89 protein-coding genes and 1 tRNA gene (1 of these 90 only partly in view) are annotated in these 104,460 nt (G+C 61.4%); 37 read left to right on the top strand and 53 right to left on the bottom strand.

Annotation, left to right across the window (positions count from 1 at the left end):
- The 7 genes from CRO18_RS11890 to CRO18_RS11860 form a co-directional block, all read left to right on the top strand.
- Nucleotides 1-3,873: hypothetical protein (locus CRO18_RS11890; protein WP_097082270.1), on the top strand; the 3,873-nt coding region annotated here is incomplete at its 5' end.
- Nucleotides 3,874-4,007: 134 nt separating this feature from the next.
- Nucleotides 4,008-5,339, top strand: a complete 1,332-nt coding sequence (gene tssK, locus CRO18_RS11885) for a type VI secretion system baseplate subunit TssK (protein WP_076483746.1) — start codon at nt 4,008-4,010, stop codon at nt 5,337-5,339.
- 96 nt (nt 5,340-5,435) lie between these two features.
- Complete coding sequence (gene tssL / locus CRO18_RS11880; protein ID WP_170952651.1) at nt 5,436-7,304, top strand: type VI secretion system protein TssL, long form; 1,869 nt, start codon at nt 5,436-5,438, stop codon at nt 7,302-7,304.
- A complete protein-coding gene (gene tssM / locus CRO18_RS11875) occupies nt 7,301-10,903 on the top strand; it encodes a type VI secretion system membrane subunit TssM (RefSeq protein WP_083951916.1) in 3,603 nt (1,200 codons plus the stop codon). The genes tssL and tssM overlap by 4 nt, the downstream gene beginning before the upstream one ends.
- A gap of 2 nt (nt 10,904-10,905) precedes the next feature.
- On the top strand, nt 10,906-11,724 hold the full coding sequence (tagF, locus tag CRO18_RS11870; protein WP_097082268.1) for a type VI secretion system-associated protein TagF: 819 nt from the start codon (nt 10,906-10,908) through the stop codon (nt 11,722-11,724).
- Nucleotides 11,711-12,460, top strand: a complete 750-nt coding sequence (locus CRO18_RS11865; protein WP_097082267.1) for a PP2C family serine/threonine-protein phosphatase — start codon at nt 11,711-11,713, stop codon at nt 12,458-12,460. Before tagF ends, CRO18_RS11865 begins: the two co-directional genes overlap by 14 nt.
- Nucleotides 12,461-12,467: 7 nt before the next feature.
- On the top strand, nt 12,468-14,552 hold the full coding sequence (locus CRO18_RS11860) for a protein kinase (RefSeq protein WP_097082266.1): 2,085 nt from the start codon (nt 12,468-12,470) through the stop codon (nt 14,550-14,552).
- Nucleotides 14,553-14,555: 3 nt separating this feature from the next.
- On the opposite strand, the gene CRO18_RS18985 is transcribed toward CRO18_RS11860, so the two are convergent.
- The 5 genes from CRO18_RS18985 to CRO18_RS11835 form a co-directional block, all read right to left on the bottom strand.
- Nucleotides 14,556-15,980 (bottom strand): hypothetical protein, encoded by a 1,425-nt coding sequence (locus tag CRO18_RS18985; protein WP_212710119.1) that lies wholly within the window; start codon nt 15,978-15,980, stop codon nt 14,556-14,558.
- The gene (locus CRO18_RS11850) at nt 15,977-16,381 is read right to left on the bottom strand and encodes a biopolymer transporter ExbD (RefSeq protein ID WP_076483740.1); all 405 of its coding nucleotides are present in this window, start codon (nt 16,379-16,381) and stop codon (nt 15,977-15,979) included. Before CRO18_RS11850 ends, CRO18_RS18985 begins: the two co-directional genes overlap by 4 nt.
- Complete coding sequence (locus tag CRO18_RS11845) at nt 16,381-16,836, bottom strand: biopolymer transporter ExbD (RefSeq protein WP_170952650.1); 456 nt, start codon at nt 16,834-16,836, stop codon at nt 16,381-16,383. Before CRO18_RS11845 ends, CRO18_RS11850 begins: the two co-directional genes overlap by 1 nt.
- Before the next feature lie 13 nt (nt 16,837-16,849).
- Complete coding sequence (locus CRO18_RS11840; protein WP_076483739.1) at nt 16,850-17,488, bottom strand: MotA/TolQ/ExbB proton channel family protein; 639 nt, start codon at nt 17,486-17,488, stop codon at nt 16,850-16,852.
- 137 nt (nt 17,489-17,625) lie between these two features.
- A complete protein-coding gene (locus tag CRO18_RS11835) occupies nt 17,626-18,222 on the bottom strand; it encodes a hypothetical protein (RefSeq protein ID WP_076483738.1) in 597 nt (198 codons plus the stop codon).
- Nucleotides 18,223-18,376: 154 nt separating this feature from the next.
- Here CRO18_RS11835 and CRO18_RS11830 point away from each other — a divergent pair, with 154 nt between their 5' ends.
- From CRO18_RS11830 to CRO18_RS11820, 3 genes are all read left to right on the top strand, one after another.
- Nucleotides 18,377-18,769: a DUF1036 domain-containing protein gene (locus tag CRO18_RS11830; protein ID WP_076483996.1), complete on the top strand. Its 393-nt coding sequence runs from the start codon at nt 18,377-18,379 to the stop codon at nt 18,767-18,769.
- A 92-nt stretch (nt 18,770-18,861) separates the two neighbouring features.
- Nucleotides 18,862-20,532 carry a hypothetical protein gene (locus tag CRO18_RS11825; RefSeq protein WP_097082264.1) on the top strand — a complete coding sequence of 557 codons (1,671 nt, stop codon included), beginning with the start codon at nt 18,862-18,864 and terminating at the stop codon, nt 20,530-20,532.
- A gap of 3 nt (nt 20,533-20,535) precedes the next feature.
- Entirely contained in the window at nt 20,536-22,977 is a 2,442-nt protein-coding gene (locus CRO18_RS11820) for a peptidoglycan DD-metalloendopeptidase family protein (RefSeq protein WP_097082263.1), read from the top strand.
- A 19-nt stretch (nt 22,978-22,996) separates the two neighbouring features.
- Here CRO18_RS11820 and CRO18_RS11815 read toward each other — a convergent pair whose 3' ends face one another.
- From CRO18_RS11815 to CRO18_RS11765, 11 genes are all read right to left on the bottom strand, one after another.
- Entirely contained in the window at nt 22,997-23,461 is a 465-nt protein-coding gene (locus CRO18_RS11815; RefSeq protein ID WP_097082262.1) for a hypothetical protein, read from the bottom strand.
- A 16-nt stretch (nt 23,462-23,477) separates the two neighbouring features.
- Nucleotides 23,478-26,204, bottom strand: coding sequence for a type VI secretion system ATPase TssH (tssH, locus tag CRO18_RS11810; RefSeq protein WP_097082261.1), 2,727 nt, complete (start codon nt 26,202-26,204; stop codon nt 23,478-23,480).
- A gap of 8 nt (nt 26,205-26,212) precedes the next feature.
- Entirely contained in the window at nt 26,213-27,274 is a 1,062-nt protein-coding gene (gene tssG, locus CRO18_RS11805) for a type VI secretion system baseplate subunit TssG (RefSeq protein WP_097082260.1), read from the bottom strand.
- Nucleotides 27,271-29,190, bottom strand: a complete 1,920-nt coding sequence (gene tssF, locus CRO18_RS11800; protein WP_097082259.1) for a type VI secretion system baseplate subunit TssF — start codon at nt 29,188-29,190, stop codon at nt 27,271-27,273. Before tssF ends, tssG begins: the two co-directional genes overlap by 4 nt.
- Complete coding sequence (locus tag CRO18_RS11795) at nt 29,187-29,801, bottom strand: type VI secretion system baseplate subunit TssE (RefSeq protein ID WP_076483731.1); 615 nt, start codon at nt 29,799-29,801, stop codon at nt 29,187-29,189. The genes tssF and CRO18_RS11795 overlap by 4 nt, the downstream gene beginning before the upstream one ends.
- An 89-nt stretch (nt 29,802-29,890) precedes the next feature.
- The gene (locus CRO18_RS11790; protein WP_076483730.1) at nt 29,891-30,385 is read right to left on the bottom strand and encodes a type VI secretion system tube protein Hcp; all 495 of its coding nucleotides are present in this window, start codon (nt 30,383-30,385) and stop codon (nt 29,891-29,893) included.
- Nucleotides 30,386-30,435: 50 nt separating this feature from the next.
- A complete protein-coding gene (gene tssC / locus CRO18_RS11785) occupies nt 30,436-31,926 on the bottom strand; it encodes a type VI secretion system contractile sheath large subunit (RefSeq protein WP_097082257.1) in 1,491 nt (496 codons plus the stop codon).
- 1 nt (nt 31,927) lies between these two features.
- Nucleotides 31,928-32,446 (bottom strand): type VI secretion system contractile sheath small subunit, encoded by a 519-nt coding sequence (tssB, locus tag CRO18_RS11780; protein WP_076483729.1) that lies wholly within the window; start codon nt 32,444-32,446, stop codon nt 31,928-31,930.
- 108 nt (nt 32,447-32,554) lie between these two features.
- Nucleotides 32,555-33,862 carry an ImpA family type VI secretion system protein gene (locus CRO18_RS11775; protein ID WP_097082256.1) on the bottom strand — a complete coding sequence of 436 codons (1,308 nt, stop codon included), beginning with the start codon at nt 33,860-33,862 and terminating at the stop codon, nt 32,555-32,557.
- A gap of 128 nt (nt 33,863-33,990) precedes the next feature.
- Nucleotides 33,991-35,631: a type VI secretion system-associated FHA domain protein TagH gene (gene tagH / locus CRO18_RS11770; RefSeq protein ID WP_097082255.1), complete on the bottom strand. Its 1,641-nt coding sequence runs from the start codon at nt 35,629-35,631 to the stop codon at nt 33,991-33,993.
- Between the two features lie 57 nt (nt 35,632-35,688).
- Complete coding sequence (locus tag CRO18_RS11765) at nt 35,689-36,315, bottom strand: DUF6931 family protein (protein ID WP_249276056.1); 627 nt, start codon at nt 36,313-36,315, stop codon at nt 35,689-35,691.
- A gap of 167 nt (nt 36,316-36,482) precedes the next feature.
- Here CRO18_RS11765 and CRO18_RS11760 point away from each other — a divergent pair, with 167 nt between their 5' ends.
- Together CRO18_RS11760 and CRO18_RS11755 are read left to right on the top strand one after the other, a co-directional pair.
- Nucleotides 36,483-37,295, top strand: a complete 813-nt coding sequence (locus tag CRO18_RS11760) for a Hint domain-containing protein (protein WP_076483726.1) — start codon at nt 36,483-36,485, stop codon at nt 37,293-37,295.
- A gap of 41 nt (nt 37,296-37,336) precedes the next feature.
- Nucleotides 37,337-38,488 carry an MFS transporter gene (locus CRO18_RS11755; RefSeq protein ID WP_097082254.1) on the top strand — a complete coding sequence of 384 codons (1,152 nt, stop codon included), beginning with the start codon at nt 37,337-37,339 and terminating at the stop codon, nt 38,486-38,488.
- 5 nt (nt 38,489-38,493) lie between these two features.
- Here CRO18_RS11755 and CRO18_RS11750 read toward each other — a convergent pair whose 3' ends face one another.
- From CRO18_RS11750 to CRO18_RS11715, 8 genes are all read right to left on the bottom strand, one after another.
- Entirely contained in the window at nt 38,494-39,657 is a 1,164-nt protein-coding gene (locus CRO18_RS11750; protein ID WP_076483724.1) for an alpha-hydroxy acid oxidase, read from the bottom strand.
- A gap of 136 nt (nt 39,658-39,793) precedes the next feature.
- Complete coding sequence (locus CRO18_RS11745; RefSeq protein ID WP_097082253.1) at nt 39,794-40,492, bottom strand: hypothetical protein; 699 nt, start codon at nt 40,490-40,492, stop codon at nt 39,794-39,796.
- Nucleotides 40,493-40,615: 123 nt separating this feature from the next.
- Nucleotides 40,616-41,842, bottom strand: a complete 1,227-nt coding sequence (locus CRO18_RS11740) for an allantoate amidohydrolase (protein ID WP_097082252.1) — start codon at nt 41,840-41,842, stop codon at nt 40,616-40,618.
- On the bottom strand, nt 41,826-42,641 hold the full coding sequence (gene allE / locus CRO18_RS11735; RefSeq protein ID WP_097082251.1) for a (S)-ureidoglycine aminohydrolase: 816 nt from the start codon (nt 42,639-42,641) through the stop codon (nt 41,826-41,828). The genes CRO18_RS11740 and allE overlap by 17 nt, the downstream gene beginning before the upstream one ends.
- Nucleotides 42,641-43,009, bottom strand: a complete 369-nt coding sequence (locus CRO18_RS11730; protein WP_076483720.1) for a Rid family hydrolase — start codon at nt 43,007-43,009, stop codon at nt 42,641-42,643. Before CRO18_RS11730 ends, allE begins: the two co-directional genes overlap by 1 nt.
- Before the next feature lie 4 nt (nt 43,010-43,013).
- The gene (gene hydA, locus CRO18_RS11725) at nt 43,014-44,480 is read right to left on the bottom strand and encodes a dihydropyrimidinase (protein WP_097082250.1); all 1,467 of its coding nucleotides are present in this window, start codon (nt 44,478-44,480) and stop codon (nt 43,014-43,016) included.
- Nucleotides 44,477-45,601, bottom strand: a complete 1,125-nt coding sequence (locus CRO18_RS11720) for an ABC transporter ATP-binding protein (RefSeq protein ID WP_097082249.1) — start codon at nt 45,599-45,601, stop codon at nt 44,477-44,479. The genes hydA and CRO18_RS11720 overlap by 4 nt, the downstream gene beginning before the upstream one ends.
- A 43-nt stretch (nt 45,602-45,644) precedes the next feature.
- Entirely contained in the window at nt 45,645-46,805 is a 1,161-nt protein-coding gene (locus tag CRO18_RS11715) for an ROK family transcriptional regulator (protein ID WP_097082248.1), read from the bottom strand.
- 275 nt (nt 46,806-47,080) lie between these two features.
- On the opposite strand from CRO18_RS11715, the gene CRO18_RS11710 reads away from it, so the two are divergent.
- The 5 genes from CRO18_RS11710 (at nt 47,081) to CRO18_RS11690 (ending at nt 53,124) form a co-directional block, all read left to right on the top strand.
- Nucleotides 47,081-48,361, top strand: a complete 1,281-nt coding sequence (locus tag CRO18_RS11710) for an ABC transporter substrate-binding protein (protein WP_076483716.1) — start codon at nt 47,081-47,083, stop codon at nt 48,359-48,361.
- An 81-nt stretch (nt 48,362-48,442) separates the two neighbouring features.
- Nucleotides 48,443-49,351: a carbohydrate ABC transporter permease gene (locus tag CRO18_RS11705; protein WP_076483715.1), complete on the top strand. Its 909-nt coding sequence runs from the start codon at nt 48,443-48,445 to the stop codon at nt 49,349-49,351.
- Nucleotides 49,348-50,178 carry a carbohydrate ABC transporter permease gene (locus tag CRO18_RS11700; protein ID WP_076483714.1) on the top strand — a complete coding sequence of 277 codons (831 nt, stop codon included), beginning with the start codon at nt 49,348-49,350 and terminating at the stop codon, nt 50,176-50,178. The genes CRO18_RS11705 and CRO18_RS11700 overlap by 4 nt, the downstream gene beginning before the upstream one ends.
- A 79-nt stretch (nt 50,179-50,257) precedes the next feature.
- On the top strand, nt 50,258-51,760 hold the full coding sequence (locus CRO18_RS11695) for a M81 family metallopeptidase (RefSeq protein ID WP_076483713.1): 1,503 nt from the start codon (nt 50,258-50,260) through the stop codon (nt 51,758-51,760).
- Nucleotides 51,757-53,124: a Xaa-Pro peptidase family protein gene (locus CRO18_RS11690; RefSeq protein WP_097082247.1), complete on the top strand. Its 1,368-nt coding sequence runs from the start codon at nt 51,757-51,759 to the stop codon at nt 53,122-53,124. The genes CRO18_RS11695 and CRO18_RS11690 overlap by 4 nt, the downstream gene beginning before the upstream one ends.
- Nucleotides 53,125-53,191: 67 nt before the next feature.
- Here the strand turns inward: CRO18_RS11690 and CRO18_RS11685 are convergent, their stop codons facing one another.
- The 3 genes from CRO18_RS11685 to trpA form a co-directional block, all read right to left on the bottom strand.
- Nucleotides 53,192-55,555, bottom strand: a complete 2,364-nt coding sequence (locus CRO18_RS11685; protein ID WP_170952649.1) for a methyl-accepting chemotaxis protein — start codon at nt 55,553-55,555, stop codon at nt 53,192-53,194.
- Nucleotides 55,556-55,691: 136 nt separating this feature from the next.
- Nucleotides 55,692-56,585, bottom strand: a complete 894-nt coding sequence (locus CRO18_RS11680; protein WP_097082245.1) for a DMT family transporter — start codon at nt 56,583-56,585, stop codon at nt 55,692-55,694.
- A 37-nt stretch (nt 56,586-56,622) separates the two neighbouring features.
- A complete protein-coding gene (trpA, locus tag CRO18_RS11675; RefSeq protein WP_097082244.1) occupies nt 56,623-57,414 on the bottom strand; it encodes a tryptophan synthase subunit alpha in 792 nt (263 codons plus the stop codon).
- A 126-nt stretch (nt 57,415-57,540) separates the two neighbouring features.
- Here trpA and ychF point away from each other — a divergent pair, with 126 nt between their 5' ends.
- The gene (gene ychF / locus CRO18_RS11670; protein WP_097082243.1) at nt 57,541-58,638 is read left to right on the top strand and encodes a redox-regulated ATPase YchF; all 1,098 of its coding nucleotides are present in this window, start codon (nt 57,541-57,543) and stop codon (nt 58,636-58,638) included.
- Here ychF and CRO18_RS11665 read toward each other — a convergent pair.
- Nucleotides 58,628-60,442, bottom strand: coding sequence for a tetratricopeptide repeat protein (locus CRO18_RS11665; protein WP_143128635.1), 1,815 nt, complete (start codon nt 60,440-60,442; stop codon nt 58,628-58,630). The two genes, ychF and CRO18_RS11665, sit on opposite strands and share 11 nt — an antisense overlap.
- A 72-nt stretch (nt 60,443-60,514) precedes the next feature.
- Nucleotides 60,515-61,876: a hypothetical protein gene (locus tag CRO18_RS11660; protein WP_097082241.1), complete on the bottom strand. Its 1,362-nt coding sequence runs from the start codon at nt 61,874-61,876 to the stop codon at nt 60,515-60,517.
- Between the two features lie 267 nt (nt 61,877-62,143).
- On the opposite strand from CRO18_RS11660, the gene CRO18_RS11655 reads away from it, so the two are divergent.
- Complete coding sequence (locus CRO18_RS11655) at nt 62,144-62,749, top strand: 50S ribosomal protein L25/general stress protein Ctc (RefSeq protein WP_076483705.1); 606 nt, start codon at nt 62,144-62,146, stop codon at nt 62,747-62,749.
- A 75-nt stretch (nt 62,750-62,824) separates the two neighbouring features.
- On the opposite strand, the gene CRO18_RS11650 is transcribed toward CRO18_RS11655, so the two are convergent.
- Complete coding sequence (locus tag CRO18_RS11650) at nt 62,825-63,226, bottom strand: rhodanese-like domain-containing protein (RefSeq protein ID WP_097082240.1); 402 nt, start codon at nt 63,224-63,226, stop codon at nt 62,825-62,827.
- 65 nt (nt 63,227-63,291) lie between these two features.
- On the opposite strand from CRO18_RS11650, the gene ftrA reads away from it, so the two are divergent.
- Nucleotides 63,292-64,299, top strand: coding sequence for a transcriptional regulator FtrA (gene ftrA / locus CRO18_RS11645; protein ID WP_097082239.1), 1,008 nt, complete (start codon nt 63,292-63,294; stop codon nt 64,297-64,299).
- A gap of 89 nt (nt 64,300-64,388) precedes the next feature.
- Nucleotides 64,389-65,105: an aminoacyl-tRNA hydrolase gene (gene pth, locus CRO18_RS11640; RefSeq protein WP_097082238.1), complete on the top strand. Its 717-nt coding sequence runs from the start codon at nt 64,389-64,391 to the stop codon at nt 65,103-65,105.
- Nucleotides 65,106-65,121: 16 nt separating this feature from the next.
- On the opposite strand, the gene CRO18_RS11635 is transcribed toward pth, so the two are convergent.
- The 3 genes from CRO18_RS11635 to CRO18_RS11625 all read right to left on the bottom strand — a co-directional run bounded on the left by CRO18_RS11635 (nt 65,122) and on the right by CRO18_RS11625 (nt 68,240).
- Entirely contained in the window at nt 65,122-65,550 is a 429-nt protein-coding gene (locus CRO18_RS11635) for a VOC family protein (protein WP_097082237.1), read from the bottom strand.
- Nucleotides 65,551-65,604: 54 nt separating this feature from the next.
- A complete protein-coding gene (locus tag CRO18_RS11630) occupies nt 65,605-66,909 on the bottom strand; it encodes a surface lipoprotein assembly modifier (protein ID WP_170952648.1) in 1,305 nt (434 codons plus the stop codon).
- 116 nt (nt 66,910-67,025) lie between these two features.
- On the bottom strand, nt 67,026-68,240 hold the full coding sequence (locus tag CRO18_RS11625; RefSeq protein ID WP_143128633.1) for a hypothetical protein: 1,215 nt from the start codon (nt 68,238-68,240) through the stop codon (nt 67,026-67,028).
- Between the two features lie 96 nt (nt 68,241-68,336).
- Here CRO18_RS11625 and thyX point away from each other — a divergent pair, with 96 nt between their 5' ends.
- Nucleotides 68,337-69,251 carry an FAD-dependent thymidylate synthase gene (thyX, locus tag CRO18_RS11620; protein WP_076483698.1) on the top strand — a complete coding sequence of 305 codons (915 nt, stop codon included), beginning with the start codon at nt 68,337-68,339 and terminating at the stop codon, nt 69,249-69,251.
- Between the two features lie 139 nt (nt 69,252-69,390).
- Here the strand turns inward: thyX and CRO18_RS11615 are convergent, their stop codons facing one another.
- A complete protein-coding gene (locus CRO18_RS11615) occupies nt 69,391-70,248 on the bottom strand; it encodes an aldo/keto reductase (RefSeq protein WP_097082234.1) in 858 nt (285 codons plus the stop codon).
- A gap of 120 nt (nt 70,249-70,368) precedes the next feature.
- Nucleotides 70,369-70,884 carry a redox-sensitive transcriptional activator SoxR gene (gene soxR, locus CRO18_RS11610; protein WP_097082233.1) on the bottom strand — a complete coding sequence of 172 codons (516 nt, stop codon included), beginning with the start codon at nt 70,882-70,884 and terminating at the stop codon, nt 70,369-70,371.
- Nucleotides 70,885-71,037: 153 nt separating this feature from the next.
- Here soxR and CRO18_RS11605 point away from each other — a divergent pair, with 153 nt between their 5' ends.
- Nucleotides 71,038-71,766 carry an SDR family NAD(P)-dependent oxidoreductase gene (locus CRO18_RS11605; RefSeq protein ID WP_076483695.1) on the top strand — a complete coding sequence of 243 codons (729 nt, stop codon included), beginning with the start codon at nt 71,038-71,040 and terminating at the stop codon, nt 71,764-71,766.
- Between the two features lie 242 nt (nt 71,767-72,008).
- On the top strand, nt 72,009-72,464 hold the full coding sequence (locus tag CRO18_RS11600; protein WP_076483694.1) for a cupin domain-containing protein: 456 nt from the start codon (nt 72,009-72,011) through the stop codon (nt 72,462-72,464).
- Nucleotides 72,465-72,530: 66 nt separating this feature from the next.
- Here CRO18_RS11600 and CRO18_RS11595 read toward each other — a convergent pair whose 3' ends face one another.
- Nucleotides 72,531-72,980, bottom strand: coding sequence for a cyclophilin-like fold protein (locus CRO18_RS11595; RefSeq protein ID WP_249276055.1), 450 nt, complete (start codon nt 72,978-72,980; stop codon nt 72,531-72,533).
- Nucleotides 72,981-73,038: 58 nt separating this feature from the next.
- The gene (locus CRO18_RS11590) at nt 73,039-74,241 is read right to left on the bottom strand and encodes an NAD(P)-dependent alcohol dehydrogenase (protein ID WP_097082232.1); all 1,203 of its coding nucleotides are present in this window, start codon (nt 74,239-74,241) and stop codon (nt 73,039-73,041) included.
- 242 nt (nt 74,242-74,483) lie between these two features.
- Between CRO18_RS11590 and CRO18_RS11585 the strand changes: the two genes are divergently transcribed.
- The 4 genes from CRO18_RS11585 (at nt 74,484) to CRO18_RS11570 (ending at nt 77,381) form a co-directional block, all read left to right on the top strand.
- Complete coding sequence (locus CRO18_RS11585) at nt 74,484-75,413, top strand: LysR family transcriptional regulator (protein ID WP_245826422.1); 930 nt, start codon at nt 74,484-74,486, stop codon at nt 75,411-75,413.
- 95 nt (nt 75,414-75,508) lie between these two features.
- The gene (locus tag CRO18_RS11580; RefSeq protein WP_245826421.1) at nt 75,509-76,306 is read left to right on the top strand and encodes a carboxymuconolactone decarboxylase family protein; all 798 of its coding nucleotides are present in this window, start codon (nt 75,509-75,511) and stop codon (nt 76,304-76,306) included.
- Nucleotides 76,307-76,318: 12 nt separating this feature from the next.
- A complete protein-coding gene (locus tag CRO18_RS11575) occupies nt 76,319-76,957 on the top strand; it encodes an NADPH-dependent F420 reductase (protein ID WP_097082231.1) in 639 nt (212 codons plus the stop codon).
- A 28-nt stretch (nt 76,958-76,985) separates the two neighbouring features.
- Nucleotides 76,986-77,381, top strand: a complete 396-nt coding sequence (locus CRO18_RS11570) for a cupin domain-containing protein (protein ID WP_076483692.1) — start codon at nt 76,986-76,988, stop codon at nt 77,379-77,381.
- 74 nt (nt 77,382-77,455) lie between these two features.
- On the opposite strand, the gene CRO18_RS11565 is transcribed toward CRO18_RS11570, so the two are convergent.
- The 4 genes from CRO18_RS11565 to CRO18_RS11550 all read right to left on the bottom strand — a co-directional run bounded on the left by CRO18_RS11565 (nt 77,456) and on the right by CRO18_RS11550 (nt 83,069).
- The gene (locus tag CRO18_RS11565) at nt 77,456-78,805 is read right to left on the bottom strand and encodes a TRAP transporter large permease (RefSeq protein WP_249276054.1); all 1,350 of its coding nucleotides are present in this window, start codon (nt 78,803-78,805) and stop codon (nt 77,456-77,458) included.
- Nucleotides 78,777-79,274 carry a TRAP transporter small permease gene (locus CRO18_RS11560; RefSeq protein WP_212710118.1) on the bottom strand — a complete coding sequence of 166 codons (498 nt, stop codon included), beginning with the start codon at nt 79,272-79,274 and terminating at the stop codon, nt 78,777-78,779. Before CRO18_RS11560 ends, CRO18_RS11565 begins: the two co-directional genes overlap by 29 nt.
- A gap of 76 nt (nt 79,275-79,350) precedes the next feature.
- On the bottom strand, nt 79,351-80,358 hold the full coding sequence (locus CRO18_RS11555) for a DctP family TRAP transporter solute-binding subunit (RefSeq protein WP_076483690.1): 1,008 nt from the start codon (nt 80,356-80,358) through the stop codon (nt 79,351-79,353).
- A gap of 425 nt (nt 80,359-80,783) precedes the next feature.
- A complete protein-coding gene (locus CRO18_RS11550) occupies nt 80,784-83,069 on the bottom strand; it encodes an arginine/lysine/ornithine decarboxylase (protein ID WP_076483689.1) in 2,286 nt (761 codons plus the stop codon).
- On the opposite strand from CRO18_RS11550, the gene CRO18_RS11545 reads away from it, so the two are divergent.
- On the top strand, nt 83,058-83,609 hold the full coding sequence (locus tag CRO18_RS11545) for a ribonuclease H (protein ID WP_249276053.1): 552 nt from the start codon (nt 83,058-83,060) through the stop codon (nt 83,607-83,609). The two genes, CRO18_RS11550 and CRO18_RS11545, sit on opposite strands and share 12 nt — an antisense overlap.
- A gap of 108 nt (nt 83,610-83,717) precedes the next feature.
- Here CRO18_RS11545 and CRO18_RS11540 read toward each other — a convergent pair whose 3' ends face one another.
- Complete coding sequence (locus CRO18_RS11540; RefSeq protein WP_143128632.1) at nt 83,718-85,385, bottom strand: site-specific integrase; 1,668 nt, start codon at nt 85,383-85,385, stop codon at nt 83,718-83,720.
- A gap of 303 nt (nt 85,386-85,688) precedes the next feature.
- On the opposite strand from CRO18_RS11540, the gene CRO18_RS11535 reads away from it, so the two are divergent.
- From CRO18_RS11535 to CRO18_RS11515, 5 genes are all read left to right on the top strand, one after another.
- Nucleotides 85,689-86,867: a site-specific integrase gene (locus CRO18_RS11535; RefSeq protein WP_097082229.1), complete on the top strand. Its 1,179-nt coding sequence runs from the start codon at nt 85,689-85,691 to the stop codon at nt 86,865-86,867.
- Nucleotides 86,864-87,553 carry a hypothetical protein gene (locus CRO18_RS11530; RefSeq protein WP_097082228.1) on the top strand — a complete coding sequence of 230 codons (690 nt, stop codon included), beginning with the start codon at nt 86,864-86,866 and terminating at the stop codon, nt 87,551-87,553. Before CRO18_RS11535 ends, CRO18_RS11530 begins: the two co-directional genes overlap by 4 nt.
- A gap of 69 nt (nt 87,554-87,622) precedes the next feature.
- Nucleotides 87,623-87,826 carry an AlpA family transcriptional regulator gene (locus CRO18_RS11525; protein ID WP_097082227.1) on the top strand — a complete coding sequence of 68 codons (204 nt, stop codon included), beginning with the start codon at nt 87,623-87,625 and terminating at the stop codon, nt 87,824-87,826.
- A 97-nt stretch (nt 87,827-87,923) separates the two neighbouring features.
- The gene (locus tag CRO18_RS11520) at nt 87,924-88,229 is read left to right on the top strand and encodes a hypothetical protein (protein WP_097082226.1); all 306 of its coding nucleotides are present in this window, start codon (nt 87,924-87,926) and stop codon (nt 88,227-88,229) included.
- Nucleotides 88,226-88,507 carry a hypothetical protein gene (locus CRO18_RS11515; RefSeq protein WP_097082225.1) on the top strand — a complete coding sequence of 94 codons (282 nt, stop codon included), beginning with the start codon at nt 88,226-88,228 and terminating at the stop codon, nt 88,505-88,507. Before CRO18_RS11520 ends, CRO18_RS11515 begins: the two co-directional genes overlap by 4 nt.
- A gap of 783 nt (nt 88,508-89,290) precedes the next feature.
- Here CRO18_RS11515 and CRO18_RS11510 read toward each other — a convergent pair.
- From CRO18_RS11510 to CRO18_RS11490, 5 genes are all read right to left on the bottom strand, one after another.
- On the bottom strand, nt 89,291-92,896 hold the full coding sequence (locus CRO18_RS11510) for a hypothetical protein (RefSeq protein WP_170952647.1): 3,606 nt from the start codon (nt 92,894-92,896) through the stop codon (nt 89,291-89,293).
- A gap of 351 nt (nt 92,897-93,247) precedes the next feature.
- Complete coding sequence (locus CRO18_RS11505) at nt 93,248-93,691, bottom strand: hypothetical protein (protein ID WP_143128631.1); 444 nt, start codon at nt 93,689-93,691, stop codon at nt 93,248-93,250.
- Between the two features lie 226 nt (nt 93,692-93,917).
- Nucleotides 93,918-94,217 carry a hypothetical protein gene (locus CRO18_RS11500; protein ID WP_097082222.1) on the bottom strand — a complete coding sequence of 100 codons (300 nt, stop codon included), beginning with the start codon at nt 94,215-94,217 and terminating at the stop codon, nt 93,918-93,920.
- Nucleotides 94,218-94,389: 172 nt separating this feature from the next.
- Nucleotides 94,390-94,465: transfer RNA gene (locus CRO18_RS11495), tRNA-Ala, on the bottom strand.
- 190 nt (nt 94,466-94,655) lie between these two features.
- The gene (locus tag CRO18_RS11490) at nt 94,656-94,985 is read right to left on the bottom strand and encodes a TIGR02300 family protein (RefSeq protein WP_076483682.1); all 330 of its coding nucleotides are present in this window, start codon (nt 94,983-94,985) and stop codon (nt 94,656-94,658) included.
- Nucleotides 94,986-95,091: 106 nt separating this feature from the next.
- Here CRO18_RS11490 and CRO18_RS11485 point away from each other — a divergent pair, with 106 nt between their 5' ends.
- The 3 genes from CRO18_RS11485 to CRO18_RS11475 all read left to right on the top strand — a co-directional run bounded on the left by CRO18_RS11485 (nt 95,092) and on the right by CRO18_RS11475 (nt 97,088).
- A complete protein-coding gene (locus CRO18_RS11485) occupies nt 95,092-95,790 on the top strand; it encodes a M48 family metallopeptidase (RefSeq protein WP_097082221.1) in 699 nt (232 codons plus the stop codon).
- A 53-nt stretch (nt 95,791-95,843) separates the two neighbouring features.
- Nucleotides 95,844-96,506 (top strand): GntR family transcriptional regulator, encoded by a 663-nt coding sequence (locus CRO18_RS11480; protein ID WP_076483680.1) that lies wholly within the window; start codon nt 95,844-95,846, stop codon nt 96,504-96,506.
- Between the two features lie 78 nt (nt 96,507-96,584).
- Nucleotides 96,585-97,088 (top strand): acyl-CoA thioesterase, encoded by a 504-nt coding sequence (locus CRO18_RS11475; RefSeq protein ID WP_076483679.1) that lies wholly within the window; start codon nt 96,585-96,587, stop codon nt 97,086-97,088.
- On the opposite strand, the gene CRO18_RS11470 is transcribed toward CRO18_RS11475, so the two are convergent.
- The 6 genes from CRO18_RS11470 to CRO18_RS11445 all read right to left on the bottom strand — a co-directional run.
- The gene (locus CRO18_RS11470; RefSeq protein WP_097082220.1) at nt 97,085-97,618 is read right to left on the bottom strand and encodes a hypothetical protein; all 534 of its coding nucleotides are present in this window, start codon (nt 97,616-97,618) and stop codon (nt 97,085-97,087) included. The genes CRO18_RS11475 and CRO18_RS11470 overlap by 4 nt on opposite strands.
- Nucleotides 97,619-97,667: 49 nt before the next feature.
- Entirely contained in the window at nt 97,668-99,056 is a 1,389-nt protein-coding gene (gene lpdA / locus CRO18_RS11465; RefSeq protein WP_076483677.1) for a dihydrolipoyl dehydrogenase, read from the bottom strand.
- Between the two features lie 128 nt (nt 99,057-99,184).
- The gene (odhB, locus tag CRO18_RS11460; protein ID WP_097082219.1) at nt 99,185-100,726 is read right to left on the bottom strand and encodes a 2-oxoglutarate dehydrogenase complex dihydrolipoyllysine-residue succinyltransferase; all 1,542 of its coding nucleotides are present in this window, start codon (nt 100,724-100,726) and stop codon (nt 99,185-99,187) included.
- A 1-nt stretch (nt 100,727) separates the two neighbouring features.
- A complete protein-coding gene (locus CRO18_RS11455; protein ID WP_076483675.1) occupies nt 100,728-103,697 on the bottom strand; it encodes a 2-oxoglutarate dehydrogenase E1 component in 2,970 nt (989 codons plus the stop codon).
- A gap of 73 nt (nt 103,698-103,770) precedes the next feature.
- The gene (locus tag CRO18_RS11450; protein WP_097082218.1) at nt 103,771-104,001 is read right to left on the bottom strand and encodes a hypothetical protein; all 231 of its coding nucleotides are present in this window, start codon (nt 103,999-104,001) and stop codon (nt 103,771-103,773) included.
- Between the two features lie 152 nt (nt 104,002-104,153).
- A protein-coding gene (locus CRO18_RS11445) for a hypothetical protein (protein WP_139327788.1) crosses the window boundary here: on the bottom strand, nt 104,154-104,460 show its 3' portion. 59 nt of this gene lie beyond the right edge of the window; 307 of the gene's 366 nt are visible here — the last part of the coding sequence; the start codon falls outside the window, past its right edge — the gene reads right to left on this strand; the stop codon is at nt 104,154-104,156.

Below are 104,460 nucleotides of genomic sequence, written 5' to 3'. Positions count from 1 at the left end.
ACGTTCAACACCGGCAATGTGACGGTTGGCTCCGATGGCACGCTGACGGTTGGGGATGCGGATGCGCTGACGCTTGAGAACATGAATGTTGGCGGTGGCAGCGGAACCACGGATGTGTCTGCGGGCGGCACTTTGGATGTGCGTGAAGGTGCGACGCTCGCGAGCGCGGTGACAAGCGCATCGGCGGTGACAAACGCCGGGACGATCAATGGAACGCTTGGGCTGAGTGGCGCCGGGAGCCTTTTGCAAAGCACAAGCGGCGTTGTGACGGGGACTGCGACGCTCGCATCTGGCACGCAAATTACCAGTGACGGGTCTTTGGCTGACGTGCTGAACAGAGGCAGCTGCGTAAACCAATCAACCGGACAAGCGGGCACTGTGACGAACCAAGGCTTGGGCTCGGTGTCGAACGCGGGCACGCTGGGCGCGCTGATCCACAACAGTTCGAATAGTTTCGCGAACACCGGGGACATCACCGGCGCGGTGAGCGTGTCGAATGGGACGGTGACGAACACCGGGACGATGGATGCGGGGGCGAGCGTTACGGGCGGGACTTTGACGAACTCTGGCCAAGTTGCAGGCGATGTGTCTGTGACGGGCGGTGACTTCAATCTCTCGGGCGGGACGGTCGTTGATGGAAGCGGTGCTGGCGCCGGTCCGGGTGATGTGACGATCGGCGATGATACCGGTGCGGCGGGTTTCCTTGCGACGGGGACGAGCAGCATCGCCGGGGCTTTCTCGGTGGGGGCGCAGGGTACGGCAATAGTGGGTAATACCGATGCCACGCCTGATCAGCTGACGGTTTCTGGAACGACGGATGTGACTGGGGCTGGCGGCAATGCTGCGGCGCTGTCGGTTGTTGGCGGCGCGACATTCAACACCGGCAATGTGACGGTTGGCTCCGATGGCACGCTGACGGTTGGGGATGCGGATGCGCTGACGCTTGAGAACATGAATGTTGGCGGTGGCAGCGGAACCACGGATGTGTCTGCGGGCGGCACTTTGGATGTGCGTGAAGGCGCGACGCTTGCGAGCGCGGTGACAAGCGCATCGGCGGTGACAAACGCCGGGACGATCAATGGAACGCTTGGGCTGAGTGGCGCCGGGAGCCTTTTGCAAAGCACAAGCGGCGTTGTGACGGGGACTGCGACGCTCGCATCTGGCACGCAAATTACCAGTGACGGGTCTTTGGCTGACGTGCTGAACAGCGGCACCTTCGTAAACCAATCAAACGGTCAAGCGGGCACGGTGACGAACCAAGGCTTGGGCACGGGGTCGAACGCGGGCACGCTGGGCGCGCTGATCCACAACAGTTCGAATAGTTTCGCGAACACCGGGGACATCACCGGCGCGGTGAGCGTGTCGAATGGGACGGTGACGAACACCGGGACGATGGATGCGGGGGCGAGCGTTACGGGCGGGACTTTGACGAACTCTGGCCAAGTTGCAGGCGATGTGTCTGTGACGGGCGGTGACTTCAATCTCTCGGGCGGGACGGTCGTTGATGGAAGCGGTGCTGGCGCCGGTCCGGGTGATGTGACGATCGGCGATGATACCGGTGCGGCGGGTTTCCTTGCGACGGGGACGAGCAGCATCGCCGGGGCTTTCTCGGTGGGGGCGCAGGGTACGGCAATAGTGGGTAATACCGATGCCACGCCTGATCAGCTGACGGTTTCTGGAACGACGGATGTGACTGGGGCTGGCGGCAATGCTGCGGCGCTGTCGGTTGTTGGCGGCGCGACATTCAACACCGGCAATGTGACGGTTGGGTCGGATGGCACGCTGACGGTTGGGGATGCGGATGCGCTGACGCTTGAGAACATGAATGTTGGCGGTGGCAGCGGAACCATGGATGTGTCTGCGGGCGGCACTTTGGATGTGCGCGAAGGCGCGACGCTTGCGAGCGCGGTGACAAGCGCGGGGACAGTGACAAATGCGGGCGCCATCACCGGCTCGGTGGGCGTTTCTGCGGGCACGGTGACGAACGCGGCGACGGGCGCGATGAATGGCGGGGCGCTCGTTTCGGGCGGGGCGCTTGATAACGCGGGGCAGATCGCGGGCGATGTGTCTGTAACGGGCGGGTCTTTCACGCTGAGCGACGGGTCGTCGGTGACTGTGGGAGCGGCCTCTGGTGATGTGACGATTGATGGTGTCGGCACCCAGTTCGATACGACCGGGACGAGCAGCATCGCGGGCGATTTTGCATTGCTCAACGGTGGTCAAGCGACGATTGGCGATGGGGTCATTGCGACGGTTTTAACGGTGAGTGGCGCTGGCGGTACGACGGTCGATGGAACCTCTTCGCTCACCGTGACCTCGAATGCGACCCTTTTGAGCGCGATCAGCAATACCGGGACGATCAATTTTGAAAATAGCGCGCTTGTGACCGGGAGCATTACGGGCGCGGGGCTGCTGAATGTCTCGGGCGATGCGACGGTTGACGGGTCGATCTCTTCGGCGAACACGATTTCTTTGGCCAATGGGACGACGGGGCAGACCTTCTCGGTCACCGGAGACTTGGTGGGGGTGAGCAATACGGTGCTCGCCTTTGACGTGGATTTGGCGGATGGCGCGGCTGATATCGACCTGATCGACGTCACCGGTGAGGTCTCTGGCTCGTTCCTTCTAAGCTTTGCGGATGCGACCTCTGCAAATGCGGATCTGCCGGCCTCTGATTTGACGTTCTTGCTTTGGGGCAGCGAAAACGCAGCGAGCTTCACCTATGATTTCACCGATCTTACCCAAAACAACCCAAGCTATGACTATACGGTGGTGCCGGAGAGCGGTGGCAGCGGTCTTGCCCTGCATGTCGCGATCGACCAAGACGTGGGCGCGTTGGCGGGCAGCGTGGCGCTGTCGCAAAGCTTGATCGGGGCGCTTGTGAACCGTCCGACCAGCCCCTTCACCGTGGGCCGTGCGATCCCCGAAGAGAAAAACTGTGCACCCGGTGGTTGGGGCCGGGTGACGGGCGGTAACGTCGATGCGTCGGGCGATACGACGGATTCGGGCGGGATGCAAAACGGCTCGAATGTCACCGCGACCTATACCGGCGTCCAGCTTGGCGGCGATTTGTCCTGCTTCAACGGCTCCATCGGCGGCTGGGATATGGCGTTCGGGGGCTTCCTCGGGTTCAACCGTGGTTCCGGCACAATCTCCACCATTTCGGTGGCGAATTCGACCGCGACCAGTTCGCCGACAGCGAATGATTTCCAGCAAAGCTATGGTGGCGTGTATATGACCGCCTCTAAGGGGAACCTTGTTGCCGATCTTCAGGTCCGGACGGAAAAAACCGATTTCACGCTCAACAACGCGTCTATTGCAGGCACGGCCTTGAGCGATGCGACCTTTGCGTCGCGCGCGACCACGGTGTCTGGGTCTGTCTCGGCAAGCTTCCCGCTGAAGGAAACCGGCTGGAACCTCGTGCCGACCGCAGGTTTCATGCTGTCGCGGAGCAAAACGGACACCATCACCTTTGACCTTCGCTCCGGAGAAACGCAGCCTGCCACCCTGCAAATTGATGATCACACTACCAAGCTTGGCTTCTTGGGGCTGTCGGCATCGAAATTGCGGATCGCGGAAACGGGGGATTCCGCCAAGAGCTACTTCATCACGGGCACCTATTACCGTGATTTCTCGGAAGATCTGGCCAGCCATTACGCGGACCCGGAAAACGCGATCCAAGGCAGTTTGGCGTCAGAGACGCTTGGCTCCTTTGGCGAGATCAGCATCGGCATGAGCTATTTGAAAGTGTTGCAAACCAATGGTCATGGTCTGCCCGCCAAGCAGTTCAACGCCTCTGTCCGCCTTGATGGCCGCTTCAGTGGCTCGATGAACAGCACCGCCCTGACCGCACAGGCGCGCTGGCAGTTCTGATCGCGCCGGATTGGGCTCTTGCTGCGACGGTGGGGCCCGGTTCGTGAAGCTTGACCGATCCTCGGTCGGGCTTCACTATGGCGTCACTTCAACGGGCGGGGTCGTGCGCGCTGCGCGGCGGGAGATATAAAGCAATGTCTTTGTTCAGCAAGGTTGCCTGGAAGGAAGGGCTGTTCCTGCAACCGCAGCATTTGCAGCAGTCAGACCGGTATATCGAACATCTGATGGATACGCGGCTGCGGCGCCTGCGTCCCTATATCTGGGGGTTCACCGATCTGGTGATTGACCGTGACATGGCGCAGCAGGGCAAGATCGCGCTGCGCCGCGTGAGTGGGATCATGCCCGATGGTCTGGTGTTTGATGCGCCTGATGCCGGGCAATTGCCGCAATCAGTGGTGTGCCCGGAGGATGCGGCGGGGCAATTCATTTGGCTGACCGTTCCAGAGGCTTCGCCCAATGGGCGCGATATTGGCCCCGATGAGGCCGATGCCTCGACCCGCTATCGGCTGTCTTCGGAGAGTGTGGCGGATAATGCCGCTGGCGCGCGCATCGAGCAGTTGGTGGAAATTGCGGTGCCGCGGTTGGAATTGGCCATTCGGCGCACGCCGCGCCCGGGGTATCAGTGTCTGCGCATCGCCCGTATTCACGAAATGCGCGACGGGGTGATTGCGCTGGATGATACGGTGCCGCCGCCCGCGCTGATTTTGGGCACCCATCCGGTTTTGGGCGGTTACCTGAGCCGGGTTCTTGGCTGGGTGGAGGCCAAACTCGAAACCCTTGCGCGCTATGCCGCAGACCCGTCTTCGGGCGGGGGGATGCAGGCGTCAGATTATCTGATGTTGATGACGCTCAACCGCGAAGTCACGGTGCTGCGGCATATGAGTGCATTGGATTGTGTTCACCCCGAGGAACTTTATCGCCGCCTTATTGGGTTGGCGGGGGAATTGGCGACCTTTGACAACGGGGCGCGGCTGGCGCCGCAATATCCGCCTTATGATCACGCCGAGCCGAAGGAGAGCTTTACCCCGGTGGTGATGGATATTCAGCGCGCATTGTCGCGCGATGTGGGGCGTGCGGTGCGCTTGCCGCTGCGGATGGTGCGGCAAAATTCCTATTTGGCCGAAGTGGCCGACCGCAATCTGTTCCGCGAGGCGACCTTTGTCATTGAGGTGGAAAGCGCCAAGCCGCTGGCGCAGGTGATGATGCAGTTCCCGCAACTGTGCAAAGTTGGCCCCAACACCCGGATGAGCGAGATCGTCAAGAACAACCTGCCGGGGATTGGGCTTGTGCACTTGCCGAACCCGCCGCGGCAGATCCGTGTCGTGGCCTCAAACGTCTATTTCTTGCTCGACCGGAACACGCCGCTTTGGTCCGAATTTTCGAATGCGCCCGCGATCGGGATGCATTTTGCGGGCGATTGGCCGGAGTTGAAATTGGAATTCTGGGCGATCCCTGAAAAGATCTGAGACGGGGGGATCTGACGGGGCATCGCTCGGGGAGGAATGAGTGCCGCAAGCTGCGAACCGGGGCAGAGGCGGCGCGTGAATGGGGAGGGCCGGGCCATGGCGCATGGCGATGATCGCGATAAGACGGTGATCGGGGGCGCGCTTCCGCCGCGACCCGATCCGAACCAGCCGCCCCGGCCCGTTGTGGCCCCGAACCCGGATGACCCCTATGCGCTGCGCCAGCCCCCCGCACAGGCGCCGCAAATGCCGGGCACCGAGCGCACGGTGATCGGCGGTGCCTTCAATCCGCCCGATCTGGCCATGCCCGGAGGCGGACAGGCACCACATCCCGGCGCCCCTCCCAATGCTTACCCCGGGCAAGCGTCCGGATTTCCGCCCAATGATATGGGGGCCGGGCAAAGCCCGGGGGAAAACACATGGCTGGGTGGGGGGCTGCCAGCCGCGCAACCCGGCCCCGGCATGATGCCGCAAACGCCGCCGCCAAGCCCCTATCCCCCGCAAAACCCTTATCCGCAACCAAGCGCCTATCCATCACAACCGCAGCCCTCTGCATGGCCTTCGGCGCCCCCGCCGCAACAGGGCTATGGTGCGCCACAGCAGGCGGGCTTTGGCACGGGACTTGGGCAGGGTATGGGCAGCCCCTTTGGGGCCGGCGCCGCGCAGGGCTTTTTCCCGGATGTTTCCACGCCGCCGGTGCAAACGCAAAAACGGGTTACAGCCCGGATTTCCTTGCAGCAGGCATTGCAGGCGGCGCGCCTTGGGCGCGGAAGTTCCACCAACCCGCTGATCGCGGCAGCGACCAACCTGCTGATTTTGTTTGGACGTTTGCGCACGGGGCTTGTCGATATGCAGGCGATGCCGCTGATGGAGCATGTCGCACGCGAAATCGACACGTTTGAGCGTAATGTCCTTTCGGCTGGCGTTGGCCCGCAAGAGGCGATGGTCGCCAAATATCTGCTGTGCGGCACCGCCGATGATATCGTGCAAAACCTGCCGGGCGCGGATCGCGGCGTCTGGGTGCAATATTCGATGGCCGCGCGCTTTTTCCAAACCCGCGAAACTGGGGTGGGCTTCTTCCAAGAAGCGGAGAAGGCGATGCAGTCTCCGCTGCAATATGCCAACCTTTTGGAACTGATGCTGACCTGCCTGTCGCTTGGCTTTGAGGGGCAATACCGCACCGCCCCCAATGGCGGCATGCAGCTCGCGCAAATTCGGCGCGCGATTTATGAAACGCTGCGCCGGGTGAAACCGCGCCCGAACGAAGATTTGTCGGTGCGCTGGTTGCCGGTGCTTTTGGGCGGACGGCGGCGGTTTGGGGGGGTGCCCGTTTGGGCCGTGGCGGGGATCGCTGCGGCGCTGGTGGTGGGCTTCTTTGCCACGCTTTCGACGCTGATCAACCGTGACGGGGCGATGGCGGCAGAGGCGCTCTACACCCTGCATCCGACCGAGGGCAAAATCGCGCTGGATGTGAAAACGCCCGACAAGCCGCTGGTGCCCTATGTTGCGCCCACCGCACAAAGCCAGTTGGAGCGGATGCGCGGGGCTTTTGCGCCGGAGATCGATCAGGGGCTGGTCGATGTGGTGCTCAAAGGCGATGCCATCGCGATCCGGGTCGGCAACCTCTTGCTGTTTGAGAGCGGCAAAGCGGATGTGAAAGCGGAATTCGCGCCGCTTGCCGCGCGTATTGCCGAAGAGATCGAGAAGGAAGAGGGACCGATCAAGGTCTGGGGCTATACCGACAGCATTCCGATGTCGGGCCGGGGGCGGTTCAAGACCAATCTGGAACTGTCCCAAGCGCGCGCGCAAGCGGTGCGCGATGTTTTGGCCAAGGGGCTCTCTGATCCGGGCCGGATCAGTGCCGAGGGCAAAGGCGAGGCCGATCCGATTGGGGATAATGCCACCGCCGAAGGGCGCGCGCAAAACCGCCGCGTGGAAGTGATGATCGCCAGGGAGGGCACGTTTTGAAACTCTTTGGTGTCAAACTTCCCAAAGCCAAGGGCAATCCGTGGATCTCGATCCCGCTAACGATCTTGGGCCTTGCGGGCCTTTGCGCGGCGATTTGGTTCGGCTTGCCGATGACGGGGCGCGAAGACCTGTCTACCGTCACCTTCCGTGCTGCGTTGATTGGCGGTGTGCTGGGCCTCGTGGTGCTGATCTGGCTGATCCGGTTTATCTTGCGCCGCCGCGCCGCGCGCAGGCTTGAAGCTGCGGTCGTGCCCTCTGGACCTGTGGGCGATGGCGAGGTTTTGTCAGAGCGCATGGCCGAGGCGTTGGAAACGCTCAAGAAATCGGGCGGGCGCAACTATCTTTATGACCTGCCGTGGTATGTGATCATTGGCCCGCCGGGGGCGGGCAAAACCACGGCTTTGATGAATTCAGGCATCGAATTCCCGTTGGCTGGGCAAGAGGGCGGCGCGGTCGCGGGCTTTGGCGGCACGCGTTATTGCGATTGGTGGTTTGCCGAAGATGCGATCTTGATCGACACGGCAGGCCGCTACACCACGCAAGACAGCGATGCCTCGGCCGATAGTGCCAGCTGGAATGCGTTCCTTGAATTGCTCAAGAAAACGCGCCCTGAGCAGCCGATCAATGGCGTGCTTTTGGCGTTTTCGGTTGAGGATATGCTCAACGCCGATGAAGAGGCCCGCGCCCGCCATGCCGAAATTGTGCGCGCCCGTTTGGCCGAAATTCATGAGGCGTTGAAGGTCGATTTCCCGGTCTATGTGCTTTTCACGAAATGCGACCTGATCGCCGGGTTCCGCGAGTTTTTCTCGAGCTTCAGCTTGGCGCGGCGCAATTCGGTTTGGGGCTGCACCTTCCAAAGCCGCGAGCGCAAGGCGCTGACCCATGAGGCGGTGCCCGAGGAATATGACCGCCTTGTCGCGCGCCTTTCGGATGAGGTGATTGACCGTCTGACCGAAGAAGGGGACGCCACCGCGCGCATCGCGATCTTTGGTCTGCCGGGGCAAATGGCGATGCTGCGCGAGCCAGTGGCCGATTTCCTGCGCCGGGTGTTTGAGCCGACCCGCTATGCCACCAATGCGATTTTACGCGGCTTCTATTTTACCTCAGGCACGCAAGAAGGCACGCCGATTGACCAAGTATTGGGGGCGGTGGCACGCGCCGAGGGGGCTGTGGGCGGCATTGCGCCGGGCTTCATGTCGGGCAAGGGGAAAAGCTTCTTCCTGCATGATCTGCTGACCCGCGTGATCTTTGAAGAACGTGATTGGGTCAGCCATGACCGGGGCGCGGTGCGGCGCGATCGGATCCTCCGGGCCTCTGCCATCACCGCTATTCTTTTGGCGACGGTCGGGCTGATCGCGGGCTTTGGCATCAGCTATTGGCGCAACGCCGCGCTGATTGCCGTGGCGCAGGCGGAAACCGACGCTTATCGGCGCGGCGCGGGCGATGAATTGCGCCGCGATCTGATCGAAGATCCCGCTTTGGATGGCATCGTGCCAATTTTGGATGACATTCGCTCCATGCCCACCGGCTATGGGGTGGAAAGTAAAGGCGGGCTGCTGGATGGGCTTGGTCTGGGGCAATTGGGTCGGCTGTCGGTTGCGGCGGACAGCGCTTATTCGGACGCGTTGGAGCGGATGCTGCGCCCGCGGCTGTTGCTCTCTGTCGAACAGCAATTGCATGAACTGACCGACAATGCCGACGCGACCGGGGTGTACCGCGCGCTCAAGGTCTATTTGCTTTTGGGCGGGCAGGGCGAGCGCAATGATGATGCGACGATTGAAAGCTGGTTTGCGCAGGAATGGACGCAGGCTTACCCCGGTCCATCGCAAACCGATTTGCGCGACCGACTGCGCGGCCATCTTGCGGCGATGCTGAAGCTTGATTCCGGGCGCAATCTGCTGGTCGACTTGGACAGTGAATTGGTCAGCAAAGCCCGCCAAGCGATTGTGCAATTGCCAGTGGCCGATCAGGCCTATGCGGTGATTATGGATGGGGCAGCGGCCTCGGGGCTGCGCGATTGGTCTTTGGCAGATCGTACCGGCCCTGCGGCGAAGACCGTTTTCACCACCCGTGACGGCGCCGATCTGGATAGTATGACCGTGCCTGCCGCCTTCACCTATGAAGGGTTTTGGGGCTGGTTCTACCCGCAATTGGCGGAAGTGGCCGATAGTCTGCGCAAAGATCAATGGGTGCTTGGGGCCGAGGGGCAGCGCCCCGATTTTGAAGCGCAATTGGGCCGCTTGGATCGCACATTGATGGACCGCTATCGGTCCGATTTTAAAGCCGCCTGGGATAAGGTTTTGGGCAATCTCGCGCTCAATTCCTTGGTTGCGGATGAACCCGCTTATCGCACGCTTGGCGCGGCGGCCTCGGCCTCGGCTTCGCCGCTGTTGCTTTTGGTGCGGGAGGTGGATGCCGAGACCCGGCTCACGCGCGAGTTTGAGGGTTTAGATGGGCTGACGCCCGCGATGATGGCGCCGGGCGCTGTGGTCGATAGCGTGCAGGCCGATATGATCGAGCGGATGCGCGCGCGGTCGAGCGGGGTGCAGCGGATCTTGTTTGATGCGGTGATGGGCAAAGGCAAAGGGCAGGCGCGGTTGACGGGCGGCGGTGGCGAAGACCCGATCCGTGCCCCGATTGAGCGTATCGAAGAAGATTTCTCGATGTGGCATGAGCTGCTTTTGGGGGAAAGCGGGCAACGGCCGATTGATGCGATCTTGGGCAACCTGGGGGCAATCTGGAACAACCTGCGGCTTGCGCAGGCAGATCCGCAGCAAACTGCCGCTGTGCAGGCAGAGCTTCTCAATGCGCTGACACAAAACAATTCTCAATTGCCCACGCCGATGGCCGATCTGGTGAATGAGGCGGAGAGTGATTTCCGCAAAGGCGCGTCGGATGCGAACCTAGAAGCGATGAACCGCGCGCTGGCCGACCGGATCACTTATTTCTGTCGCGATACGATCAAAGCCTCTTTCCCGTTCTCCAACTCGAACCGGTTTCTTTCGATCGAGAATTTCTCGAAGTTCTTCGGCCCCGGCGGCGATATGGACAAGTATTTCACCGAATATCTGGCCCCGCATGTGGAGCGCACCTCCGATGGGCTGCGCTGGCGCGAAGATAGCCCGCTGGCGGATCGGCTTTCGCTGGCGACCTTACGCCAGTTTGAACGCGCTGAGCGTATTCGGCAGGCCTATTTCTCGGGTGGCGGCACTGCGCCTTCCGTCGAGATTGCGGTGACCCATGTCTCAAGCCACGCAACGGTGAAAAGTGCGATCTTGATGATCAACGACACCCGGATTGAAACGATCCCGCATGAGGTGCCGAAAACCGCCGTTTGGCCCGGCAATGGCAAGGTTACGGCGGTGCAGTTGAGCCCGAAGATTGATGGGCAAAACTCGCTTGGCTTCACCGGGTCTTCATGGACGATCATCCAGTTCATGAATGCGGCCGTGGCGCGCGAAAAACGGGGCGATACGACCCGTGCCACCTTCGTGGTGGGTGGGCGCGATATCACCTATGACTTCACGATCAACGCGCTGACGAACCCTTTCACCATGCCCGAACTCAAGCAGTTCGAGTGCCCGGCCTCGTTGGATTGAGCATGGCAGGGGGGACGCGCGAGACCGGCTTACCTGCAGGGATCGGCTTTTCCGGGAAACATCCCGGTTTTGGCGATTTCATCGGCCTTGGGGTGGCCCCCGCGCTGCGCCATGCGCTTGATCATTGGCTAGAACGCGCGCTGCCCGAGGCGGCGAAAACGCTGGGCGCGGCGTGGGCACCGGTCTGGGATGCCAGCCCGGGCTTTGGCTTTTGGATTGGGGGGCAGGTGCTGGCCGAAAGCGGCGGGGCGGCGCTGCGCGGTTGGGCGTTGCCCTCGCGTGATAAAGTCGGGCGGCGTTGGCCGTTTTTGGTGCTCCAGCATCCCGCGCCTGCCGATCCGCCTCCGCTTGCGGCGGACGATGGCTTTGCGGCAGCTGCGGTGCAGGCGGCCCATTTGGCACGGGTGGCGCGCCCTGCCGATTTGGCCGGGCTGGCTCCCAGCTTTACGGCGCTCGCGGGGGTTTCCCCCTCAGCGGCAGAGGTGTCTTCGCTTCTTTGGGCGGTCAATCCGGCGCTGCCCGTGGCGCGGCTTTGGGCCGAGTTGGCGGTGCATGATCACCGCCGCGCCGCAAGCCATAGTAGCTACATTTGGGCCGACCCAGCCCCCGGGCGTGCCGCCGCTGTGATGGCGGGCCCCGGCCTGCCCGAAGGGGCCGGGCTGGCGTGGATCTTGGCTGGTACGGCTGCCGAAGACAGCCCCGTTTCCGCGGACCCGGCCCCCGTCACAGCCGCCATGCCCGAGATCATGGATGATGAGCCTGTCACCCTTCCCCCCGCCGACCCGGCGCCACCCCGGAGCTTCGACGATGTCCGAGACTGACCTTTTCCTGTTTGATACCGGTCAACGCACCGACGTTGGACGTGTCCGCGACCATAATGAAGATGCCTACCTTGCCCGCCCTGATGCGGGGCTTTGGGTGGTGGCCGATGGTATGGGCGGTCACGCGGCGGGGGATTTTGCCTCGCTTGCGATCACCGGAGAGCTTGGTCAGATCGGTGTGCCGGGCTCATTGGATGACCTGCAAGCGCGGGTGTTTGAACGTCTTGGCCGCGCAACCATGGCGATCCGCTCGCGTTCGCAGGCCTTGTGTGGGGCCACGGTTGGGGCCACGCTGGTGGCGCTGCTTTTGTATGAAGACGAATTTGCGTGCCTCTGGGCGGGCGATAGCCGGGTTTACTTGATGCGCGGCGGCACCCTCTTTCGTCTGACCGAAGATCATACCGAGGTGCAGGCGCTTTTGAACGCAGGCGCGATCACCGAGGCAGAGGCGCGCACATGGCCGCGCCGCAATGTCATCACCCGCGCGATTGGCGTGACAGACCTGCCAGAATGTGAGCGGAGCTCCGGGCGCGTTGAGGCTGGGGATTTGTTCATCCTTTGCTCGGACGGGCTGACGGGCCATATCGAAGACAATGAGATTGAACAAATGGCCAAGGCCCCGAGATCGGCGCAGGCTTTGTGCGATGAACTTGTCGCGTTGACGCTGGAGCGGGGCGCGCATGACAACGTGACGGCTGTGGCGGTGCGCTGCCACCCGGCGCCGGTTCTGGATTGAGGGCAAGATGAGCGAAGAGCAAAAGAAAGCTGTACGGCCCGAAAACAACCTTGTCGGGAAAGTGCTCAACAACAACTACCGCATTGACCGACTGATTGGTGCGGGCGGTATGGGCGAGGTTTATGAGGGGGAGCACCTCTTCACGGGCAACCGCGTCGCGATCAAGGCGGTGCTACAATCGCTCTCGCATGACGAAAAGGTGCTGAGCCTTTTTAAGCGCGAAGCCCGCATTCTGTTCAAACTGACCGACGAGGCGATTGCGCGGTATCTCGACAGTTTCCATGAGCCGGTGGTGGATCGCTACTGCTTGGTGATGGATTTCATCGACGGGGTGCCGCTGTCTGACCGGATCAAGCTGGGCGAGGTTTTGACCGAGGCCGAGGCGCGCCGGCTGATGCGGCGGGTCGCGGTGGCGCTGGATCGTGCGCATAAGCTAGAGATCGTGCACCGTGATCTTTCGCCCGACAATATCATGCTACGCGGGGGGAATGTGGACCAAGCGGTGCTGATTGATTTTGGCATCGCGCGGTCGGCGACGATGACGGAAGGCACGTTGCATGGCCAATTTGCGGGCAAGTTCAAATATGTCTCACCCGAGCAGTTGGGCCATTTTGGCGGCGAGGTTGGCCCGCGCACCGATATTTATGGCCTTGCGCTGCTGATTGCGGCGGCGTTGCGCGGCAAGCCGCTTGATATGGGCTCGTCGATCGTTGAGGCCGTGAATGCGCGCCGGGCGATCCCGGCGCTTGATGGGGTGCCGCCGGGGCTTGCGCCGCTTTTGGCGCATATGTTGGAGCCTGATCCGGTGAACCGCCCCGCAGATATGGGCGCGGTGGTGCGGCTGCTGGACGAGCCGCGTTTGATCCCCGGTGTCTATGGGCAATGGGGCGGCGCGATGGATGGGGGCGATGATCGCACGGTCATTGCCACGCCCATGCAGATGACGGGCGCGGGCAGCAGCCTGCCGCCGGGCACTTTGCAGACTGCGGGATTGCAAACCGGGGGTATGCAGACGGGTGCAAGCCAAATGCCTGGTACGGCGACGAGCTATCCGCCCCCCGGGTCCATGACGCCTGCATCTATGGCCCCGGCCTCCATGGCGCCCGGGCAAATGGTGACCGGCGCAACGACTGGCGGTGGAACTTTCACCGGCCTGCCCAAGACTGAGCCTGTGCCCGAAGCGCCGCCCGCGCGCAAAAAAGGCGGCGGGCTGGCGATTGTTCTTGGGCTTTTGGTGCTGGCGGGGGCTGGCGGGGCCGGCTGGCTATACATGCAGGGTAAACTGCCGATCCCGGGGCTGCCCAAGCCACCTCAGATCACCGAGGAAACCACGCCCGCACCGGAGCCGCAACCGGTCGAAACCACAGAGGCGACGCCGCCAGAAAGCGTTACGCCGCCTGCCGTCGACCCTGATCCGGCGCCGGAAAGACCGCAACAGGCCAATGCCCCCGCTCTTGGCCCGCCCAATGCCGCCACGCGGGAGGGGTTTTTGGCAGCCTATCGCGTCGAAGAACCTTGCAGTTTTGCCACGCGCATCACCTCCGGTGGCAACAGCGGAAAGATTGCGGTTTTTGCCGATGCGCTTGGCAAACTGCCTGCGATTTCGCAAGCCTATGCGGGGACTTTCGGGGCGGCGCCCACGGTGCTTGAGCAACAGGTGACCACCGCGCAATGCCCGGTTTTGGAATTGATGCGGGGCCTGCAAGGCCGCAAGGCTGACGCGCCTTTGGTCACGCTCGATGCCGATGTGGTGCCCTCGGGCGGGTCGGTGATTGGGCGGATTGCCAATTTGCAAGGTCGCACGCTTTGGCTGTTTCTTGTTTCGGGGACGGGGGCCGTTTTCGACCTGACAGACCGGATCGAGCGGCAACCCGATGGTTCGGCTTTGCTGGCGATTGGCCTCAAATCCGACAGTGACAAGCCCGAACCGCAATTGATTGTGGCGCTGGCCTCGCCGCGCGCGCTTGTGACGGCGGGCACCGCAGCGCCGGGCGTTCCTGCGGCAAGCTTGATCCCGGCCGTGGCGGCAGAGATCACCACGCGCAAGCTGGAGGTTGGTGCACAGGCGGCCTTTTTGACGCTGACGCCCTAAGGCTTAGCGCAGATCGAAGGGGAGCACGGCAATCGCCGCCCCTTCGCCTAACTCCTTTTGCAGCGCGGGGAAGAAATCCTCCGCGTAGCGTCCGGCCAAGTTTGTGACGGTATCAAGCCGTTTCGGAGTGGCGAGCGCGATCAGCATTTGGCTGGTATCGCGCGCATCGCCATCGCGGGTGACGGGCACGTCAAAGCTGATCTTGCCGCCCGAAAACTGCAAGAACCGACGCAGATCTTGCACCACGCCATTGTCATCCACCAACAAAAGCGCGGTTTGTGCCCCGCTGGGCGCGCCCTCAATCGAGCCAATCAGCCGCCCGCCCGAAAGAACCTGTGTGCTGACAAGGCCGAGCGAAAGGCCAAAGGCCGGGTATTCGCCGCGCGCACGCAAGAAATTCACCGCCGGGCATTGGCGATTGTCGACCAAGACCGCGCGGCTGGAGATCGGGTCGGCCTCTGGGTCTTGTGGATCGGGCAAAACCGCATCGGCATAGCCCACCATTGAACGGTCGCGGTCCGACAGCATCACCACGCTTGGTGCTTGCCCCGCGCCAAGTTGCGGAAGAGCGATCAGGCAAGAATCGCCAAATTGTTTGCGGATGCGCGACACGAGCCGTCGCAGAGCCTCGGCATCGGGGCTGGGCGGCGGCGGGGCCACGATCGGCTCGCCCAAGCGCGGGCGCACAGGCGCCGCAGGTTCCGGAACCGATACGGCAGGCGGAACCTCGGCAGGTGTGGGATCTACCGCCTCGGGTGCTGACGGCTCCGGTTCTGGGATCGGGTCACTTTCGGGAAGGATATCCGGTGCCACCGTCGCCAATTCGAGCGGTGGAAGGTCAATCTCTGGCTGTTCAGGTTTCGGCAGCGGGGCTCCGGGGCCGGGCCCCGGCTCAGCGCCGCCCTCTGCACCTGCTGGATCTTCTTCTGGCAAAAGCGGGTTCGCGGTTTCTTCGGGCGGTGGTGCGGTGGGCTCTGGGGCGGGTTCGGGCTCCACAGGCGGCTCCGGTTCTGGCTCCGGTTCCGTCACTTCGGGCTCCGGGGTCGGTTCAGGTTCGGGCAGAGCCTCCGGTTCTGGCTCTGGCGTCACCTGTGGCGGCGGTTCCGGTTCCGGTTCGGGGGCTGGGTTCGGGGTTACCTGCGGTTCCGGTGGGGGCTCAGGCTGGGCGTCTGGTTCCGGCTCCGCTTCGGGAGGCACGGGGTCAGAAGCAGAGGTGCCGTCGCCTTCAAGCTGTGCCAATTGATCTTCGGGCACGATCAGGCTGGCGACGGTGATTTCGGCCGTCAGCGCCGGGGCAGGGGGCGCGAGCCAGCCTTGCCACGGGATCACGTCAAAATACGCGGCCAAGGCGCCACCATGCAGCGCTGTCGCCCCTAAGAAGGCGGAGGCCCACCATCCGCTGCGTTCTCGATACAGAAGCGCGCTCATGGCGCCTCCGTCTGGGTGCGCAGGGTCACAAGGCGCAGCCGCACGCCTTCAAGTTCGGGCCGCGCCAGAACCGCCCCCAAAACCGAGGCATCCGCATGGCGGTTGACCAGCAGATGCAGCACCGGCGGTTGCGGCAATTCACTGATCGCTACGCCCAACAATTCAGGGGCAAGCTCGCGGCCATCCAGTTGCCACGCGCCCGATCCCGTGATCACCAAAAGCGGCGACGGCAGCGCATCAAGCGGCAATTCCGAGGTTTCCGCGAGTTCAATCTCCGGGTCGACCGGGTTCAAAAGCCGCCCCGTGACCAGAAAGAAAAAGATCAACAAGAGCACGATGTTGACAACAGGGAAGGAGAAATCCAGCCGCACCCGTGCATGCGGTTTGGGTAAGGGGCGCATCAGCCAGCCTCCCCGGTGACGATCTGCACATCGGCGACGCCCCCCGCCGAGAGCGCCTCAAGCACCACGACAAGGTCTTGCACGCTGCTGCCCTTGCGCAAAATAAGCAGCACTTTCGGCGCCTCTTGCTGTTTCAATGCGCCGACCATCAACGGCAATGTGTCAAAGCCGAAGCGCTGGCCATTGGCGATCACGAACCCCGGCTCAATGCTCCAAAGCGCGCTGCTATCAGGCCCAGTGTCGGCCACCAATGCCGCGAGCGAGGGCGCGGTGCCACTGCCGCTTGTCAGGGGCGGGCCGGTGCGCAGGTCAATCAGCGAATAGGTGGATAGCGAAGACGACAGCATGAAGAAGATCAGCAATTGCATCATCGCATCGGCCAGCGGCATCAGCGTAAAGCCGTAGCGCCGCTCGGAGGCGGGGAGTTTGCCAGTGCTGCCGAGGGTGTCGAGCATCGCCGTGCCTCCCTCAGCGCCCACCCTTGGCGGATTTCGCCTCGATCCGGCCATGGATCGCCGCAGAGATCAGGGTTTCAATCGTCAGCCGTTCCCGCTCGATCCGGGCCTCCAACCAGTTGGCGATGAAATAGGCCGTCAGCGCAATCGCAAGCCCGGTCGCGGTGGTGGTGAGCGAGGTCCAAATGCCCGAAGCCAATTGCGCGGGATCGGCGGCACCACCCGCATCGGCAAGCGTTGCAAAAGCTTGGATCATACCGACCACGGTCCCCAAAAGCCCGAGCATCGGCCCGGCTTGAATGACCGTTTCCAAGACCCGCATCCGCGAGGACATCGCGGTGAGTTCAATGAGCGCGGATTGGCGGCCCAATTCTTCGGCATAGGCAGAGTCATTCGGGCGCGCGCGCAGTGCCGTTAACGTGCCTTGCAGCACCCGGCCCAGCACGCAGTCGCGTTTGGATGCGGCGCGCATCGCCTCATCAGGGCGGCCTCCAAGCCAAGCATCAAGGATCGCTTCGGCCTTTTTCAATTTGCCAACGCCCAGCCGATTGAACTGGATGATCTTGAATATCGCCACCGTTGTTCCGACGAGTGACAGCATTCCAAGGGCGGAAAAGACAGAAATCGTGGTGATCGCGGATGCGGACGTCATCGGCAAAGGTCTCCGGATAAAGGGCAGGCAGAATCGGAAGGGCAGAGAAATTCCCGCGTAACCCCTCGATTGGATAGCGGGCAGGCGACAAGATGCAATCTTTTTGAACCCGCATCAGCGGGTGGGGTCGGGGTTGTCTATCGGTAGACGCCCGTCCTCCATGGGTTGAAATCGGGTTGATCCGTGCGCATTCGCCGCAACGCAGGAGCAGAGGCCGGTTCTGCCGCGTCAAAATCTGGCAGCGGCGTGATCATATCATCGGGCGAGAGATAGGGCGCAACATAGCCCGTCGTATCGTCTTGCGCGATGGGGCCTCCGCGCCACGGGGCGGGCACGGGGCGTGGCCATTCGGCGCGTTCGGCCGCCGTATAACGCCGGGGCGTGAGCGGCACGGATTGTTCGGCAATGGCGATGGCGGGCAGATGCAGCGGCGCCAAAGCAGTTGATGCGCTCGCCGGAAGGTTTGCGACCAGAACAGGCGCGGCGGGCATTTCGAGCGCGGCAGGTGAAAGCTCTGGCCGCGCCTCCTCAGCGCTGGGCGCTGTGGGGGAGATAAGCCGGATCGGTGCCGGAGCGAGCGCAGGCGCATCGCTCAAAGCGGCGGTTTCGATCCGCAGTTGCGGCCCTTCGGCTTGCGGTTGCTTGGAGAAATGATCTTGGGAAGTCGCAAGAAATGCTGCCCCGGAAACCCCGGAGACTAAAGCCGTCACCATCATGCCAAAGGACTTGAGCATTGGGTTCGCTTTCGTATTTTGTTGGGTATTATTATCTACTCGATCAGGCTGACTTTATCATTAAGAGCGTTTTTTCTCAACTTTGCGGGCGACGCGCGGGAAAGGTGTTGCAGAAGTGTTGAGCTTTGCCAGGCTGGAAAAAAAGGGCCGTGTGATGGCGGCGGCGCTTGCGCTTTGGGCGGTGTTTTGCCCGCCCGCAACAGCCGGATTTCAGGTCTGCAATCAGACGCTTGACCTTGCCAATGTAGCGATCGGCCAACCCGATGGGGTGGGGTTCGAAAGCCGGGGTTGGTGGAAGATTGGCCCCAACCAATGTGCAGAAGTGATCCGAAAGCCAATTGCTGCGCGGTTTTTGTATGTTTTTGCGACCGATATTTTTGGCAAAGAACTGCTCTCTGGTTCGGTGCCGTTATGCATTGCGCCGAAGCGTTTTGTGATTGAGGGCGAATCAGATTGCGCGTTGCGCGGCTATGTTGAAGCGCCTTTCATCGAGGTCGATACCGGCGACAATGCAGATTGGACCCTGTTTTTAAGGGCCACACCATGAGCCGGGCCGGGAAGGAATGGGCTTCGATGTGGCCGCGAAAGCGTTTTTCGCCTAAACTAAGCACAGTCGTTTTGCGTGCCGGAGGGGTGTCTATGCACCTGCGCCAGTGTCTTGCCGTGGTTGCATTGGGGCTGGGGATGACCCTGCCCGGCGCAGCCGCATGGGCGCAAGACCGTGTGGGCTATGTGCTCGTGACGACGAAAGCGGGCGGGGGCGAGCTAAAGCAGGCGCGCCAAGACGGGATGGCCGTTTCGCGCGCGATGATCGGGGCCGGTGTCACTGTGATCCGGCGTGAGAATGCGGATCCTGCGAATTTCGCCTTTGGGACGGTCGCCCCGCTGACGATCCTCTATTTCTCTGGCCCGACTTTGGCGCAAGGCGGTGAGACATGGCTTTTGGCGCCCGGCGCGCAAAGCCAAACCGGTGGGCGGCCCGAAGGGTGGCCCCTTAGCGCGACGGTGAAGGCACTCAAAGCGCGTGGGGCGCTGCAGGTCGTGGTGGTGATTGAGGGGTGTCACACTGCAGGCTCAGGGTTCGCGGAACTTCCGGCCCCGCCGCCAGCCTTTGACCCGGAGCCGGAGGTCGACGCGGCCACGGATGCTGCCCCGGAAAATGCACCTCCCGCTCTGCCGCTTTTACCCCGCGTCGATCCTTTGGCGGAAACCGTTTTCTTTTTACCCGCGGACCCCGCGCAAGGCTGCCCGGCAGAGGCTGCGGCGGAACCCCGGCTCACAGATCGGTTCTTGAGCGCCTTGGGCAGTGGCCGTTCCGATTTGGCCGAGGCGTTTGCAGCGGCCCCCGGTGCGGGCTGGGCTGACAATCGCCTTTTGCACCGTCTGCCTGCGCCCGTGGCGCAAGTGGCCTCAACGGGCGTTGCCGCGCCCTATGCGGATCGCGCGGCGCTTTTGCGGAGCCTGCCGCCCGAGCAGGCTGAGGAATTGGCCGCACTTTGGCAAAAGCTTGATGCGATGCCGCGCGCGGCGGGGGGGAGCGGCACGATCTTGACGACGCCGTCGGGCACTGGGCCGGTCTCCCCGCTCACCACGTCGTCACCCGTTTCGCCTCTGTCGCCGGTAAGCCCTGTTTCGCCATTGGTGTCTGCGCCTGCGGTCACACCCGCTGCGGTGCGACCGGGCGGGGGCTTGCGGATTGTGGATGTCTCGGCGCGGGTCTTGCTGGCTGCGCGGCCAACGGCGGAGGGCTTGCCGCGCCCTTCTGTGATTGTGGGGCAGATTGCACCGACCGAAGCCGCATTTCGCCCCGATGAAGATATCCCCCTGACCCCAGAAGAGCCGCAGGCTCTGACCATTTCGGGACTTTCAGCCGAGGACCGTGCTGCGATGCGGGCGGAAGATGCCACCGCTTTTGCCGCTTTGGTGGAGAGCGGTGCCTTTGATCCGCCGCCGGGGCAGTTGGTCGCCGCGATCCAAGCCGAATTGCAGCGCATGGCCTGTTACACGGCGCGGGTGGATGGGCAGTGGGGCAATGGCTCGCGCGGCGCGGTGGATCGGTATTATGCGGAACGCGGCACGCAAGCGCCCACGCGTGAACCTACTTTGGTGCTTTGGCGCCATATTCTGACGGCGGAAGATGTCACTTGCCCGGCGCCGGTGCGGGCTGCGGCACCCGCGGCGCGCACGGCTCCGGCCACGACGACGCGGCGCACCACGCCTGCGGCCACGGCTCCTGCCGCCCCAGCGGCCCGGACCGCGCCTTCGGGCGGGATCGACGCCGGGGCTTTGGGGCGGGGTGTGATGCGCTAGGCAATGTTTGAGGTCGACCCCAGCTTTCAAACTGGCCGTCGCAAGGCGCTGTCGCGCCATCGCCGCCGCCGCGCGCGGCAGGTTTTGTTGTTCGGCATTTTGCCTTTGGCGCTGATACTGGTGGGGGCCGGGTTCTTTGTCGATCTGCCTGGCCTTGCAGAGCGTGCGCGGCTCGCGCTTCTTGGCGGGGCCGAAGAAACGATGGTGCAGGTGGCCAGCGATGATGTGGCGGCCCCGGTGGTGCAGGGCAATGCTTTCATCAATATCGCGGGCGACCCCACTTTGTTGCGCTTTGCCAAAGCCGGCGCAAAGGCGCGCGTGGTTTCAACCTCTGGGCCGGGGGTGATGTCGATCACCCGTTTTGGTTTGCCCGAACCCGGTCGCTTTACTGTCTTTGAAGATGAGCTTGTGCCCACCTCGCGGCAGTTGATGATCGCGCTGCCCTCCAGCCGAGAGGATTTTGCCCTGTTCTTGGCGCAGCGCGATGCAGCAGAGGGGCAGATGGCCCGCCCCGCCGTGTTGGGCGCTGCGGATCGGGCGGAACTGGAAGCGATTGATACAGACGTTGATCTGGGCGCGCCCGATGCGGTTTACGGGATTGCCCTGCCTGCGGTCGAAGCTGCGGGCGGGCAGGTGCCGATCCCCGATATTTTGGCCCTGCCGCAAGAGACGGTGCCGGACATTTTGGCAAACCCCGCCGCGCTAGAGGCAGCCCCCCCCGCTGAGGAATTGGCGACCTCCGTGGCCTATGTTCGGCCCGAGGCCGCGCGGCGAGCGCTTTTCGAAGATGAGGTGATCTTGGCCGAGGTCGAGCAACCCTTGGCGGTGGTGCTTGCAGGCAAGGGAGTTGTCGGGGCGGAAGACCTCGCTCCTCAACTGGCCGCTGTACTTGACGGTATTGACCCTTTGCCTGTGGGCGCCATTTTGGGGCTGCGGCTCTTGCCCGAGGGCGCTACGGGCAAGCGGCTCTCGGTGCTTTCGCATTATGATGCCTCGGGCTTTCGTGGCTCGGTTCGGATTGACCCGGCGGGCACGATTTCTCCTGCGACCGATCCTTGGGTGCGCGACAACCTGCCAAGCCTTGCACGCGCTGGCACGGATGGAGCGGAAACCGGCGGCGCCGCAGGCACGAACTCGGGCTTTCGGCTGCTGGATGCCATCTATTCGGCCGCAATTCGCGATGGGGCCTCTACCAAATTGGCGGGGGAGTTGATCGCCATCCTTTCCAAAGGGCAGGAGTTGGAGCGCCCCGCGCAGGTGGGTGATCGGGTGACTTTGGCTTATGCGGCGCGCCCCGGCCCGGGGGGCACGGCTGCGGGGCAATGGCTGTTTGTGGGCGTCAAGCCCGCGAAAGGCGGCGCGGGCTTTCGCTGTTATGTGATGCCTGATCCGAGTGGCGGGTTTAAATGCCGCGTGCCCGGAGGGACGGCGGGCGTGAGCCCCGGTGGTGGGCAATTTGTGACCCCGGTCGCGGGGATTTTGACCTCCAAATTCGGACCGCGACTGCATCCGATTTTGAAAACGATGCGGCTTCACGCCGGGATCGACTGGGCCGCGCCAACCGGCACGCCTGTTTTGTCAACCGGGGCCGGCAAGGTGAAATTTGCAGGGGTTGATCGCGGCTATGGCAATCTTTTGATCATCGGCCATCCCGGTGGTTATGAAAGCCGCTATGGCCACCTGAGCCGTTTTGAGCCGGGCATCACCACTGGCGCGCTGGTGCAAGCGGGGCAAAAGGTGGCCGAGGTGGGCTCCACCGGGCTATCGACCGGGCCGCATTTGCATTTTGAACTCCGGCAGTCTGGTACGCCGGTCGACCCGATGCCGCTTTTGTCGGGCGCGGTCGCTGCGGCGGTTTCAGGTTCGGATGCGGTGGAATCTTTGGTGGCGCGGATTGTGAAGGTGGAAAGCGGCGGGCGCGCAGATGCGAAGAACCCGCTGTCCACCGCAACCGGGCTGGGCCAGTTTATCGAAAGCACATGGCTGCGGATGATGCGCGACTATCACCCCGATTTCGTCGCAAAAATGAGCCGGGCAGAGCTGCTGGCTTTGCGCACGGACCCGACGCTCTCGACCGAAATGGTGAAACGTCTGGCGCAGGAAAACGAAGCCTATCTGCGCGCGCGCGGCCATCAGATCACTTCGGGGCGGCTTTATCTGGCGCACTTCTTGGGGCCGGAGGGGGCGAGCCGGGTACTGTCGGCAGGCGATTCCGATATGATCGCCGTGGTCATGGGCGCGGGGGTGGTCAGCGCCAACCCGTTCTTGCGAAACTATACCGTCGCCGATCTGAAGGCTTGGGCTGCCCGCAAGATGGACGGCCCGGGGGCGACAATCATCGCCGCGCCGGTGGTGGAAGACCCGCCCGAGGTGAAGGCCTTCATCGCGCTCGCCGATCAAGTGGTGGGCGCGCTGGGGCCGGAGCCCGCGCGGCGCGCCAATTGATCGCTTTGACTGCGCGCGCTCAGCGCCCGGTGCCGGTATCAAACGCCTCCCGGACGGCTTTCTCGAAGCCTTTGCGCACGACATATTCTTTGATCATGCCTGAGGTGACCATTTTTGCGATACCGCTGCCCACCATCTTGACGCCACGCGCGAAATACACCGCGTAGATCCCGTCCAGCAGCAGGCCGCGCGCGAAGTTGAGGTAGATCTGTGCGGCCATCTGCGGAAAGCTGCTGTCGCGCATAATCACATCGGGCTCAATGCGCGCTTGCATCGCAACTTCGGCCACAGACCGACCCTCTACCGAGATAGGCGAAAGCTTTGAGGCGAGCCATTCCGCCGCCGATACCTTGCCATCTTGGTTGCCATCACGGTCATCATAAAAGCCGATCACCGTCACCACCTTGTCGCCAATGAAGCCCACGGCCCCAATCGGCTCTGGCCCGAATTTCTTGATCAAGACCCATTCAATATTTTTCGCCATTGCAATTTCCTTTTCGTCAGACCGGTTCTGCGGGTTCGGCCGCAGTATCAGCACTATCGGCTTCCTGCGGGGCAGGAACCCGGGTGGCACCGGGGGCTGCTGCACCGTCAAACCGATAGTCAAACTCGCCATCCTTCAGCCCAATCTCGACCTCGGTCATTTTGTTGCCGGTGACCATGCGCCCCAGCACTTGGCGTGACAGGTCCGGCAAGATCGAATTGGTGATGATATTGTCGATCATCCGGCCACCGCTGTCCGGGTCGCGGCATTGTTCGATGATGTGGTCAAGCACGTCTTGGCCATAGGTGAGCTTGGCCCCATGCGCATCGTGTAGGCGTTTGGCGACAGAACCCAGTTTGAGCCGCGCGATACCGCCCAACACCTCGGCCGAGAGCGGGAAATAGGGGATGGTGACAATCCGCCCCAAAAGCGCGGGCGGGAAGACCTTGAGCAGCGAGGGTTTGAGCGCGGCCTCCACCACCTCGGGCTCGGGCGTTAGCTTGCCCTCATCGGCCATCTGCATCACCACCTCGGTGCCGACGTTGGAGGTAAGTAAAATCAGCGTATTGCGGAAGTTGATCGGGCGGCCATTGCCGTCTTCCATCATCCCTTTGTCAAAGACTTGGAAAAAGAGTTCATGCACATCGGGGTGGGCTTTTTCGATCTCGTCCAGCAGCACCACCGAATAGGGTTTGCGCCGCACCGCCTCGGTCAGGCGTCCGCCCTCGCCATAGCCGACATAGCCCGGAGGCGCGCCTTTGAGCAGACTGACCGAATGCGCCTCTTGGAATTCGCTCATATTGATGGTGATGACGTTTTGCTCGCCACCATAAAGCTGCTCGGCGAGCGCCAGCGCGGTTTCGGTTTTGCCCACGCCCGAGGGGCCGCAAAGCATAAAGACCCCAATCGGCTTGTTCGGGTTGGAAAGCCCCGCGCGAGAGGTTTCGATCCGCTTGGCGATCATCCGTAGCCCGTGGTCTTGGCCGATCACACGTTCTTTCAGCGTTTCCGAAAGGTTCAGAATAGCCTGAAGCTCATCGGCCACCATCCGGCCCGCCGGAATCCCGGTCCAATCCGAAATCACCGAAGCGACCGCCTGCTCATCGACATGGGCGTAGACCATCCGATCATCGGGGTTGGTCGCGGCCAGTTTTTCCATCCGCTCCATCATCTCGGCACGCAATGCCTCGACATCAAGCTCTTCGCCGGGTTCGACCATGGATTTGCGCAACGCGACGATCTTATCGACCAGTTCCTTTTCGGCGGCATGCATCGCTTCAAGGTCCAAAAGCTGGGCTTCCAGCTTCGTCTTTTCGGCCTCGGCCTCGCCCAGCCGTTCTTCGTTGCCCTCGCCCAAATCGCGCTCAGACAGTTTGCCTGCAATCTCCGCGTCAAGCGCCGCAATGCCCGCGCGCAAATCGGCAATGCGGGCAGGGGTGGTGGCTTGGCTCACCGCCACGCGGGCCGAAGCGGTATCAAGCAAAGAGACCGCCTTATCGGGCAATTGCCGCGCCGGGATATAGCGCGCGGAGAGCTTCACGGCCGCGACAATCGCCTCGTCCGAGATGCGCACGCCGTGGTGTTTTTCCATCGGTTCAAGCGAGCCGCGCAGCATGTAGCAACAGACATCGACCGTGGGTTCTTCGACATGCACGGGCTGGAAGCGGCGGGTAAGCGCCGGGTCTTTTTCAAAATAATTGCGGTATTCGGCATGGGTGGTGGCGCCAATGGTCCGCAAGGTGCCGCGCGCCAAGGCGGGCTTGAGCAGGTTCGCCGCATCGCCCGTGCCCTGCGCACCGCCCGCGCCCACGAGCGTATGCGCCTCGTCAATGAACAAGATGATCGGCTTGGGGCTCGCTTGCACCTCGTCAATCACCGAGCGCAGGCGCTGCTCAAATTCACCCTTCATCGAGGCGCCCGCCTGCATCGCGCCAATATCAAGCATATGCAGCCGGATGCCTTTCAGACCGGGCGGCACATCGCCCTTCGCCAGCGCTTGGGCGAAGCCCTCGACCACGGCGGTTTTGCCAACGCCCGCCTCGCCCGTCAGGATCGGGTTGTTTTGGCGGCGGCGCAGCAAAATGTCGATCACTTGCCGGATCTCATCATCGCGGCCCACCACCGGGTCGAGTCGTCCCGCCTCGGCCTCGGCGGTCATATCCACCGAAAACCGTCCCAAAGCGGTGGCGGCACCGGGCCCACCCTCGCCATCTGCGCCCGCCGCCGAACTGCCAAGGCCCGAACCATCCATCGGGCGCATCTGTTCTTCTTCAGAGGCGGCCCAAAGGCGGCGGCTTTCCTTGCCCAATAGATCGGCAGACAGCGCTGAAAGCTGCGGCGCGGCTGCGGTGATTTCGCGTTTCAGATGCGTGTCGTTCAACGCGGCAAGCAACATATGCCCGGTGCGAATTTGCACCTCGCCAAAGAAGAGAGTTGCATAGGTCCAGCCATGGTTGAGCAGATCGGCCAGCCGATCCGAAATGCCGGGCGTTTCGGTGACGTTCTTTTGCAGCCGCGCCATCGCTTGATCGAGCGATTTGAGCACCGCGCCTCGGTCCACCCCGGTTTCGCGCAACGTGACCGCAATATCGGCGTTTTGGTTTGAAAGCGCATGAAACAGCCAATGGATCACCTCGACATGGCGGTTGCCCTCGCCACGCGCATGGCGCATCGCCTGAATGAAGGCGTCATAGCCAGCGCGGTTCATCTTGCCAGCATATTTCTCAATGGTGATTTCTGTCATGGCGGGCCTCAAGCTGCGACGTGTGTCTCGGTTGCGGTCGGTGATGAAAAGTCGAGAAGATATTCCGCCACCGGAACACAATGGTCATCGTCCGGGGCGAAGGTGGGAGAAAGGGCGGCCATCCAGCCAAGCTCGGCGGTTTGGCCAAGGCGGGCAGGCGGAATGGCATTGGCGGGGAGTGACAGGCGCAGCGTTACCGCCACCCGGTCGCGCAAATACCAAAAGACCAAATCGGTCAGGCGGCGATGCGAAGGGCCACCGGGCAGGTAATCGCGGTAGGCCTGCAAGCTGTCCACCTTGACCGAAAGCGTGATGCGGTCATTCACGGTGCGGATGCGCGCGCCCAAAAACATATCGCGCCCCAGCCGGCTGCCGCGCAGCCCCATGCTGTTGCGGTCTTCGGGTTCGATATCGATCCAGCTCGGGCAATGTTCGATCACCTCGATCGGATCGCCCAACAGCCGTTCTAGGATTTGGCGCAGACGCACGGGGGAGCGATCCCGCCCATAGGCGAGGCCTGCCACATGCACGCGGGCGCTGTCTGGCACGCTGTCGCGCCCGCGCATCGCAGGTGTGCCAAAGCCGATGAGGGCGGCCAGAAACCCCGCAAAGCGATCTTCTTCCGGGCGGTCATGTTGGCTAATCGCATGGCTGTCTGACCAAGCGCGGAAGAAAAGCTGTTGAAACCGGGCAGACAGTAAATCGGCAAAGGCAGTGAACCCATCTTCCCCCGCCGCCTGCCAGCGCAGGGCTTCTTCGGTGGTGGAAAGCGGCAGTGCGCCTTGCGGGCCAAAGAGGCCAATCACCTGCGAGCGCAGCCGCCAGCGCCCGCGGGCATCTATCGAAACGGCGGATAGATCGTTATCGGGAAAGGCAAGATAGGGGTCTTGGCCGATATCGACCAATTCGTCTTTGAGTTGTTTGTTGCGGCCAATGCGCGGCAGATCCGGGCGGGAGCGTTCCAAGAACCGTAACAGCGCGAAAAGCCCGTAGCGGCCCGCCGCATCGCGCGCGGCCTCATCGGCATCGGGCGTATCGGGGCCGGGAACGGGAACGCGCTTTTGGCTCATATCAGTGGCCCCGATCCAGTGCGCGGCGGCCAGACATGCACCTGCCCGCGCTGGCGTGAAACAATCACCGTTTGGGTGAAGCTGTTGACCGGGGCATAATCGGCCAAGAACCGGTCGATCAGCGCGCCAATCCCCATGATGCCGGAGCCCTCCCACGCCTCTTCGTCGAAGGTGATGCGAACCTCCGTGCCGCGCGCCGGGTAAAACCCATCGGCGCGGCGGATCATCCGGGTGACGGGCCGGGTCGCCAGCCCCTCAATGCCACGGATTTGCCGTGCGGTCGCCCCATCGGATTGGTCACAAAAGAGCGACAGCATCTCGCGCAGCCCGGCGGCACCCGCCTCTGGCCCCTCGCGCCCATCAAGCCCAAAGGCCCCAAGCGCAAGGTAGCTGATCAACCGCCAGTTCACATCGCCTTGCATCACACGATGCGGCCCGCCAGCATCCAAAACGGCAAGCGGCTCGCGCGGTGGCGTGGGCTGGGTCAAACAGGCAAAGCGGATCGTCACATCTTCTGTCAGATGGAAATCATCGCGGTTTTCACCGATCGGCAGATATTCGGTCAGATGGCGGTTTGAACACAGCGCCCGGATCGCGATGCGCTGCACGGCATCGGCTTCATCGGTAAGTGGGGGTTCGTGCAACGCGATGAAGGTCTCTGTCCCCAGATACCTTGCGCGGCGGCCAAAGCGTTGCTCATCTTCCGTCAGGCGCCGTTCGCGACGGCGCGTGGTGAAGTACAGCGCTTGCCGCGGGTTCGCCTCGCCATCGGGCAGACCGTAAAGCGGCAGCACACGCTGCCGGGTCGCGCGCCCGGGGTAATGCGCATAGACATCGGTGATGCGGATCACCTCGTAATGGGTCGAGGGGCTTGGATCGGGCGTCACAATGTAATCGGCGCGCTTTCGGTCGGGGCGGACGTGGCTGGCCCCCTCGTCAAACAGGTTGATCGCGGGCGCGGCATGCAGCATCACCGCCTCTGGCCCAAGCCGCGCCGAGAGCACGGGCTGCACCCGATCAAATTCAAAGATCAGTTGCATTTTGTCTGAGGTGACGCGGGCAATCGCCTGCGCCAGCCCCTCAAGTTGCAAGCCCAGATATTTGCGCGGAAAGGCGAGCCCCTCACGCAATTCGGCAAAGCCTTGAAAAAGCCGCCCATCATGCGGCACCAGCCGCTCTTTTGCGCCAAAGCCTAGCTGAGCCACGCAATCAGGATCCAGCCGCAGAAAGGTCGGGTCGCCATACGTATCTAGCCAGCGCAGGCTGATCCGGGCGCGATTGCAGAAGAATTGCTCGTAAAGCATCACCGCTTCAGCGAGCGGCCCGCCCAGATGCATCCGCAACCGATCAAGCGGCAGCGTGCCAATGGGCTCACCCGCATCGCCTTGTCGGGACAGCGAAATGGAAAGCGCCGCACGGGTGGTTGGGGCGGCATCCTGCCCAAGGGCGGAGACTTCGGCCGCCGTACCCAAATAGGCGATCTTTTCAATCTCAAGCGGCCAAAGCTCAATTTCAGACCCTAGCCGGAATCGGCACGCCACCCGGGTTTCGGCATCCAAAAGCCGTGCATCAAGATACGAGCCCGCAGGAATTTTCTTGCCGGTTTCCAGCTTGTCCGGGTCCGCGCCATGGGCTTGCACCATCATCATCGCGGGCAAAGGCTCCAGCAGGCCGGGCATGAATTGTTCGAGCAACTCATCGGTGAAGCCGCGAAACTCTTCGCGTTGCTTGAGCTGGACCCGCGCTGCGAGGAAGGCCGTCCCCTCCAACAGCCCCGCGATGCCGGGGTCGGTATTGTCTTGCAGCAACCCGCCCAAGCGTTCTGCGATGCCCGGATATTCCGCCGCAAATTCCGCCGCACGCTCGTAAAGCAGCGCGAGTTCATCGTTATAAGTGTCGCGGAACGCCTTTTTCATCTGCCCCCCTGCATCCCACGCATCCGTATCTTGCCTGCACCAACGTCAATTTCGGCGGTGAAGCCCACGGGCACATCGGCCGGATAGGCGCGGATTTCGGCCTCGATCTGATAGGTCAGTTTCTCTGTGCGGGTTTGATCTTGTTCGCCAAGCGTGACGGAGAGCGTGTCCGGGTTTAGCCGTGGCTCACGCTCAATCAGCGTGCGGCGGATTTCTTCGGCAATCGCCAATTCGGCCCGCCGCGAGCGGGCAATCGCCGTCAGATCCAGAAAGCCATGGTTGATCACCGAGCGGCGCACATTGGGCTGATTGTCGAGATTGATGACGGAATCGAGCCGGATCGTGTTCATCAAGCTCGCAAGGTCAATCGACAGATGTCGGCGCAAATCTTCGGGCGAGACCCCTTCGCGCGCCAGCCGCACCATCGGCGGGGTGGTGGTTTCGCCGTCGCTCGACAGCGCTTGCATCGTCGATTTTCGCGAGCTGCCGGTTTCGGCGCACAGGCGAAAGACATGCATCACGGAAAGCTGGCGGCGGGCACGGTCACGCTGCTTGAAACCGCTTTGCGGAGTGCGTCCCGAGCCGGACGCCGAAGAAACGGGCTGTCGCATCGCGGCTGTCCGGTGCTTTGAAATCACAAGGAAGAGATGCGGCACATAAGGTGCCGCATCCTGTCATGCTGCGCGGTTGCGCAAATGGATCAGCTCCATTCCTCGTTTTTGGCGATGTCCCAGCCGGTCGTGCTTTCCGGACCCGCAGCGCCAGACTCTTCTTGCAGCGTGTAGGTGATCTGGAATTTGCGGAAGTTCAGCGTCAGCGTTTCCTGAATCCGGTCCAGACCATCTTTCGAGCCGCCGGTCTGGTAGGAGGTGATCATCACCATCTCCATCTTCAGCTTGAAGTACTCGACCGGGGCCTTGCCGCCCGCCTTCCGCACGATCAGCTCTGCTTCCTCAATATGCTCGCCCGAGGTGCAGCGTTTGATCAGGTCATTGGAGGCAAGGTCGACATATTTGGTCAAGGTGATGTCCGACACATTCACCTTGCCGCCGCCACCGCCGCCGCCAATATGGGTGGTGCCCGACTGGGTCATGCCCCAGGACCAGGCCAGAACGTCAATGTTGTCCGCATAGGTCGTGTCTTGCGACTCGCCTTTGATATTATTGGAAAGTTTCAGAAAGATATCGACAGACATGGTAAGCTCCGTTGATTAGGCAACACGCGAATGGTCACTGCTTTGGTTGATCACTTGTTGTTGGGAAGCTTGGAGACGAGGCTCATGCCAATATCCATGCCTTCCAGTTGGAAATGCGGTTTTAGGAAGAAACGCCCCATGTAGTAGCCGGGGTTTTCCTCGTCCTCCAGCACTTCGACTTTTGCGGCGGCGAGTGGTTTCTTTGCCTTTTCGGCTTCCGAAGCGGTATCCGGGTTGCCCGCAACATAGCGGTTCACCCAGCCTTGCAACTCGGTCTGTAGTTGCACCCGTGTGGGCGCTTGACCGATTTTATCGCGCACCATGCATTTGAGGTAATGGCTGAAGCGCGAAACCGCGAAGATATAGGGCAGGCGCGACGACATATTGTCCGAGGCGGTCGCCAGATCGTCTTGGTATTTCTTCGGTTTGTAGAGCGTTTGCGCGCCGATGAAGGCGGCTTTGTCGGTATGTTTGCGGTGCACAAGCGGCAACAGACCCGCCGCCGAAAGCTCACCCTCGCGCCGGTCCGTGATGGAAACTTCGGTAGGGCATTTGAGGTCTTTGGAGCCATCGCCGGTTTCAAACACATGGGTCGGCAGGCCCAGCACCTCACCGCCCGATTGCACGCCGCGAATGCGCACCGTCCAGCCGTATTCTTTATGGGCGCGGTTGATGTTCACCGCCATCGCATGGGCGGCGTTCATCCAGCTATATTTCTCGCCCTTATGGCCGTCGGTATCCTCTTCAAACGAGAATTCGGCGACTTTCATGGTCGAGTCTTGGCTGTAGGGCTCGCGCGCCAAAACGCGCGGCATGGTCAGCGCGATGTAGCGCGAATTTTCGCTGTCACGCAGGCCGTTCCACGCGGCGTAATCGGGGGTTTGGAACATTTCCGAGATATCGGGCGGCACGCCGATCTCGTTCCAGCTGTCCATCCCCAGAAGTTCGGGCGCAGCGGCCGAAATGAAGGGGCAATGCGCGGCAGCCGCGATCTTGCCGATATCCTTCAAAAGCGCCACATCGGCAGAGCCGAAGCCGAAGTAGTAATCGCCCACGAGCGCACCAAAGGGCTTGCCGCCCAAAGTGCCAAATTCGGCCTCGTAGATTTTCATGTTCAGCGGGCTCTTGTCCCAGCGCGCGCCGGGATAGGCACGGAACATGCCTTCCAGTTCCGATTTGGAGATATTCATCACCTTGACGCGCAAGGTGGCATCGGTTTCGGAATTGTTGACCGTATAGGCCAGCCCGCGCCATGCGGATTCCAGTTTTTGGAATTCGGGATGGTGCAGGATCTCGTTCATCTGTTCGGTCAGCTTCTGATCAAGGCTGGAAATGACCGATTGCAGCGTGTCGAGCGCATCGCCCGCCACCAGCTCTTGATCGCCCATGACCTCGCGCACCAGCGCCGAAACGGCGTTATCCACCTCGCGCGAGGCTTCTGTGGTGCGCGGCTTGATCGTTTGGCGCAGCATTTCGGAGAACTGATCGAGTTCGGACAGATCACCGGCTTGGGCTTCAGCTTGGGTTTCCATTTCGGCCATCTTAGCTGTCCTTCTCTTCGTCCGCGCCACGCGCCGCGAGTGCGGCCATCAGTTCCGGATCGGCCAGAAGCTTTTCGATCTGCTCCATCGCCTTGGGCTTGCCCGCCATGTAGCGTTGCAGGTTGGCCAGTTGCATCCGCGCCTCAAGCAGCTTTTTCAGCGGCTCGACCTGCATCGCAATTTTGGCGGGGTTGAAATCTTCCATCGTCGAGAAATGCAACTCGACCCCCATCTTGGTCGCGCCTTCCGCGCCAGAAAGTTTGTTTTCGACCATGAAGGAGGTGCCGGGGGCGACATCAGACATATATTGATCAAAGGTCGCGCCGGTCACATCGCGAAATTCGCGCTCTTCGACTTCGGGCTTTTCGACTTTGGAGGCATTGCCCGAAAGATCGGACATCACGCCCATCACGAAAGGCAGCTCGACGAGCTTTTCGCTATCATAGGGGTCTTCGTATGAAATCTGCACGCGGGGCGGGCGATTGCGCTTGATAAAATCAGTGGCTTTGTCGGCGGCCATCGGTGAACCTCCCTTTTATGGATAAAGTGAAACGCATGGGTCGCGTGCGAGTCAACGTAATTCCCGTTAGCGTTGTGCCTTCGGGATAGAATATTGCGTTTTTCGGCCTCATGTTTCTCGTTTTGACAACAATTCGGTGACAAGGGCTTCGAAATCTTTGTCGAGCGAGTTTCTGGCCCGTGTCAGCAGAAGCGGGATTGGACTCGTCGGTTCGTTCGTTCGATACCACGCTTCAACAGCGCGCATCTGTGCGGCGATGTCGGCGCGGTTGCGCAAACTGGGCGCTTGTGGCGGGCTGAGCGTGTCGGTTTCCGCCGTCTCGGTGGTTTCTGAAGCCAAGGCTTTCAGCCGATCCATCGAGAGCGAAAAACCTGATGCTGGGCCAAAATCCACCGTCGCCTTGCTCGCTTCGGCGGGCAGCAATGTCTCAAGGGCCTCGACCAAAGACTTGCCAATCAAGAGCCGCGCTTGCGTAACCAAAAGGAGCGCAACAGAAGAGGGCTCCGTGCGCGCAAGATGCGCCTCAAGTGCGCTCAAAACCACCTTCACCTGCGCCATGGATTCGATTGCGGGCGCAGAACTCGCCCCGGAAACCGAAGGGGCACGCAGAATAACCTCGGGGGCACCAGCGGCGGTTTCCGTGCTCGCTGGCTCGGCCTCGGTTTCGGGGGCTGCGGCATCCCCCGCCCAAACTGCCAGCGTCGGATCGGCGCTCGCGATCAACTCTTGCGCCTGCGCAATCGCGGCCAAGGGGCGCGCGAAATCAAGCTGCATCTGTTTGGCGGGGATTTTTGTGCAGATATCGGCGATTTTCGTCAGCGCCGCCGCGGCGCGCGAAAGTGCCTCTTGCGTGGCGGCGGCCTTAGCGCTGTTGCCGGGGCTGCGCAGCATATCCATGATCTGCGCGGCGGTGCTGGTTTCTTCGCCGTCCCGGGCCGAGGCCTCTCCGGTTGCCACCTGATGGCGGCGCAAAGTCACCTCTGCCATGCCATTAAGCGGCAGATATTGGATCGGCATCACCACCCAAGGCGTGCTGGAAAGGCAATCGAGCGCCACGCGCCGCGCTGATCCACGCGCAGGCAACGCGGGATGTGCGGCTTCTGGCCAAGTTTCCAACAGCGCGACCATCGACTCAAGCACTTGGGCGAATTCTTTCACCCGGCCAGAAAGGATGGCGAAGCGCGCCAAAAGGGATAGCAAGCGCAAATCACGGCTGCGTTTGAGCAGCGCTTCGATCTTGGTGCTTTCCTTGCGATAGTCGATGGACGCCGGGTCGAAGACCTGAGGCATCAGATAGCGTTCGGGGAGTTCCGATTCTGCGGCGAAGTAATATTCAATGAATTCCGCATCGCCCGTCTTTTCCAGATCGGGGCCGCAGGGGGCCTCGTCCGAGACAGGGTCGGTCAACCAGTCCATCGTAATGGTCCCCCCGAAATTCTTGGCCCAAGGGCCCAAAAAGCTAAGTCAATGCCGGGAGCGTCCCCTTTTTCCCGGTTTGGGTCAAGGCTGCATTCGGGGCTTTTTATGGTGTGGCTTTGGCCGGCCTAGCCCGCGCCGTTTCCGCCGCGCCCACCATTTTGCCCCGCGATGCTTTCCATGTATGCGGCGGCGAAATGCATCAAGAAGGCATCAAGGATGCCGTTTTCATGCGGCGCAGTCTTCGCATCCCAGCGCGCGACATAGGTTTCCCAAGCTTTTGCCTTGCGGGACCCGCCCAAAAGCCCGCCCTCTGTCACCCCTTCAATGTCTTCGGGGGCGAGATCGCCCAGAAGCTGGCTGAGTGCGGGTTGCAGGGCTGCGAACAAAGCCACCTGATGATGGCGCAAATCAACGAGCGCTTCTTGCATGGCGTCAGCGCCTTGCAGAAAGCCCGCTCGCGGGCGCAAGAACATCGCTTCCAGCGCATGTTCGACATCGGGCAAAAATTTCAGCGGGTTATTATGTTCCGCCGTGCGCATGGTGCGGTCGCCACCACGGGTGAATTGCTTGGCTGCAGCACGCAATTGCAGCTGTGTCATCACCTCAGACGCGGTCAACCTGAGCGTCTTGCCCAGCGTCTGCGCCAAGGCTTCTGGGTCAATATCGGCAAAGGCGTCTGGGTCCAACCCCGCCCCGGTGCAAAAGGCACGGACAAGGTCACCTGTTGCCCCCGCGTTGGGCGGTGTATTTGCTTCTTGGGAAAGTCCGGGGGATGCCGCGCCCTGAGGCGGAAGCGAAACCTGCGCAGGCGGGGCAGAGATGTCGCGTGGGGGCACAGACAAAGGTTGTGGTTCCGGCGCGGGGGGCGGACTGCCGAGCCCCGTGACGCCTTCCTCTGAAGGAGGGGGTGGCGGTTGCAAGATCGCGCTTTGTGGCACGTCCGAAACGGGCGCGGGGGTCGGGGCCGCGAGCGGCGGTGCGGCGGGCGCAGGGCTTGGTGTGGGGGCGGGCTCTGGCACCGCACCGGGCCGAAACACTGGGTTGGCGACGAAATCATCGGCGAAATCGCCTGCCTGTCCGGGCATCCGCCCGGTCGAAGGGGGCATCGGGGCTGCTTGGCTCGGCGTTGCAAAGGGCTGCGGGGCCGGGCGCGGCATCGGTTGCGAAGCCGGAATCGGGCTGGGCTGCGGCATCGGCGCGGGGGCCGGTTGCGGAGCGGGCGCGGGAAACGGAGAGGGGGCGGGGGATGGCGTTGGCGCAGGCGTTGCCCAAGGATCGCTTGCACTGGCCGCTGGCGTTGCCGCATCTTGCCCCGGCAGGTTCCAGATCCCACCGGTATAAGCCGCCCCCGGAGGGTCGTACGCGCCGGCTGACGGGTTTGGCGACGGCATCGACCAAGCGGGCTGGGGGTTCGGCGGTTGCGGGCTGGGCGGCGGCGGCGCGGGGGCGGGTTCCTCGATCAGCGCGACAATCAAGTAATGGCCGACCTGAAACCGGTCCATATGGCGCAACCGATAGGGTTGATCGAGCCGATATCGGCTGCCTTGCAAGAAGGTGCCATTGGTCGAACGGTCGGTCAGCCACCAGCCCCCATCGGTGAAGGAAATATCGAAATGATGGCCGGAAATCATTCGCGACGGGTCTGGCAGCACCCAATGCATGGTCGAATTGCGCCCGACCTGACAGCCCTGCGAACCCACCATGATCCGCACCGGGCCACCGTCGGGTAGACGATCGACGTTCTCGATTTGCAAAACCAGCGGCATCGTCCGATCCTTCACCCCCGCCGATCGGCGTCAGGAACCCCATTTGTGGCCCGTGTTCTAGCCCCTGTAAAGGGCTTCGGCCATGGTGATGAACCGCGCCAGCAGCACCGAACGACGCGACAGATCGGCGCGCGCAAGGCACGACAGCACCGCTGCATTGATCGAGCGCGGCGCGCGATGCAGGGGAACCGGCATCGGGTCATTCGGGGCGAGCGGCCCGCCAGACCAGCCCACCGCCAGCGCCAACATCACGGTCGGGGACCGAAAGGGCGCAAACAGCGCCTCGCGCATAAGCGCAAAGCGGCGATCTTGCGTGGGCTCTGCCGTCCAGCCCGCAATCGCTTCCAAAAGTGGGCGGTCGCGTGGCTCAATTTGTTCGGGCAAAAGCCGCAGGCATTCATACGCCCACCAAACGGCCAATTGCGGCACCACGGCAAAAGCGGTGAAGGTCACCGCCTCTTCGGGCGTGGTGGAGGACCGCAGCCGCGATAAGAATGCGGCCATTTCCTCTCCTTCGCGCGGACGCGCCTGCACCATTTCCGAAATCTGCGGAATGGCCAGAAACAGCGCTTCTGGCGAGCCATAGCGGAGCATCGTGGCAGGCGGGTGCGTTTTGTCCGGATCGACACTGTCCACCGGCGCGCTGGTTTGGGTAGCAGGAAGGCCCGGAAGGGTTTCGGACATGAAACTGTTTGGATGCTGATGACAAGGTAATTTCAAAAACGCTAGCACATGCCCCCCAAGCCGTCATGCGCTTTGTGCTTGGTCGGCGGCAATCAACTCATCCTTAAGTTTTTGGGATAATTCTAAGAACACGGGCTGGGACGTATCCGGGGGCAGGGGAGTCACATATGACCGTGTTTCGCGATACTTTCGCCGATGTGTTTCATTTCGACGAACGCATGGCCACGACCGGCCAGCACTTACGTGGGGCGGACGAGTTTCTGGATCTCGCCCAAGGGCTTTACGGTAAAACCGTATTGCAAACCGCGCGCGGTTTGCGCCGAGTCTCTAGCCTGATTGAAGGTGAGGAGGTGCGCACCTTCGCCAATGGAAGCCGGGCGATCCAGGTGATCGAACGCTTCCCGATTGAGCGATTGCAGCATCCTTTGCCGGAGCGGTTCTGGCCGCTTGCGCTGCCTGCTGGGCTTCTGGGCAATAATGATCGGCGGCTTGTCGCGCCCGAGCAATGCTTGCTGTTGCACAGCGAGTTGGCGCAGATTGAGCATGACAAACCCCTGCTGTTGGTGCCCGCCAAGGTGTTGAGCCTTTTGCCGCAGGTGACCACGGTGAACCCCGGCCCGAAGGCCGTGCTGTATCGGCTGCGCTTTGAAGAGCCCGAATTGGTGATGAGCGCCAATGGTGCGGTGCTTTTGTGCGACATCGGCTCGATGTTCGATGATTGGGCTGATCTTGATCCGCATGACACGTTAGCGCATTTGCCGGATGTCGCCGCGCTGCCCTTTGACGAGGCTTTCGACTTGATCCAGCGCGAGATCGAGATTGATGGCGGGATCGAGGCGCATTTTGCCAAACATCTGGAACAAATGAAGCGCTGCGCGGTCTGCACACGGGTGGTGGCCCCGCCCACCCATCACGATCAGGTTGCAGAACCGGCAAGAGCTTGCCGACAAACCTGCCCGCGGGAGTGGGCGGCGGAATAAACCCGTGCTACCGCTAAACCCGAAGATTTCGGGGGGCGGGAATGCGACTAGGGCAAGTGATGCGGGCCAGCCGCGAAACGGGGCTGGCTCTGGCGAGGCTTGGGGCCTTTTGGGGGGCCTTCGCCGCCTATCTTCCTGATTACAAGCTGCGCGCGGGGGTCGATGACGGCACCTTTGGGCTGCTGCTGCTATGCGCGGCGCTGGGCGGGGTTGGGGCGATGGCCTTGGTGCCACGGATCACCGCCAAGCTTGGCGCGCGCTCGCTCAAGGTGCTTGCCTTTGTGTTGGTGGCGGTGACCTTCGTGCCCTTGATGATCCACTCTGCCTTGGGGCTTGCGGCGGCGCTGCTATTAATGGGCGCGGCGATGTCGGCGCTCGATATTGCCGCCAACGTGCGGATTTCAGAGGCAGAGCATGACACTGGCCTGCCCTTGATGAACTGGAACCATGCGCTCTTTTCTTTTGGGCTTGGCGGGGCGGCTTTGCTCGCGGGCGCCTTGCGCGGCGCGGGGTTCCCACCTGAGCTGGTCCAGCCCGGTTTGGCCTTGGCGCTGGTGCTTGTGGCTTCGCGGTTGCACGTGGCGAGAGACAGCGCCGGGCCGGAAGCCGATGCGCCGAGCGCCGGGCCAAGCCCGATGCCATGGGCGGTTGTTTTGCCGGCGGCTGCGATTTTCTTTGCTGCCTTCGTGACGGAAAACACTACCGAGACATGGTCTGCCCTTTATCTGGAACGTGGGCTTGGCGGTGTGGTGGGGGCAGGGGCTTTGGGGCCTGCCATGTTTGGGCTGGTGATGGGCCTCTTTCGCTTGGGCGGGCAAATGCTGGCCGCGCGGCTAGGCGAAGCGCGCTTGGTGGCCTTTTCCGCCGCAGCCGGGGCCGTTGGGGCGGTGATCACCGCCGCAGCGCCCACGCTGCCACTTGCCGTTTTGGGGCTCGGTTTGATTGGTGTCGGGGCGGCGGTGGTGGTGCCCTCCACCAATGCGCTTTTGGGGCAGCGGGTGACACGCGCCGCCCGTGCACGAGCGCTGTCGCGCGCGTGGATGATCGGCTTTTCGGGCTTTTTCATCGGCCCGGTGTTAATGGGCGCTTTGGCCGAATGGGCCGGGCTGCGGGTGGTGTTTTTGATGCTGGCGCTGGCGATGGCCGCCGTGGGTCCGGGGCTTTGGGCGCTGATGCGCATGCCCCGGACCTGAGCGGTTTAGGCGTAGGTTTCAAAGAACCCGTTCGGGATCAGCAAGTTGTCGCGGCTGAGGTCTTGCACCCGTTTTTCGCCACACAGCGCCATCGAGATATCGAGTTCTTTTTGCATCACCTCAAGCGCCTTGGTCACCCCCGCTTCGCCCATCGCACCAAGGCCGTAAACATAAGCGCGCCCCGCCATCGTGCCTTTGGCCCCAAGCGCCAGCGCTTTGAGAATATCTTGGCCAGAACGGATGCCGCTATCGAGCCAGACCTCGGCCTTATCGCCCACCGCCTGCACGATTTCTGGCAGCATCCGAATGGCAGACAGTGCGCCATCCAACTGCCGCCCGCCGTGGTTGGAGACGATGATCGCATCGGCGCCAAAATCGGCGGCAACGCGGGCATCTTCGGCATCAAGCACGCCTTTAAGAATGAACTTGCCGCCCCATTGGTCGCGAATGCGCGCGATTTTCGACCAATCCAAGCAGGGGTCGAATTGCTCCGCCGTCCAGCTAAAGAGCGAGGAGGCATCCGCCACCCCTTTGGCATGGCCGACGATATTGCCAAAGAAACGCCGCTTGGTGCCCAGCATCTCAAGGCCCCACTGCGTTTTCATCGCCATATTGATCATGTTCGGCAGTGTCAGCTTGGGCGGCGCAGACAGGCCGTTTTTGAGGTCTTTATGCCGTTGCCCCAGAATCTGTAGATCCAGCGTCAGCACCAGCGCCGAGCAATTGGCGCGTTTCGCCCGCTCAAGGATCGCATCGACAAAGTCTTCGTCGCGCATCACGTAAAGCTGAAACCAGAACGGGTCGGGGGAATGCGCGGCCACATCCTCGATTGAGCAAATCGACATGGTGGAGAGCGTAAACGGCACACCAAATTTGGCGGCGGCGCGGGCGGCTTTGATCTCGCCATCGGCGCGCTGCATCCCCAAAAGCCCAACCGGAGAGAGCGCCACCGGCAAAGCCACATCTTGGCCCGCCATCGTGGTCGCCGTCGAGCGGCCCGACATATCCACCGCCACCTTCTGGCGCAGCCGGATTTGCGAGAAATCCGACACGTTTTCGCGGAAAGTCTGCTCGGTGTAAGAGCCGCTTTCGCAATAATCAAAAAACATCTTCGGCGTGCGCTTGCGGTGCAACTGCTTCAAATCGTCGATGCAGGTAATGACGGTCACTGGGCTCTCCTAAAACTGGTTAGGTGAAATTACCAATCATAGGGGGATTTGCAAGCAACTGGTCAGGCGCGTTGCGGTCGCAGGTGAAGGGCCCTATGCGCCGTTTCGGGCAGCATAGGGCGCCACGGCTTGCGCCTTAGGCGGCAAAGGTAAAGGCGAAGCAATCCGCTTTGAGAACTTGGGAAAGGTCAAGCTGTTCAGGTTCAGATCCGCTTTTCTTTGCCGCTTCTGCCTCTTTCGGTTCCGCTTCTTCGCTCGGTTGGTCTTTCACGCCTAACGCGGCTGCGATGGCATCACCGATCTCGCCTATAGCGTCTTCGGTGGCGTCTCCGATGGGACCGATCGCCCCACCAATTGCATCTCCAATCGCATCTCCGAGCGAGTCCCCGAACGCCGCTCCAATGCTATCGCCAAAGTAGCCAGCTTTCTCCGTCAAAGTGCTCTGTGCGAGGGCGGCAAGTTTCTCCTCCGACGCACCCTTGGCGGCCAATTCTAGGATCAGGTCGTTCAAGGCGAGGAGTTCTTTAACGAATGCTCCAAACAAGTCATAGGCACTGCCAATGGGCGCTGCGCCTGCAACCTTTCCACTGTCGTCGGCTTCGGTTTCCGAGAGCGCGGCTTGTGCAGCGCTCGTCCCGACCTGTGCGAGGCCCTGAACGGTGCTAATAAGGCCTGCGCCTCCGGAGGCGATACTCCCGGCGCTGTTTGCTACTGTACTCAAGCTCAGGGCATCCAAGCCCCAATCGGCGGCAGTCGTCTCGGCCAGTGTGTCCATAAGCGCTTCGACGTATTGCGCTTCATCGGTCAGGGCGGGGCTCTCAAACAGGTCATACATAGCGGGTCTTTCCTTTGTCACGGTTGGCCCGGTTTTTGGGCGATCCGTGGCAGTGTGTAAGGCTATGGAAAACCTATCAATTCCCCCGGTGGGGACTTGACCTTTGGGGCAAAATTTGTGTCGCTATGCGGTTCGATGATGGGCGAGGTCGCGCAAGGTTTCGGCCAGTATGGCAATCGCCGGGGCCACGTCTTGCGCGTCAATCGCTTCGTCTGGGTGATGACTGATCCCACCCCGGCACCGCATGAACAACATGCCATAATCGCAGATCATTTTCATATGCGCGCCGTCATGGCCTGCACCGCTCGGTAGATCCGGTGGGGCGGTGCCCATCACGCGCTCAGTGGCGCGCGAAAGGCTTGCCATCAACTGTGGCGCGCAGGCGCTGCTGTCGGATTGGCTGGTGATGTCGAGCGCGGCGCTGAGCCCGCGCCGCTTGGCAATCTGCGCAATCTCATGCTGGATTTGCGCGCAGGCTGCTGCGCGTTTGTCATTCTCAAGCGCCCGCAGATCGAGGCTCAACTCCACCGCACCGGGGATGGTGTTGGTTCCGCCGGGGTGCACCGTGCATTGACCGACCGTTGCCACCACATCGGGGCCTGCGGCGCGTTCAATCGCCAAAATTATCTCTGCTGCGCCTGTAAGCGCATCTTGGCGCAGCGCCATGGGCACTGTGCCCGCATGGCCTGCTTGCCCGGTGACCAAAATCCGTCCGCGCGTGGCGCCGGCAATGCCGCTCACCACGCCAAAAGGCACCCCGGCTTGTTCCAGCACCGGGCCTTGTTCGATATGGAGTTCCAGATAGCCAAAATAGGCCCTAGGGTCCGCAGCGGCTTCGCCAATCCGATCTGGGTCGAGGCCAAAATCGCTCAGGGCTTGCCGGGCGGTGATGCCATCTGCATCGCACAACGCCAGCCCACCCTCACGGTGACCCCCGGCGAGCGACAGGCTTCCGGCCAAAGAGGTGCCAAAGCGCGTGCCCTCTTCATCGCCAAAGCACAGAATTTCGACGGGAAAGGGCAGGGCCTCGCCTGCCATTTGCAGCGCTTCCATCGCGGCGATGGCTGCCAGAACACCCAACGGGCCATCATAAATGCCGCCATCGCGCACCGTATCAAGGTGCGAGCCAAGCGCGAGCGCCGGGCCGGGCCCGCCCCAGCGGCCAATCAGATTGCCCGCCGCATCCATACGCACCGAGGTGGCGCCAGCCTCGCGCAGCCATCCCGCCACCAGATCATTTGCGGCGCGCATTTCCGGGCTAAAGGCGAGCCGGGTCATTTTGCCCGGCTCCGCCGTGATCGCGGCCAGTTCCGCCAGCCGCGCCAAGGTCCGCTCAGCCAAAGCTGACATCGCGGTTCACGTCTTTATAAAGCAGATAGGCGCTTTCATCCCAGCCGGTGGCATAGAATTGCTGCGGCACCCAGGGGCCCATCCAGATGTAATCCTCGGCCCAGACCTCGTGCCAATCGCGGTCAAGCAGATACATGCCCTGACCTTTGAGCAAGAAGAGCGAATGCTCCATGATATGGGTTTCGACCGAGGGGAAATGGGTGCCGGGCGCGAAGCTGAGCACATTCATTTCCATGTCAAAGGCCAGATCATCGGGCAGCAGATGCTGCCAGCCACGGCCCGGATTGCCGGTGTGGTTGACCTTTTCCACCTGCGCGATGTTCGAAACCACCGGGCCGGGCGTCGCCAGACCTTCGGCGGGCACATACGGCCGGTAGAATTCGAGCACGCGGGCGGTGCGGTCGCCTTCGTTTTTAAGCGTGAACGGCACCCCGGGCGGCACATAGGCATAGCCGCCCTCGGTCAGTTCGTGGCCTTCACAGAACCCTTCGATGCCCAGATTGAACGTGCCTTCTTGCACCAGCAAGAAATGCTGCAGCCCATCATTGCGGGGGCGCGAGGTGCCGCCACCCGGCGCGACCAACAGCATCGTTTGCACAAAGCCCGCGCCCATTTTCGGGCTGGCGAGAAAGCGCACGATGGTGCCCGCATAATCGGGCATGCGGCTGTCGAGCACGCCTTCGGGGGGAAGCAGCGCATAGTTGCGCTCGACCGCGCCCCGGAAATAGGCGGTGGCGCCCGGCGCGCAGGTGCGCGCCTCCAAGGGCAGGATCGAGCGGTGGAAGTTCAGTTTCGGCATTATTCGTCCTCGGGCATCACGGCGGTGACGATGAGTTCGACCAGATCGCCTTCGGGCATGCGGCTTTCCACGAAGGAGCGCACCGGGCCCCGGTCGGATGGCACCCACTTGCCCCAAAGCTGGTCGAAAAGCGGCTTGTTGTCGTGATCGGTCACCACCACCTCGGCTTTCACCAGATGGGTTTGATCGGTGCCCGCCGATTTCAAGATGCGTTCAATCTTGGCGAAGACATCAAGCGTTTGGCCCGTGAAATCGGCGGTCACATCATCGGCCGAGGCCACCGCCCAAACGAGCTTGCCGCCGCCGGGGAAGGTGAGAATGTTGAGTTCCGATTTGCTGGGCGGGATCGGGCTGCGTTGAACCGTCATGATCTTACTTCTTTTCTTGCGGGGGGAGTTTGGCGGCGTTGAAGCCGTTGGGGGTAATGCCGCGCGGCGTGGCCAGCTCATAGGCCTCACGCTTGAGGAATTCGCCTTGGCCCGGTTCGGCACAGACAACGCCATCTTTCATCGACAGCTTGCCGCGCAGATAGGTGGCCACCGGCCAGCCGGTGACTTCCATCCCCTCGTAGGGGGTGTAATCGACGGCATGTTGCAGCAAAGCATTGGTGATGGTGACTTTGCGGTTGGCATCCCACAGCACGATATCGGCGTCCGAGCCCACGCCAATCGCGCCTTTTTTCGGGTAAAGCCCAAAGATCCGCGCCGGGTTGGTGGCGGTTAGGCGGGCAAAAGTTTCCAGATCGATCCGGCCTTTCGACACCCCTTCTGAGAAAACGAGCGGCATACGCGAGCCCACCCCCGGAACGCCATTCGGGATTTGGCTGAAATCGGCATCTGTGCCGTTCATCTCTTTGGAGTTTTTCGGACCAGAGAAGAAGAAGGCGCTGTGGTCCGACGAGATCACGTCAATCACGCCGCGGCGGATATCATCCCAAAACGGTTCCACATTGGCCGGGTCGCGCGGCGCCGGAGAGCACATGTATTTCGCGCCTTCGCGGCGGGGGCGGTCCATGTCTTTGGCGCCCAGCACAAGGTATTGCGGGCAGGTTTCGCCCCAGACTTTCAGACCGCGTTTTTGCGCGCGCTCAATCTCTTCGGCGACCTCGTGGCACGAGACGTGGAAAATTTGGATCGGCGTGTCGACCAGTTCGGCCAAGCAAATGGTGCGGTAGGTGGCTTCACGTTCCACCACCTCGGGGCGCGACCAAGCGTGATATTTCGGCTCGACCATGCCTTGCGCGAGCAATTGTTCGGTCAAGAAGCCAATCGCGTCGTAGTTTTCGCAGTGCACGGTGACCATGCAGCCTTCGCGGTGGGCGGCGGCCAGAACGCGCAGGAATTCGCGGTCGGTCAGATGCGCGTCTTCATAGGTGAGGAACACTTTGAGCGAGCGAATGCCCGCCGCAACCACCATCGGGATGTCTTCAAGCACGACCTTGTCGGTCGGGTCCGAGATGATCTGGTGGAAGGTGTAATCGGCAAGCGAGGTCTCGCCGCGACGCAGGCTTTCGGCAAACACATCGGCGATTTCTTCGCCCGCATGTTGCGAGATGAACGAGATGATGGAGGTCGTGCCGCCGGCAAGTGCCGCACGGGTGCCCGAGATCATGCTTTCCGCACCATGGCCGTTTTGCGGGTCCACTTGGTCGATGTGGCAATGGCTATCCACCCCGCCGGGCAGGGCGATCAGGCCGCTTGCATCTACCACTTCGGTACCCTCAAGCGCTTCGCCCAAGGCGGCGATCCGCTCGCCGGTGATGCCAATGTCACATTGGCGCGGCCCCCCTTCGGTGACGACAGTCGCACCTTTGATGACAAGATCGTAATTCGGGCTCATTGGGAGGCACTTTCCGTTGTGGGCGTCGCGGCATGGGCCACGACAAGGTCGGTTTCAGGGTCAAGGAGGTGGCAGCGTTCCAGCCGCGGGGTGACGGTGAGCCGGTCGCCGGGGCGCACCTCGGACATCGGATCGAGCCGCATCGCGCAGCTTTCACCGTCGATTTTGAAAAACGCGAGGATCTCTTGGCCCAAGGGTTCGATCAGGTCGATCGTGATGCCAAAGCCGGGCGCGCCCTCTTCGGCCAAAAGCAGGTCTTCGGGGCGCACGCCAAAGGTCATGGTGCGGCCCAGATGCGCGCCATAGGCCGGGATGCGCTCGGGCAATACGGGCAAAACCGTGCCATCGCTGAGTTCCAGTTGCGGGGCCTCTGCGCTGCCCGTCACCTGCGCTTGGATCAGGTTCATCGAGGGCGAGCCCACAAATTGCGCCACAAAAGCGGTGCGCGGGTGGAAGTAAAGCTCTTGCGGCGTGCCGACTTGCTCAATCAGCCCGTCTTTCATCACCACTACGATATCGGCGAGCGTCATCGCCTCGGTTTGGTCATGGGTGACGTAGATCGTGGTCGTGGGGGCGACTTGGTGCAGCCGCTTGATCTCGGTGCGCATCTGCACGCGCAGCTTGGCATCAAGGTTTGAGAGCGGCTCGTCATAAAGAAACACCGCCGGGTCACGCACCATCGCGCGGCCCATGGCAACGCGCTGGCGCTGCCCGCCCGAAAGCTGGCGCGGTTTACGGTCCAAAAGCGCGGAAAGCTCAAGCATGTCAGAGATCTTCTGCACCCGCTCTGCGATCTCGGCTTTTGGCATTTTGCGCTGTTGCAGGCCAAAGGCGATGTTGTCGCGCACCGACATATGCGGGTAGAGCGCGTAGTTTTGGAACACCATCGCAATGTCGCGTTCTGCAGGTGCAAGGTGGTTCACGGGGCGGCCATCAATTTCGACCGTGCCGGTGCTGATGTCTTCGAGCCCTGCGATCATCCGCAAGGTGGTGGATTTGCCGCACCCCGAAGGGCCGACAAAGACGACGAAAGCATGATCGGGGATCTCTAGGTCGATCCCGCGCACCGCTTGCGCAGTGCCATAGCTCTTCGTGACTGATTTGAGGGAGAGTGTTGCCATGGGAGGGGTCCGTGTTCGAGCGTGGGAGGGCGACGGGAGCCAATTACCAAGGGCCGGGTTTTTGGCCGTCGAGAGAGGTGAAGCCTTCGAGCGCCAGCGCCACCGCCCCAACCGGGGTTTCTGCGGCGCTGATATCGGAGACGAGGATCTGCGTGTTTTGCAGCGGCGCGCGCATGGCCAGCTTTGCCAGTTCTTTGCGCGCGGTGATTTCGGCATAGGGCCAGATGCGGCCCACGATCCCGCCCAGCACAATGGCCGAGGGGTTGAAAATATTGACGATGTCGGAAAGCGCGCGGCCCAGATGGCGGCCTGAATCCTCAAACAGATCAAGGATCGGTGGGGCGCCGTCTTTGGCGGCGCGGATCAGTTCTTCGACATTGCGCACCCGCAACGATCGTTGCGCGGCGGCCAAAAGCGCGGGCGCAGCGATATAGGCCGACAGGCAGCCTTGTGCGCCGCAGCCGCAAATCCGGCCATCGGGCACCACTTTGATATGGCCCAATTCGCCGCCAAAGCCCGAAGCGCCGCGATAGGGGCGGCCATCCAAAAAGATCCCGCCGCCAAGGCCAAGCCCGCCGTCGATCATCACAAAATCGGTCAGCTGCCCGCATTGGCCAAAGAGATACTCGGCCATCGCGGCAGCGTTGGTGTCATTGTCGATATAGACGGGCGCGCCGATCTGGTCGCGCAGCAGGTTGCCGATATCGGTTTCATACCAATCAAGGCTCGGCGCATGGGCGAGCCCGCCGCTTGATTCCACGAGCCCCGGCAGGGTGATGCCAATGGCGCGGATCTCATCTTGGCTGCGGGAGATCTCATGGCAAAGCGCGCCAATCGCGTGGCGCAGATCGGTTGCCAGTGCGGCCGGGTCGGTCGGCAGCGGCTGGCTCCATTTGCGAATCGGTGTGCCATCAATGCTGGCCGCGACGATCGCCATCTGTTCAAACTCAAGGTGCACGCCAATCAGCAAGCCATTGTCGGCAGAAAGCCGATAGTTGGCCGAGGGGCGCCCGCGCTTGCCGGTTTCTTGCGCCGCATCCGATTCGACAAAGCCAATGTCTTCAAACGCGCGCAGAATCGCCGAGACGGTGGACTTGTCGCAGCCGGTCAAATCCGTCAGGCCACGCTTGGTAATACCGGGGTTTGCCCGCAGCGCATGGAAGATGCGCGTCGCATTGTATTGCCTGACATAGGATGGGTGCACGGTGGCGAACCTTTTTTCTGTGTGTCGTCATAACTCCGCTGAAAACGCCGCCGAAGCCAAGATTTCGGCCGAATTTTTCTGACGTCACATCAAAAATAGACATGTTAGCGCCAAAAATATGCAGATATGGCGAAAAAATGCTCAAAAATAGGGCTTATCGTGTATGGTGTTGGAATATTTATGATTGGTGTCGTGATAAATCTTGTGTCTGCTGCCTCGGATGGCAGGCATGTCTGCGGGGACCAACTGAGAAGCCCAGCAGGAGATGGTAAAATATGACGACCCTCAAACAAAATGCGCTCGCGACCGGCGCTGTCCTTCTTGCCCTCGCAAGCCCCGCGATGGCGCAAGAGGCCGAAGTCTGGACCTATTGGGCCAGCGGCGCGGAAGCCAACGCCCTGACCGCGTTGATTGGCGTCTATGACGAACAATACCCGGGCGCACCGATTGGCACCCGCGTGATCACCGGCAACACCGCCGAGATGCGCCGCGCCCTGCAAACCGCCTTCCTTGGTGGGCAGCCCCCGGCAGTCTATCAATCGGGCATGGCGCAAGAGCTGAAAAGCTTCGCCGATGCGGGCCGGATCGCGCCGCTTGATGATGTTGTCTCGGATGTCCCGGGCTTTGCCGACATCGCCGATGGTGTGCGCCGAGTCGTCAGCGTGGATGGCCACCTTTACGGCGTGCCGCTGAACCTGCACGTGGTTTCGAACGTCTTCTACAACAAAGCGATCTTCGACGAGCTTGGGCTCGAAGTCCCCACCACGGCAGAAGAATTTGACGCCGTGGCCGACAAAATCGAAGCCGCTGGTTACCAAGCGATGGGCAACGCCGGTGGCCCGGGCTGGACGCTCTATACCTTCTACAGCTTCCTCTACAACGCGCTGGGCCAAGACGGCTACTACGCTTTCGGTTCGGGCGAGATCCCCTTCACCGATGCGCGTGTGAAAGCGGCGCTGGCCTCGTGGACCGATGCCTATGCCGATCACTTCATGGATGACTGGACCGGCTACACTTGGTCCGACACCGGTGCCAAATTCGCCGAAGGCGAAGTGGCCATGTATCAAATGGGCGACTGGCTCTCGGCCTACCTTGCTGATGCGGGCTGGACCGAAGGCGAGCAATACGGCTTCTTCCCGGCGCCGGGCATGGATGGCGGCGTTGTCATGCAAATGGACCTGATGGCGCTGACCAGCGGTGTGGAAGGCAAAGCGGCTGAAATCGGCAAAGATTTCATGCGCGCGGCGGCTTCGCCCGAAGGCCAAGCAGCGTTCAACACGGTCAAAGGCTCGGTGGCGGCGAACCCGCTTGCCAGCAGCGCCGGTTACTCGGCCTATGGTCAAGCCGCGTTTGAGGAAATTCAGGCGGCGAGCCCGCGCGGTGCGGTTGTGCCGAACATGAAAAACCTCCTGCCGGTGCGCCTTGGCGACGAATTCGGCACGCTGGTTTCGGCCTATGCCGCTGACCCGTCGCCCGAAGCCGCTGAAGAGATGCTCGAAACGCTCGAAGATATGCGTGTCGAGGTCAAAGAAGCCGGCGAATTCGTGACCTGGTAAAATCCTTTGGTGCAGGCGGCGATATGTGCCGCCTGCACCTGCCCCATTTCCGCCCCTCCGCCGAAACGACCAGAGGCCATCATGCCGATCAAAGGACCGCGCGATCACCGGGCCCAGAAAGCGTTGACCTACACGCTGTTTCTGGCGCTGCCCGTGACTTTCTTCCTGACCGCTTATGTCTATGCGGTGGGCTACACCGGCTTCGTGTCGCTGCATTCGTGGGATGGGATCTCGCCCACGATGCGCTTTGTCGGTCTTGATAATTACGGCTCGTTGATGGGCCAGTCGCGGTTTTGGCACGCGGTTGCCAACAACCTGAAGTGGCTCGCTTTCTACTTGGTTGCCCCCAGCACGCTTGGCCTTGCACTCGCGCTTTTGGTCGATGGCAAGCTGAAGGGCGAAGGCGTGATCAAGACGCTGATCTTCCTGCCCTATATCATCACCCCCGTGGCGGTGGCCGCTGTGTGGCGTTGGCTTTACCTGCCCGATGGCGGCCTTGTGAACACCGTGCTCGACGGCATCGGTCTTTCGGGCGTGGCCTCCAACTGGCTCGGTGATCGCCATATTGCCTCTTACTCGGTGATGGCGGCCGCGCTTTGGAGCACGACGGGCTTTTCCTTCCTCGTCTTCTTCTCGGGCCTGCGCTCGATCCCGGCAGAGCTTTTTGAAGCCGCGCGGATTGATGGCGCTTCGGCCTTCACGATCTTTCGCCGCATCACCATCCCGCATCTGTGGCCCTCGACCGTGCTCGTGCTTGGCCTCTTCGGGATCGAGGCGATGCGGCTCTTCGACCTTGTCTGGTCAATGACCGGCGGCGGGCCCTCGCGCGCCTCCGAAGTGTTGGCCACCCAGCTTTATGACGTGGCCTTTGCCACCTTCCAAATGGGCAAAGCCAGCGCCATTGGCATCGTTCAGCTGTGCCTCGCGGCGGTGCTGATCCTGCCCTACATCGCCTATATCACCCGCAACGTCGAGGAGGCCGCCGAATGAGCCTTGCTCCCGCCGCGCCGCTGCGCCCCGCGCGTGTCCTGCGCTATGCCGCCGCCATCTTTGTTTGCGTGCTGTTCACCGTGCCGCTTTTGGTCACGCTCAACACCGCCTTCAAAACGCCCGCTGAACTGACGCAGGTTCTGTCGCTCCCCTCGGAGCCGACGCTCGAAAACTTCCGCATTGCGGTGGCCGAGGTGGGGCCCGCGGTGCTCAACAGCTTGATGATCACGATTCCCTCGGTGGTGCTGTCGGTGCTGATCGGGGCGATGGCGGCCTATCCGCTTTCGATGATGGACCCGAAAAAGGGCCGCTGGATCTATTTCTTGCTGCTCTCGGGCATGTTCGTGCCATTCCAGATTGTGCAGATCCCGGTCTTCTTCGTGACCCGCGCGATTGGGGTTTACAACACGATCCCGGGCCTGTGGTTGGTGCACGTGGCCTATGGTGTGCCAATCTGCACCTTCTTCATGCGCAACTTCTTCGCCACCGTGCCGCGTTCAATCTATGAAGCGGCGCAGGTCGATGGCTGTGGTCCGGCGGGCTATTTCTTCAAAATCCTGATGCCCGCCAGCTTCACCGGGATCGCGGCGCTTGCCATCGTGCAAAGCCGCTCGGTCTGGAACGACCTTCTGTTCGCGATGACGCTGACCGCCAGCGATGATGTGATGCCCGTGACCGCAAAACTCAACGGCTTTGTCGGCGCCATTCAGGTGCAGCATGGCCCGCTCATGGCCTCGGCCATCCTGACCGTTCTGCCGATGCTTCTGGCCTTCTTGCTGTTCCAGAAAGCCTTCGTGCGCGGCTTGCTCGGTGGCAGCTCGAAATAAGTTTGAAAGTGAAGACGTGCCCTGCGCGGACCCAATTTTGGGGCTGCCGCCCCGGGCACAATGAAAAGGACCGCAGAAAATGCGTATAGCCGTTACCGGGATCTCTTATGAAGCCCTGTTGCGTTCGCCCGTGCCCACCACCACGATGGAGGTGCAACGCGGCGAAAAGATGATCGGGCTTGGCCTGTGGATGATCCGCGGCATTGAAGAGCGCTTGGCCAAGGAAACCGATGTTGAATTGGTGCCGATCCTGTGGGGCACGGCGCTGCCCGGTGGCGGCTTCACCCGCGAGATTTATGAAACCGTGCGCGATGAGGCGGTGGCCGGGCTGCGCGCAGCGGGGCCGCTCGATGGCGTGATCGTGGTCAACCACGGCGCGATGGAAGTGCGCGGGCTCGATGCACATCCCGACAGCGATTTTCTCAATCACGTTGCCGAAGCGGTGGGCAAAGATGTCCCGATTGGCCTGTGCCTCGATCTGCACGGGCAAGTGACGCAAGGGATGCTGGACCGGATCAGCGCGCTGTCGGTTCTGCGCACCGCGCCGCACCGCGATGACCAATCGACCGGCTATCGCTGCGCCGAGCAACTGCTTGAAGTGATCCGCACCGGCCAACGCCAGCATATTGCGCGGGTTCATGTGCCGATCCTGCTGCCCGGTGAAATTTGCGTCACCACTGCCGAGCCCTCGCGCGAAATCTATGGCTCGCTGCCTGATTATGACGCGATTGACGGCATGGTTGAGGCCAACTTGCTGGTCGGCTTTGCGTGGAATGACCAGCCGTGGATCGGGGCGAGCGCCATTGGCCAATCGCGCCGCTCGATGGAGCAAGCGCGCGAAGTGGCCAGTGATCTGGCGCGTCGGGTCTGGGCAAACCGCGCCGAATACAAGCTGCGCATGGAACATGCCGAGGTTGAGGCGGGGCTGACGCTGGCGGCTGAGGCACCCGAGCGCCCGCTGTTCCTGACCGATTCCGGCGATAACACCACCGCTGGGGCCTCGGGCCATTCGACGGCGATGTTGCAAGCCATTCTGGACCGCCCGGAATTGGAAGATGTGGTCGTGGCTGGCATCACCGCGCCGGGCATTGTTGCCGCCTGCGCTGCGGCGGGCGAGGGGGCAACGATCACGCTGGACCTTGGCGCCGAGCATCAACCGGCTGGCGGTCCGCGCCGTCAGGTGGAAGCTGTGGTGGAAGCGGCGAGCGACCAATTGCAGCCCGACGGGTTCCAACCCTATCTGCGCAGCGGTGGGGCTTGGGCGCGGGTGCGCATCGGCCACGTGATTGCTACCTTCCACGATGCCTCGATCGGGATCACCACGCCCGCCCATTTCCAGATGATGGGCATCGCGCCGACCGATCACCGCATCTATGTGGTGAAACTGGGCTACCTGCACCCGCAATTGGAAGACATCGCCGAGCGGTTCATTTTGCTTCTGTCCGATGGCGCCTCGGCGCTCGATGTCACGCGGCTGGAATACAAGCTGCTGCCGCGCCCGTGCTATCCGCTTGATCCCGATATGAATTGGGATGTGACCGAGGCGTCGATTGCCACCAACGCCGTTGAGGTGGAGGCATGAGCATCGTCCTGAAATCGCTCTCTGTTCCGAGCTTTGGCACCCCCGCGCTTTGCCCGGAAATCCCGACAGAGGTCTATGCCGCGCGATGCGATCAACTCTTCGCGGCGGCGGGCACGGATTGGGTCGCGGTCTATGCAGACCGCGAGCACCTTGCCAATATCGCCTTCCTCACCGCTTTTGAGCCGCGCTTTGAAGAGGCATTTTTGCTGCTTGGTCCGGCGGGGCGGCGGGTGCTGATTTGCGGCAATGAAAGCCGCGATTACGCGCCGCTTTCGCGTTTGCCCGGTGTTGAGGTTGTGCTGTGCCAAAGCTGTAGCCTGATGGGGCAAGACCGTTCTGTTGCCCCGGCATTGTCGGTTGTTTTGGCCGAAATCGGCGTCAAGACCGGCGACAGCATTGGCGTTGTGGGGTGGAAATACCTCTCGGGCGCGGAATGGGGCGGGGCAGCGCCAAGCTTCCATGCCTCGGCCTATTTTGTGGATTCGCTGCGCGCGGCGGTTGGCCCGCAAGGCACGCTCACCGAAGCGACCCCGATCTTGATGCACCCCGAAACCGGGCTGCGGGCGGTGGTCGATGTGCACCAAATCGCCGCTTGGGAATGGGGCGCCGCGCGTGCCTCTGATGCGGTATGGCGGATCGTGCAAGGGGTGCGCGAGGGCGATGATGAATTCACCGCCGCCGCGCGCATGGGCTATATGGGCGAAGAACTTTCGGCCCATGTGATGTTTGCCTCAGCCCCCCTTGGTACGCCGGTGGTTGGGCTGCGCAGCCCGCGCGGGCGCAAGCTGCAAAAGGGCGATGGCGTCACCACGGCGGTCAGCTATTGGGGTGGCCTGTCCTCGCGTGCCGCGCTGTTTGATACCGAAAACGACGCTTTCCTTGAAAAGGCCAAAGGCTATTTTGCGGGGCTTATTCGTTGGTATGAAACCGCGAAAATCGGCGTGACTGGCGGCGAGATTGACGCTGCCGTGCGCGAAACACTGGCGCAATCGGACCTCAAGCCGGCGCTGAACCCCGGCCACCTTGTCGGCCATGATGAATGGCTGCACACGCCGATCACCCCCGGCTCCACCGAGAAACTGCGCTCGGGCATGCCGTTCCAAGTGGATGTGATCCCGGTGCCGATGCCGGTGGGCCAAGCGCTCAACAACGAGGATGCAGTGACCTTTGCCGATGTTGAGATGCGCGCCGATCTGGCGCGGCTCTACCCGGAGGTGGCCGCCCGGATCGCCGCGCGGCGCGCGTTCATGGCGGATGAAATCGGTGTGGCGCTTGACGACTGCATCTTGCCGATGAGCAACACGCCGCTGTGCCTCGCGCCGTTCTGGCTGGCGTCGGATAAACTACTGGTGCGCGCCTCCTGACGGGGCACGCACCGGGTTCGCCTCGTGAAACGCAGGTCCCCGCGTCTCACGAGGCGTATCTTCAAGGTTAGGCGACCCTTGAGTTCGTCTCTTGGACCTTTTCCCAGCCACGGAACCGGGCAATCAGCGTGCCCAAATCGCCCACGGCGGTGGCGAGCGAACTGGTCGCAGCGGTTGTTTGTTCAAACATCGCGGCGTTTTCTTGCGTGGCAGTATCAAGTTGACCCAAAGCACGGGTCACTTCGGAAATGCCCTGCTCTTGCTCGCTGGCGCTTGAGGCAATTTCGGTGACGCGCAGCGAAATATCTGACACAGCGCCCGAAATGCTTTCCAGCGCTGTGCCGCAATCGCGCACCAGCGTCACGCCTTCGCGGACCTGACTGCCACTGTCGGCGATCAGCGAGCCGATTTCTGCGGCCGATTCAGCGGCGCGTTGGGCAAGAGCTCGCACTTCCGAGGCCACAACTGCAAAGCCGCGCCCGCTTTCGCCCGCCCGCGCGGCTTCAACGCCTGCGTTCAGCGCCAGAAGGTTGGTTTGGAAGGCGATATCATCAATCACCCCAATGATCCGCGTGATTGCATCGGAGGAAGCCTCGATCCGCTGCATCGCTTCAACGGCGGCGCGCATCGTTTGTTGCGAGCGCCCGGCCCGGTCGCAGGCCTCGTTTGCCAAAGTGCGCACGCTGTTAATGCTCGAGTTGGTATGGGTGACCGTGCTCAGCATTTCCTGCATCGCCGATGAGGTTTCATCCAGCGAGGCGGCAGAGGATTCGGTGCGCCGCGACAGGTTGAGCGCCGCATTCGCGATATCATCACTGTCGGTTCGGATGGTGCTGGCAGCGATCGAGATTTCCGTCACAATCTCGCACAGGCTATTCACGGCGGCGTTAAAGTCCATCCGCAGCGCCTTGTAGCTTTCGTCAAAGAACTGCTCGATCGAGACATCTAGCTGCCCATCTGCAAGCGCCCGCAGTGCCGCGCTCAGCGCTTGGATCACCTGTTTAAGCGCCTCATCCGCACGCGCACGCTCCTCATCAATCGCGGCGCGTTGCGCATCTTCGGCGGCGCGTTGTGCCTCTTCGGCCTCGCGGGCGCGCTCTTGTTCTGCGCGTTCGCGCTCCGCCTCTTTCAAGATACGTTGCCGCTCCCGCTCGGCGCTCGCTTCGCGTTCGGCGGCAAGGCGGGCATCGGTCTCGCGCGCCTCCGCCAAGGCAAGGCGGAACTGTTCCAGCGTGCGGGCCATCCGGCCAATTTCATCGCTGCGATCGCGATGCGGCACATCGTGGTCAAGCTGGCCTTGGCCGACTTCGCCCATCGCCGAGGTCAATTCCGTGAGCGGCGTGCTGATGGAGCGCGACAGTCGGATCGCAAGCGCCGCTGCGGCCGCCATCACCAAGGCGCCGATGGCCAAGAAGGTCCATGTCATGCGCCAAAGCGGGGCAAGCAATTCGTTCGAAGACTCGCTCGTCAAAAGCGCCCATTGCGTGTTGAGGAAGGTGAAGGGGCGATAAGAGATAAAACGGTCACCGGCGCTGTCGTTGACGCGAATCACCCCGGTTTCGCCCGCCAAAGCCGCGCGCACGGCGGCATTGTCTTCGCGGGTGGTCAGAATATCGTCTTGCTCGGTCGCCAAAAGGTCAGAACGCAAAAGCAGATCGGCCCCCACGAGGTAGGCGGCTTTTGAATCGGTGCCATCGGTCACCCGTTGCACCGCCATGTTCATCGCCCCGATGGGCAGCTGAATCGCAATCACCCCGAGCCGAGTGCCATCGGCGCCTAAGACCGGGGCAGCAATAAAGGCGGCGGGCGCATCGGCGCTGGGGGAATAAGGCGCAAAATCACGAAACGCCGCCGCGCCATCTGCGGGCAGGTCCATCGCTTCGCGGAACACCGCGCCAAGGTCGGTATCTTTCCATTCGCCCGTGTTCAGATTGGTCGCGAAATCGAGTTCCTTGAACACGGTGTAGACGATGTTCCCCGCCGTATCGATCAGGAAAATGTCGTAAAATCCGCGCTCTGCAAGCCGGGTGGCAAGGCCGGGATGCACATCCGCATGCAGCGCATCATAGGCGCTGCCATCTTGCGCGCTCACAAGCAGGTTCTTTTCGCCCAGCGGGTTGGGGTTGTCATGGATATAGGTTTCTTGCAGCTCTCCAAGCGCATCCGGCAGCGCGGCATAGGCGTTGGAAAAGTCGTGCAGCGCACGCTGAATCGAACGGTCTTGCGCCATCGACAGAAGATCCGCCCGTGTGCCATTGAGCAGCAATTCCAGCGCCTGTTCGGGGCCGCGCGAAAGGTTCGCCAGCGTGTCTTCTGAACTGTTGATAAGGGACTGGCGGGTGATCATCCAAGCCGGGACAGCCGTGCACAGCGTTGCCACAAGTGCGATCAGCGTCATCATCATCGGCAAGCGCCGGGACAGATCCGGCATATTCATCTTGGAAAACATAGAGGTCCTCGTACCGAACTACTAGGTTGGCTGAACGCAACTTAGGGACGAAAACTTAAGATGCTCCGAAGATGGATCATTCTTTGTAAGGCACGAAATTGAGGGCAGATTGGCTTGTTTAAAGCTGTTTGCGGGGTGCCGCGCGTTGGGTGGGCCAAATTTCCAGCACCCCGGCGGCCAGGATCAGCCCACCGCCCAAAAGCTCAAGCGCGGTCATCTGCTCGCCCGCAAGGAGCGCCGCAGAGAGGGTGCCGACCAGCACCTCGCTCATCAGCAAAATACTCACCCGCGCGGGGTCAAGCCGCACCGCCGCCCACATTAGTGCCGCCAGCGTGAGCCCCCACCAGAACCCGCCCGCCGCAATGGCAATCAGGGCCGTCGTCACCGGATGTGCAATCTCTGGCAAAGGCGGTGGTGCGAAGAGCAGCGCCAAGGCAAGCGCCGTTGCGGTGGCCCCAAGGGCAAAGACCAACGCGGCCATGGCCGGGGCAAGGGGTGGTTTGACGCGAATGCCCGTGGTGGAGATCGACCAAAGAAACCCTCCCAGAAGCGACATCACCTCGCCTGCATTTTCCGGCAGGGGCGTCCCATCGGCCCCCATCAAGATCGCAAGCCCCATCAGCCCCGTGACAATGGCTGCAATGCGCAAAGCCGAGATCGCCCAGCCCATGATAAAGCGGCCAATCAGCGTGCTCCAGACTGGGCTGAAGAACCACAACAGGATGATCATCGCCACCCGGCCTTGTACAAAGCCAATGGAGTAAAGCGCAAAGGCTGCGCCCCCCAAAGCGACAAAGGCATAAGAACTGAGCGGGGCAGAGGGGGCCGAGCGCCCAAACCGGGCAAAAGGCACAATCAGCAGGCAAGCGGCAAGGGTCATTGCAACCGTGCCCCAAGCACCCGCAAGCCCGTTTGCGTCCAGTGCGCGGACAGAGAGCCAATAAAACCCCCAAGCCACGCCCGTTGCCAACACAATGAGCGAGGCCAAGCTTGTGGTGCGATCAAGCGACATGCGCCGCCCTTTCCCAAAGGTCAGAGGCGCGGAAGTCTCAGGCCGAATGGGCGCCTTTGGCAAGGGCGGCGACCACTTCAAGCACCTCAGCAGGGCTTTTGCCCGCGCCGATTTCCTTGACGATGGCCGAGCCCACCACGCAACCATCGGCGACGCTGGCGATGGTTTGCGCGGCCTCGGGCGTGGAAATCCCAAAGCCCACAATGAGCGGCAGATCGGTCGCCGCTTTGATCCGCGCCACCTCGGGGGCTACGTCGTTCACCTGCGCGGCCTGCGAGCCGGTGATCCCGGTGACAGAGACGTAATAGACAAAGCCAGAGGTGTTTTGCAGCACTTTGGGCAGGCGTTTGTCATCGGTCGTCGGCGTGGCAAGGCGGATGAAATTGATCCCCACCTCCGCTGCCGGGATGCACAGTTCGGCATCTTCTTCGGGCGGCAGGTCCACGACGATCAGCCCGTCAATCCCGGCCTCTTTCGCATCGGCCAAGAACTTCGCCACGCCCCGGTTATAGATCGGGTTATAATAGCCCATCAAAACGATCGGCGTGGTGTCATCGGTCTTGCGGAACGCGGTGACCATATCGAGCGTCTTTTGCAGCGTTTGCCCGCCATCAAGCGCGCGTTGCCCGGCCAACTGGATCGTCGGGCCATCGGCCATCGGGTCGGTGAAGGGCAGGCCAAGCTCGATAATATCAACGCCAGCCGCCGGCATCCCGGCCAGAATTTCGGCCGAAGTTTCCAGATCCGGGTCCCCGGCCATGATATAGGCGACAAAGGCTTTCTTGCCCTCGGCCTTGAGCGCGGCGAATTTGGCGTCGATACGAGTCATGGCGTTCCCCCGAATATGCTTTTGGCGGTTTGCAGAAAGCCCGCGCGAAAATCAATGGCGAAAGGGCCGCGCTTGCTTTGCACGCCCGCCCCGCGTATGAGGCGCGCAAGCAGATAGGAGAGTGACATGGGCTTTCGCATGGGGATTGTGGGCTTGCCGAACGTGGGCAAGTCGACGCTGTTCAACGCGCTGACGAAAACCGCCGCGGCGCAAGCGGCGAACTTCCCCTTTTGCACGATCGAGCCCAATGTGGGCGAGGTCGCCGTGCCCGACACGCGCCTTGATAAACTGGCCGAAATTGCAGGCTCCAAACAAATCATCCCGACGCGGATGACCTTTGTCGATATTGCGGGCCTTGTGAAAGGCGCCTCTAAGGGCGAAGGCTTGGGCAACCAGTTCTTGGCCAATATCCGCGAAACCGATGCCATCGCCCATGTGCTGCGCTGTTTCGAGGATGGCGATGTGACGCATGTCGAAGGCCGCGTCGATCCGCTCGCCGATGCCGAGACGATCGAGACCGAATTGATGATCGCGGATCTTGAGAGCCTTGAAAAACGGCTCGCGAACCTTGGCCGCAAAATCAACGCAGGCGACAAGCAAGCCAAAGAAGATGCGCGGCTGATGACCGCCGCGAAAGAGGCGCTGGAGGCCGGTCGCCCCGCGCGCACCGTCGCGGTGGCCGATGATGACCGCAAAGCTTGGAACATGCTGCAACTGCTGACCGCAAAGCCCGTGCTTTACGTCTGCAACGTCGAGGAAGAAAACGCCGCCAAAGGCAATGCGCAATCCGAGCGCGTGGCCGAAATGGCGCGGGCGAGCGGCGCCGCGACGGTGGTGATTTCCGCCAAGATCGAAGAAGAGATCAGCCAGTTGGATGCTGACGAGGCCGAGATGTTCTTGGGTGAGTTGGGGCTTGAAGAAGCAGGGCTGGACCGGCTCATCCGCGCGGGCCACGACCTTTTGGGCCTGCAAACCTATTTCACCGTCGGCCCGAAAGAGGCACGCGCTTGGACCATTCGCAAGGGCACGCTGGCCCCGGCGGCGGCAGGCGTCATTCACGGCGATTTCGAGCGTGGCTTCATTCGCGCTGAAACCGTGGCCTATGACGACTACATCCAATACCGCGGCGAAAGCGGCGCGAAAGAGGCGGGCAAGTTCCGGGTGGAAGGCAAGACCTATGAAGTGCAAGACGGCGACGTGCTGCACTTCCTCTTCAACGCGTAAGGTTTTCGAGCGCTCTGCGCGCGAGGGCAATCTGCGCGTCGCATCTTTCGAGATGATAGGGCGAAACGCTTTCATAAATGGCCCGCGCCGACAAAAGACGATCTAGCGCCTGCTGCGGTAGCGTTGGGTCGTTTGTCATCTCAAAGAGATCGAGTTCGGTGCAGCCAATGTTGTCATTGGTGTGTGCCCAATAAAGCGGCATCCGCTCTTGGTCCCATTCTGCGAGCAGGGCGTGATAAGCCTCAAGTGATTGCACAAGCAGGTCGGGCTCTCCGTTGAACAAGCCGATAATGGCGAGCGTGCCAGCCATGTTGTTTTCCGTACGCGCCCAGGATTGCGGGTCTTCTGCGCGGGGCTGTTCTTCTAAGGCAAGAAGATAAGCCTCTAACGCCTTCTCCAAGGGCGCGACACTTTCTTGGCGCCGACCCAAGGCCATCAGCGCGTTCCCGAGGCTGGTTTGCGTGCGCGCCCAGCTTTGCGGCTCTAGATCGCGCCGTTTTTCTTCCAAAGCGCAGCGAAGCACCGATATGGCAGCTTCGAAGGAGGCTGTCCCTTCTTCTCGTAGCCCAAGATCGTGGAGTGCGTTGCCAAGGTTGTGTTGGGTGCTCGCCCATTTGTTCGGCTGCAAAGTGCGGTCGACCTCGGCAAGGGCGCATCGATAGGTGTCTATGGAGGCGATCAGCTGTTCTGGGTGCATGGCGCGTCTTCCCAAGGCGTTGAGTGCCATTCCGCGCGCAGTGAGGGCGTCATTACGCTCTGTGGGGGACTGCGCCAAGCGTTCGAGGTGCTCCGTGATCGCGAGGGCAACCTGTAGGTCAAAATCCTGAGCACGTTGGGCCCCACGCTCATACCAGCCTTGGAAAACGCTTCCGCAGGCTTGAAACGCCTCCGCCAGCCCCTCAAGGCGGAGCTTCGCCAGCACATACTCTGCCGCCTCTTCGGGGCGGTTGCGGGCGCGGGCAAGGTCGATGGCGGTGTCGAGCAGCTTCAGCTGCGCTTGTTGGCGCTGGGCTACTTCTTCAGCCAAGCGCTCCAACTCCCGCGCAGTAATGTCGGCGGCGCCGTCCAAATCCTGCGCGGCCACGCGGCGCCCGACCTCGGCCTGCACCGCTTTCACGGCAGCATCGAGGTTGGAGGGCATGGTACCTTGCGCCATCAACCTTTGTGCCGCTTCCAGCGCCTGTTCCAGCCCGATCCTTGCGCTGTCAAAACTGCCTTCGCTGCCGGGGGCGTATCTGCGTGCGAGGTCGCGCACCAGCGCCTCTTGCTCGCCCAATCGCATGGCGGTGTCCTGCATCTGCATGGTCAGCGCTTCAACCTGCGCGGCAATCAAGTTCAAGGCTGACAGCACCGCTTCTTCAAAGGCAGGGCGCAGGGCTTCCATGATTTCGGGCTGGGCCATCAGATCACGCAGCAGGGGCGCAACGATCTGTGTGAACCGAGCCTGAATGCTGGCCCCGGTCAGGGCCGGGTCACGCAAGCCGACCATCATCAGCGTGCAAAGCCGCTCCGGGTCGCGGCCCACCGCCATCACTTCGGCAGGCGCCACGCGCCGGGCCTGTTCGATCATCTGCCGGAGATGAAGCTGCTCGGTGTCGCTGAGGTGATGGGCCTCAAAGGCCGTATCCAACCGCGTAGCGATGCTGTCAGCCCATGTTTCAGGCTTGCGGCGCAGCGCATGCACGACTTCGGCAAGGGAAAAGAGCCCCGAGACCGCAGCCCCAGCCCCGCTGGCCAAACTGTTGGCGCTGGCCGTGGCCAGCACCGAAACCAGAACATTGGCTGCGTGTTGCGATGTGCTCAAAACCGCTTTCCCAAAAGGCTTTGGGGGAAGTTTGCGGTCTTCGGGCGCGTCGGTCAACCGCTGCGCTGAACGCTATTTCGCGGCCACCTCTGCCCGCAACGCCGCACACTCCTTCAGCGCCGCGCTTGCAGGCTCCGCCGCAAAGGCTGCTTCTGCCGTGGTGAGGGCGGCTTCCGCCCCGGCAACATCTCCACGCGCGAGCGCGACGCGGGCGAGGCCGATGTGGTTCGCGCCCGCGCGGTAATCGGCAAAGTCGCGGCTGCCCAAGGCGAGGGCTGCCTCAAAACCCGCCTGCGCAGCGTCAAGATCCTTTAGCGCCAGATGGGTGAGGGCGCGGGCGTGCAGCAGACGTGCGCGCGGGGCGGGGGTGGTGATGTCTTCCAGCGCCTCGGCAAAATCTTCGAGCACGGTGCGGAGCAGGGCGTCGTCCCCAATCACCTCGCCCAAATGGCGGTTGGCCATCGCAAGGTTGGCGCGGGCGCTGGCACGATCTTGGGCGAGGTCTTCGCCTTCAAGCGCGTCAAACACATCGTCGAACATCTCGACCGCCTCTTGAATGGCCACAGGGTCTTGCGCCATCCGCCCAAGCGCGGCCTTCACATTGGCGAGCGCGCTGGCGGCATTGGCCCATTCCACCGGGTTGCCCTGCGCGTTGAAAATCTCCAGCACATTGCCATAGGCTTTCGCAGCCTTTTTCAGCATCGCGCTATCTTGGTGGCGTAGGCCAATCAGCTCGGAAATGCCGCCAAGGTTATGCTGCGCGAAGGCCCAGTTTTCGGGCTGTTTGGTGCGGCTGGCCGCTTTGGCGGCGGCGGCAAAAAGGTCTGCAGCAAGGTCGAGATGCTTCCGGCCGGGGCGGAATTGGCCGATCACTTGGTGGCAATTGGCAAGGCTAGTTTGCGCTTGGCCCAAATCGCGGCCCTTGGCGCGTTTCAAAAGCGCCTTGGCGAGTTCAAGCGCGACCAAAAGCTCCCACGGGTCATTCGCTGCCTCGCCCGCTTCCAGCTTTTCGTAAAGCAGCTCAACGGCGGCGCGGATCACGCCGCCAGCGGGCGCGGCGGTTTTGAGCGCCTCCAAATGGCGGGCAGCGGCGCGCTCGGGGGCATTGCAAATCCGGTCTTGGCGGAACGCGGCGGCTTGCAGGGCGTCGCTTGCGCCTGCGGCCAATGCGGCCTCCAACCGGGCGGCGGCGTCTGCGCGCGCGCCGGTGTCATTCAGCGCGGCGACCTCTGCCAGCACTGGGTCATCGCAGGCTTTTGTCTCGGCCGCCGCGTCCAGCGCGCCTTGAAGGCCGACGAGCGCCACATCGGGAGCCTTGAAACGCCCGGCGGCAATGTCTTCAGCCAAGGCGCGCACCAAGGGGGCGGGATGCGCGCTGGCATCGACCTTGGCGATTAGGGTTTCGACCAGTTCGGGATGCGCCTCGGGTGCCACGGGTATCTTCCTTGTCTTCCGGCGCCCTTGGGGCGCGATCTTCTGTACCGGGCCGCAAGCCGCCCAGCGGCGCGAGACTAGCGCAGCCTTCGGCGGCTTGATATGCCCCTTGGCTGGGTGATTTCGGCGCAGCTTGCTGCCACCATGACCCGCGCCCCGATTTGGCCCCCGATTCTGCCTTGCCAAAAAGGGGCAGGCGCTGTATGCGCGAGCCCTCAACGGGCCCACACCCTTGGAGGGGGCCCTTTTTCATATTGGAGATACCAAATGGCCAAAGAGATCGAAACTCTTGAAGCCGAGGTGCGCACGGGGACGGGCAAGGGGGCCGCTCGCGCAGCACGTCGTGAGGGCAAGGTGCCCGGCATCGTCTATGGCGATGGCAAGGAACCGCTCGCGATCAACCTCGACTACAACAAGCTGCTCACCCGCCTGCGCAAGGGCCGCTTTCTGTCGACGCTGTTCAACCTGCACATCGACGGCCAAGAAGATGTGCGCGTGATCTGCCGTGGCGTGCAAAAAGACGTGGTGAAGGATCTGCCGACCCACATCGACTTCATGCGCACCCACCGTGCCTCGCGCATCAACCTGTTCATCCACGTGAACTTCGACAACGCCGAAGCGAGCCCCGGCCTGAAGCGTGGCGGCACGCTGACGATCGTGCGCCCCGAGGTGGAGCTTGAAGTGATGGCCGGCGATATCCCGGATCACATCACCGTGGACCTGACCGGCCGTCAAATCGGCGAAGTTATCCACATCAACGACATCCCGCTGCCGGAAGGTTGCAAGCCGACGATCGAGCGCAACTTCGTGGTTGCCAACATCACGGCGCCGTCGGGCCTCGTTTCCTCGGATAACGAAGAATCCGAAGAGTAATTTCCCGCCTAGGGAATGCAGAACGCCGGGCCTTGGCCCGGCGTTTTTGTTTGTGTGGCAGGGTTGAGGGACGACTTAGGCGCCAGCGGCGAAGGCATAGCCCTCATATTCCCAGCCCATCAGCCCACCGAGCATGATTTTGACGGGCCGCCCAAGGCGGGCGAGCGCCAAAGCGGCTTGCTCGGCAGCGTTGCAATGCGGGCCAGAGCAATAGACGACAAACAGCGTGTCTTCCGCCCATTCCGCCATCCGCTCTGCCGTGATCTGGCGATGCGGCAGGTAATGCGCGTTCGGCACATGGCGGCGGGCGAAGGTTTCGGGCGTGCCCATCGTATGCAGCAGCACAAAGCCCGGATCGCCCCCCGCTTTGAAGGCGGCATGCACATCCGAGCAATCGGTATGGAGCGCGCATTGGGCTTCGAGCGCGGCAATCAGGCTTTCGTGCGCGGGGGCGGGGCGGGCAAGAACGGGGTTCATGGGGCTCTCCTTGGCTGTCTGGAATTGAGATTGCCAGCGGCGCGGCCTCTGCGTAAGGTGGCGGTATGACAACGATCGTGCAAAACCTGCCAAATCTCAATCTGCCGCCGATCCCAAACAACCGGGTCGTGGCGTTGGCCTATGATGGGCTTTGCACCTTCGAATTTGGCATTGTGGCAGAGATTTTCGGACTGGCGCGGCCCGAGATGGGGCCGAATTGGTATAGGTTTGCAACCGCCGCCATTGAGCCCGGCCCCTTGCGCGCGCATGGGGGGCTGACCTTTTCTTGCGAAGGCGGGTTGGAGGTGTTGGAAGAGGCTGGGTTGATCGTTGTGCCCGGTTGGAAAGGGCTGGATGTGCCGGTCCCGGCGAACCTGATCACGGCATTGCAAAATGCTCATGCCAAAGGCGCGCGGCTCGCCTCGATCTGCTCGGGCGCTTTTGTGCTGGCGGCAACAGGGCTTTTGGATGGCCGCCGCGCCACCACGCATTGGCGCTATGGGGCCGCTTTGGCAGATCGGTTCCCAAAAGTGCAGGCCGACCCCGATGTTTTGTTCATTGACGAGGGGGATATCCTCACCTCGGCAGGCTCTGCGGCGGGGATGGATTTAGGGCTGCATATCATCCGGCGCGATTACGGGGCCGAGGCGGCAAACCTTGTCGCGCGGCGCTTGGTGATGCCCGCAAGCCGCGATGGCGGGCAAGCGCAGTTCTTGCTGCGCCCGGTGCCCCGCGATCATGAGGCGCATAGGCTTTCGCCGATCCTTTCCAGCCTGCGCGACAACCTGCAAGAGACCCCCACCGCAGCGCAACTCGCCGCCAAGGCGGGGTTGTCAGAGCGCACCTTTCTCCGCCGCTTCCATGAGGCGACGGGCACTACGCCTGCGCGCTATTTGACCGAGGCGCGACTGGCTCGCGCGGCGGAATTGTTGGAAACGAGCCGTGCGGATTTGGAAGCGATTGCCCATATTGCGGGCTTCGCCTCTGCCGCCGCGTTACGCCGCCCGTTTCATGCCCGCTATGGTCTTGCGCCCTCGGATTGGCGGCGCCGCTTTGCGCGCTCATCGGCCTGAGTACTTCAAATATCCAAGGCGAGACGTCGACACAGGGGCTGGCCCCCCGCAGTCCCGCCCGTTAGAACCACCGCCAAAGGAGAAGGACGATGCAGCTTTGGGTTGGGCTGGGCAATCCCGGCGCGAAATATGCCGCAAACCGGCACAATATCGGCTTCATGGCGGTAGATCGGATTGCCGCCGATCATGGCTTTGCACCGTGGCGTAAGGGGTATCAGGGGCAGGTGAGCGAGGGGCGCTTTGGTTCGGCGCGGGTGCTTTTGCTCAAACCCGAGACATTTATGAACCTTTCTGGCCAATCGGTGCGCGCGGCGGCGGATTTTTACAAAATCCCCGTCGAAGAGATCACCGTGTTTCATGATGAGTTGGATCTCGCGCCTGGTAAGTGCCGCCTGAAACAAGGCGGCGGCCATGCGGGGCACAATGGGCTGCGCTCGATTCACCAGCATATGGGCGAGACCTATGCGCGGGTGCGGCTGGGCATCGGCCATCCGGGCGATAAAAACCGGGTTGCGAATTACGTTTTGGCCGATTTCGCGAAAGCCGAGGCTGACTGGCTGGAGGACCTTTTGCGCGGGATTTCTGACGGCGCGCCCGCTTTGGCGGCAGGGGAGGGGAGCAAATTCCTCAATGCCGTGGCCCTGCGCACCGCGCCGCCGCGCGCCTCAACGGGCACCAAGCCCGAAGCTGTGAAACCCGCAGGCCCGCGCGCCAAGCCCGAACCGAAGCCCGCCCCCAAAGAAAACGCCGAGCCGGAAGATACCCGCTCGGCGCTCGAAAAGCTGGCCGATAAGTTCAAGCGCTAGGGCTTACCCATGCCCCTCACCAATGCCCGGTATTGGGCATGGATAGCCACGGTTCGGCGGGTGCAAGAGCTTCGCCCATCTGCAAAAGTTCGATCGAGGCATTGTCGGGGCTGCGTACAAAGGCCATGCGGCCATCGCGCGGCGGGCGGTTGATCTCCACGCCATTGGCCTGCAGATGCGCGCACATGGCGTAGATATCTTCGACCTCATAGGCGAGGTGTCCGAAATGGCGGCTGTCAGAGGGCAGACCTTCGTCGCCATCCCAGTTATAAGTCAGCTCCACCGGGCAATCTTCCTGACCGGGCGGGGCCAGGAACACCAAAGTGAACCGGCCCGCTTCGCTTTCAGTGCGGCGGGTTTCTTTGAGGCCCAGCAACTCGAAAAAGGCGATCGTGCGGTCGAGGTCGGCGACCCGGAGCATGGTGTGCAGGTATTTGATCTGCATAGGGTTTCCTTTGTCTGATGCGCCGATGGTAGCCCTTGGGAAGGCGGGGGCAAGTCAGAAAGCAGATTTGATCCGCATCGAAAGGTTCAGCGCATGGCTTTTGCCCAAGGCCCAGTTGGAGCGGTTTTGCGTGTAGCCAAGCCCGATTTCTGGGGCAAAGCCCATCACCGCATGGTCGCGTAAAAGGGCCTCGGCCCCAAGGGTGATCCGGTGATCCGTGCGATCCCCAGCGATCAGGGCGACTTGTCCATAGTCTCGCCGCTCATAGCCCGCAGTTAGCGAGATATTGGTGCCAAAAACTGGGCGGGCGAGGTCAAGGCCAAAGCTAACCCCTTTGCGGATATGCGCAACATCGGCCGCGGCCGAATCCACCTCGCCAAGCCGCAGACCAAGGCTTGCAATGCCAATTTGTCCAAGCCCGCGCTGCACTTCTAGGTCAGCAAAGCGCAATACCGCCGATTTTGTTTCCGCATCAAGGCGCCATTGTCGCTCAAGCGACGCGCCAAAATGCACGCGGGTTTTCGGATCAAGCCCAAAGGACCGCCCAAGGGCGAGGCTGGTGTAATTTGAAAGGGCTTGGCCGCTGTAGTCATTATGGCCTGCGAGGAGGCGCATGTCCCACTCATCTTGCCCGCGTCCGGCGCGCATTTGCCCAGCGAGATAGGTCTCCACCGCCCAAAACGCGTAATCAGACCCGTCTGCCGTGGGCGCAATCTGTTTCGCTTCCTCCGAGAGTTTATAATCTTGGCCCGCAAGGTTTACCCCCAGCCGAAACCGATGCCGTTCTGTTTCCGCAATGGTGCGCTGCACTGAAAGTGAGCCATGCGTTTGCAGCCCGGAGAGAGCCTGTGAATCGCCAGAAAGTGTGAAGGGCAAGCCATAAAGCCAGATCGTATCTGTCTCGGTGCCGCCATTGATGTTGGAAGACGAAGCAAACCCCGCATCCAGCGTGAATGTCCACGGATTGCGCGCGCGCACGTACCGAAAATCGCGTAGGTCGCGGGCCCGTGCTTCGGGGTTTGGCGCAATATCAATTGCGCGTCGCAGCCAAAGCTGCGCTAGGGTGCGATTGCCAGCCGACGCCTGCGCTTGGGCCAAGGCGAGCATGGCATCGTGGCGCTGTGTCTTGTCCTCGGCAAGCTTCAAGGCACGCCGCCCCGCCATACGCGCCTCGCTAAATTCTCCCAAATCACGCGCGGCGTAGGACAAAAGCAAATGCGCTGAGAAAGTGTCAGGGTCGCGCTCCAGTAGCGCCGTCGCGATGCCCTGCGCAACTTCCGGCTGCCCCGCCTCAAGGCGCCGAATGGCCTCAAACTGCGCCTGCTCTGGAGTGAGCGAGATGGTTTCTGCGCTGACCATACTGGCTAAGGGGCCAAACAGCCCCATAGCCAAAACGCTTGCGCCCAGAATTCCTGAACGTAGGCTCCGTAAGAGTCGATTTTTTCGGGGCCCCGCGCCGAGGCGCGCGGCGCACATTAGTTGTTGGCCCCACGGTAGACGATGAAGCCGCCCGTCTCTCGCGCTGTGCCAGAGTTTCCAAGAGCGCCTTCTACCACGACAATGCCGACGATTTCGTTGTCGGTAGAACTCGCGTCGCCCGATATTACGGCGTAGAAATTGCCTTGTTGGTAGCTCGTCGCGGTCCCACTTGAAGTCGGGGCCTGCGCATAGGCGGAACCTTCCATCTCGCCATTGCTGTTCATCACGCCGCCTGCCTGAATTTGGAATTGCAAAATCGGCACAGAGGTCAGACCCGCGCCGCTGGCATAACCCAGGTCGCTGTTGAGTGCATCGAGGTAGTTGCCGGTGATGTCCGTCCCGGTGAGACTATAGTACCGGCGCCCAGAGATTTGCGCGCGCACACCATCCCCAAGATTCGTCTGGTCGTTGAAATCTTGGAAGTCGACCGTCATTTGCGCATCCCCGGAGACATAGACAAGTCCACCGGATCCGTCAAAATCAACGATCCCAGCATAATCACCGGTGAACACGCCTTGCGTCGCGCCGCTGGTGCTGGTGGTTGTTGGCATCGGGATTTTTACTGTGCCATTGCGTTCGAAGACGAAGCCGCCGAAACCGTATTCATTGTAGCTGCCGGTGCGCACGATGGCAAAACTGCTGCGCGGTTTGCCATTCACTTGATTGATGCTCTCACCATAGATGGCGCGATAGGTCATCTGTGGGATCGGGTCGCCGGTCACGAAGTCTGTAACTTGGTCCGGAGCTTCATAAACCCGGAAGGCGGGTGTGGCCGATGGGTCGCTCAGCAGAGTCGAGCCGCCGATGCTGGCAAGGTCGCTTGAGCGTGTGTAGGGCGTGTTTGAACCATCGAAAGGAAGGTTGTCGACCCGAATCGTGTCACTCGCAGAATCATAAACGATGCCGCGGGCTGCCCCCTCCGCTTCGGTCCCTTCATAGCGCTGCACATAGCTGGATGTGCCCGTGCCCTCCAACGAACTGACGTCGCTTGTTCCTGTGCCCGTCTCTGTGTCGTCCGATTGGCCAGCAGGGCCGTTCACGGCAGGGCCACCGCAAGCGGCAATGAGTGCCACTGCAAGCAGCGGCTTCACAAAGCTCTTCATTGTTATGTCTTTCGTTGACTGCTCTTTTGCGCAAAGCGTGCCGAAAATAGGTAGAAAAGTCAATTTGCATAAACTTTTGATTAGCTTGTCTGAGGCGTCGTGCCCCATCTGCGACACTCTCCTTTGCGTCTCACATCATCTCGCGGTTCCGTGAGGCGCTTTGGGTAGATATAGTCTGCCCGATTCTTACCCCTGGAGGCCCCCATGTCGCTTACCCCCGAACAGCTTGCCGAGATCGACGCGCAACGTGCCACCACCACGCCGACCTTGCGCGCCACCTCCGCGGGAATGGAGGGGCGGCTTTACACCGCGCATCCTGTGCTCGACCACGGGCTGGTGCGGGTGATCGACTATATGGGCGATGATGCCGCGATCTGTCAGGCCGCCCGCGTCAGCTATGGCAAGGGCACCAAGGCGGTGTCCGATGACCGGGGCCTGATCCGTTACCTGATGCGCCACTGGCACTCGACGCCGTTTGAAATGTGCGAGGTCAAATTCCACGTCAAACTCCCGGTCTTCGTGGCGCGGCAATGGATCCGCCACCGCACCGCCAATGTGAACGAATATTCCGCGCGCTATTCGATCTTGGATCGCGAGTTTTACATTCCCGCGCCCGATCAACTGGCGGCGCAATCGGTGGTGAATAACCAAGGCCGTGGGCAGGTGCTGGAGGGGGCCGAGGCCGCGCGCGTGCTTGACCTTCTGCGCGAAGATGCGATGCGCGCTTATGACCATTACGAAGACATGCTGACGCCCGATGAAGATGCGGGCAAACTGGGCCTTGCGCGCGAACTGGCGCGGATGAACCTGCCCGCCAATATCTACACCCAGTGGTATTGGAAGATCGACCTGCACAATCTGTTCCACTTCTTGCGCCTGCGCGCCGATGTGCATGCCCAATACGAAATCCGCGTCTATGCCCAGACCATGTGCGACATCGTCAAAGATTGGGTGCCGCAAGCCTATGAGGCGTTTGAAGATTACCGCCTTGGCGCGGTGAGCGTGTCGTCGAAGGCGAAAGAGGTGCTCAAGCGCCGCTTGGCAGGCGAAGCGGTGACGCAAGAGACCTCTGGCATGAGCAAAGGCGAGTGGCGCGAGTTCGTGGAGGAGTGGGGTTGAGCCGCGCGTGAAGCAAGGTCAGCCCCGAATGGGGGGGGGGGAGCCCGTTCATTGCTCCGCAACGGTTAGCTTCCCCCAAAGAAAACGCCCGGAGAACTCTCCGGGCGTTTCTGTTGTTCGCGTGTGGTAAGGCTGGGCCTTAGGCTTTGCCGCTGTACACCGGGAAGACGCTGGCGTCCCCGTAGTCTTTCGCGTTGATCGCTTTCAACGCGTCCATATCTTCGGCCGAGATTTCGAAGTCGACTTCGGCGTTCGATTTCATATGCGCCGGGTTGGCGGTTTTCGGCAGGGCAAGGCAATCCAGTTGCAAGATGTAACGGATGCACAGCTGCGGGATCGTCACGCCGTATTTCTCGGCAATCGCGCCAATTTCCGGGTTGTCGAGGATTTTGCCGTGCGCGATCGGCGAATAGGCCTCAACGAGCATGCTATTGGCGTGGGCATAGTCGATCAGCTCAAACGGCGTGTTGCCGACATGGGCCAGCACTTGGTTGATCATCGGTTTGACGGTGGCGTTTTGCAGCAGGTTGTCGAGGTCTTGTTTTTGGAAGTTCGACACACCGATGGCGCGGAGTTTGCCAGCGGCGAGCGCCTCTTCCAGCGCTTTCCACGCCGCAAGGTTGCCTTCAAAGAAGCGGTCTTCCACCGCCCATTCGCCCCACGGCTGCGGGCTGTGAATGATCATCAGGTCGATATATTCAAGGCCAAGCGTGTCGAGCGAGCCTTGGATCGCGGCTTTGGCGCCTTCGTAATCTTTGATTTCGGCAGCGAGTTTGGTTTGCACGAAGATTTCTTCACGGGGCACGCCGCACGTGCGCACGCCTTCGCCCACGCCACGCTCGTTGGCATAGGCTTGCGCGGTGTCGATGTGGCGATAGCCGATTTCGATGGCGGCTTTCACCGCTTCGGCGGCTTTGTCGTCCTCAATCATCCAGGTGCCCAGAGCGAGCTTGGGGATCGCAACGCCATTCGGCAGGGTCATGGTGTCTTTGAGCATCGTCTCATCTCCTGTAGTTTCGGCCTGAGCGGCCCTATCCGGTTGAACGCGGCTGCGTCCTTGTGAAGCGGATATAGTGCAGCGTATGGGACAGGATAATCTCGCTACACTGGCATGAACTCATGACTGAGATTCATTAATGGCTGGGCTGCGTCGCCCAGCGGTAAGCAGGACCGCGCCTTTACCTTCGCTGGCCAAGCTGTCGTCTGGGTTGCGTAAGGGGCAGATTTCTTTCGACAAACAGCCACAGCCAATACAGCCATCGAGGGTGTCGCGTAATTCGGTCAGCCCTTCGATGCGGGCTTGAATGGCCGCCTTCCATCCGGCCACCATCTCGCGCACCTCATGCACATCGGGTGTTTTATCTGGCGGGAAAGGGCGCAACAGGGCGGCAATGTCAGAAAGCGAAAACCCCAAATCTTGCGCGACGCGAATGATCGCGATTCGGCGCAAGACATCGCGTGCATAGCGGCGCTGGTTACCCGAACTGCGCAGCGCCGCGATCAGCCCCTTCTTTTCGTAGAAATGCAGCGTCGAGATGGCAACGCCCGCCCGCTCGGCCACTTGGCCCACAGTCAGCACCGCCGCTGGCGCGCGGACTGGTTTCGCATTGGGCGCATTTGTCGCTGCTGTCATCGCATTCCTCGCTTGACCTCAACCTAACTTGAGGTTTTATACGATGTGTCGGCTTGTGGGTGCAAGCCCCCCGACAGAGGACTGCCGGGGTGGACTGTGGCGGGCCGGGGCAAACTGCTCCCGCGTCGCGCAAGACACGGAGCAGACAGGGTAATGTCAGACAAAGACCAAAAAATTGCGCTTATCAGCGGCGCCAACCGTGGCATTGGGGCGGCGGTTGTGGCGGGGCTTTCGCGCGCGGGCGTGCATGTGCTCTTGGGCTGCCGCGATCTGAAAGCGGGCGAAGAGGTCGCCGCGCCGTTGTGTGCCGAGGGCGGCTCGGTCACCCCGGTGCAGCTTGATGTCACCGATGCGCTAAGCGTTGCCGCGCTGACCGAAAAGCTGGAAGCCGATTACGGCCATATTGATATTTTGATCAATAACGCCGGTGTGGGGCTTGATTACGTTCCCGGCATGAGCGCGGTTGAAAAGATGGAACAGACGCTCGCGATCAACGTGGTGGGCGGGCTGCGCCTGACCGAAGCGATGCTGCCGCTGTTGGAAAAAAGCGCCGCGCCGCGGATCGTCAATGTGTCGTCGGAACTGGCCTCCTTTGGGCTGCGCCATGATCCGAGCTGGGACCACCATGACAAGATCATGCCGACCTATGCGGCCTCGAAAGCGGCGGTCAACGCGCTGACCGTTGGCTATGCGAAAGCGCTGGTCGACAAAGGTTTCAAAGTGAATGCGATTTGCCCCGGCTACACCGCCACCGCCGCGACGAATTTCATGCCTGATCGCACCGTGGACCAAGCTGCCGTGGTGATCTTGCAGATGGCGCTTTTGGAAGACGACGGCCCGACCGGCGGCTTCTTCAACGATCAGGGTGCTCTGCCCTGGTAACAGGCCCGGCTTTGCCTCGCGGGGCCTGCAAAGGGGGGTGTGGCCCATACGCCCCCCTTTTTTTAATGCGCGATAGCAGCCCGTAACGCAGCAAGCGCGGGTTGGTTTCGTGAGATGGGCTCATGAACGCCTCCCAGATCGGCGCATTTTCTTCGCCTGCCCATGGGCTAGCTGATCTTCCGCAAGCGGGCGCCCCCGGTTGCCGGCCGAAGCGCCGTTTGACGTTTAAGGGAGATCACCAGATGAAACTTCACCTCGCGACCTTCGCCCTGCTGCTTGCGGCTCCGGCTGCATTGGCACAAGATATGACTGTAACCCCGGCAGAAAGCCGCGCGGCGCAGCTTGGCGCGCCGGAGTTTTTCACCGGGACGGCTTTGGTCGCGCCGGTCTTTGGCCCCGATATGGGCGACGTTAGCGCGGGGGAGGTGACCTTCCTGCCCGGTGCGCGCGCCGCGTGGCATACCCATCCGGCAGGCCAAAAGCTGATCGTGACGGCGGGCAGCGGTTGGGTACAAGAGCGCGGGCAGGAGAAGCAACTGATCCAAGCGGGCGATGTGGTGTGGTGCCCGCCGGGGGTGGAGCATTGGCACGGTGCGACCGCGACCACGTCCATGACCCATCTGGCCATTCAGCAAACGGTCGATGGTTCTGCCGTGACCTGGGGCGAGCATGTGACCGACGCTGAATACACCGAGTAAGCCCAATGAAACAAAAACCGGGGCTGCCCAGCGGCGGCCCCGGTTTTTCATGCCGCATAGGTGCGTTTACTCGGCCAGTTCAAACCGGGCTGACAGCGCGCCAGATTTTTGCAAAGGCGCAATCGCGCCATCAAAGGCGCCAAGCCGCACCAGCCCCGCCGCGCTCGAAAACGGTTTGATGAAGATCGCGAGATTGCCCCAAGGCGCATAAAGCGTGATGTCGCCGGTTTCGGGCTTGTAGGCGCGCGGCGCACCGGTCGTATCCAGCTTGCCCGGCAGGTCCGAGATTTTCTCGATCCCGTGGTAATCGTTCAAGGTCAGATCCATCGGCAAAAGTGCCGCGAAACTGCGGCCTGCGGCGCTGTTGTCCAGCGTGGCAGTGAGCGTGGCATCGGGCAAGATCACGCGGATTTTGGTCATATCAGTGGTATCCTTCGCGGCAGAGGGCTCGGCCTGCATCGGCCCGGCCCAACCAAACGCCAAAAGCGTCAGGCAGAGAAACGCGCGGCGATACATGGCGGCTCCTTTCTTGGTGTTGAAAGCCGAGGCAGGCGGCCCCACCCCGGCAGGGCCATCAGGCCTTCGTCATATCGATGACATAGCGATAGCGGGCTTCTTTGTTGACGACTTTCTTGAACGCCTCGCCGATTTGGTCGGGCGAAATCAGTTCATAATCCGCCGCAATGCCGTGATGGGCGGCAAAGTCGATCACGGCTTGGGTTTCGGCAATGCCACCGATCATCGATCCGGCAAGGCTTTGGCGGCCAAAGCCCATCAACATGCCCTGCGCGCCTTCAATCGGGAACAGCGCGCCAACGTTGACGAGCGTCTTGTCGAGCTTGAGCAGGTTCATGAATTGCTGCATCGGATAGGCCACCGGCACCGTCGAGACCATCAGATCGAAGCTGCCCATGTTCTTTTTCATCGCCTCTTCGTCGGTCCAGAGGTAAGCCTCTTTCGCGCCAAAGGCGAGGGCATCGGCGATCTTATCTTCGGTGGTGGTGAAGACCACGACCTCGGCCCCCTTGGCGACGGCAAGTTTCACCGCCATATGGCCAAGCCCGCCCATGCCGATCACGCCAAAACGCTCGCCGGGTTTCAGATCCCAGTGGTTGATCGGCGAGAAAGTGGTAATGCCCGCGCACAGAAGCGGCGCGAACCCGGCAAGGTCCACCCCCGGCGGGATGCGCAGCGCGAAATCTTCGGTGACGACGATCTTCTTCGAATAGCCACCATAGGTGACGCCGCCCGAGACCTTGTCTTCCGAGTTATAGGTGAAGGTGGTGCCATTGAGGCAGTTTTGCTCGCGGTCGGCCAAGCAGTTCGCGCATTCGCCGCAGCTGTCGACCATGCAGCCAACGCCCGCGTAATCCCCTTCGCGGAATTTGATCACGTCCGCGCCAACGCCGACAACGCGGCCCACCATTTCGTGGCCCGGCACCAGCGGGAAGGTTGGCATGCCCCAATCACCGTGGGCGGTATGGATGTCGGAATGGCAGATCGAGGCATACATAATCTCGATCACCACGTCTTTCGGCCCAGCGGCGCGACGCTTGATGGTTTGCGGCGCAAAGCTGCCCGAGGTGTCATTGGTGGCCCAAGCTTGCACTTCCGAAGCCTCAAGCGCGTTGCCGCTTTCTTGCGCCGACGCGGTTCCCGCAAGTGCGGTGGCGGCGAGCGGCGCGGCGGCGAGCGCAGCACCATTGCGCAGGAAGTTGCGCCGGTCTTCGCCCTCGCGGGTCAGGAACTCGATCTTGTCATTGCACGATTGGCACATGTGGGGTTTGCCTCTTGCGTTGGAAACGGGATGGAGGCGGCGAGGGCGCCGCCGGTCTCGCTCAAAATGGCGCAAGGCACCGGAAAGATAATCGGTGCAAAGGCGAAAGCATCCATGAGCGGGCCTCATCAATGTCTGCGGGGATGCGCCATTAAACGGGGGCGAGCGCCGCGCTATGTTCCCGGCGCGCCCATCAATGCATGGACTTCATGAGCAGGGCGCATATATCCTGAGGACGATCAATGCCGCCTGCCATCCCAACCGACATTTCTGCCATGCTGCGTGAAAACATCAACGACCTGATAGCCTTGGCCACAGTCGCCGAAGAGCGCAGCTTTACCCGTGCGGCGGCGCGGCTCAACGTGTCCCAATCGGCGCTGAGCCATACGATCAAGGCCTTAGAGGCACGGCTTGGGCTGCGGCTCTTGACCCGCACCACGCGTTCGGTGGCACCAACGCTTGAGGGCGAAGATCTGCTTGCCACCCTCAATCCCTGCTTTGAAACGATTGAGGCGCGGCTTCGGGCGCTGGAAGATGCGCGCGATCAGCCCACCGGTACGGTGCGGATTGTCTCGACCGATTATGCCATTGATACCGTGCTTTGGCCCAAGCTCTCGCCGCTGCTAAAACAGCATCCAAGCATCAATATCGAATTGGTGATGGATTACGGTTTTACCGATCTTGCCGCCGCGCAATGCGATGCCGGGGTGCGTTATGGCGATGCGGTGAGCGAGGGGATGATTGCGACGCGGATTGGCCCGGATGAGCGGATGCTTTGCGTGGCCGCGCCGAGCTATTTTGAAACGGCGGGTGTGCCGCAAATTCCGCAAGAGTTGACCGAGCATCAATGCATCAATCTGCGTCTTTCGACCCATGGCGCGCTTTATGCGTGGGAGTTTGAAGACAAAGAGGGCAATGAAATCCGCGTGAAGGTGCGGGGCCAATGCTGCTTTAACACCGTCACGCCGGTGATGCGTGCAGCCCTTGATGGGCATGGTCTTGCGCTTTTGCCCGACCGGATGGTGGCGGCGCATTTGGAAAGTGGCGCCTTGCAGGCCTGTCTTGAAGATTACTCCCCCGCTTTTCCGGGGTTTTATCTTTATTACCCAAGCCGCCAGCGTCCTTCCTCCGCCTTTACAGCCGTTTTGGACGCCCTGCGCGAACGCGCCTGATTGTCCCAACGTGGGGCAGGCCTAACAGTTCCATGAGTGTCGCTCATAAGTGGCGTGACCATTTTTGCCATTAATTTCGGGTCCGAAAAGGTCACATGACGCTGGGTAACGACCACCTGATGGAGGCTCCGATGAAATCCACCCTCGCCGCATCCGCGATTGCCCTGTTTGCCACTGGCGCTTCGGGCGAAGCTTTGCAACGTACCATGCCCGACAGCCTTGGCCGTGTAGCCCCTGCGCTGCAAGCCTATGCCACTGAAAACCTGCTGGGCGAGGTTTGGGCGGGCGAAGAGCTTTCTGCCCGTGACCGCGCACTCGTCACCTTTGCCGCGCTGATGACGCGCCATGAAGCGGGCAACCTTGCCGCGCATGGCGAATTGGCGCTCGACGCGGGTGTGACGCCTGCAGAACTTTCCGAGACCATCACCCATCTGGCTTTCTACACCGGCTGGGGCAATGCGATTGCGGCCACCGAGGCGCTGGCCCCGGTTTATGACGCGCGCGGGATCACCGCCGATGCGCTGCCGCCGGTGGAAGCGGACCTATTGCCGCTCGATCAAGACGCCGAAGACGCCCGCGATAGTTTCGTGTCGAGCACCTTCGGATCGGTCTCGCCCGGTGTGGTGGACACCACGCGCGATATTCTGTTCCGCGATCTTTGGCTGCGCCCGGCGCTTGCGCCGCGCGACCGTTCAATGGTGACCGTGGCGGCGCTGATTGCCGCGGGCCAGCCCGAGCAAATGACCTTCCACCTGAACCGCGCGATGGACAATGGTTTGACGCAAGAAGAAGCTGGCGCGATGCTATCGCATCTGGCGTTCTATGCGGGTTGGCCGAAAGTCTTCTCGGCGCTGCCGGTGGCGAAATCCGTGTTTGAAAGCCGCGCGCAGTAACGGAGACGCGCCATGAAGATCGGCATTCTCGGATCGGGTTTGATGGGGGGCACGCTGGGCCGGCTTTGGGCCCGTGCGGGGCATGAGGTGGCTTTTGCCTATGCCCGCACCCCCGACAAGCTTGACGCGCTCGCCCAAGAAACGGGCGGCACCTGTGGCTCGGTGGCCGAGGTGGTGGCGCGGTCTGAGGTGCTTCTTCTTTCCGTGCATTGGCGCCAGGTCGACGATGTGCTCGCCGAAGCGGGCGATCTGGCGGGCAAGGTGGTGCTAAACTGCTGCGTCCCGCTCGATGAGACGGATACCAACCTTGTGCTCGGCCCCGATACTTCCGGGGCCGAAGTGCTTTTGGCGCGCTGCCCGAAGGCGCGCTGGGTGGGCTGCTTCAACACCTCACCCTCTGAAAGCCTAGACCTTGTTTTCGCCCGCAAAGGGCAAGACGACCCGCCGCAACTGCTCGTCTATGGCGATGACAGCGGCGCGCTAGAGAGTGCGCATGGGCTAATACGCGATATCGGCTTTGAGCCTTGCCCCGCAGGTGGGCTGTGCACCGCCCGCTTTGTGGAGCCCTTTGCCATGGTCACCGCCGTGCTTGCCTATGACCAGCCCGGCGGCCCCGCCCTCACATACCGTTTTGAAAAACTGCGCAATTAAGCGCAGAGCAGAAGAAAGGACCCCTCCCATGAAAATCATCCGCTCCGGCGAAACGCATTCGATGAAAGGCCCCGAAGATTGGTTCACCGGCACCGTCCGCGTGGATATGCTCTTTGTGGCCGAAGAGCCGGGCCGCACCAGCGGCAGCCATGTCACCTTTGAACCCGGTGCGCGCACCGCGTGGCACACCCACCCGGCGGGCCAAACCATCATGATCACTTTCGGGCGTGGCCGCGTGCAACGCGAAGGCGGCCCGGTCGAAGAAGTCTCGGCCGGTGACGTGGTCTGGTTCCCGGCTGGTGAAAAACACTGGCACGGCGCCTCGGCGGAAACCGCGATGAGCCATATCGCGATCCAAGAAAGCATTGATGGGTCCGCGGTCACCTGGCTCGAAAAAGTGGCCGACGCTGATTACAATAGCTGATTGTTGAAGGGCCCGAGCACTGCTGCTCGGGCCCTCATTTTATGCGCGCATATGAGTTCCGCGCGTCCCTGTGGTTAGTTCCCCGCAGAGCCCACCAACGAAAGTGCCGGGAAGGCCGCGATGACGACCAGCCCAATCAGGCACACCAGCAAGAAGGGCAGGGTGCCCTTTGCGATCCGTTCAATTGGCAGACGCGCGACATTGGCGGCGACATAGAGGTTGATGCCCACCGGCGGCGTAATCAAGCCGATGGCGAGGTTCACCATCATCAGCACGCCAAACCAGACCAAATCCCATTCCAATTCGCGCGCGACGGGCAGGAAGATCGGCAGGCAGATGAACATCACCGTGACCGCATCCATGAACATCCCGGCGATCAGCAAGATCACCATGATGACAAGAAGGATCACCGCCTCGTTCTCGGAAAGCCCGAGCAGCGCGCCGGAATAAGATCCCACCAGATCCTCGACAGAGACGACCCAGCCAAATAGGCTTGCATAGGCCACCACCAGCATCACCATGGCCGAGGAGGCGGCGGCATTGGTCAGCGCTGCATAAAGGCCTTTCAGGGTCAGCGTGCCATAGGCAAGCCCACCCACCAAAAGCGCGTAGACGGTGGCGACAAGGGCCGCTTCGGTGGGGGTGAACATGCCCGAATAAATGCCGCCCAAAATGACCACCGGGGTCATCAGCCCCCAAAAACTGTCTTTGAAAGCGAGCATCAGGCGGCGCGGGTAAGCGTGCCCCGCATAGGGCATTGGGCTCAGCTCTTGCAGTTTGGTCGAAACCGCAGCGCCTTTGGTTTTTGCAAACGGCAAGGTGAGCAGCATCATCAAGCCCATGAAGATGCCGGGGAGGATCGCGGCCAAGAACAGGCTTGAGATCGAGGTTTCCGCGATCACGCCGTAAATCACCAAGCCAATCGAAGGCGGGATCACGATCGAAAGCGCGGCCCCGGTGCACACAAGCCCGGCCGAATAGGCGCGCGGATAGCCGTCTTCTTCCATACCCTTGATGATCATCGGGCCGATGGCAGCCACCGAGGCGGGGCCAGAACCGCTTACCGCACCCCAAAACAGGCATACCACCGTGCCCACAAGCCCCATGCCCCCCGGCACCGAGCCGATGAGCACGCGGAAGAAACGGATCATCCGCTCGGCAATGCCGAGCGTGCCCAAAAGCGTACCGGCGAGAATAAAGAAGGGGATCGCCAAAAGCGAAAACTTGGTGATCCCGGCGGAGATCAGATCGCCCACCAGATCAAGACCAAAGCCCATCTGCCACATCGCGTAAATCGCCGAGAGCCCGAGCGAAAAGGCAACAGGCACCCGCAGGGCAAGCAAAATGAAGAACAACAGCACCATCTCGGTGCCAGTGGCGAGGCCGGGGATCAGATCATACATCGCCAACCACCCCAAACGCATGGCCTTTGCGCCACTCTTCCCACGCATGCTGCAGATAGCGGATCAAGATCAGCGCAAAACCGAACGGCACCGCCGCTTGGTAATACCATGCCGGAATACCAAGCGCGTAAGAGCGCATGCCGTTCGACAGAAGGTTTTGCAACGCATCCCACGAAAAATAGGCTGACAGCACCAAAAGCGTGACCGAGGCCGCAACCGAGAGCAGCAACACCACCCGCTGTAGCGCACGCGGCAGCATGTCATTCACCAGTTCCACCGCCAGATGCTCGCCGCGCCGCGCTGCGATCGCCGCGCCGAAAATGGTCAAAAGCAGGAACCCGTTGGTCAGCAGTTCTTCCGTGGCCGCCAAAGAATAATGGGTGCCATAGCGCACCACCACATTGGCAAAGCCAAGAAGCGTCATAGCCAAGAAGATCACCGCGCAGATGATCTTCTCTGCATCACGCAAGAGAAACATGAAGAGGGACATAGGGGCTCCGAGGTCTGTCGATGGCGTAAGGCGCCCCTTTGTGGGACGCCTCGCAAGTCTTTATCGACGCGTTGGTTTAGTGTGCCGAAGCAATGGCCGCTTCGAACGAGGCCACCAGTTCCGGGCCAACCTTCTCCGCCCATTTGTCAAAGGCGGGTTGGGTGGCCGCTTTGAAGGCGGCAAGTTCTTCTGCGGAGGGCTCGTAAACGTCGATGCCTTTTTCGCGCAGGAAGGCGACGCCCGATGCCGTGGCCTCGCGCGAGATTTCGCGCTGATAGGCCATCGCCTCATCTGCAGCGGCTTGGAACTTGGCTTTCGTTTCGTCGTCGAAGCTGTCCCATTTCGCTTGGCTGATGCCAAGGAAGATCGGGTCATACGAATAATGCCAAGTGGTCAGATACTTTTGCATTTCATAGACTTGCTGCGGAATGATCACCGCACCGATCGGGTTTTCTTGGCCATCGACCACGCCTTGTTGCAGCGCGGTGAGCGTTTCGCTCCACTGCATTTGCTGCGGGTTGGCGCCGAGCGCGTTCATCACGTCGATATACATCGGGCCCGCCACGCGCATGCGCAGGCCTTTCATATCCTCGGGCGTCTTGATCGGGCGCACGTTGTTGGTCACTTCGCGGAACCCGTTTTCGCCCCAAGCCAAAACGATGATGCCTTTTTCCTTCAGGATTTCAGACAAGATCTTGCCCGGCTCGCCTTGGGTCGTCGCATCGACTTCGGCGTAATCGGCATACAGATAGGGCAGCGAGAAGGCCGCCATTTCGGGCACAAGCGGCGTCACGTTGATCGCCGAGCTCACCACCAGATCAATCGCGCCACGGCCAACCATTTCGGCCTGTTTCATTTGGTCGCCGCCCGCAAGCTGCGCATTGGGGAACACGCGCACTTTCATGTCGCCGCCGGTTGCCTCGGCAATCAGCTCACCGAATTTCTCGGCGCCTTTTTGCCAAGTCGTCGTGTCGCCGGTGTTTTGCGACAGGCGCAGTGTCTCTGCGGCAGCCGCGCTCACCATCATTGCGCTTGCCAAAATGGTCGCCAGCGCAGTTTTCCCAACGATTCCACCAAATGTCATCTGTCTTATCCTGTGGCTCGGACCCGAGGGCCCTTGTTTCAGCGCACCTCCTAGTGCTGCAAGCCGCTCGATATAAAGAATGAAGAAAATTGTCCACCGCAAGCCGACATTGAAACAATAGTTTCTTTGGGCCTTTTGTCGCGCAATGCATTGCGTTGGGAGTGGTGTTTCGGGCGGGGATGGGCTGTAAGCCACATGTGCCGCGGCTCCCTGCCCGGAAACCACGCGCAATTAACCGCGCGGCTTCGCGCGCGGTTAAGGCGAGTTTCTTATTATGATGCAGGGGGCGACTTGGGAGTCTGTAGGCCGCGAAATGTGGACTAACCAGCGTTAGGATAATGCCTGCTTCGGACTTAAGCGCAGGCTAACGCATTGGTTTTCGTGTTCCCGATGCGGCCTGCGTTTTGACTTGTCCCTTTCCCTCGTCACTCTGCGACACAGTCAGAGAAGTAGCTGACTTCGCCGTTTTCTCCCTTCACTTGGACCAGACCATGGATGTCGGTCTCGAAGCCCGGGCATTCGCGGGAGAATTCGCGGTTGAAGCGCAGGTAATCGACGATCTCTTTGCTAAAAATCTCGCCCGGAATCAGCAGCGGAATGCCGGGGGGGTAGGGCGTTACGAGGCTCGTGGTCACGCGGCCTTCCAACTCGTCAATCGGCACCCGCTGAGTCTTGCGCCGTGCGATATGGGAAAACGCTTCGGTGGGCGACATCGCCGGATGGTGATCGCCGAGGTAAATCTCGGTCGAGAGCCGCGCCACATCATATTTGGCATAAAGCTCATGAACGTGCTGCGAAAGATCGCGCAGCCCCATGTGTTCGTACCGGGGTTGTTTGGCGCAGAACTCGGGCATCACCCGCCAAAGCGGCTGGTTGCGGTCGTAATCGTCCTTGCATTGCTGAAGCGCGGCCAGAAGCGTGTTCCAGCGGCCTTTGGTGATGCCGATGGTGAACATGATGAAGAAGCTATAGAGCCCGGTCTTTTCCACCACGACGCCATGTTCGGCGAGGTATTTTGAGACGATAGACGCCGGGATGCCGCTTTCCTCAAACCGCCCGTCGATATTCAGGCCGGGCGTGATGATCGTCGCCTTGATCGGGTCGAGCATGTTGAAGCCGCGGGCCATATCGCCAAAGCCGTGCCACGCGTCTTGGCCAGAGCTTTCCACCGCCTCACTGTCAGTCTTTTTCAGCTCCCAATCCTTGGCGCGGCCGACCCCTTCTTCGGACAATTCGTCCGGCCCCCAGACCTTGAACCACCAGTCATTGCCGTATTCTTCGTCGACTTGCCGCATAGCGCGACGGAAATCGAGTGCCTCTGCGAGGCTTTCTTCCACCAGCGCCGTGCCGCCCGGAGGCTCCATCATCGCCGCCGCCACATCGCAGCTTGCGATGATCGAGTATTGCGGGCTGGTGGAGGTGTGCATCAGGTAGGATTCGTTGAACAGATGCCGGTCGAGCTTGGTCTCTTCGCTGTCTTGCACCAAGATGTGGCTCGCTTGGCTGATCCCGGCGAGCAGCTTGTGCACCGATTGCGTGGCATAGGTCACCGAATGCTTCATCCGAGCCCGCTTGCGCCCCATCGCGTGATAGGTGCCATAAAACGGGTGGAAAGCGGCGTGGGGGAGCCAAGCCTCATCAAAATGCAGCGTGTCGACATAGCCGTCGAGCAGGTCTTTCACCACTTCGGTGTTATAGAGCACGCCGTCATAGGTGGATTGCGTGAGTGTGAGGATGCGCGGCTTGACCGTCTCGGGATCAATGCCTTTCAGCAGCGGATGCGAGCGGATCTTTTCCTTGATCGCCGCGGGCTCAAACTCGGACCGCTGGATCGGCCCGATGATGCCCCAATGGTTCCGGGTCGGTTTCAAGAAGATCGGGATCGCCCCAATCATCACGATGGCATGCAAGATCGACTTGTGGCAGTTGCGGTCAACAATCACCACATCACCGGGAGCCACATTGTGGTGCCAGACCATCTTGTTCGAGGTCGAAGTGCCATTGGTGACGAAGTAGCAATGATCGGCGTTGAAAATCCGCGCGGCGTTCTTCTCAGACTCTCCAATGGCGCCATTGTGGTCGAGCAACTGGCCGAGTTCTTCCACCGCGTTGCAGACATCGGCGCGCAGCATGTTCTCGCCATAGAACTGGTGATACATCTGCCCGATGGGCGATTTCAAAAAGGCGACGCCGCCGGAATGGCCGGGGCAATGCCATGAATAGGAGCCATCCTCGGCGTAATCCAAAAGCGCCTTGAAGAAGGGCGGCTGGATATATTCGAGATAGTTCTTCGCCTCGCGCAAGATATGGCGGGCGACAAATTCGGGCGTGTCCTCGAAAGCGTGGATGAACCCGTGCAACTCGCGCAACACATCGTTTGGCAGGTGCCGCGAGGTTTTGGTCTCGCCATAGATGTAGATCGGAACGTCTTCGTTCTTCGAGCGGACCTCTTCGATGAAATTGCGCAGGTTCAAAACCGCCGGATCAAGGTCCGGGCCTGGGGTGAACTCTTCATCGTCGATCGACAAGACAAAGGCCGAGGCGCGGCTTTGTTGCTGCGCGAATTGCGACAGATCGCCATAACTCGTCGCGCCCAGCACCTCAAAGCCTTCTTTTTCGATGGCTTGGGCCAAAGCGCGAATGCCAAAGCCGGACGTGTTTTCAGACCTAAAATCCTCGTCGATGATGACGATTGGAAAGTGAAACTTCATCGGCCTATCCCTGATCCAACGCGCGGTGCCAAGCTGTTCTCGAAGCGCCGCGCTCAAACGTCAAGGCTAATATACCCGGATGGCTCTGCCGTAGGGAACCCCGGACCGGGCGGTTACGGGGCAATCATCCTGCGCCGGAATGCGGCGGGCGTCATCATCAAGCAAGTGGAACGCGGCGGTCTCGACCACGACACGACCAACATCAGAATGGAAATGACCGCTGCCTGTGTCGCGCTTGAAAGCCTCGGCAAAGTCACGGATGAACCGATCACCGTGTTCTCGGACGCCAACATCGTCCCCAACGGAATGAATGATTGGCTGCCGGGCTGGAAGGCCAAGGGCTGGATGACTGCCAGCAAGAAGCCTGTGAAGAACCGCGACCTGTGGGAACGGTTGGAAGCGGCTGCCGCTGGGCGGAATGTCACCTTCACTTGGCTGCGTGGCCACAACGGCAACCTGTTCAATGAAGCCGCCGACACGCGCGCCTATCGTGAAGCACGGGGCGCGGAAGCTGCCCTTGCGCGTGAACGCGGCTACTGAGACCGCATCGGTGCAATACATCGAACCCCGCTAGGGTGACCTCTCGGGCCGCGCTGGGGACCATCTTCGGATGGCCTTGGCGTGACTCGGGATTGTCAGCGATGGCGCTCACGGGGCAGCCTGTGGGCGCTGGTGACCGCCCTCCGCGTGACCTTGCAGGGCATCCATCACCTCACCGCTGATCTTTGCCGCGCGGCAGGCATCCTCAAAGTTGTGGCGAAGCGAATGGAAGGAAGTCTTGTCGCTCTTGATGCCGATGTTCTCAAGGTAGCGGCTAAAGAACTTCGAGAAGGTCTCAGAGTAATAACCCTGCTTGCTCAGCTTGAGCGCGGGAAAGACCCTCGCGCTCCCCTCTGCCTTCCGCGCGTGGACCATATCGAGAAAACCCAAGTCCAGCAGGTGCTTGTGCAATGGAACGCGCCGCTTGCCGTTTGTTGTCTTCACGCGCTGCTCATCTCCTTCATTGGTAATGAACAGGAAGGGGATGCCGTTCTGCTCCTTCACATCGTCAACGCGAAGCTGGCAAAGTTCGTTCATCCGGGCACCTGTGAGCAGGCCCATGAGGGGAAGCCAAAACCGCTCAGAGTTATGGGGAATGACGCTCCCCCGCTCTGACGCAAAGCGTTCAGATCGGCAGCCAGTAAACAGCGGGCTTGCATAGAGCTTTGCGAGTTCTTCTTGACTGAAGGGGGCGCGTTGGTCTCTGGCGGCGACGTTGTTGCGTACCGACAGCCCCTTGAACAGATTTGCCTGCACCTCGTCAAAATGGCCCTCTGCCCAATTCCAGAACGCACCTACGCGATTGAGCGCTTTATTCAGGGTGGAGATGCTCATCGGCTCTAGCCCAAGCTGCGCGGCCTTTTCTGCAGCTTGCGCAATCGGAAGTCCACGAGTCTCGGCCTTTTTCTGGCTGTTTGCGGGCAGCTTAAGCAGCACTTCCTTGAAGGCTCTGGCATCTTTCTTTTGGTAATCTGTGATCGGTCGGTCGCCCGCGACTTCGATGAACATCTGCATCCAACCAAGATAGTCGTCACGCACCTTCGGAGACCATGCACTCCGAGATTTTTCGTCTGCCCAGGCATTTGCGGCCTCAGAAAGGAGGCGTCCCCCAGGAGACGCTGAGGCGCCCTCAGACGGGTTTGGTGGCGTTGGAACGGTATCACCCTGGTTGCGGCGCTTGATGGCGTCTGTGGCCTCTCTGTGGGCCTCCTGAAGGGCGCGAATAAGACGCGGCCAGCTGGGCGAGTTCGCCGCCAGCCTGATGCCAATTCCGTCCCATGTGAGAACATCTTCGGCCTCAGCCCTGAAGAAGGGGTCTTGTTTGCCACGAGCCAGATTGTAGCGATTGATGGCGTCTAAATCTTCGATCAGCTCTTCATGCTCTTCGAAGGTTGGGCGCGGTTCAAACCGCTTCTCCGACACAAGAGCGCGTTCGCCGTCCTGCTCTTCGACCTCTTCGAAACCATCCAGCCTGATCTCCTCGTCTTCATCGAGCAGGTGATGCAGGTAGGTGGCCTTGATGGTGGAAAGCTGCAGCGGCGTCAGTTCGGACAGCACCGGGCCATGCTGACGCGCCAGCCTAAGCCGATGCTCATCGAATTTTCTGTCTACTTCAACGGCAGCAATCCTGACCCGGCGAACGGCTTCTGCGTAGTCGCGGGTTTTCAGGGAGAAGGTTTCTTCTCGCTTGCCATAGGTTGCGGCGATGTCTGTGGGGACGGCTGCGCGGTGGTAGTAGACGGCTCCGCGACGGTACAGTCGGGTGTGTCCTGGCATCTTCGTAAGGCGCTCCACTGTAACACCTCAGCGTAACACCCTTGGAAAATAGCTCTTCATTTTCAGCAAGTTATTGTTCTTGTTGATCTATGAGGAGATTTGGTGGAGCCAAGGTCTACCGAACCACACAACCAAACCCTCTCAAGACGTCTCATTCAATCTTAGTAACATCCTGCTTTCTTTTTACTTTATGGCTCATCTGTTTTCAACTACCATCATGCCGTATCAAATCTGTCCCGCCATTTTGTCAATCTGTCCCACCCCTTCTGGCGGGACAAATGGTGGGACAAGGGGGGCGCTGCAATGGCGAAGCTGACTGTCAAAGGCATCGAGGCGAAGCGCGAGCCGGGGATGTATGGCGACGGCGATGGGCTTTATCTGCGAATTGGGCCGACCGGGGCGAAGTCTTGGATCTTGCGCACCGTGGTTCATGGCAGGCGTCGGGAACTCGGGCTTGGTCCCGCGCCATTGGTGCCGCTCGCGGAGGCGCGGGAACTCGCGCGGCAATATCGGAAGATTGCCCGCCAAGGGGGTGACCCAGACACAAAGAGGCGGCAAGAGAGTCTCACTTTCGCCAAAGCCGCCGCAAAACTGCACGCCCAGCTTTTGCCGACTTGGAAGAACCGCAAGCACGCCGAAACGTGGCTGGCCTCAATCGAGGCTTACGCGAACCCACATTTCGGGAACCGCCCGCTTCACACCATCACCAGCGCCGATATTTTGCGCGCGCTTGAGCCGATCTGGACTGCAAAGCCCGAAACGGCAAAGCGCGTGCGGCAGCGCATTTCAGCCGTGTTTGATTGGGCGAGAGGGGCCGGGCAATATTCTGAGGCAAACCCGGTCGATGGCTTGACGAAGGCGCTGCCGGTTGTGAAAGCCTCGGGCGACCACATGGCAGCACTGCCGTGGGGCGACCTTCCCGCCTTCTGGGCGCAACTTGGCGCGCGTGATGCCATTGCGGCGCGTTGCCTCGAATTCCTGATACTGACCGCGGCGCGCAGCGGTGAGGCGCGCGGCGCTCGCTGGGCCGAAATCGACCTTGAGGCGCGGGTTTGGAATGTTCCGGCAGAGCGGATGAAGCGTGGCATTGCGCATCGGGTGCCGCTCTGTGAGCCGGCGCTTTCCGTTCTCAAGACTGTGCGCGGGCTCGATGCTGATTTTGTGTTCCCGTCCGTTCAGCGCTCGAAATCGAACGAGGCGCGGCCAATGTCGGACATGGTATTCAAAGGGCTGTTCAAGCGGATGGGGCGGGAAGGGTTCACAACCCACGGTTTCCGCTCGACCTTTCGCGATTGGGCAAGCGAGAGCGCTCATGCGGATCGAGAAGTTGCCGAAGCAGCACTTGCCCATGCCACCGGAAACGCTGTGGAAAGAGCCTATGCGCGAAGCGACCTATTTGAGCGCCGCCGCGCGTTGATGGACGCATGGGGACGGTATGCGACCGGGGAAGCCGGGCAAGTGGTTGAGATGGTGCGGGCATGATTCCAGAATTGGAAGTCGCGCTAACCCCAATCGGTTGGGAACGAGTTAAAGTCATTGCCCCGCACGAGGCACGCCGTTTGGCCCTACACCTAAATACAAATGGTGGTTTAGTGGCATTTGACGCGCATCAGGCGCGCAAATCCGCCAAACAAATCGAAACACTAGAGCGAGATATTGCGTCTGTTTTGATAAGACTTCAGGGCCTCACTGATGACGCGCGGACAACAGTGAACCTTGTATCGACTTCGCCGGAGGAGCGTAACGGTGGATGGCCTGATCATGTAGGAGCCGCTATCAGTTCCTTGACTGTGCTGAGTCCCGGTCTGGAATGCTGGCGGGATCAGCTTAAAAGGCTGGGTGCCGAAGAAGGGGGAAGGGGGCGCCCTACAAACCTCGCCGTGCGGTCTATTGCATTCGCGGTCGCTGAGATCTTTGTAATTGGGACCGGTAGAAAGCCAACTTTTCGTGGGAAAAGCGGAAGCGACCTGTTCGCCAAAACGGTCAAAGCTGTCATAGATGCCTTGGGATTGCGTCACGTTGAAACAATAGACGGCGCCTGCCAATGGGCGGTTGAGCAGTTGGATGAAGGCCGGATGGCACGGCTATTAGACCTTCACAATGGAGCAGAACACCAGCGGCATCTATCGCTTTTCGACGTCGCAAAATTAATTCGCTCGGAGCCCTGAATTAATCAATTTCCTTTCTGCGACCAGATTAGAGAAGTTCGCTCTATCCCCAAAAGTAGGAGCGATAGGATGAGCATCTTAGAACGTAAATTCGCGAAGACCTACCTTAACACCCGAGAACTTGCTGCTTTGCTTGAGGTGAGCGTTGCGACGATCTGGCGCTGGAAGAAGACTGGTTATCTGCCAGCGCCGACCAAGATCGGCGGAATGACCCGCTGGACGAAGGCGGAAATCATCGAGCAATTCCCCGAACTGGCGAACGACGCCGCCTAAATGAAAACCCCCAGCCTTCCGGCCGGGGGCGGTATCCAATATTCGCAACTCTAGGATACCGGTTTCGGCTTGGCTGGGCAACCGTGAGGTGTGCCAAATGGCCAAAGCAATTTGGGGCGCGGCGCGTTTCTCCGTTCAGATCGGAGGCGCTGCCCCCTTCCCAATCGAAGTTACAGGCCGCGAGCGCTGGGCGCTCGAAGCCCTGATTGCGGCGGGATCAAAGGGCTGCGCGCCGTTTGACCATCCCGGCCCGCGTTGGTCTGCCTATGTTCATGACCTGCGCAAGTTGGGCGTTCTGATCGAAAAAACCACAGAGCGCCACGGCGGTGAGTTTCCCGGAAATCACGCCCGGTATTGTCTTGCGTGCTTGGTCCGCAGGATCGGGGAGGAAAAGGCCGCATGAACGTCGCCCCTTTTCGAAACTACGATGGCCGAGAAAGATCGAACACCTATTCCGGTGAGATCTGGCGCGCAGGCAGGTGGCGCGTGATTGCCTGCGCCGACAATTGGCAGTGGGCCATTCAGCGTCAACGGGACGGTGAGGCGGGCTTGGAAGCCTTGTGGGACAATCGCATGTGGTTCCGTAGCCGCGGCGCGCTCCTGCGGTTCTGGCACCAGCTTTCGGGCAAGGACGGCTCCGCTCTTGAGGCAATGTTGCCTGAGCGATTCAAGCCAAGTTGAAAAACGAAGAACGCCCGCCGGGCATGGCGGGCGCTGGGGTTTGGCTGACGGTAACGACAGTGGGGCCAAACTCCGCGATGCCTACCACGGGGCGGTGACAAAGGCAAAGCGCAGTCCGAAAGACCGAAGCGCGTCACCCGGCACAAGTGATCGAGTGTGTCGAAAGTAGCGGTCAACTCAGCGGCGCAGATCACGCGCACGGTGAGGCCCGAAGCGACGGTTCGGCTCCGGCCAGCAAGATCGTGTAGGGCATGGGGACAACCTCGGTTTGCGCCGGGGCTTGTCGTCCTATGCCCTCCCTCCGGTTCTCTCCTACCAGCAAGACTTAAGAATCCTCTGCGCGAAAGTTCAGAACTTAGGTGTTCCGAGGCGTAAGATATTCGCGGCCCGATTTTTCCGTTTCTCATTTGACGCGCACGCGCGTTCGTCATTTTGGGGCGTCTCGCGCGGCATGAAGACCACCTTTCGCCCACTTTTTCGCAAAGCATCTTTTCGCGATTCCCGTGTTTTCAAGGTGATAGGGTGTAACGGTGCTTTCGTGGGCGGTTTCACATCTGCAAACTTGACGGTGGAAAGTTTCGATTTCGTCTCACGTAAAAACTTGTCGGGAAGGTCGAAACGGGGGCGCTGGACGCCGATCTCGCTACCTTATGGCCTGTCCCCACTCACGGCGCTTCGCGCCTTGTGGCGGGCAACAAGGATACACGACGCCCGAGATAGTCCCGCCCTTGAAGAGCTGATCGAATTGTTCGCGGGTGAAATCTGGCAGGTCTGGTGTGTCGCTCATCGATCCTCCGAGGGCGGCGGTGGCAGATAGCCGTGCGCGATCAACTGGGCATACTCCGAAGGGGGCACCCCTTGCCGGATCAGATCATGGACGTGACGGATCGCACAAGCATCGGCAAGCGGGTCGAGCAGCCGCAGGGCCAGGGCGTCATGAAGAAGCAAGGTGAAGCGATCACATGGCAGGCCCTCGTGGTACCTCAATAGTCCCCCGTGCCGAAGGCAGGCACAGAAATGTTCAAGAGTTTCAATCCAGTGAAGATTTCGCGCGAACGAGCTTTGAGAGAGATTCTCAAGAAGCCACGTGGTTGTCTGCTGTTCATTTTCCGAAACCTGTGACGCGACCAGAAGCTTGCCCAGAACAGCCTCAACCGACCAGGCAATCAATGCTCGGAACGAATCGTTGAGGGGAAGATTTGCAAACCTGTTGCTGACCCGGCTGAGCCTGAAGATTGCATCTTCGCTCTCCGGATGGGTTCCTGCCCAGGCAATGATGCAGGCAACGCCCTTGGGCGACAAGTCATGGGCCATGGACAGCGCCTTCGTCAGATAGACGGCCTCTTCGCTCTGCCAATGCTGGAACAACCATGCCTCGCATGCCGCCTTGATCGGGTCCAGCGGCTCACCGGCTTCGAGCCATGCGCGAAAAACAAAATCCGCTTCCTCCTGCGAAGAATTGATTTCGATCCATGCGATCAGGTGATCTCGCACCGCCTCGGCCTCGCCCGTGGCATCGAGCCAGGCTCGATAGACGAACTGCGCCTCGGGGGTTGCGCCGTGCTGTTCGAGCCAGCCAAGGAGGGGCGCGCGCACCGCCCCGGCCTCGCCCGTGGCATCGAGCCAGCTTTTGTAGACGAACCTCGCGTCGAGGGTTGCGCCGTGCTGTTCGAGCCAGCCAAGGAGGGGAGCGCGCACCGCCTCGGCTTCGCCCGTGGCATCGAGCCAGCTTTTGTAGACGAACTGCGCTTCGGTGGTGGCGCCGTGCTGTTCGAGCCAGCCAAGGAGGGGCGCGCGCACCGCCCCGGCTTCGCCCTTGGCATCGAGCCAGCTTTGGTAGACGAACGACGCCTCGGGGGTGGCGCCGTGCTGTTCGAGCCAGCCAAGGAGGGGCGCGCGCACCGCCCCGGCTTCGCCCGTGGCATCGAGCCAGCTTTTGTAGACGAACCGCGCCTCGGGGGTGGCGCCGTGCTGTTCGAGCCAGCCAAGGAGGGGCGCGCGCACCGCCTCAGCCCCGGCTTCGCCCGTGGCATCGAGCCAGCTTTTGTAGACGAACTGCGCTTCGGGGGTGGCGCCGTGCTGTTCGAGCCAGCCAAGGAGGGGCGTGCGCACCGCCTCGGCCTCGCCCGTGGCATCGAGCCAGCTTTTGTAGACGAAGGATGCCTTTCGCGCGGTTTCGTTCTGAGGCAACCATTTCAGCAAATGCGGTCGGACCGTCTCGGGCGGCGTGCCCCAACGCAGCAGCGAGACCAGAAGGTAATGCGTGCTGAGCGCGCCGGGTTCGGCAACGATCCGGTCCAGAACGCGCCCCTCGTAGCGCGCAGGATCAAAGGCATGGGCGCAGCGCAGGATGATGTTGCTGGGGTTGGGCCAGTCGGTTGCCGTGGCAAGAGGCGCGGCCAGCGCGACCTCTGCCGTGGCGCGGGGCATCGCGTCGCCCGCGTGCAGCGCCGCCCATTCCGCCGCCCGTGCCAGCACCAGATGTGACTGTGGTTCCTTGGCCAGGCGATCGCCCACATCAGGCTCTTCGGCCAGCACTGCGATCAGGTCTGAAGGCGGAAGCAGGCGGCTTTGCGCCAGCATCGGAAGGGCCGCAAGGGTCCGTTCCCGGTCACGGCGCAAGAGAGTCTTGACCGCCTTGCACCCGGAAAGCCTGGCGAACACCGGATGCGCCCCCAGCCGGTCCACCGCGGCAAGGCAGCGATCCAGACGCCCCTCGGTCAGCGCCGCGATCAAAAGCGTCTGCAACCGGAGCTGTTCATCTTTAGGCATCTCCGAGAGGTGCCGCGCCAGCATCGCATCGGCCAGAACGTCATGCGCCGCCGCAAAACCCGCCCCCTCGGGCTCGATCCAGTGATCGGCCCGGAGCACGGCAAAAAGTTGATCATGCACCTCCGAGGTCGCGCGAAAGGCTTCGACCTCGGCTTCCGGCATCGGAAGGCGAACCGCCAGTTCTGCCAGCAGACGTCGCACCAGTTGCCCCTGAAAGCGATCTTCGATGGCTTGCAGGCGTCGGGCGGACCAATCGGCGAAATCCTTGACCGCGGCAAGATTTCCGAACTGCTTTTCGAACTGGGCCTTGTCGCTTTGCAGCAAGAAGCCCGCGAAGGCGGCCATCACCGGCAGCCCCGAACAGCTTTGCGCAACCGCCTCGGCCTCCGGAACCGCGAAATGCGCCAGAATCTTGCGCACCACCCAGGCGTCGAAGGCCGGGTCCGCCTCCGGATCAAGAACGGTTTCCTCGGGTGCCAGCGCAGACAGACGGTCGAGAACCTGCTGGATCGAACTTGCCCGCGTCGAGGCCAGCAGGGACAACTGATGCCCCCCTTCAAGAGCCAGTCGGCCCATTTCGGTCGCAAATCCTTCGAGGTCTTCGCAGGCTTCGGCATAGTCGACAAAAAGCAGGAGCCGGGCACCCGTTGCATGGCTTTGGCAAAGCTTGGTCAGATCGGTGGCCTGTGCCTTGCGGTCGAGGCGCACCGGCCACCAGTCGCGTTGGCGCGCCGCTTCGCACAACTCGATGGCCAGCCGGGTCTTGCCAACCCCGCCGGGGCCGGAAATCACCCCCGTCCGCGGCCCGTTGCCCGTCGTGAGATGGTCGAGCGTCGACTCGAAGTGCGAGATCCGCTTGCCGCCCGTTTCCTCCAAATAAGCATCGCGACTGAAATAGGGCAGGTGGCGGCTTTCCAGGAACCGCTTGAAGCCAGCTTCTGACCCGAAACTGAGCGCAATATCGCCGTAGCCATACGGCAACCCGCCAAACCAACGATAAAAGAGCTGCGGAAATGAGGCGGCCTTACCGATCAGGTCGTCCCAGTAGCGCAGCTCCACCTTGAGGCGGCGCAGGTGATTCAGATCCGGATGCTGGTCCGACAAGTCGGCGAAGAACTCTTCGATGGAGCGCTTCAGGGTGGTGCGTTCGTCGGTGCTGGCGGCGATCGCCGAAGTGACAAAAGTATATGTCGACAGATTGCCCTGCGACCGGAGCCAAGGGCGGTATCTACCCCGTCCCTTGTCGTCTCCTGCGGCGAGGGGAGGCAAATTGTTCTCAAGGTTGCTTCGCACCTGTCCCCATCGGTCCGCGGCCTTGTCCTTGCTTTGCGCGCCGATGAACTTGCATTCGACGATCCGTGTGATCGGAGCGTCTTGGTCTGACAGATCGATAGCGCCGTCCGGCCCCTTGGCCAAACCCCGGACCAAGGCCGTATCCGGCTCTTGCCGGCTCAGGAATTCATCGACAAAACGTTCGAATGCGCCGCCATCATCCTCGCGGTCAAGAATACGGTCATCGAAGCGTTTGTGCGTAAAGTCAGGCATTTTCTGCACGCAATCTGCCAGTTCCAGGCGAGGGCAGGTTAAAGCAGGTGCAATGTAAAACAAGTGCGCCATAGAAGCGCGAACCGAGTGCTATGCACATTGAGATGTTCTGCGACATCAAGGTTTGAGGTTGCGTCAAAAAACGGCCAAATGGCTCATGCAGGAAGCGCGCGGATGCTACTGCGGGTTCTGAGCACAAAAGGTATCATTTGATCTGGCCGTCGACGGAATTCGCCGCATTGCCTGAGGCGCGGCGCGCGGTGTCGTGCCCCCAATGGGACTCAGGAACGGTCGCTATCGCAGATTGCTACGGATGCGATGCCGCAGTCTCGCGGGCAGTAGATCGCTCGAGTCAGGCCAAATAACCGACCGCGTGGTTTGGTAATCGCGTGGATCGACGCCCTTCGGTGCTGTTAATGGCGTTCAGTTTCCCGTGTCTGTCGTGGTTGCCAATGCCCGCGACGGAGCTTCAGGATATATATATCCCTGAGGGGCAACGTGCCGAGCATCGACATGAACATTGACGCCAGCACCGCTTTTTCCACCCGAGGCAAAGAATTCAACGAGGCGCGCACGAACGGTTTCTGACTTCGCTGAGCGCATCAACTCCAGACCGGTTTTAATCGCGACGGCCTCGGCTCTGGCGCGCAGGAGGTCCATTTCTGCCACAAACCTTGCCTCAACCTCAGCCTTGAAATCCTGCACCTCTGGCCGGCGCAGCGCTTTGCTAAGTCCTTGTCGGGACATGCCTGCACCCTCGGCAGCCTTCACGATTGGGAGTGCTTCCGTAACCATCAGTTCGACGGCTTTGCGAACCTTGGCAGAAATGCGGGCGGGGCGCGGGGGCAGGGAGATGATTGTGTACATGCGCCCAGAATAATGCGGGACGCAAATTCGAGCGATGCACAGCGCTTTCTGAAAAATTTTTGAAAAGCCGCGCGGGCGGAGGTGGAGTGGCTCAACCGCGCGCGCGATTTTTGACCCCTCCCCCACCCCCTCGACACCCCCGGCACCCCGAATTTGGACGCGAAGCGACGAGGAAGGGACCGCGAGCAAAGTGAATGGCCCCGCCATTTGCGGGGCCGTTTTTTAGTCAGGCCGCCGTGCAGTTGACATGGAGCCCGAGGGCGGCACGGGCGTTCCGCACCAGAACCGCCTCAAAAGTTGAAGCCCCGGCCTCCGGCGCATCCAGCGCCATGACAATCTGGCGCGCCGAATCCTCGGCAGTGCTGGCAGGGAGCGCGAGAGCGCGTTGTGTGATTGCCGTCCATTCAACATAGAGCGCATCTAAGGCTTCTTCGGAAGCGCCTTGGTCCTGCGCCTCGGCAAAAGCGCGCTCGGCGATCTGGTGGCGTTCGAACAGGTCGGCAATGGTTCCTGTGGTTTCGGTCATCTTTCTGCTTCCTTCGATCTGCCCCATGCGGGCTTGATGACGCGGCACGCGACTGCGGGCCGGAGGATGCTGAGAGATTTGAAACGCCTTCCCGCTGGCGGGACAAATGGCGGGACAAGAGTTCGCCAATACAGCTTTATCTTATCTTTTCAGTTGCTTACTTGAGGAGATTTGGTGGAGCCAAGGGGAGTCGAACCCCTGACCTCTTGAATGCCATTCAAGCGCTCTCCCAACTGAGCTATGGCCCCACCGTGAGGTCTGCAATCCGCTGTGCGTCTTGCGTGGGGGGTCTATACGGGGAGGCTCGGGCGGGCGCAAGAGGAATTTCGGCGCTGGCGCAGAATTTTTTTCATCGCCCCGCAGCGCGTCCCATGTGGCAAAGAAAAAGGCGCAAGGTTGCCCTTGCGCCCCGTTCGTCAGATGGCTTGGCCGCTTGGCTCAGCTCTCATCTTCATTGCTCGCGACATCAGCGATGTCATCGAGCGAGACGTTATCGTCCTCGTCATCTTCAAGCAGATCGTCGTCAAGATCGACGTCGCCGCTATCATCATCGAGATCGTCTTCGGTCAGATCCTCGACATCAACCTCGGTTTCGCGCGGCGCGGCTTTATCGGCCACCATCACACGGCCACGGCCCGCAGCGGTCAGGCTTTCCAGCGTGAAGCTGTTGCCGCAAACCGGGCAGGTCATCGGGTCCTTGGTCAGATCGTAGAACCGGCTCGCACAATGCGGGCAGAGGCGCTTGACGCCCCATTCCTCTTTCGGCATGGAAGTCTCCTGGCAGGCTCGTTCGCACAGAGTCGCAGCCGATTGCCACAACCGCAACGGGGTGTCAAAGCCTTTTCGCGTTCCAATTGTTCAAAGCTGCTCGCAAATGACCGACAACTCGCTTGTTTTGCCCGATCTGCCCGGTGTTGCGGTGGCGGTGCGCCGCTCGGCCCGGGCGCGGCGGTTTTCGTTGCGGGTGAGCCGGATTGATGGCGCGGTGACGCTGACCATGCCGTTGCGGGCACGGATGTCGGAGGCGGTGGCCTTTGCGCAAGGGCAAAGCGCTTGGCTGCGTGGGGCGCTGGAAAAGTTGCCCTCGGTGCGGCGTCCCGGCTTTGGCGAGACACTTCCTTTTGAGGGGCGCGATCTGCGCATTGAAGAGGCCCGGTTGCGCGCGCCAAAGGTGGAGGGCGACCGGCTCTTGGTGCCCGGTGGGGAAGAACGCCTAGGGGCTCGGCTTGAGACCTTCTTGAAGCATTGCGCAAGGATGCGCCTGCAAGAAGCGACGGAGCGTCATGCCAAGGCGCTCGGGCGGCCCTTCAAGCGGATCACCTTGCGCGACACACGCTCGCGCTGGGGCTCTTGCGCGGCGGATGGCTCGCTGAGCTATTCATGGCGGTTGATTATGGCCCCGCCCGAGGTGCTCGATTATGTCGCCGCCCATGAGGTGGCACATCTGGCGGAGATGAATCATTCTCCGGCGTTTTGGGCCGTGGTGGCGCGGTTGATGCCAGATTATGCGCCACATCGGGCTTGGCTGAAGGCGCATGGCGGCGCCTTGCAGGCGATCCGGCTGCGCGAGTGACGCGGGACGCTGGGTCACATTGACGAGCGCTCCATTTGTGATCACAAAGGCGCATGTCTGAGACCCTGCCACGCCCCACCAAACCTTTGCCCGCGGAAGCGGCAGCGCATGATCGGCTGTATCGGATCTTGCGCCAGCAAATCTTGGTGGGGGAGATGCTGCCCGGCCAGGCGCTGACGTTGCGCGGTCTTGGCAAGCAATTCGGCCTGTCCATGACCCCGGTGCGCGAGGCATTGCGGCGCTTGGTGGCGGAAGGGGCTTTGACGCTGTCGTCCTCTGGCCGTGTGGCAACGCCGGAACTCACCAATGAACGGATCGAGGAATTGGCGGCGCTGCGCGCGCTGATAGAGCCGGAACTGGCCTCGCGCGCCCTGCCACGCGCGCACCTTGCGCTGATTGACCGCTTGGCCACGATCAACACCGCCAATGCCGAAGCCGTTGCAAAAGCGGATGCGGTGAGCTTTATCCGCACCAATTTGGAATTTCACCGCACGCTTTATTTGCGCGCGCAGGCCCCGGCGATGCTGGCGGTGCTTGAAACGGTCTGGCTTCAGCTTGGCCCCACGATGCGCGCGCTTTACGACAAGGTGCCCCGCAACGAGCCGCCGCGCCATCACCGGTTGATTCTGGCGGCGTTGCGGGCCGGCGATGAGCCGGGCTTGCGGCTGGCGGTGCGCACCGATGTGACGCAAGGCTTGCGCCATCTGGCGGGTTAGACGCTTGGTCGCAGGATCGAGCGTAGAAAGTTTTACAGCGGCAGGTTAGTCAGGGGCCGCATGAATTGCGAGGCAGCCATGACCAACACGCTCACCGAAGAAGAACGCAAAACGCTTGAAATGACGGTGCTGATGACGCCCGATCTTGCCAATTTCTCGGGCAAGGTGCACGGCGGCGCGCTGCTCAACTGGCTCGACAGGGTCGCGTTCTCGCTCGCCTCGCGCTATTCGGGCCGCTACGCGGTGACGATCTCGGTCGACCAAGTGATCTTTAAAGAGCCGATCCATGTGGGCGAATTGGTGCGGTTTCGCGCCAGCGTAAACCATACTGGGCGCTCGTCGATGGAGATTGGCATCCGGGTTGAGGCGGAAAATATCCGCGAGGGCACGCGACGCCACACCAACAGCTGCTATTTTACCATGGTAGCGGTGGATGAGGCGGGCAAAACCGTGCCGGTGCCGCCGCTTGAACCTGCAAACGAAACCGAGAAGCTGCGCTGGAAAGCGGCGGAACTGCGCAAGGCGCTGCGGCGCGAACACGAAGCGCAGATGGAAGCCGCCGCGTTGGGGAAAACCGACTAAAGCCCGCTCCCGCGGGGAAGGGCGAGGGTTGTGCCGGTTCCCTCTAGGTCGCCGCCGAACTTCAGATAGATCACGCCCCAATGGGCTTTCTCTGTTCCGGCTGGGCCATCTGTCCATGTCCGGTTAAGATCAAACGCCGACAAACTTCGGTCGTCTTGCACCAGAAGGTCCGGGTAACGGCGTGCCATGAGCCGCGTAAGCCCATCTTGCAGGGCGATGCCCTCTTGCAGAGTGAATTTTGGGTCCTCTTCGCTGACCCTGCAGGTATGTTTTTCCTGCTCAAGGGCAAGACCAAACGGCTCATAAACGCGCTTGTAGGTGCTTTGGGGAATGTTGTTGACTTCGAAATGGGACGAAACGCCGTGCCCTGCCTTCGGGTAGTGTGCTTCCCAATCCTGCGTTGGGTCTTGAAGCCGCGACAGGCACCAAGTGTCAAACATATCGAGATAGGCTTGAACCCGGTCTTGCGCCGCGCCGGGGCTTGCAACAAGCGAAGCGGTCAGAAAGGTCTGAATAAGAAAGCGTTTCATAACGTGACCTTGTAATGAGGGGCGGCCCCGCAAGGCCGCCCTTCGATCTTTACGCGTGGATCGCGCCGTCGCCGCAGGCAAGGGCGGCTTCGCGCACCGCTTCCGAATAGGTCGGGTGGGCGTGGCAGGTCAGCGCGAGGTCTTGGGCCGAGGCGCCAAATTCCATCGCCACGCAAACCTCGTGGATCAGGTCGCCCGCGCCGGGGCCGATGATGTGGCAGCCCAAAATCCGGTCCGTCGTCGCATCTGCGAGCAGTTTCACAAACCCATCAGCTTGGAACACCGCTTTCGCGCGGCCATTACCCATGAAGGAGAACTTGCCCACCCTATAGGCGCGGCCTTCTTGCTTCAGCACCTCTTCGGTTTTGCCGACCGAGGCAACCTCGGGCGTGGTGTAGATGACGCCGGGGATCACGTCGTAATTCACATGGCCATGTTTGCCCGCAATCACTTCGGCCACGGCCATGCCTTCGTCTTCGGCCTTGTGGGCGAGCATCGGGCCCACAATCGCATCGCCAATCGCATAGAGGCCGGGGACCGAGGTCGCCCAATGGTCGTTGGTTTTCACCTGACCGCGCGGCAGCATCTCAACGCCGAGCGCCTCAAGCCCCAAACCGCCGGTGAAGGGTTTGCGGCCCGTTGCCACCAGCACCACTTCGGCCTCAATCTCGTGGGCGCTGTCATCTTTGCGCAGGGTGTATTTGACGGTGTTCTTGCTCTTCGATTTTTCGACCCCGCTCACGGCGGCGCCCAAAACGAAGTTGAGCCCCTGTTTCGTGAGGATCTTTTGCAGGCCTTTGGCGACCTCGGCATCCATGCCCGGGGTGATCGCGTCGAGATATTCGACCACAGTCACATCGGCGCCAAGACGTTTGTAGACCGAGCCAAGCTCAAGCCCAATCACGCCCGCGCCAATCACCACCATGGATTTGGGGATTTTCGGCAGGCTCAGCGCACCGGTGGAGGTGACCACGGTTTGCTCGTCAATCTCGATGCCGGGCAGGCTTGCGGCCTCAGACCCGGTTGCGATGACGATGTTCTTGGCCGAATGCACCTCGTCGCCGACTTTCACCTGACCCGCCGCCGGGATCGAGCCCCAGCCTTGCAGATAGGTGACCTTGTTCTTTTTGAACAAGAACTCGATGCCCTTGGTGTTGCCGTCGATCACGTCTTGTTTGTAAGATTGCATCTTCGCCCAATCGACCTTCACCTTGGCATTGGTGAGGCCCATTTTGTCGAAGTTCTCATGCATTTCATGCAGTTCATGCGTGGCATGAAGCAGCGCCTTGGAGGGGATGCAGCCCACATTGAGGCAGGTGCCGCCAAGCGCACCGCGCCCCTCGACACAGGCGGTTTTGAGCCCCAATTGGGCGCAGCGAATGGCACAGACATAGCCGCCCGGGCCGCCGCCGATCACGATAACGTCGAATTCTGCCATGGGTTTCGTCCTTTTTGACTGATCGCGCCGGGGGGCTGTCTGCCCCCCGAGACCCCCCGAGGATATTTTCACCAAGTCGAAGGGGGTGGAAAAGAAGGGGCGGCGCGGGGCCGCCCCTGAGCGTGAGATCAGAGATCCATTAGCAAGCGGCGCGGATCTTCGAGCGCTTCTTTGACGCGCACGAGGAAGGTCACCGCGCCTTTGCCATCGACGATGCGGTGGTCGTAGCTCAGCGCCAGATACATCATCGGGCGGATCACGATCTGGCCTTTGATCACCATCGGGCGCTCTTGGATTTTGTGCATGCCCAAAATGCCCGATTGCGGCGGGTTCAAGATCGGGCTCGACATCAGCGAGCCGTAAACGCCACCGTTCGAGATGGTGAAGGAGCCGCCTTGCATTTCCGCCATGGTCAGCTTGCCATCGCGGCCGCGTTTGCCCAGTGCGCCGATCTCTTTTTCAATCGTCGCAAAGCCTTTGGCATCGGCATCACGCACCACCGGCACAACAAGCCCCGACGGCGTGCCCACAGCCACGCCCATATGGACGTAGTTTTTGTAGATGATGTCGCCGCCATCAATTTCGGCGTTCACCTCGGGCACTTCTTTGAGCGCGTGGCAGCAGGCCTTCACAAAGAAGGACATGAAGCCCAGTTTCACGCCGTGCTTTTTCTCGAACTGGTCTTTGTAGGCGTTGCGCAGTTCCATCACCGCCGACATATCCACCTCGTTATAGGTGGTCAGCATCGCGGCGGTGTTTTGCGCGTCTTTCAGGCGGCGCGCGATGGTGGCGCGCAGGCGGGTCATTTTCACCCGTTCTTCGCGCGCGGCGTCTTCGGCAGGCACCGGGGCGCGCGGCACCGAAGCCGGCGGCGGCGCGATCGAGACTTGCGTGGTCGCGGGGGCGGGGGCCGGGGTCGCTGCGGCAGCGGCGGCCACATCTTCTTTCATGATACGGCCGTCGCGGCCCGTGCCGGTGACTTGATCGGGCGAAAGACCTGCCTCGGCCATCGCCTTTTTCGCAGCGGGCGCATGTTCAACATCTTTGCCGCCCGCAGCCGGGGCAGGGGCCGCCGCCGGGGCGGCGGCTTTTTGCGGGGCCGGAGCCGCGCCGCCCGCGCCTTCGGCGACGATGGCCAGCTTGCCCCCTGCGGCCACGGTGTCGCCTTCACCGGCAAAGATCTCGCTCAGCGTGCCTGCCACGGGGGAGGGCACCTCGACCGAGACTTTATCCGTTTCAAGCTCACACAGGATCTCATCCAGCGCGACACTGTCCCCAGCTTTCTTGAACCAGGTGGAAACGGTGGCTTCCGACACGCTTTCGCCCAGCGCAGGCACCATTACATCCGTCATCTTGACCTCTTGAGTAACCGGCGTGGCTTCTTCCCGGACAGCCTTGCCTTCGGATTTGGGTTGCGCGGGCGCCGCACCGGCGCCTGCGGAAGTCAGCGTGGCAAGCAGGGCATTCACGCCCACCGTCTCGCCCTCTGAGGCCACGATCTCGGCCAGCACCCCGGCTTCGGGGGCGCGGACCTCGACCGTCACCTTGTCAGTTTCAAGCTCGCACAGCATCTCGTCGGCGCTGACCGTCTCGCCCGGTTTTTTGAACCAAGTGGCAACGGTGGCCTCGGTGACGCTTTCGCCAAGCGTGGGGACACGAACATCGGTCATATCAGCCCTCCAGCGCGTCGTTGACGAGCGCGTCTTGCTCTGCCTTGTGGCGCGAGGCGAGACCGGTCGCCGGAGAGGCGGAACCCGCCCGGCCCGCGTAGCGCGGACGACCGTGCTTCGCGCCGATTTTCGACAGAACCCATTCAAGGTTCGGCTCGACGAAGGTCCAGCCGCCTTGGTTGCGCGGCTCTTCTTGGCACCAGATCACCTCGGCATCCTTGAAGCGGCCAAGCTCGGTCACCATCGAATGCGCCGGGAACGGATAGAATTGTTCAAGCCGCAGGATGTAGACATCTTCAAGCCCGCGTTTGTCGCGCTCGGCCAGCAGATCGTAGTAGACCTTGCCCGAGCAGATCACGACGCGTTTGATCTCGGCATCGGGTTTGAGCGTCAGTTCCGAATTGCCGTGGTGTTGGCCATCGGCATCATCCCAGTTCACGCGCCGGAAGAACGAGCCAGTGGTGAAATCTTCCGCCTTAGAGGTGCACAGCGGATGGCGCAGAAGCGATTTCGGCGTCATCAAGATGAGCGGTTTGCGGAAGTTGCGGTGGATCTGACGGCGCAGAATGTGGAAGTAGTTCGCAGGCGTTGAGCAGTTTGCGACGATCCAGTTATCTTCCGCCGAAAGCTGCAAGAAACGCTCCAGCCGCGCCGAGGAGTGCTCGGGCCCTTGGCCTTCAAACCCATGCGGCAGGAGGCAAACCAGCCCCGACATCCGCAGCCATTTGCGTTCGCCCGAGTTGATGAACTGGTCGAACATGATCTGCGCGCCGTTGGCGAAATCGCCAAACTGTGCTTCCCACAGCGTCAGCGCGTTCGGCTCGGCCAGCGAATAGCCATATTCAAACCCAAGCACGGCATATTCCGACAGCATCGAGTCGATGACTTCGTATTTTGCCTGACCAGGTTTGATGTGGTTGAGCGGGTAATAGCGTTCTTCGGTGGATTGGTTGATCAGCGCCGAATGGCGTTGGCTGAAGGTGCCACGCGCACAGTCTTGGCCCGCCAAACGCACCGGGAACCCCTCGGCCAATAGCGTGCCGAACGCCAATGCTTCGGCGGTGGCCCAGTCAAAGCCCTCGCCTTTTTCGAACATGGCTTTCTTGGCTTCGAGTTGGCGTGCCACGGTGCGGTGGATTTCAAAATCCTCCGGGTAGGTGGTCAGCGCCTTGCCCACTTCGGCAAAGAGTTCGGGCGACACCGGGGTCACGCCAGCATCGTAATCCGAAGTTTGCCGATCAAGGTGCTTCCAACGGCCATCGAGCCAGTCCGCCTTGTTCGGGCGGAACTGTTTACCGGCCTCGTATTCCTCGTTCAGCACCGCTTGGAAGGCGGCTTTCATATCGTCAATTTCGCCTTCGGGGATCAGCCCGTCCGCGACCAGACGCTCGGTGTAAAGCTGAAGCGTGGTTTTGTGGCCTTTGATGTTTTTGTACATCGCCGGGTTGGTGAACATCGGCTCATCGCCTTCGTTGTGCCCGAAGCGACGGTAGCAGAACATATCAATGACCACGTCTTTGCCGAATTTCTGGCGGAACTCGGTCGCCACTTTCGCGGCATGCACGACCGCTTCCGGGTCGTCGCCGTTCACGTGGAAGATGGGCGCTTCCACCATCAGGGCGATATCGGTCGGATAGGGCGAAGTGCGCGAGAAGTGCGGCGCCGTGGTGAAGCCGATTTGGTTGTTCACAACGATATGGATGCAGCCGCCGGTGCGGTGCCCCTTAATGCCCGAAAGCTGGAGACATTCGGCAACAACGCCTTGGCCAGCAAAAGCCGCATCACCATGCAAAAGCACCGGCAACACTTGTGTGCGCGGGTCATCGTTGAGTTGGTCTTGCTTGGCGCGGACCTTGCCCAGCACCACCGGGTTCACCGCCTCAAGGTGGCTGGGGTTCGCGGTCAGCGACAGGTGGACGGTTTGCCCGTCAAAGCTGCGGTCCGACGAGGCGCCGAGGTGGTATTTCACATCGCCCGAACCATCCACATCATCGGGCTTGTAAGAGCCGCCCTGAAACTCGTGGAAGATCGCGCGATAGGGTTTTTGCATCACCGTGGCGAGGATGTTCAACCGGCCCCGGTGCGGCATGCCGATGACGACCTCTTTCAGACCGAGCGCGCCACCGCGTTTGATGATCTGTTCCATCGCCGGAATGAGCGCCTCGGCCCCATCAAGGCCGAAACGTTTGGTGCCGGTGTATTTGACATGCAGGAACTTCTCAAAACCCTCGGCTTCTACCAGCTTGTTGAGAATGGCGCGACGGCCTTCCCGGGTGAACTGGATTTCTTTGCCGTAGCCTTCGATACGCTCTTTCAGCCAGCCCGCTTCCTCGGGGTTGGAGATGTGCATGTATTGCAGCGCGAAGGTGCCACAATAGGTGCGTTTGAGCACGTCGATGATCTGGCGCATCGAGGCGATTTGCAGCCCGAGCACGTTGTCGATGAAGATAGGGCGATCCATATCGGCATCGGTGAAGCCGTAAGACCGCGGGTCCAGTTCCGGATGGGGGTCGCCCGCGCGCATGCCGAGCGGGTCCAGATCGGCAATCAGGTGGCCCCGGATCCGGTAGGCACGAATGATCATCAGCGCGCGGATGGAATCGAGCACGGCGCGCTTGATCGCCTCTTCCGAGGCTTCAACGCCTGCCGCTTTTGCCGCTGCGGCAATCTTTTCGCTCGCCGCTTTGGTTTCTTTCGGCGCCACCGGCATCGGCCATTCGCCCGTCATCGCGGCGGTCAGATCGTCTTCCGGGCTCGGCGGCCAGTCGGCACGCGCCCAGCTCGGCCCATGGGCCGAGCGCTTTGCATCTACTTCGCTGTCCCCCAGCGAGGCGAAGAAAGCTGCCCAAGCCGGGTCCACCGAATTCGGGTCATTGGCGTAATTGGCGTAAAGCTGTTCGACATAATCTGCATTCGCCCCTTGCAGGAAGGACGAAGCATGCAGCTGGTCGTTCGGAGAGTGATCGTTCATCTGATGATCCTTGCGAGATCGGGTTGAGGGGCTGTGGGCGTCACGGCGCGGAATGCGCCGCGACAATTCGGTGTCATTGGCACGTGATGACGAGCACCTTCATGCCGGGCATATGGTCTTCGGGTTCGGTGATATAGCTCTCTTTGAGCGCTTTTCCGTGCTGCGCACACAGATGCGCGGGCGCGGCCTCCACGGCGGCAGGCGGCGCTGCGAACGGATCGTAATAGACGTAGCTGCCATTCGCCGTACCGGTGATGGCGGCCACCGCGTCCGAGCGGATGCCGGTCAATGCCTCGAAATCCATTTTTGACTGACGTCCCGCCGGAATCGGCGGCGCCATCGCCCCTACTGCGCTGGGCGCAGTGCAACACGGCCTATCGTCGCAGGCCGCAAGAGTTAGCATCAGGGGAGCGGCCAGAAGGGCCGACAAAAGGCGGGGCATTACGGCTCCAAAGATCAGTTACGATAGGGATAGGCGGCGCTCGGCAGACCTGCGGCTTGTGCGCAGGCAATGTCATAATTGCCGCCTGCATTTTCCGGGCCACAGGTCGCGGCGGTGCCATCGACGATGGTCGCATTACTGCGCGCCGAATTCGCCATTGCATAGCCGGTCGAGCCGGTGGGCGTGGTGCCTTGCGGAACTTTTTGCGTCGTCACGATCGGGTAGGTGGTGATCGGGCCATAAGCGGAGGGCAGAACCTGACCGCGGCCATCCATCGTCGCACCCGTGGTATCAGACACGCCAACATAATTGGCGGTGCCG

The sequence above is a fragment of the Rhodobacter sp. JA431 genome, assembly GCF_900217725.1.
Classification (GTDB): Bacteria; Pseudomonadota; Alphaproteobacteria; order Rhodobacterales; family Rhodobacteraceae; genus Rhodobacter; species Rhodobacter aestuarii.
Note: the sequence above shows the minus strand (reverse complement) of the source record. Positions and strands in the feature narration are given on the sequence as shown.

Excerpts from the sequence above, each read along its gene's own strand:
- CRO18_RS11455 (WP_076483675.1), bottom strand. The coding sequence starts at position 103,697 with ATGAACGATCACTCTCCGAACGACCAGCTGCATGCTTCGTCCTTCCTG.
- CRO18_RS11615 (WP_097082234.1), bottom strand. The coding sequence starts at position 70,248 with ATGCTCAAAGACACCATGACCCTGCCGAATGGCGTTGCGATCCCCAAG.
- CRO18_RS11705 (WP_076483715.1), top strand. The coding sequence starts at position 48,443 with ATGCCGATCAAAGGACCGCGCGATCACCGGGCCCAGAAAGCGTTGACC.
- CRO18_RS11515 (WP_097082225.1), top strand. The coding sequence starts at position 88,226 with ATGAACGTCGCCCCTTTTCGAAACTACGATGGCCGAGAAAGATCGAAC.
- CRO18_RS11520 (WP_097082226.1), top strand. The coding sequence starts at position 87,924 with ATGGCCAAAGCAATTTGGGGCGCGGCGCGTTTCTCCGTTCAGATCGGA.
- CRO18_RS11760 (WP_076483726.1), top strand. The coding sequence starts at position 36,483 with ATGACCGTGTTTCGCGATACTTTCGCCGATGTGTTTCATTTCGACGAA.
- CRO18_RS11605 (WP_076483695.1), top strand. The coding sequence starts at position 71,038 with ATGTCAGACAAAGACCAAAAAATTGCGCTTATCAGCGGCGCCAACCGT.
- tssB (WP_076483729.1), bottom strand. The coding sequence starts at position 32,446 with ATGGCCGCCGACAAAGCCACTGATTTTATCAAGCGCAATCGCCCGCCC.
- pth (WP_097082238.1), top strand. The coding sequence starts at position 64,389 with ATGCAGCTTTGGGTTGGGCTGGGCAATCCCGGCGCGAAATATGCCGCA.
- CRO18_RS11815 (WP_097082262.1), bottom strand. The coding sequence starts at position 23,461 with ATGGCGAAAAATATTGAATGGGTCTTGATCAAGAAATTCGGGCCAGAG.
- CRO18_RS11630 (WP_170952648.1), bottom strand. The coding sequence starts at position 66,909 with ATGGTCAGCGCAGAAACCATCTCGCTCACTCCAGAGCAGGCGCAGTTT.
- CRO18_RS11655 (WP_076483705.1), top strand. The coding sequence starts at position 62,144 with ATGGCCAAAGAGATCGAAACTCTTGAAGCCGAGGTGCGCACGGGGACG.
- CRO18_RS11680 (WP_097082245.1), bottom strand. The coding sequence starts at position 56,585 with ATGTCGCTTGATCGCACCACAAGCTTGGCCTCGCTCATTGTGTTGGCA.
- tssG (WP_097082260.1), bottom strand. The coding sequence starts at position 27,274 with ATGAGCCAAAAGCGCGTTCCCGTTCCCGGCCCCGATACGCCCGATGCC.
- CRO18_RS18985 (WP_212710119.1), bottom strand. The coding sequence starts at position 15,980 with ATGAGCGCGCTTCTGTATCGAGAACGCAGCGGATGGTGGGCCTCCGCC.
- allE (WP_097082251.1), bottom strand. The coding sequence starts at position 42,641 with ATGCCGAAACTGAACTTCCACCGCTCGATCCTGCCCTTGGAGGCGCGC.
- CRO18_RS11650 (WP_097082240.1), bottom strand. The coding sequence starts at position 63,226 with ATGAACCCCGTTCTTGCCCGCCCCGCCCCCGCGCACGAAAGCCTGATT.
- trpA (WP_097082244.1), bottom strand. The coding sequence starts at position 57,414 with ATGACTCGTATCGACGCCAAATTCGCCGCGCTCAAGGCCGAGGGCAAG.
- lpdA (WP_076483677.1), bottom strand. The coding sequence starts at position 99,056 with ATGGCAGAATTCGACGTTATCGTGATCGGCGGCGGCCCGGGCGGCTAT.
- CRO18_RS11540 (WP_143128632.1), bottom strand. The coding sequence starts at position 85,385 with ATGCCAGGACACACCCGACTGTACCGTCGCGGAGCCGTCTACTACCAC.
- CRO18_RS11720 (WP_097082249.1), bottom strand. The coding sequence starts at position 45,601 with ATGGCAACACTCTCCCTCAAATCAGTCACGAAGAGCTATGGCACTGCG.
- soxR (WP_097082233.1), bottom strand. The coding sequence starts at position 70,884 with ATGACAGCAGCGACAAATGCGCCCAATGCGAAACCAGTCCGCGCGCCA.
- tssL (WP_170952651.1), top strand. The coding sequence starts at position 5,436 with ATGGCGCATGGCGATGATCGCGATAAGACGGTGATCGGGGGCGCGCTT.
- CRO18_RS11575 (WP_097082231.1), top strand. The coding sequence starts at position 76,319 with ATGAAGATCGGCATTCTCGGATCGGGTTTGATGGGGGGCACGCTGGGC.
- CRO18_RS11790 (WP_076483730.1), bottom strand. The coding sequence starts at position 30,385 with ATGTCTGTCGATATCTTTCTGAAACTTTCCAATAATATCAAAGGCGAG.
- tssC (WP_097082257.1), bottom strand. The coding sequence starts at position 31,926 with ATGGCCGAAATGGAAACCCAAGCTGAAGCCCAAGCCGGTGATCTGTCC.
- CRO18_RS11700 (WP_076483714.1), top strand. The coding sequence starts at position 49,348 with ATGAGCCTTGCTCCCGCCGCGCCGCTGCGCCCCGCGCGTGTCCTGCGC.
- CRO18_RS11490 (WP_076483682.1), bottom strand. The coding sequence starts at position 94,985 with ATGCCGAAAGAGGAATGGGGCGTCAAGCGCCTCTGCCCGCATTGTGCG.
- CRO18_RS11590 (WP_097082232.1), bottom strand. The coding sequence starts at position 74,241 with ATGTGCCAATCGTGCAATGACAAGATCGAGTTCCTGACCCGCGAGGGC.
- CRO18_RS11595 (WP_249276055.1), bottom strand. The coding sequence starts at position 72,980 with ATGTATCGCCGCGCGTTTCTCTGCCTGACGCTTTTGGCGTTTGGTTGG.
- CRO18_RS11795 (WP_076483731.1), bottom strand. The coding sequence starts at position 29,801 with ATGCGACAGCCCGTTTCTTCGGCGTCCGGCTCGGGACGCACTCCGCAA.
- CRO18_RS11755 (WP_097082254.1), top strand. The coding sequence starts at position 37,337 with ATGCGACTAGGGCAAGTGATGCGGGCCAGCCGCGAAACGGGGCTGGCT.
- tssF (WP_097082259.1), bottom strand. The coding sequence starts at position 29,190 with ATGAAAAAGGCGTTCCGCGACACTTATAACGATGAACTCGCGCTGCTT.
- CRO18_RS11470 (WP_097082220.1), bottom strand. The coding sequence starts at position 97,618 with ATGAAACGCTTTCTTATTCAGACCTTTCTGACCGCTTCGCTTGTTGCA.
- CRO18_RS11485 (WP_097082221.1), top strand. The coding sequence starts at position 95,092 with ATGACCGACAACTCGCTTGTTTTGCCCGATCTGCCCGGTGTTGCGGTG.
- CRO18_RS11830 (WP_076483996.1), top strand. The coding sequence starts at position 18,377 with ATGGCGGCGGCGCTTGCGCTTTGGGCGGTGTTTTGCCCGCCCGCAACA.
- ftrA (WP_097082239.1), top strand. The coding sequence starts at position 63,292 with ATGACAACGATCGTGCAAAACCTGCCAAATCTCAATCTGCCGCCGATC.
- CRO18_RS11865 (WP_097082267.1), top strand. The coding sequence starts at position 11,711 with ATGTCCGAGACTGACCTTTTCCTGTTTGATACCGGTCAACGCACCGAC.
- CRO18_RS11585 (WP_245826422.1), top strand. The coding sequence starts at position 74,484 with ATGCCGCCTGCCATCCCAACCGACATTTCTGCCATGCTGCGTGAAAAC.
- CRO18_RS11580 (WP_245826421.1), top strand. The coding sequence starts at position 75,509 with ATGACGCTGGGTAACGACCACCTGATGGAGGCTCCGATGAAATCCACC.
- CRO18_RS11710 (WP_076483716.1), top strand. The coding sequence starts at position 47,081 with ATGACGACCCTCAAACAAAATGCGCTCGCGACCGGCGCTGTCCTTCTT.
- CRO18_RS11600 (WP_076483694.1), top strand. The coding sequence starts at position 72,009 with ATGAAACTTCACCTCGCGACCTTCGCCCTGCTGCTTGCGGCTCCGGCT.
- CRO18_RS11685 (WP_170952649.1), bottom strand. The coding sequence starts at position 55,555 with ATGCCGGATCTGTCCCGGCGCTTGCCGATGATGATGACGCTGATCGCA.
- CRO18_RS11840 (WP_076483739.1), bottom strand. The coding sequence starts at position 17,488 with ATGACGTCCGCATCCGCGATCACCACGATTTCTGTCTTTTCCGCCCTT.
- CRO18_RS11560 (WP_212710118.1), bottom strand. The coding sequence starts at position 79,274 with ATGTCCCTCTTCATGTTTCTCTTGCGTGATGCAGAGAAGATCATCTGC.
- tssK (WP_076483746.1), top strand. The coding sequence starts at position 4,008 with ATGTCTTTGTTCAGCAAGGTTGCCTGGAAGGAAGGGCTGTTCCTGCAA.
- CRO18_RS11690 (WP_097082247.1), top strand. The coding sequence starts at position 51,757 with ATGAGCATCGTCCTGAAATCGCTCTCTGTTCCGAGCTTTGGCACCCCC.
- CRO18_RS11625 (WP_143128633.1), bottom strand. The coding sequence starts at position 68,240 with ATGGGGCACGACGCCTCAGACAAGCTAATCAAAAGTTTATGCAAATTG.
- CRO18_RS11480 (WP_076483680.1), top strand. The coding sequence starts at position 95,844 with ATGTCTGAGACCCTGCCACGCCCCACCAAACCTTTGCCCGCGGAAGCG.
- CRO18_RS11635 (WP_097082237.1), bottom strand. The coding sequence starts at position 65,550 with ATGCAGATCAAATACCTGCACACCATGCTCCGGGTCGCCGACCTCGAC.
- CRO18_RS11450 (WP_097082218.1), bottom strand. The coding sequence starts at position 104,001 with ATGGATTTCGAGGCATTGACCGGCATCCGCTCGGACGCGGTGGCCGCC.
- hydA (WP_097082250.1), bottom strand. The coding sequence starts at position 44,480 with ATGAGCCCGAATTACGATCTTGTCATCAAAGGTGCGACTGTCGTCACC.
- CRO18_RS11835 (WP_076483738.1), bottom strand. The coding sequence starts at position 18,222 with ATGCTCAAGTCCTTTGGCATGATGGTGACGGCTTTAGTCTCCGGGGTT.
- CRO18_RS11535 (WP_097082229.1), top strand. The coding sequence starts at position 85,689 with ATGGCGAAGCTGACTGTCAAAGGCATCGAGGCGAAGCGCGAGCCGGGG.
- odhB (WP_097082219.1), bottom strand. The coding sequence starts at position 100,726 with ATGACCGATGTTCGTGTCCCCACGCTTGGCGAAAGCGTCACCGAGGCC.
- CRO18_RS11555 (WP_076483690.1), bottom strand. The coding sequence starts at position 80,358 with ATGACATTTGGTGGAATCGTTGGGAAAACTGCGCTGGCGACCATTTTG.
- CRO18_RS11565 (WP_249276054.1), bottom strand. The coding sequence starts at position 78,805 with ATGCGTTTGGGGTGGTTGGCGATGTATGATCTGATCCCCGGCCTCGCC.
- CRO18_RS11730 (WP_076483720.1), bottom strand. The coding sequence starts at position 43,009 with ATGACGGTTCAACGCAGCCCGATCCCGCCCAGCAAATCGGAACTCAAC.
- tagF (WP_097082268.1), top strand. The coding sequence starts at position 10,906 with ATGGCAGGGGGGACGCGCGAGACCGGCTTACCTGCAGGGATCGGCTTT.
- tagH (WP_097082255.1), bottom strand. The coding sequence starts at position 35,631 with ATGCCGCTGGTTTTGCAAATCGAGAACGTCGATCGTCTACCCGACGGT.
- CRO18_RS11475 (WP_076483679.1), top strand. The coding sequence starts at position 96,585 with ATGACCAACACGCTCACCGAAGAAGAACGCAAAACGCTTGAAATGACG.
- CRO18_RS11850 (WP_076483740.1), bottom strand. The coding sequence starts at position 16,381 with ATGCGCCCCTTACCCAAACCGCATGCACGGGTGCGGCTGGATTTCTCC.
- CRO18_RS11765 (WP_249276056.1), bottom strand. The coding sequence starts at position 36,315 with ATGTCCGAAACCCTTCCGGGCCTTCCTGCTACCCAAACCAGCGCGCCG.
- CRO18_RS11825 (WP_097082264.1), top strand. The coding sequence starts at position 18,862 with ATGCACCTGCGCCAGTGTCTTGCCGTGGTTGCATTGGGGCTGGGGATG.
- CRO18_RS11740 (WP_097082252.1), bottom strand. The coding sequence starts at position 41,842 with ATGTCAGCTTTGGCTGAGCGGACCTTGGCGCGGCTGGCGGAACTGGCC.
- CRO18_RS11525 (WP_097082227.1), top strand. The coding sequence starts at position 87,623 with ATGAGCATCTTAGAACGTAAATTCGCGAAGACCTACCTTAACACCCGA.
- CRO18_RS11505 (WP_143128631.1), bottom strand. The coding sequence starts at position 93,691 with ATGTACACAATCATCTCCCTGCCCCCGCGCCCCGCCCGCATTTCTGCC.
- CRO18_RS11745 (WP_097082253.1), bottom strand. The coding sequence starts at position 40,492 with ATGTATGACCTGTTTGAGAGCCCCGCCCTGACCGATGAAGCGCAATAC.
- CRO18_RS11550 (WP_076483689.1), bottom strand. The coding sequence starts at position 83,069 with ATGAAGTTTCACTTTCCAATCGTCATCATCGACGAGGATTTTAGGTCT.
- CRO18_RS11845 (WP_170952650.1), bottom strand. The coding sequence starts at position 16,836 with ATGCTCGACACCCTCGGCAGCACTGGCAAACTCCCCGCCTCCGAGCGG.
- CRO18_RS11860 (WP_097082266.1), top strand. The coding sequence starts at position 12,468 with ATGAGCGAAGAGCAAAAGAAAGCTGTACGGCCCGAAAACAACCTTGTC.
- CRO18_RS11695 (WP_076483713.1), top strand. The coding sequence starts at position 50,258 with ATGCGTATAGCCGTTACCGGGATCTCTTATGAAGCCCTGTTGCGTTCG.
- thyX (WP_076483698.1), top strand. The coding sequence starts at position 68,337 with ATGTCGCTTACCCCCGAACAGCTTGCCGAGATCGACGCGCAACGTGCC.
- CRO18_RS11510 (WP_170952647.1), bottom strand. The coding sequence starts at position 92,896 with ATGGCGCACTTGTTTTACATTGCACCTGCTTTAACCTGCCCTCGCCTG.
- CRO18_RS11530 (WP_097082228.1), top strand. The coding sequence starts at position 86,864 with ATGATTCCAGAATTGGAAGTCGCGCTAACCCCAATCGGTTGGGAACGA.
- CRO18_RS11820 (WP_097082263.1), top strand. The coding sequence starts at position 20,536 with ATGTTTGAGGTCGACCCCAGCTTTCAAACTGGCCGTCGCAAGGCGCTG.
- ychF (WP_097082243.1), top strand. The coding sequence starts at position 57,541 with ATGGGCTTTCGCATGGGGATTGTGGGCTTGCCGAACGTGGGCAAGTCG.
- tssH (WP_097082261.1), bottom strand. The coding sequence starts at position 26,204 with ATGACAGAAATCACCATTGAGAAATATGCTGGCAAGATGAACCGCGCT.
- CRO18_RS11775 (WP_097082256.1), bottom strand. The coding sequence starts at position 33,862 with ATGGACTGGTTGACCGACCCTGTCTCGGACGAGGCCCCCTGCGGCCCC.
- CRO18_RS11570 (WP_076483692.1), top strand. The coding sequence starts at position 76,986 with ATGAAAATCATCCGCTCCGGCGAAACGCATTCGATGAAAGGCCCCGAA.
- CRO18_RS11500 (WP_097082222.1), bottom strand. The coding sequence starts at position 94,217 with ATGACCGAAACCACAGGAACCATTGCCGACCTGTTCGAACGCCACCAG.